Genomic DNA, 114,827 nt, shown 5'->3' on the forward strand with positions numbered 1-114,827 from the left:
CCCGTATGGAGCCCCTCGCGGAGGGCGTGATGGGCCGGGAGAAGGCGCTGGATGTCTGAGCGAAGCGCAGCGTAGCGAGTTCAGCGCCGCCGGCCCAGCGCGTCCGGAGCGAGGTTCCCGGGCGGAATCCGGGGGCCCTTCTTTGGGTACTTTCTTGGGCAAGCAAGAAAGTACCTCGGGGCGCGCTGGCGAATCAGCGCCGGGCAGGCGGCGGACCGGAGGCACGTAAACACCCGATGCCGAACCAGGACCAGCCTTGGAGCGCGAAGATAAACGCAATGCCGGTGCGTTTCGCTGCGCTCAACCGCACCCTACGAAGAGGTTGCGGCGGCTTGGGCCTCCAGTTGCGCCATCTCGGATTCGGTGAAGCCGGCGGCGCGGCGTGCCGCGTGCGCGAATGGTGGGCGCACGCGGCCGGGCATGTATTCGGCCAGCAGGTCGAGGAACAGCGGTTCGGGATCGAGACCGCGTGCCCGGGCCAGTTCGCGGAACCAGTGCGTACCGATCGCCACGTGCGCGACCTCCTCGCGCTGGATGATCTCCAAAAGGGCCACGGTGTCGGTGTCGCCCGCCGCTTCCAGCCGCTGGATCATGCCCGGGGTTACGTCCAGCCCGCGCGCCTCCAGTACCCGCGGCACCAGCGCCATGCGCACCATCACGTCGTGGTCGGTCGCCAGCGCCGCCTCCCACAAGCCGTTGTGGGCCGCCAGATCCCCGTAGTCCGCACCCAGCTCGAGGAGACGCGCCCGCAGCAACCGGAAGTGCCGCGCCTCCTCTGCCGCGACCTGCAGCCAGTCGCTGACAAACGGCGCCGGCATGTCGCGGAAGCGGTACACGGCATCCAGCGCCAGGTTGATCGCATTGAACTCGATGTGCGCCACCGCATGCACCAGCGCGACCCGACCGGCAGTGGTATTCAGTCCACGCCGCGGCAGCTCCTTCGGATGCACCAGCACCGGCCGCTCCGGCCGCCCCGGCACCTCCATGCGTTGCGGCGCGGGGGCATCCGTTCCCTCCAGCTCATCCGCCCACCAGGCGCGCGCCAGCTCCAGCACACGCTCGGACTTGGCCTCCGGGTCGCGCTCGCGCAGGGCGGCCTCGGCCGCGCGGTAGACGGCCGGGTGCGGCCGCGGTCTTTCGCTCATGGCATCTCTCTGTCGCTACGCACGGTCAGGCCCGGACGCGCACGTTCACCATCATGTCGTTGTCCTCGTGCTCCAGATTATGACAGTGGAACACGTAGAGCTGATCGCCATCGTAGTGATGGGTGAAGTCGATCGCGATGCGCACCGTCTCGCCCGGCCACAGCAGGACCGTGTCCTTCCAGCCCAAGTCCGTGACGGTCAGGCCTTCATCGTTCACGGCCTGCTGGCGCACGAAGTCCGGACCGCCCGAACGTGACAGCACCTGGAACGAGAAGCCATGGATATGCATCGGGTGCGGCATGCTGCGGTCCGCATTGCGGATGGTCCAGACCTCCCGGGTGTTGGCATCCACCTCGATCGGCACCCGGTCAGGGTCGTACGTCTCTCCGTTGATGCGCCACTGCATCGGCGCCATGTCCAGACGGATATCCCGTTCGCCGGCATCCGTCACGTCGATGGGCTCGATCCGCGACAAACGCTCGGGCACCTCGGCGGTGACCGCCTCGCCCTCCTGGACCACGAACTCGAGCAATGCGAGCGGATCGCCGTCGTGCATGCCGCCACCCATCATGCGACCCATGCCGCCGCCCATGCCACGCCCCATCATTCCTCCGCCCATGCCGCCACCGGCCATCGGGTCGAATTCCAGGCTGTGCAGCTCGACCCGGTCGCCTCCGGCAAACGCGGCGAAGTCAACCAGGACCTCCAGGCGTTCTCCCGGCGACAGGAAGGCCTCCCGGGCCTCCCGGGGCGACTCCAGCAGCCCCGCGTCCGTGCCGATGACCCGGAACGGAATGGCCTGACCCTCGGCGCGCAGGGCCAGCCGGTAGATCCGGGCGGTGGAGCCGTTCAGCAGGCGCAGACGATGGATACGCCGCTCCACCTCGTGCGTCGCGGCCGGCGTCATGTTCACCAGCACCTCGTCGCCGAGATAGCCCATCATCCGCTGCATCGGATTCGGCTGGTACACCAGATGGCCGAGCCGGTCGAAGCGCTTGTCCTGCAGTACGAGCGGCAGGTCGGTCTTGCCCAGCTCCAGCCCCAGCGCCTCGTTCAGCGCGTCGTTGTCGTCATCGCTCACCAGCAGGAAGCTCGCCAGCCCCTGGTGGGCCTGGCGCGCAGTCCGGTGATGGGCATGGGTGTGATACCAGTAGGTACCGCCACGATTGGTCACTTTAAAGCGGTATTCGTACTGCTCACCGGGGTCGACCGTATGGATCGGATGTCCGTCCACCCGGCCCGGAACGTGCAGGCCATGCCAGTGGATGATCGTGCCCTCGTCGAGCTGGTTGTCCAGGGTCACGTCCAGTTCATCGCCGGTGCGCAACAAGAGGATCGGATTCTGGTAGTCATGGCCGTTCATCTGCGTCCGGTACCAGAGGAACGGGGTCTCCTCGCGCCCCGGCACCGGCAACCACCCCTGCTCCGCGACCAGGGTGAACGGCTTGTTGGGTGCGAGCACCCCAAACGGGCCGTCCGCGCCGGGCAGAAACAGGGCGTTGTCGAAACGGGGGGCGGACACTGCATGGTTGAACAGGCTCCAACCGCCGAATGTGGTGATGACGGGAAGCGCCGCGGCCAGCCCCAGAAACTGACGTCGTTTCATCATTGCTTTTCTCCAGTACGGGATGCCGGCATGCTCCGGCGCAGCAGAATGGAATTGCCGATCACCGAGAGCGAGCTGGCGGTCATCGCGACCACACCGATCATCGGGTGCAGTAGCCCGGCCGCGGCGATCGGGATCGCGGCGCTGTTGTAGCCCCAGGCCCAGAACAGGTTCTGCACGATCTTGCGGAAGGTCAGGCGCGACAGCTGGACGGCTTCGACGACCTTGGTCAGCTCCCCGCGCACCAGCGTCACGTCCGCGGCCTCGATCGCAACGTCGGCACCAGCCCCGATCGCAATCCCGACATTCGCCTGCTGCAGGGCCGGGGCGTCGTTGATGCCGTCGCCGACCATTGCCACGTGCTCGCCGTGCTCCTTTTGCAACTCGCGGATGGCCTCGACCTTGCCCTCCGGCAGCACGCCGGCGCGCACCTCGTCGATCCCTACCTGAGCGGCCACGGCATTCGCGGTGCGCTCGTTGTCGCCGGTGACCATCACGCAGCGGATGCCGAGGGCATGCAGTTGTTCGATCGCGGCCTGCGACTCTTCCTTGAGCGTATCGGCGACCGCGACAACGCCAGCCGGCCGGTCGCCGATAGCCACCAGCATCGCGGTCTTGCCGGCATCCTCCAGTTCCCGCAACGGCCCAAGCAGGGCCGACGGATCCAGGCCCTGCTCCTCCAGCAGGCGCTGGCTTCCCACCAGCACCCGTTCGCCGTCCAGGCGGGCCTCCACTCCACGTGCGGTATGCGACTGGAACTGCTCGACCTCGGCGACCTCCAGCTCCCGGTCCCGCGCGCCCTGCACAATGGCGTCGGCCAGCGGGTGCGCGGAACCGGCCTCGACGGCCGCCGCCGCCCGCAGCACTCGGGACTCGTCGAAGCCCTCGGCCGGGATGACATCGGTCAGCGCCGGCTTCCCCCGCGTGATAGTGCCGGTCTTGTCGAGCACGATCACCGCAATGTCCTTGAGCGTCTGGATCGCGGAGCCCGAGCGGATCAGCACGCCGCGCTCGGCCCCCATGCCGGACCCGACCATCAGCGCGGTGGGCGTGGCCAGCCCCAGCGCACAGGGGCAGGCAATGACCAGCACGGCGATCGCCGCCAGGATCGCCAGCACCAGCGGCGGACGTTCGGAATCGACCCAGGGCAGAAAGCCCTCGCCCCAGATCAGGATCGGCTGCAACGCCCCGGAGAACGCCAGCCAGGCCGCGAAAGCGGCCAGCGCGATGACCAGTACGGCCGGCACGAAGCGTGCGGTGATGCGATCCGCCAGTTCCTGCACCGGCACGCGCGAGCCCTGCGCCTCGTTGACCAGGCGGATCACCTGCGACAGGAAGGTATCGGCCCCCACCCGAGTGGCGCGCACCTTCAGGCGCCCCTGCTGGTTCAGGGTCGCGCCAAGCACGGTGTCGCCCTCGCCTTTGTCCACCGGGACCGACTCGCCGGTGGCAATGGACTCGTCCACGGTGCTCTCGCCGGCCACCACCTCGCCATCGGTCGGCACCTTCTCGCCCGGGCGCACGATCATCACGTCGCCCACCTGGAGCGACTTGACCGACACCTCGACCTCCTCGCCATCACGCTCGACCCGGGCGGTCTTCGCACCCAGGTCCAGCAACTTGCGGATCGCCGAGGAGGCCTCGCCCTTCGCGCGATACTCCAGATAGCGCCCGAGCATATGGAAGGCCATGATGGTCGCCGCCATCTCGATGAACGAAGTCATCGGATAGACGAAACCAACCAGCCCGATCAGGTAGGGCGGCAGCGAGCCCATGGAGATCAGCACGTCCATGTTCAGATTGCCGCTTTTCAGCGAACGCCAGGCGGACCGATGCGTGGCCGCGCCCCCCGCCAGGAACACCACCGGGAAGGCCAGCAACGCGATGATCAACAGATAGCCGGGGATCGGCTGCCAGAACATGTGCGGCATCATCAGGACCATGATCGCGATGGTCGGCACCATCGCGAACCACAGACGGTTCCAGGCCTGCTTTACGTAGGCGGCATCAATCGCCGCGTCATCCGCCTCGCTGGCGGCGTCGTCGGTCTCCACCGCCGCCACGTCGTAGCCGGCCCCCTCCACCGCCGCGCGCAGGGCCTCGCCATCGGGCCCGTCCGCCGCCGCCTCCACCGTCACCCGGTGGTCCGAGATGTTGGTGCGTATGGATTCGATCCCGGCGAGCTTCTCGATCGCCGCGCGCACGATGCCGGCGCAATGATCCGAGCCCATGCCCGGCACCACCAGCCGCACCGAACCGGAACCCCCGGCCCCGCCCTCGACCTGCGCGACGTCGTAGCCGGCGCCCTCCACCGCGGCGCGCAGGCCCTGCGGGTCGACCTGGTCGGGGTCATACCCCACCGTCACCCGGTGCCGGGCGATATTGGTCCCCACCGAGGTCACCCCCGGGGTCTTTTCCAGCGCCGAGCGCACGATGCCCCCGCAGTGGTCCGATCCCATTCCGGGGACGATGACCACCGCCTCGCGGGCGGTCGCCGGCTTCGTTTCTGACGTCGTCATCGCGTGACTCCTTACCGGCCACCGAACAGATACTTGATCAACGCGGCGATCGCGAGGATCAGCAGTACCAGGACCAGAAGGCCGATCAGGCCTCCGCCAAGACCCATACCGCCCAGCCAGCCAAAACCTTGTTCATTCATCATGATGGAGTCCTCCCAAGGACTTAAATTCAATGGGGATACGCGGTTTCGCGTATCGAGGGGGCGATCCGCAATCGCCCGGGGCCGGGCGGACGCCCGGCCAGGGAGGACTCAGAGAGGGGGACGCAGATCCGGGCCCGAACGGGCGCCGGGACCCATGGCCACGGCCCCCGGAACGGGGCGGGACAGTGATGCTGTGACCGGCTTGGTCACGGAGGAAGGCAAGGCGGAGACCCCACAGATACCGCAAACCGCGCACGGCATCTCGCAGCCCGAGAAGTCCGCCTGAACCGCGGGGTCCAAAGGCAGGGGTTCCGAGGGCGATGTGGCGCCTTGATCCGGACAGTGGCCCGGCGTGGCGATTGCCGCCCCGTGATCCCCATGCATCATGCCCGCACCGGCGATCGGCGCCAGCAACAGCGCGGCGGCAATCAGCAGAGTCAGCAGATGGGACAGGGCTCGCGACACGGGCAGGCCTCGAAAGAGCATTCTTTTTACAAGTCTAGCAGCGTCGCGGACCGTTCACATGAGATAGATCAAACAGGGAAGCACAAGAACATTACAGCACCGGCGCCAGCAGGTAGGCGGCACGCGCGGCCACGCGGCGCCAGAGCGGAAGATCGTTCACGTCCTGCGGAGTCATCTCGCGGGAACGGGCAAAGTCGGCCTCGAACATGCGCGCCGTCTCGCGCGCGAAGGCCGGGTCCAGCACCAGTGCCGTGACCTCGAAGTTCAGCCGGAAGGAACGGTTGTCCAGGTTCACGGTACCCACGGCCGCGCCCATGTCGTCCACCACGAACGCCTTGCCGTGCAGGAAGCCTTCCTCGTAACGATAGATGCGCACGCCGGCGTCCAACAGCGGCCCCAGGAAGGCGTAGGCCGCATGCGTGGTCAGCGGGTTGTCGGTGACCTCGGGGATTAGCACGCGCACGTCGACGCCGCTCAAGGCGGCCAGCTTGAGCATGCCCTGCACGCCCTCGTCGGGCACGAAGTACGGGCTGGCGATCCAGATGCGCCGGTCCGCCGCGTGGATCGCCTGCTGCATCATCAGGCTGGCGGTCTCGAATTCATCGGCCGGACCGGAGGGAAGGATCAGTACCGGGACCCCGTCCTCCGCCATGGTCGCCGGCTTCCATTCCAGCTCCGGGACCGCCTCGGTGGCCCAGTGCCAGTCCTCCAGGAACACCGACTGCAACGCGAGGGCGGACGGCCCCGCAATACGCAGGTGGGTGTCGCGCCAGGCACCGATTGCCGGATCGCGGCCCAGGTACTCGTCCCCTACATTAAGCCCGCCGAGCCAGGCCTGTTCGCCATCGGCGATCACGATCTTGCGATGGTTGCGGAAGTTCAGCTGGAAGCGATTGCCGCGTCCGCGGGTGGAATGAAAGTGCTGCACATGGACGCCCGCCTCCCGCAGGGTGTCCAGGTAGCTCCCGGGCAGGCGGTAGCTCCCGATCTCGTCATACAGGAAATAGACCTCGATACCGGCCTCGGCACGCTCCACCAGCCGGCGCTGGAGTTCGCGCCCGATCGCGTCGTCACGCACGATATAGAACTGCACCAGCAGGTAGCGTTCGGCCTGCTCGATCCCCCGGAAGATGCTGTCGAAGGTCGCCTCGCCGTCCACCAGCAGCTCGACCTCGTTGCCGTGGAGAAACGGCCAGCGGGCGAGCTGCTGTACGCCATCCAGGTGCTTGCTCGGTTCCTGGGCGACGTACTGGTGCGACCACAGCTCCTCGGTCTTCGGCTGCAGCGCGCGGGCCAGGCTGGAGTCCTCGTCGCGGCGCGCCACGACATAGCCGCGAAACTCGCTGGCACCGAACACCCAGTAGGCCGGGACAGCCACATACGGCACGGTGTTGAGTGAAACGATCCAGGCCACCGCGCCCTGCGATGTGCGGGTGGACATCAGCGCATCCAGCGAGGACAGGAAGCCCAGCAGGTGGAACGCAATGACCACAGTCAGCAGGACGCGCCAGCGCGGGCGCCGCCGGCGCGGCTGCGAACGGGCCTCCCCGCTGGAAGCCGACATACCCGTCTCAGCCCAGGGCGTCGAGGCCGCGCGCCAGATCGCGCTGGATGTCGGCGACGGCCTCGAGCCCGACCGCGACCCGCACCAGGGCCTCGGTAATACCCTGGGCCTCGCGCTTCTCCGGGTCCACGCGACCGTGGGTGGTGGTGGCCGGATGGGTAATGGTGGTCTTGGCATCCCCCAGGTTCGCGGTGATCGACAGGAACTGCGTGGCGTCGATCACCGACCAGGCTGCGTCGCGTCCGCCGGCGACCTCGAAGCTCAGCACCCCGCCGAAGCCGCTTTGTTGCTGCTTCGCGATCGCGTGCTGCGGGTGATCTTCGAGGCCGGGGTAATGCACGGCCGTGACCGCGGGGTGGGATTGGAGCCACTGCGCCAGATTGAGCGCGTTATCGCTGTGTGCGCGCATGCGCAGGGGCAGCGTCTCCAACCCCTTCAGGAACACCCAGGCGTTGAACGGCGACAACGTCGGACCCGCGGTGCGCAGGAAGCCGTAGACCTCCTTGCCCACCCGCTCGGCGTCGCCCACCACGGCACCGCCGAGGCAGCGGCCCTGGCCGTCAAGGAATTTGGTCGCCGAGTGGATAATGATATCGGCGCCCAGATCCAGCGGGCGCTGCAGGATCGGCGTGCAGAAACAGTTGTCCACCGCGAGCAGCACGTCGCGGCGATGGGCGATGTCGGCCAGCGCACGGATGTCCACCACCTCGCCCAGCGGGTTCGATGGCGTCTCGCAGAAGTACAGCCGCGTGTTCGACTGCGTCGCCTGTTCCCAGGCCTCGAGGTTCGACAGCTCGACGTAGGTCACCTCGACGCCGAAACGCGCCAGGTAGTTGTTGAACAGCACGGTGGTGGTCCCGAACACCGAGCGCGAACAAACCACGTGATCGCCCGCCTTCAGCAGGCCCATCATGGTCGCCAGGATCGCGGACATCCCGGAGGCGGTCGCCACGCAGGACTCGCCGCCCTCCAGCGCGGCCAGGCGGTCCTGGAAGGTGCGCACGGTGGGGTTGGTGAAGCGCGAATAGATATTGCCCGGGACCTCGCCACCGAAGCGCGCGGCGGCCTCCGCGGCCGAGCCGAACACGAAGCTCGAGGTCGGGAAGATCGCCTCGGAGTGCTCGCCCTCGGGCGTGCGCTGGTAGCCATAGCGGATGGCGACGGTCTGCGGGTCGTATTCGCTGGGATCGAAATCGGTCATTGGGGTCTCTCGGGCCACGGATTGCTGACCGGACAGTGTACCCGGCGTTTCCGTCAGTTTCCGGGCTGCAGCCGCTCCGCCACGCGCGTGAGCACGTCGTAGCTGATGGTGCCCGCCGCGCGGGCGACCCGCTCCACCGGCAGGCCCTCGCCCCACAACGTCGCCATGGCACCGACCTGCACCTCCGGCAACCCGGACAGGTCCACCGCCAGCATGTCCATGGAGACACGTCCGATCAACGGGCAGAGCCGGTCCTGCACAAGGATCGGCGTGCCCGACGGGGCATGCCGCGGGTAGCCATCGGCATATCCCATTGCCACGATCCCGGCACGGCCCGGAGCGGCGGCGGTCCAGGTCGCGCCATAGCCCACCGTACTGCCAGGCTCGAGAGGCTGGGTGGCGATGATCGGGGCGCGCACGGTCATTGCCGGGCGCAGATCACCGTCCGGGCCCTCCGGGAGGTCCTCGACGGGGACCGAGGCCGGATGCGCGCCGTAGAGCATGATGCCGGGGCGTGCCCAGTAGTCGCCGGGCGCCGCCGACGGTCCGCCCTTGCCCCAGCCGGCGAACAGGGCCGCCGAATTGGCCACGCTACGGAGCCCCGGAAAAACGGAAACCGTCGCGCCGAATTGTTCCAGCTGGCAAGCATTCTGCGGATGCCCGGGCTCGTCGGCGCACGCCAGGTGCGTCATCCAGTGCAGGCCACCGCACCCGTGTCCGGCGGCCCGCAAACGCGTGGCGACGCGCTTTGCCACCTGCGGCGCGAAACCCAGGCGATTCATGCCGGTATTGAGTTTGACCCAGACCACGGGAAGCACCACGCCAGCGGCGTCGAGATGGTCAAGCTGCGTCGCGTCGTGCAGCACGGGCTGCAGGTCGAACTCGGTACAGGCACGCGCCTCGGAGACGTCGCGCGGGCCCTGCAACACGAGGAGTGGGCCGCCGAAGCCGGCAGCGCGCAAGGCGCGGGCCTCGCCGATCTGAGAGACCGCCAAACCATCGCTCGTCTGCGCAAGGGCCTCGGCCGCCCACAGCAGACCATGGCCGTAGCCCTCGGCCTTGATGACCGACCACATCGGAACGCCCGGCGCCAAGCGGCGCGCCACACCCAGGTTGTGTCGGAGCGCCTCGGGATGAAGGTGGATGCTGGCCGCGCGTCTCACGTCGTGCCTAGTGGCCGATCTCGCCGTAGACGTCGGGGGCGTAGTTCTCGAAACGGGTGAACTGCCCGTGGAAGGTCAGGCGCACGGTCCCGATGGGACCATTACGCTGCTTGGCGATAATGATCTCCGCCGTGCCCTTGTCGGGCGACTCGTCGTTGTAGACCTCGTCGCGATAAACGAAGGCGATGATGTCCGCATCCTGTTCAATGGCCCCGGACTCGCGCAGGTCGGACATCACCGGGCGCTTGTTCGGACGCTGTTCCAGCGAACGGTTGAGCTGCGACAACGCGATCATCGGCACACTCAGCTCCTTCGCCAGGGCCTTCAAGCCACGCGAGATATCCGAGATCTCGTTGGCGCGATTCTCGCTGCTGCCGGGGGATTGCATCAGCTGCAGGTAGTCGACCACGATCAGGCCCAGGCCCTTGTGTTCGCGCATCAACCGCCGGGTCCGTGCTCGCAGCTCGGTGGGCGAGAGCGCCGGCGTATCGTCGATGTACAGCGGGGCCTCGGACAGCATCTGCACCGCGCTGGTCAGGCGCGGCCAGTCGCCATCCTCCAAGCGTCCGGAGCGCAGTTTCTGCTGGTTGATCCGCCCCATCGAGGACAGCAGGCGAATGGCCAGCTGCTCACCCGGCATCTCCATGGAGAAAATCGCGACCGGCTCGGAGTTCTTCATCGCCACATACTCGGCAATGTTCATCGCGAACGAGGTCTTCCCCATCGAAGGCCGCCCGGCCACGATCACCAGATCGCCCGGATTCAGCCCCGAGGTCAGGGCATCCAGATCCTGGTAACCGGTGGCAATCCCGGTGATCGGATTCTGGCTTTCGTAGAGATACTCGATCTGGTCCACCGCCGCCGTCAGCAGTGGCTTCATCCCGCGAAAGCCCTGAGCCCCGCGCGCACCCTGCTCGGCGATGCGGAAGACCTTCTGCTCCGCCACGTCCAGCAGTTCCTTGGAACCGCGGCCGTCCGGGGTATAGGCGGAATCGGCAATCTCGGTACCTACCGAGATCAGCGAACGCAGGATAGAGCGCTCGCGGACGATATCCGCATAGGCCACGATGTTGGCGGCACTCGGCGTTTCGGCGGCCAGCCGTCCGAGATAGGCCATGCCCCCGGCCGATTCCAGCTCGGTCGTGCGATCCAGCTGCTCCGACACGGTGACCATGTCGAACGGGGCATTACGATCCGCCAACGCGGACACCGCCCGGAAGATCAGGCGGTGATCATGGCGGTAGAAGTCGTCTGCAGTGATGCGGTCCGCCACCCGGTCCCAGGCAGCGTTATCCAGCATCAGCCCTCCGAGGACCGCCTGCTCGGCCTCCTCGGAATGCGGGGGGACCCGCGGGTTCGGGATCATGGGCGAGTTCATGCGACGAACCCGCCCATGTGCCGGGTATCAGCGACCCGGTGGGGCCACCCTCCCGACATCCGGCGGATCACTCTTCGCCGATCACGACGACGCGGATGTCGACGTCCACGTCCGAGTGCAGGTGCAGGCCGATTTCGAATTCACCGGTGGTGCGCAGCGGACCTTCCGGCATGCGCACTTCGCGCTTTTCGACTTCGGTACCCTTGGCGGTCAGCGCGTCGGCGATGTCCGCCGGGCCGATGGAGCCGAACAACTTGCCTTCGCCACCGGACTTCGCGGTGATCTCGAGCACGGTTGCGTCCAGCTTTTCCTTGCGGGCCTCGGCCGCAGCCAGGGCCTCGGCCGCCGCCTTTTCCAGTTCGGCGCGACGCGCCTCGAATTCGGCGATGTTCTCGGCGGTGGCAAACTTGGCCTTGCCCTGCGGCAGCAGGAAGTTGCGCGCAAAGCCCGGACGCACGTTGACGCGGTCGCCCAGGGTGCCCAGGTTATCGATCTTTTCCAGCAGAATGACTTCCATCTTTGGTATTCCTGTAACGTTTGATCAGCCCCCGAAGGGGCGCATTCTACACCGGTCTCGGACCGGTCTCACGGATTGTTGTCACTGTCCTGCCCGCCCTGCGCGGAACCGGGGCCCAGTCGCGAGCGGATATCCGCCCAGGCGTCGATCACCCCGATGGTGGCCAGCAGCAGAAACATCTGCGGCATGGCCAGGGCCAGGAGCACGTACATCCCCACCAGCCAGAAACTGCTCATCCCCTGCCGGAAGGTCAGCGCGTGCATCAGCGCGATCCCCTGCAGGAAGAACAGCACCGCCAGGATGAACGCCAACTCGGTGGCCACCGGGACCGGGCCCAGATGCCCGATACCGGCCAGCAGCAGCGTGACGGCACTCAGCATCCGCCCGAACTGCAGGCCCCGGAACTCCTCGCCGAACGCCCCCGGGTTGTACAGCAGTGCCTGCCAGTAGCGACCCAGCAGCACGGCCAGCGTCAAGCTCAGCAGCAGGATCCCGGCCAAGAGCCCGGTCAGGTACGGCGCCGCGCGGCGCAGCCCCGCCTCCAACTCCTGTGGCCCGGTGTCGCTGCCCTCGACCAGAGGCCCCAGCAGGGCCATGCCCACCTCGGCCCAGGTGGACTCGAGATCCGGCACCAGCAGGTGCACAGCCAGCACGCCGACCCCGGCGACCGCGGCGGCGACCTGCAGCGTCATGCGCCACGAGATCGTGCGCCGCAGCAGCTCGGCGAGCAGCGCCACTGGCGCCCACTGCACCACCCCGGCAACCACCCCCGCGAACAGCGGGGCTTCCGGGATCAGGACAAACATCGCCACCCCGAGCACCACTGCGGACAGCACCATCACCAGGAGTGCCTGGCGCAGGCCGATGCGCAGCCCCACGAGGGCGATCAGCGCACTGCTGAGCAGCGCCACCGGAGGCAGGAACAGGCCCGCCACGCCAAAGCCGGAAACCGCGCCTACGGCGCGGCTCCGGCTTTTCATCGCAAATTCGGCCAGCACGCGCATATGGCGACGGCCCCGGCGAACCGGTGCGGGACTTAGTGGTTATCGCTGTACGGCAGCAGGGCCAGGAAGCGCGCACGCTTCACCGCCGTGGCCAGCTGGCGCTGATACTTCGCGCTGGTGCCGGTGACACGGCTGGGCACGATCTTGCCGGTCTCGGTCACAAAACCCTTCAACAGATTCAGGTCCTTGTAATCGATGTACTCGATGCCTTCGGCGGTGAACTTGCAATACTTGCGGCGACGCGGAAAACGGGCCATGTCAGATCTCCTTCAATGATTCGGTCAACGAACGGGCGGGATTTACTCGGCGGAAGCCGAGTCGTCGGAGGCGCCTTCGCCACCCTCGTCGTCACGCTCGCGGCGACGGCCCTTGCCACTCTCCTCTTCCTGGCCCTTGGCCAGCGGGGAGATCTCGGTCACGGCCTCTTCCATGCGCATTGCCAGGTGGCGCAGCACGGCATCGTTGAACCGGAAGGCACTGGCGAGCTCTTCCATCGCCTCTTCCGAGGCCTCGATGTTCATGAGCACGTAGTGGGCCTTCACCAGCTTCTGGATCGGGTAGGCCAGTTGACGGCGGCCCCAGTCTTCCAGGCGGTGGATCTTGCCTTCATGACCTTCGACCAAGCCCTTGTAGCGCTCGATCATCGCCGGGACCTGCTCGCTCTGGTCCGGGTGGACCAGGAATACAACTTCGTAATGACGCATCGGGAACTCCTTGCGGGTATCAGCCTCCCGTCAAATGCGGTGAGGCAAGGGTTCGACCCAGCGGACGCAGCCGCAGGGCAGAAAGGCGCGACACGATAACCGAAGCGGGCGCCAACAACAAGCAGGGAGCCGGCGAAACAGGGGTTTGCACCGCCCCCGGAAGGCTACCGGCTACGCAGAACCAGCCGGCGGACCTTCGCGGCGCTGACGGACCGCCTCGAACAGGGTGACGCCGGTGGCGACGGAGACGTTGAGGCTTTCTACCGCGCCCTGCATCGGCAGGGCCGCGAGGTGGTCACAGGCCTCCCGGGTCAGACGCCGCAGGCCCTCGCCCTCGGCCCCCATGACGATCGCGGTCGGCGGGCGCAGGTCCAGGTCATAGAGGCTCTCACCCCCCTCCCCGGCCAGGCCTACGGTCCACATCCCGCCATCCTTCAGGGCTGCCAGCGTCCGCGCGAGATTGCCGACCGTCACCACCGGCACGGTCTCGGCGGCCCCGGACGCCACCTTGATGGCGGCGGGGGTCAATGCGGCGCTGTGATGGCGCGGCATGACCACCGCCCCGGCCCCGGCCGCATCCGCGGTCCGCAGGCAGGCCCCGAGATTGTGCGGGTCGGTCACCCCGTCGAGCACCAGCAGCAGATCCAGGCCATCGCGCACCCGGGTGATCAGGGCCTTTTCGTCCAGCAGCGGGCGCGGCGTGCAGTGCACGACCACACCCTGGTTCTGGAACCCCGGAAGCTGTTGATCGAGCCGCTCGCGGCCTACCCGCTCGATCGAGATACCCCGCGACTGCGCCAGCGCTCGCAGGCGCTCCAGGGCGGGTTCGATGGGGTCGGGCGCCAGCTGCAGTCGCTTGACCCGCTCCGGGGCCCGCTGCAACACGGCGGCCACTGCGTGGATGCCACCAAAGGTCTCGGCGCGGCTACCCTTGCCCCCCTTGCTCATCGCGGACCTCCGCCACGGCGATCCCGCCACGGGTCAACGCCCCGGCGGACACCGTCTGAGCAGCCCCCGAGCAAGCGAGGGAACAGAAGCGGGTTCACCCGGCGCCTCAGGACGAGGACGGACGTCGACGACGGCTGCGGCCACGTCCGGACCCAGAGGATTCCTTGGCCTTGGCCGGGCGATCCGCACTCGGCTCGACAATGGTATTTCCGTCCTTGTCGGCCTCGGGGCGCGGCGGCGGAACCGCCTCGTTGCCCGGTTCCGGGGCATCGCTGTTGCCTTCATCCGGCGCGTTCCGCGGGCGGCGTGCGTTGCCCCGGCCACGTCCGCTGCCCCGGGTCCGTTCATTCCCCGGGCTTGCTTCATTCCCTGGGCTCGCCTCATTCCCCGGGCTTGCTTCATTCCCCGGGCTCGCCTCATTCCCCGGGCTCGCCTCATTCCCCGGGCTCGCCTCATTCCCTGGGCTCGGCTCTTTCTCCGAGCTCGGTTCTTTCGCCGGGCTCGGCTCGGCAGCAGGGCTCGTGTCGCCACCGGCGGCCCCACGGCGGCGGCCACCACGACGGCGGCGCTTCTTCTTCGGCGCCGGGGCATCATCGTCGGCCGCGGGCGCCTCCAGCCCGGCTGCTGTGGGTTTTGCCTCAGGCTCGGGCGCTGCTGCGGTTGGTTCGGCGGCGGACTCGACCGGCGCCGCATCGGCATCCTTGCGGCGCTTGCTACGACGGCTGCGCTTTTTCGGCGGCGGAGCGGCGGGACTCGGCTGGCCCGCTTCCTGGGCCAGGGCCAGATCGATCTTGCGATCATCCAGGCTCACCCGGGCCACCTGCACCTGGAGCTCGTCGCCGATACGGAACACCCGGCCACCGCGTTCGCCGGTCAGGCTGTGGCGTGCCGGGTCAAAGTGGTAGAAGTCGTTGTCGAGGCTGGTCACGTGCACCAGGCCCTCGATGTAGACGTCCTTGATCTCCACGAACAGACCGAACCCGGTGACTCCGGAGACCACGCCGGGGAAGGTCTCGCCGACCTTGTCCTGCATGTACTCGGCCTTCAGCCAGGCCACCGCGTCGCGGGTCGCGTCGTCGGCGCGTCGCTCGGCCATCGAGCAATGCTCACCCAACTGCTCCATGTCGCCATGCGAGTACGGAAAGGCCTTGCCACTGCCCTTGCGCAGCACATGGCGAATACCGCGATGCACCAGCAGGTCCGGATAGCGGCGGATCGGCGAGGTGAAGTGCGCGTAGTCGTCCAGCGCCAGACCAAAGTGGCCATCGAGCTCCGGGGCATACACGGCCTGGCTCAGCGAACGCAGCAGCACGGTCTGGATCAGCTGCTGGTCGGTGCGCTGGCGCGCTGCCTTCAGGACCTCGGTGTAGTCGGCGGGGCTCGGCTCGTCACCACCGCCCAGGCTCAGACCCGCGCCATTGAGGAAGTCGCGCAGGTCATCGATCTTGTCCGACGGCGGCTGATCATGGATGCGGTACAGGGCCGGCACCTTGTGCTTCTTGAGGAAGCGCGCGGCGGCCACGTTGGCCATGATCATGCATTCCTCGACCAGGCGATGCGCATCATTGCGCACCGTCGGCACGATCTTCTCGATCTTGCGGTCCTCGCCAAAGACGATCTTGGTTTCGGTGGTGTCGAAATCGATCGCGCCCCGGCGATTGCGCGCCGCGTGCAGGGCCTTGAAGGCCTGGTGCAGGGTCTCCAGGTTCGGCATCACATGCGCGTTCTGCTCGCGCTGCGCCGCGTCGCCGTCGAGCATCGCGGCCACGTCCTCGTAGATCAGGCGGGCGTGCGAACGAATCAGTCCCTCGTGGAAGCGATAGCTCTTCAGCGCCCCGCGCGCACCGATCTCCATCTCGCAGATCATGCTCAACCGGTCCACGTTCGGATTCAGCGAGCACAGACCGTTGGACAGGGCCTCCGGCAACATCGGGATCACGTTGTTCGGGAAGTACACCGAGGTGCCGCGCGTGCGCGCCTCGCGATCCAGCGCGGCGTCGCGCTGGACGTAGTGCGACACGTCGGCGATCGCAACCCACAGCCGCCAGCCCTTGCCTTCCGGCTCGCAGTACAGGGCGTCGTCGAAGTCGCGGGCGTCGTCGCCATCGATCGTGACGAACGGCTTCTCGCGCAGGTCCAGGCGATCCTTCTTGTCTGCCTCGGCCACCTCGGCGCCCAGCTCGTCGGCCGCCGCTGTGACCTCGTCCGGCCACTCGTGCGGCAGGGCGTGAGCGCGGATCGCGATGTCGATCTCCATACCCGGCGCCATGTGCTCGCCCAGGACTTCCTGCACGTCCCCACGCAGGCGCGCCGTGCGTGAAGCGGATTCACGGATGCGCACGACCACGATCTGGTCGTCCTCCGCCTCGCCCAGGCCGTCCGGCGGCACCAGGATGTCGTGGGTGATGCGCTTGTTGTCCGGGGTCAGGATGCCGACACCGTCCTCGATCTTCAGGCGCCCGACCACCTGGGTGGTGTTGTGCTCCAGGACCTCGACAATCCCGCCCTCGCGGCGGCCGCGACGATCCACGCCCATGACCCGGGCCAGAACCCGGTCGCCATGAAATACCCCGCGCATCTGCTTCGGCGACAGGAACAGGTCGTCGTCCTGCTCGTCCGGCACCAGGAAACCAAAACCATCCGGGTGACCGATCACGCGCCCGCGGATCAGGTCTTCCTGGTTGACCGGCAGATAGGCACCGCGACGGTTGCAAAGGGCCTGCCCATCGCGCTCCATCGCCTTCAGGCGGCGGCGCAGGGCCTCGAGGCGATCGTCGTCGTCGATCTTCAGACGTTCCGCGATCTCGTCGTAGGACAACGGATTGTCGGCTTCCTGCAGAAGCCCGAGGATGAACTCGCGACTGGGGATGGGGTTGTCGTATTTCTGCGCCTCGCGCTCGAAATTGGGATCGGCGGGGGTCTTGCGACGTTGTCTTGGCATTCAGTGAACTCTGTGGATGTTGCAATGGGCAGCCCCTCGCCGGGAATCCGGCTGGGCGCGCAAAGCGCCCATTATGAGGCATGCGGAATTTTGTTGCGCAGGGGGCGCGTTTGCGCGCCCCCTGCCGACCACACCGGAGGGAAACATTCCCGCTCCGGGGCGTTGACAGCCCCCCAGCCGCGCACTATATTGCGCGCTCCTGAAGCGCAGGACACACGGTTTCCTCATTGTGTGTCGTCCCTCGTGCCGAGGTGGCGGAATTGGTAGACGCGCTAGCTTCAGGTGCTAGTGGGGGTAACCCCGTGGAGGTTCAAGTCCTCTCCTCGGCACCATTTTTCAGCTGTATTCGAATCCCTGTTATACGCGAAGCGACACCCGTGAGGGTGGCGGATTTTCTGCGTGGCGAATCCCGCCTGCTCCACCACTCGGCTCGCCGGAGCCCGCACGGTGGTGCGCGCCCCGACGTGCCCAGGGAGACACGCAATCAGCTGTCGAACGGGTCGCGCAACACCAGGGTCTCGTCACGATCGGGCCCCGTGGAGACCATGTCGACCGGCACCCCGACCACCTCGCTCAGACGCTCCAGATAGGCGCGGGCATTAGCCGGCAACTGGTCATACTCGCGGATCCCAACCGTGGATTCCGTCCACCCCGGCATCTCCTCGTAGATCGGCGTGCAGGCCGCATAGGCCTCGGCGCCGGACGGCGGCGCCTCGCGGGTCTCGCCATCGCAGTTGTAGCCCACGCAGATCTGCACGTTCTCCAGGCCATCCAGCACATCCAGCTTGGTCATGCACAATCCGCTGATGCTGTTCACCTTGACTGCTCGCTTCAGCGCGACGGCATCGAACCAGCCGCAGCGCCGTGCGCGCCCCGTGGTGGAACCGAACTCATTGCCCTGCCGCGCCAGGTGTTCACCCATGTTGTCGAACAGCTCGGTCGGGAACGGTCCGGCGCCCACCCGGGTCGTGTAGGCCTTGGTGATCCCCAGCACGTAGTCGAGGTCGCGCGGCCCCACACCCGACCCGGTGGACGCACCACCCGCGGTGGTATTCGACGAGGTCACGAACGGATAGGTGCCGTGGTCGATGTCCAGCAGCGTGCCCTGGGCCCCCTCGAACATCACGTCCTTGCCCTGCTCGCGCAGCTTGTGCAGGCGGCCCGCCACGTCGGTGACCATCGGCTGCAGGCGCTCGGCGTGCGCCAGGCACTGCTCCAAGACCTCTTGTTGGTCGATGGTCGGGGCCTTGAAGTAATGCTTCAGCGCGAAGTTGTGATAGTCCATCACCTCGCCCAGCTTGGCCGCCAGGCGTTCCCGGTGGAACAGGTCGTCCAGGCGCAGGCCCCGGCGCGCAACCTTGTCCTCGTAGGCGGGACCAATGCCGCGCCCGGTGGTCCCGATCGCGGCCTTGCCACGGGCCTTTTCGCGCGCCAGGTCGAGGGCTACATGGTAGGGGAGGATCAGCTGGCAGGCATCCGACAGGCGCAGACGGTCCGCCACCGGCACGCCCTTGGCCTCAAGCTCTTCCATCTCGGTAATCAGAGCCTCGGGCGAGAGCACCACGCCATTGCCGATCATGCATTCCACGCCCTCCCGCAGGATGCCCGACGGGATCAGGTGGAGCACGGTCTTCTCGCCATCGATCACCAGGGTATGCCCGGCATTGTGTCCGCCCTGGAAGCGCACGACGGCCGCGGCATCCTCGGTCAGACGATCGACAATCTTGCCCTTGCCCTCGTCACCCCACTGGCTGCCCAGTACGACTACAAAACGTCCCATCGCCATCAATGCTCCACTACTGTCCATTCCCCGGCGCGCTGCTCGAGCCGCGCGCCCCCGGGTACTTCGTTGTCCTGGCCTTCCAGCTCGCGCACTACGCGCACGCCGCGGGCACGGAGATCCGCAATGGCCGCCTCCAGCGCCACATCGCCGGTGGCCGGTGCCAGCACCGTCTGACGAGGCGCCATCGGCGCCCCGGCCTCGCGGCGTACGAAGGCGCGCAAATCGGTGCTGAAACCGGTGGCCGCCCGTGCGCGGCCGAAGACGCGACCGATCTCGTTATAACGGCCACCGCGCGCGATCGCCTGACCGGAGCCGGGCACGAAGGCCGCGAACACCAGACCGGTGTGATAGGCATAGCCGCGCAACTCGGCCAGGTCCAGGTGCAGGTCCAGGCCCGGCTCGCTCGCCTCAAGCCGTGCGACCACTGCCTGCAGGTGATCCAGCGCCACCGCCACCTCGGCGGGTGCACCGGCCAGGGCGCGACGGGCAGCGTCGAGTACCGTGGCATCGCCATTCAGATCCACCAGCGCGCGCAGCCGCGCACAGGCCGCCGGATCCATGCCGCCGGCCTCCCAGGCCGCGAGGGTCTGTTCGATCTCGGGCACGCTCTTGCGCTGGAGTTGATCGAAAAATTCCTGCTCCTGGCTCGCATCCAGACCCGCATCCTGCGCCAGGGCGCGATAGATCCCGACGTGGCCGAGATCCATGCTAGGACGCTCCACTCCGCAGGCAGCCAGGGTCGCCAGCATCAAGCGGATAATCTCGAGATCACTATCGATCCCGTCATGACCAAACAGCTCGGCCCCGGCCTGGAGCGGACTGCGTGAACCCGACCATTCATCTGCCCGGGTACGCAGCGCACTGCCCACGTAACAAAGCCGATTCGGGCCCTGGACACGCAGACGGTGAGCATCGATCCGCGCCACTTGCGGGGTCAGGTCGGCGCGCACGCCCATCATGCGGCCCGTGAGCTGATCCGTCAGCTTGAAGGTCTGCAAATCCAGTGCGTGCCCGGCACCCGTCAACAGGGACTCCAGATACTCCGCCAGCGGCGGCATCACCAGGTCATAGCCCCAGGTGTCGAACTGGTCCAGCACGCGCCGGCGGAGGTCCTCCAGACGGCGCGCAGCATCCGGAAGGGCCTCCTCCAGCCCGTCCGGCAGCAACCAGCGGTTGATATCGGTCATCTCGTCCCTGCTCTTGTGCTGTGATCCGCCACGCCCGAGTGGCGGCCCGGCAAAAATCGGGCCCGGAATCTTCCGGGCCCGTTGCAAACGGCCACCTTCGAGGCGGCCACGGCGGACCGCCTCCGCCCCTCCTTTACCGGGTCGGCAACGGCGCCGGGCGTTCGCCACCGGGGGCGTTGAAGAACTGGAAGAACTCGGAGTTCGGTTCCAGGATGAAGGTGCTGTTCTCGCCACTCATGCTATTGCGGTAGGCGATCAGGCTTCGATAGAAGCGGAAGAACTCCTGATCCTCGCCAAACGACCGGCCGAGGGTCTCGGTGGCGATCGCATCACCGGCACCGCGGATCTCTTCCGAGTCCCGATAGGCGTTCGCCAGGATGACCGTGCGTTCACGGTCGGCGCGCGAGCGGATGCGCTCGGCCTCTTCCTGACCACGGGCGCGGAAGTCCTGGGCGACCCGCTGACGTTCGGCGCGCATGCGCTCGTACACCGACTCGGACACCTCTTCCGGCAGGTCCATGCGGCGGATGCGGACATCAACCAGGTCGATCCCCAGCTCCTGCGCGGTCTCCAACGCAGTCTGGCGCACCGCACCCATGATCGTCAGGCGTTCGCCAGCGACCACGTCCTGCAACTCGAAGCGCGCAAACTCGTTACGCATCCCGTCGCGCAGGATCTGGGCCAGGCGCTCCTCGGCCAGACGCTCGTCACCACGGGTGGCACGGTAGAACTGGCCGACATCGTCGATCCGCCACTTGGCGTAGAAGTCGACAATGATGTTCTTCGCCTCGGAGGTCAGGAACCGGTCCGGCGGGATATTCAGCGTCATGATCCGGGCGTCGAACTTCTCGACGTTCTGGATCAGCGGGAACTTGAAGTGCAGCCCAGGGGCCGGGTCGACCTCCCGGATCTCCCCGAGGGCGAACTTGATCACGCGGTCACGCTCGTCGACGGTGTAGGTCGACAGCGCGACCACGATCCCGAGCACGACTACGGCAATACCGACGATGCGTAACATTAGCGAACCTCCCGCGAACGCTGGGCGGCCGGGCTGCGATCGCCCAGTCGGTTCGTGCCCGTGCCACTGTTGCCGAACGTGCTGCGGCTGGTATCCAGCGGCCGCGGTGTTGGCGTGTCACCGGAATTAGTGGTGGAGCGCTGCCCCTGGAACAGTTGATCCAGCGGCAGCATCATCAGGTTGTTACTGCTGCCCACATCCAGCATGACCTTGCGGGAATCCTGCAGCACGGCCTCGACGGCCTCGAGATACAGACGGTCGCGAGTCACATCCGGCGCCTGCTGGTATTCGGCCAGCAACTGATCGAAGCGCGAGGCGTCACCCTCGGCGCGCGCGATCACCTGGTCCCGGTAACCCTCGGCCTCCTCGATGATACGGGCGGCCTGACCGCGTGCCCGCGGAATCACACCGTTGGCGTAGGCCTCGGCCTCGTTGCGGAAACGCACCTCGTCCTCGCGGGCACGAATCGCGTCGGCAAAGGCCTCCTGCACCGGCTCCGGCGGCTGCGCCTGCTGCATGGACACGGCCGTCACGATAATGCCCGCGCCATAGGAATCGAGGTTTTCCTGCATCACCACTCGCGAGGAGGATGCGATCTCGCCACGCCCCTCGCCGAGAATGAAGTCCAGGTTGTTCTTGCCGATACGCTCGCGGATCGCCGACTCCATCACCTGGTTCACGGTGGTGTCGGGGTCGCGCACGTTGAACAGGTAGTCGACCAGATCGAGGACGCGGTACTGCACCGCGATGTCGACATCGATGATGTTCTCGTCCCCGGTCACGATCAGCGCACGGTGGGAGAGCGTACGCACGTTGTCGACATTCTCGATCTCGACGCGCTCGATCGGGTACGGCAGGTGCCAGCCCGGCCCCGGATTCTTCACTTGCTGGAATTCGCCGAAACGCAGCACGACGCCGCGCTCGCCTTCCGAGATGATATGGAATCCGGAGGCCAGCCAGACAACCACGGCAATGATCAGGCCGAGGCTGACCAGGGCCTGCGTGCCGCGGCCCATGCCGCCGCTTCCGGAACCGCCGGAGCCGCCACTGCCGCCCCCGCCGAAGATGCCGTTCAGCTGACGCGACAGCTTGCGCATCATTTCTTCGAGATCGGGCGGCTGGTTACCGCCTCCGCCGCCACCGCTACCGCGCTGGCCGCCACCACCCCCACTCCAGGGGTCGCGGTTGTTGTTTCCCGGTTCGTTCCAGGGCATGGAGTGGACTCCGTCGCTCGCTCAGGGCTGCGCCCGACGCGGAATCCATGGAGACCGGCGGGCATAAGGGGTCACATTCTAGGGAGGTGCCTCCGGGCGGGCAACCACGTCCGGAGGGAAATGGGGGTTACTCGGGGCGCATACCGGCCGGCTCGGCCTCAATCACGACAAACGCCTGGGCGTAATCGCGCTCGTCGCTGATGCTGAGATGGATGGTCCCGGCGCCCAGACGCTCGGCCGTGGCGCGGGCACGCCCCTCCAGCACGAACTCCGGCCGACCACGGGCATCATGGGTCACGCCGGCCTCGGCCAGTGCCATATCCGCCCCGATGCCGCAGCCGAGCGCCTTGGACAGGGCCTCCTTGGCGGCGAAGCGCCGGGCGAGAAAACCGGCCGGGTGTTCGGGCGGCAGGTCCGCGCGCTCCAGCGGGTGCAGGATACGTTCCGCCAGGCGCGCACCGTGGCGCTCCCACATGCCCTGCATGCGCGCGACCTGCACCAGATCGGTTCCGATGCCCAGGATCATCCGGCGCTCAAACCGGGTACTGACCGGGCGGCAGACCCTGGCGCGCGGCATCCATCAGGCCGCGCATATGGCTGACTGCCTCGGGCAGGCCGGTGAACAGGGCCCGGGCCACGATCGAATGCCCAATGTTCAGCTCGTGAAACACCGGGTTGGCAGCAATCGGCCGCACGTTGTCATAGTCCAGCCCGTGCCCCGCGTTGATGACCAGCCCCATGGCCCGGCCGGCCGCAGCGGCCTCGTTGATCCCGCCCAGGAGCCGCTCGCGCTCGGCGACATCGCGGGCATTCGCATAGGCGCCGGTGTGCAGCTCTACCACCGGGGCGCCGATGGCCACGGCGGCCTCCAGCTGGCGCGCATCCGGCTCCACGAACAGCGAGACCTCGATCCCGGCGGCGGTCAGCGGCGCGACAAACTCGCGCAGCCGCTCCAGCTGGCCCACGGCATCCAGGCCGCCCTCGGTGGTCAACTCCTCGCGCTTTTCCGGCACGATGCAGCACGCCTCCGGGAGCAGCTTCAGGGCGATCGCCTGCATCCCCTCGGTGGCGGCCATCTCCAGGTTCATCGGGACCTTCAGCCGCGGCTTGATCCCGAACACGTCGTCATCCTGAATGTGGCGCCGGTCCTCGCGCAGATGCAGGGTGATCGAATCCGCCCCGCTGGCCTCGGCCAGGCGCACGGCCTGCATCAGGTCCGGGTACGGCGTATGCCGCGCCTGGCGGATGGTGGCGATATGGTCGAGATTGACCCCGAGCTTCAGCGGAGCAGGATGCGACATGATGCGATGCCCTTGTATGGCTGCGGTCCGGGCCACTACAGCAGACCCCGGGTCCGCAGCGGCCGCCCGGCCAGATGGGTGTCGATCAGCCGACGCATGAAGTCGCGGCTGACGCGGGCCTGATTATCCGGCACGTCGCAGGCGCTGGCCAGCGCCTGCAGCGCGACACCGGGGATCGCCTCGCTGCGACCGGCGGCCACACGCTCGACCCCCGCCTCCGGGTCGTAGCGGTACCAGGCATCGGGGTCCAGCTCGGCCGGGTCCACGTGTTCGAGCCCGGAATCGAGTGGTGCGAGCAGGGCCCATTCCGCGCGGCGCAGGACCGTATCGGCGCGCTCGCGGGCGGCCAGCCGGGCATAAGCGGATAACAGCGCCGGGAGGGCCTCCGGGATCGGTGCGTCGCGTGGGTACAGGCGCAGGATCAGTTCGTTCAGGTACAGCCCGCAGACCAGGGCCCGCCCGGTCAGCGGGAAGACCCGCTGCTGCTCGGCCACATTCAGCGTCGGCAGCTCGCCGCGCCCACGCCAGGCGAGATCCAGCAGCACGAAGGGCTGCACCGATCCGGCCTTGCCGCGCACCACTGCCGACAGGCGCCCGGCCTCGGCGGTGAGCAGGTCGAGCACCCGGCTGTTCTCGCGTAGCGGGCGGGCGTGCAGGACCACCCCCTGGGTGAGCCCGGCGGTCGCGCTCACCGCGATTCTTCGATCCCGAGGTCACGCAGGGCGCGCGGGTTGCGGGTCCAGTCGGCCTCGACACGCACGGTCAGGCGCAGCATCACCTTGCGCTCCAGCAGCGCCTCCAACTGGACGCGTGCGGCCTGGCCGATGCGCTTGAGTCGCTGCCCGCCCTTGCCGATCACGATGCCCTTCTGGCTGTCGCGCTCGACTAGGATCACGGCATCAATGTGAGTGGTGCGCGGCTCGTCCGCCCATTCCTCCACGCGCACCGCCACCGAGTACGGGACTTCCTGCCCCAGATGCTCCAGCATGGACTCGCGGATCATCTCTTCGGCACGAAAGCGCTGCGGGCGATCCGAGAGCTGATCCGGGTCGTACAGGAACGGTCCCTCCGGGATATGCGCCCGAATCTCCGCAATCAGACCGTCCAGGTTGGATCCGGTCTTCGCCGAAAGCGGTACCACGCCGACATAGCCGAAGGCCGCGGCGCGGGCCTCGATGAACGGCAGCAGTTCTTCCTTCTCCCGACACTGGTCCACCTTGTTGATCACCAGGAGTGCCGGACGCCCGGAATGACGGATGGTCTCCTCGATGCGCTCGTCGCCGGGGCCGAACTCTCCAGCCTCGACGATGAAGCAGACCAGATCGGCATCCGCCAGCGCCTGACTGGCCGTGCGATTGAGGACCCGGTTCACCAGCTGGGTACGCTCGGTATCGATCCCCGGGGTATCCATCAGTACGACCTGGTCCTGCCCCTCGGTCACGATGCCGAGGATGCGATTGCGCGTGGTATGCGGCCGGCGGGTCGTCGCCGCCAGCTTCTCCCCAACCAGGCGGTTCATCAGCGTGGTCTTGCCCACGTTGGGCCGGCCAATCAGTGCGACCAGCCCGCAGTGCGTGGTGGCGGGTTCGGGGACTACGGTTTCACTCATTGTTCCTGTACCTGTTGCAGGCGTTTCAGGGCCGCCTCGGCCGCGGCCTGTTCGGCGCGACGGCGCGAGGAGCCTTGGCCACGTTGGCCCCAGCCCTGGGTGGGCAGGTGGACCGCCACGGTGAACTGGCGCTTGTGATCGGGGCCGACCACCTCCAGCACCTCGTAGACCGGCAGATCCGCATTGCGGCCCTGCAGTTGTTCCTGCAGCCGGGTCTTGGGGTCCTTCAGCGATTCGGCCGACGGGAGATCGTTCAGGCGCTCGACATACAGCGCCAGGGTAAAGTCGCGCGCGGCCTCCATCCCGGCCTCGCGGTAGGTCACCCCGATCAGGGCCTCCACCGCATCGGCCAGGATGGAGTCGCGGCGCTGGCCGCCACTCTTGCGCTCGCCCTGCCCCAGGTTCAGCGTGCCCTCGAGGCCGGTCTCCCGAGCCAGATCCGCCAGCGACTCGCGATTGACCAGGGCCGCACGCAGGCGGGTGAGATCCCCTTCCGGGGCGTCCGGGAGCTTCTCGTACAGGGCGTCGGCGATCACCAGCCCAAGGACGGCGTCACCCAGGAACTCCAGGCGCTCATTATTGCGCCCGCCGGCGCTGCGGTGGGTCAACGCCTGGTCAATCCCGTCGCCGTCGCGCACGGCCGCGGGCAGCAGACTGCGAAAATCCCGGCTCACGAACCCACCCGACAAAGCATGCAAGGAACCGACGCTGACCCCATCAGGGGGCCAGCGTCTCGCTGTTCGAGAAGCGCGCCACCACGTCCACATTGCCGAGGAATTCCCGGCGCACCTCGTACTGCAGATGCAGCTGGCGGCTGGCGCCATTCTCGGTCACGCTGAAGTCCTCCTCGCCGATCCCGTCGTATACGGAATTGATCTGGAAGCGGCGGTTGATCTCGCGCCACAGTTCGCGTTCGCTCTTCTCTGCCGCGCCGGCCTGAGTGGCGACGTCCTGCATGATCGAGCGCACGGTGAGGAACTGGGTGTACTGCGTGCCCATCTTGATCACGAAGGTACCGACCAGCAGCGCCAGGAAGATCAGCGCGAGAATGGTGATCGCGCCCGCGCCCTGCATCGAGTGTCTGGAATGTTGCATGAAAACCCCGTCCCTGTTTGCCCGCCCCCGCGGGGCTACTAGCGAATCGCCTGGCCGATCCGGGAAAAGTCCCGATGGCCTTCATTGTAATCCCAATGCAGCCAGATGAAGAGCGCACGCCCAACCAGATGCTCCTCGGCGACAAAACCCCAGGACCGGCTGTCGTTGGAATTATCGCGGTTGTCACCGACCATGAAGTAGTGCCCGTCGGGCACGGTGACCGATCCATCCAGGCTGGCCTGCTGCTCGCGCATCAGGGTGTTATAGGTGCGCCCGTCCAGGGTCTCCTCGAAGATCGAGGCACCCGACATCACCTGCCCCGAGCCCTCGCCTTCGAAGGTCCCGACGCGCTCGGCCGACTGCGGCTCCCCATTCACGTACAGGACGCGGTCGCGGAACGCGATGGTGTCGCCCGGCAGGCCGATCACACGCTTGATGTAGTCCTCGGCCGGGTTGCGCGGGTACTTGAACACCACCACCTCGCCCCGCTCCGGTTCCCCGGTGTCGAGAATCTTGGTACGCGTCACCGGCAGACGAATGCCGTAGGAAAACTTGCTGACCATGATGAAGTCGCCCACCAGCAGGGTGGGCATCATCGAACCCGAGGGGATGCGAAAGGGCTCGGCCACGAACGAGCGCAGGATCAGCACGATCAGCAGGACCGGGAAGAACGAGCGCGAGTAATCGACGAACCAGGGCATTTCGCGCTGGCGCTCGGGGCTCCGACGCCGCCGCAGGATCACCCAGCCCAGCCAGATCAGGCCGGTCACGGCGGTTGCCAGCACCAGGATCAGTTCGAGATTTGCCATGCCGTGTCCTCTGTTCCCGGTCCGCCGGGGATCGCCCTGCGACCCGTCCGGGCCGCAGGCCTGGTTGTTACTTCTTGTCGTCGTCTACCGACAGCACCGCGAGGAAGGCTTCCTGCGGGACATCCACCCGGCCGATCGACTTCATGCGTTTCTTTCCGGCCTTCTGCTTTTCCAGCAGCTTGCGCTTGCGCGAGACATCCCCGCCGTAGCACTTGGCCAGCACGTTCTTGCGCATCGCCTTGACCGTGGAGCGCGCGATGATCTTCGACCCGATCGCTGCCTGGATCGCCACCTCATACATCTGACGCGGGATGATCTTTGCCATGCGTTCGATGATCTGGCGCCCGCGCGACTCGGCGTGGTCGCGATGCACGATGGCCGACAGCGCATCCACCCGGTCGCCGTTGATCAGGATATCCACACGTACCAGCGGCGCCGCTTCGAACCGCAGCGGCTGATAGTCGAACGACGCATAGCCACGGGTCGCGGACTTCAACCGATCGAAGAAGTCCAGCATCACCTCGGACATCGGCAACTCGTAGGCCAGCTGCACCTGGCGCCCCAGGTACTGCATCTTGGTCTGCGACCCACGCTTTTCCACGCACAGCGTGATCACCGCGCCGACATACTCCTGCGGGACCAGGATATTGGCCTCGATGATCGGCTCGCGGATCTCGCCGATCTCGTTGTTCGGGGGCAGCTCCGAGGGGTTGTGCACCATGACCACCTCGCCGTCGCTTCTTTCCACCTCGTAGACCACGGTGGGCGCGGTGGTGATCAGGTCGAGGTCGTATTCACGCTCCAGGCGCTCCTGCACAATCTCCATGTGCAGCATGCCGAGGAAGCCGCAGCGAAAGCCGAAGCCCAGCGCCTGGGAGGTCTCCGGCTCGAAGGACAGCGCGGCATCGTTCAGGCGCAACTTGTCCAGGGCATCGCGCAGGTCGTTGAAGTCCTCTGCACTGACCGGGAACAGCCCGGCAAACACCCGCGGCTGAACCTCCTGGAAGCCCGGAACGGGTTCGGAGGCCGGGTTGTTGAAGTCCGTGAAGGTATCCCCGACCTTGGCCCCGGAGATGTCCTTGATGGTCGCGATCAGATAGCCGACATCGCCGACCTCCAGGGTCGCGCGATCCACCGGCTTGGGCGTGAACACCCCCACCCGGCTGACCTCGTGGGCACGCCCGACCGACATCGCCTTGATCTTCTGCCCGGCGCGGAAGCGTCCGGCCTTCACCCGCACCAGCGCGACCACGCCCAGGTAGTTGTCGTACCAGGAATCGATCACCAGCGCCTTGGGTGCAGCCTCGGAATCGCCCTCCGGCGGCGGGATACGACGCACGATCTCTTCCAGCAGTTCGGCCATCCCCTCGCCGGTCTTCGCGGAGACTCGCAGGGCGTCGGTGGCCTCGATACCGATCACATCCTCGATCTCGGCCGCCACCCGATCCGGCTCGGCGGCCGGCAGGTCGATCTTGTTCAGGACCGGCACGACCTCCAGGCCCTGGTCGAGCGCGGTGTAGCAGTTCGCGACGCTTTGCGCCTCCACCCCCTGCGACGCATCGACCACCAGCAGGGCGCCTTCGCAGGCGAACAGCGAGCGCGACACCTCGTAGGAGAAATCCACGTGTCCCGGGGTGTCGATGAGGTTCAGCTGGTAGCGCTGACCATCCTGGGCGTCATAGAACAGCGACACGCTCTGCGCCTTGATGGTGATTCCGCGCTCGCGCTCCAGATCCATCGAGTCCAGCACCTGCTCCGACATCTCGCGCTCGGTCAGGCCGTTGCAACCCTGGATCAGGCGGTCCGCCAGCGTGGACTTGCCATGGTCGATGTGCGCGATGATGGAGAAATTGCGGGTAAGGCGGGTTTCGGTCATGCAGGGGCCAGTAGGTCCAGCAGTGCCTTTCGGTCGAGGAAATGGCAGCAGAGAATGTCGTCGTCGACCGCGAGCACCGGGACCTTGACGTTGAAACGCGCCTGCAGGTCCGGGTGCTCGTCGATGTCGACGACCGTAAGCGCGAAAGTATAACGGCTTTTGAGGGCCATGATCTCGGCCAGCATGTCATGGCAGAGACCGCAGCTCTCGCGATGATAAAGGGTCAGTTCGGTCATCCAGAAACGATTGGGAGGGCTGCCGAACCCGCCGGCAGCCCTCCCGTTCTCCATTGCTGCCCCGCAGCACCCGCGCCGTTGGACCCGCGCGAGCGCAGCACGAGACGGTTTCAGTCCCGCGGAACGCGCAGGGCGATATAGGTCGGATTGCCGCCACGGTACACCAGCACCGGCACCGTGCGCCGCTCACCCACCTCTTCGATCTGCTTCTCCAGGGTCTCCACCGAGTCGACCGCATGGCCGCCAAACTGGACGATCACGTCGCCGGAGCGCACCCCGGCCGAGCGCGCCGGATTGTCGGTGACGTCCCGGACCACCAGGCCGCCATCGACGTCCAGCTCTGCGGCACGCTCGGCATCCAGCGGCTCCAGGACCATCCCCAACAGGCTTTGCGGCTCGGTTCGCTCCGGGGCCTCACGCTGCGGCCCGCCGCGCTGGGCGGAGATATCCTCCGGCAGACGCTCGATCTCGACGATGATGGTACGAGTCTCGTCACCACGGCGCACCTCGACCTCGGCCTCGACGCCCACCGGCGTGCGCCCGACAATCGGCGGCAGTGCGGACGAGTTCGGCACCTCGATGCCGTTGAACGACAGGATTACGTCCCCGGTTTCAAAGCCGGCCTTCTGCGCCGGACTGTCCGGCTGCACGCGCGAGACCAGCGCCCCGGCCGGCTTGTCCATGCCGAAGGAGTCGGCCAGCTCGCGGGTCACTTCCTGGATCAGCACACCCAGCCAGCCACGCGTCACCTCGCCGTGCTCGCGCAACTGCTGTACCACGTCGCCCACCATCTCGATGGGCACGGCAAAGGACAGCCCCATGAAACCGCCGGTCCGGCTGTAGATCTGCGCGTTGACGCCAATCACCTCGCCATCCAGGTTCAGCAACGGCCCCCCGGAATTGCCCGGGTTAATGGCCACATCGGTCTGAATGAACGGCACGTAATTCTCGCTCGGCAGGCTGCGCCCCTTGGCACTGACGATGCCGGCGGTCACCGAGTGGTCGAAGCCGAACGGCGAACCGATCGCCAGCACCCATTCGCCAACCTTCAGATCGGACGAGGAGCCGAGTTTCAGAGTGGGCAGGTTCTCGGCGTCAATCTTGAGCAGGGCCACATCACTCTGCGGGTCCTTGCCAACGATCTCGGCGTCAAACACGCGCCGGTCGGACAGGTGCACGACAACCTCCGAGGCGCCCTCCACCACATGGTTGGCGGTGATGATGTAGCCATCTTCGGTATAGATGAACCCGGAACCCAGCGAGTTGCGCTCGAAGCGCTCCGGCCCGCGCGGGCCTTCGCCCCCGGGGCCCCCAAAGAAACGTTCGAACAGATCCTCGAAGGGCGAGCCCTCGAAGTCCGGCATCTGACTGCGATGCGGGTTCTCGCGCTCGCGGGTGGTCGCGATATTCACCACCGCCGGGCTGTGTTCCTCCGCCAGCGGCACGAAGTCCGGCAGCATGCGCGCCGAGGCCGGCAGCGACAGGGCGAGAAAGGTCAGGGCCACCAGTGCCCATTGCATCGGTTTCATCATCATCCAGCCCGCATTGGGAAGTCGTAGGTTCATGGCTCTAGAAAGCCGGCCCGGCCGCAAGTTCCCGACGACCGGCGCGAAGATTCAGGGCCGGGGCGCAGCCATGGGTGCCGCAGCGCGGTGGGTTCCCGTGGCCGGATGGCGCTCCAGCAGCACCGGCGCCAGATCCGGGGCGCGCCGGCGCAGCCAGGCGCGCACGCCGAGCAGCCCGCCCGCGAACCCCAGGGCCCCGGCCAGCAAATGAAAGCCCTCCCCGAGTCCGGGCACGACCAGCATCAGCAGTGCCGGCGCCGCCACCAGGCCGGCGAGCGGCAACAGGTACATCGCCAGGGCCCCCGAAACCAGCGCCTGATCGCGAATACCCAGGGTCACGGTATCTCCCGGCTGCAGCGAGCCGGGATGGCCGATGGACACCTCCACTGCCTTGCGGCCCAGCACCTCGGACAGGACGCCGCTGCCGCAGCCCGTCCGGGCCGAACAACTGCCGCAGGTCGAACGACGCTCGATACGCACACGCGCCGCGTAGCCCTCCACCGAGAGCACGGTTCCCTGTTCGCGGATCCATTCACTCATGCTTGCGGGCCCATGTGGCGATTCAATTGCCGGGGTGATGCACCACGGCGTCCAGCACGCCCCGCACCGTCGCCTGCGGGACATCGCCCACCGCAGTGACCTGGTGCCCCGCGATCGAACGCGCGGCCCCGTGCGTGGCCCCGGCACGTGTCGTGCCCTCGAACATCTGCTCGCCGCTGGCCTTCTCGATATAGACCGAGACCGAGGCCAGACCGTCGCTCAACACGAAATGACGCAGGCTGGCCTGGTCGTCTCCGACACGGCGTTCGGACGCGGCAATCGCGGAAAAGCCATCCGGCAGGTTGGCAAAGCTCCAGCCGTCCATGCCGGTCTGCTCGTCCCAGTCGGGCTTCTTGTGCCCATGGTCGGCTCGCACCTCGACATGCTCGGCGTCCTCGCGGGTCGCCTCGAGGGCGGTTTCCGCGACCTCGTCAAGATGCTCGAGATCGGTAAAGGCCAGGCGCTCGAGCAGCGCCCCGTGACCGTCGTACAGTTCGCTGAGCAAGGGGAGCGCGGTCGCGGTGTGCAGGCAGTAGCGATGGCTGTAACGCAGCATATCGCGGGCACGCGCTAGGATCATGCGGCACTCGAGTCCGGCGACACGGTCCACGCCCATGTCTTCCAGGGCGTAGTGATCGTGGTGTTCGAGCAGGAAGACCGGCGCGCCGGCCGGCCAGTGCGGGGCCCCTCCACCCTCGCCGGCCGCGGCCCTGGCTCCCTTCAGCGCGCTCAGACGGTCGACCGACCGCAGGATCTCGCGGTGGCTTCCGGTCAGGGTTTCCAGGCGCTCGCGGTAGCCACCGTTCTCGGCGGCGTGCACCACACGAATGGCATCCAGTCGGTCATCCCGCTGGAGCACGAAAGTTCCCTGGTAACTCTCCGAATGCAGGCTACTGGTCATCCGCTGCAGCCAGTCTGCCGGGGATTGATCCCCGGCCAGAACCGGCAACGGAACACAGCAAAGTGCAGTGGCGGCAACCAGGACGAACGGCAGGCCGCGGCGCATCACGCGTTACTCGTCACTCACCGAGTAACGAACCCGGCCCAGGGCGGTAGAACCCGGCCCGGTCAGTTCCGCGTGATTTTCGAGGTAGCGGGCAAAACGTGGGTCCAGCGACTCGCGTCCGGCGGCCGGGGCCTCGACGTCGGAGGTACTGGCCCGCTGCACGCCATCGGCGACCTGTGCCGGGGTACGGGTCTCGCTGGCGACCGGAGCGGCCTCCTGCGTGCCCGTGTCGGGCCCCAGCATCTGCATCCCGACCAGGGTCACCATCGCGACCGCGGCGGCCACGCCAGTGCCCGCAACCGGCTTCAGCCAGCGCGGCTGCGCCGGCTTGTGGGCAGCCGACAGCGGCGCCTCGTCAGCCAGGGCCGCATGGACACCGTCCATGAAGTTCGCGGGGGCCGTGCGGCGCATCCCGCCGCGCAGACTATCGCCGATCAGGTGATAGCGTTCCCACTGGCCGCGGTCCTCTTCGGACTTGACCAGTTCATCCATCAGGCGACGCGTCTCGAAGTCATCCGTTTCTCCGTCCACCAGGGCCGAAAGACGTTCATTCTTTGAGACTTGCTCTGTCATGGCGCTACTCGTTCAGTTGTTGTCTAACAAAGGACGCAAGGTCCGGTCGATGGCCTCGCGGGCCCGGAAGATGCGCGACCGGACCGTGCCGATCGGGCATCCCATCGTCTGCGCGATTTCCTCGTAACTCAGTCCCTCGATCTCGCGCAGTGTGATGGCCATCCGAAGGTCGTCGGGCAGTTCCTCGATGGTGCGACGCACCGTCCCTTCAATCTCTTCGGACAACAGCTCCCCCTCCGGGGTTGCACTGTCCTTCAGGGCGGAGTCACCGCCCATCTGTTCCGCGTCCTGCGCATCGATTTCGGCCTCGGGCCGCCGCCGTCCCTGGGAGACAAGGTGATTCTTGGCCGTGTTGATGGCGATGCGGTAGAGCCACGTATAGAACGCACTCTCGCCGCGAAAATTCGCCAGCCCCTTGTAGGCCTTGATGAAGGCCTCCTGAGACACGTCCAGGGCCGCTGCATGGTCATGGACATAACGCCCGACCAGGTTGACGATCTTGTGCTGGTACTTCAGCACCAGGACGTCGAAGGCCGCCTTGTCGCCCTTCTGAACTCGCTTGACCAGGGCCTCGTCGGAAGCCTTCTCGCTCATGCGGGGACTCCCGCCAACACGCCAGTCTCCGGTATTCTATGTTGCATGGACCGCCTGACTCGCATTAAGTTCGCTTTGCGCACAACACTGTTGCGCAAGGGCCACAATTCGCTCTGGCAACAAGCGCAGCACGTTACCTGACCCATGGGGACAGTACAACAACCGCGCCTGGCGGACGTCCTCGTGATTGGAAGCGGCGCAGCGGGGCTCTCCGCAGCCCTGCATCTGGCCCCGCACCGTCGCGTCACCGTGATCAGCAAGGGCCCGGTGGACGAGGGTTCTACCCGCTATGCCCAGGGCGGGATCTCGGCAGTCCTCGACCGCACTGACTCCTTCGACGCCCACATTCAGGACACCCTGGACGCGGGCGCGGGCCTGTGTGACCCGGACGCCGTGCGCCGCACCGTGGCGGCGGGCCCCGAGGCGATCCACTGGCTACTCAACCTCGGCGTGCCGTTCACCCGCGAGCCGCTCGAGGGCCGCAGCCGGCTGCACCTGACCCGCGAGGGCGGGCACAGCGCCCGGCGCGTCGCGCACGCCGCCGATGCCACCGGGCGAGCCATCGAAGAAGCCCTGGTGCGCAGCGCCTCGGGCCAGGGCAGCATCGAGGTGTTCGAACGCCACGTGGCCGTGGACCTGATCACCCAGCCGGTGGACGGCACCCGCCGCGTGGTTGGCGCCTACGTGCAGGACGCCAAGACCCGCGAGGTGGAGACCATCCTCGCCCCGACCGTGATCCTCGCCACCGGCGGCGCCAGCAAGGTCTACCTCTATAGCTCCAATCCGGACGGCTCCACCGGCGACGGCATCGCGATGGCCTGGCGCGCCGGCTGCCGCATCGCCAACATGGAATTCATGCAATTCCACCCGACCTGCCTGTTCCATCCGCGGGCCAAGTCGTTCCTGATCTCCGAGGCGGTCCGCGGCGAGGGTGGTGTCCTGCTCCTGCCGAACGGCGAACGCTTCATGCCGCGCTTCGACGAGCGCGCCGAACTGGCCCCGCGCGACATCGTCGCCCGTGCCGTCGACCACGAGATGAAGCGCCTCGGCATCGACCACGTGAACCTCGACATCAGCCACAAGCCGGCCGAGTTCATCCGCGAACACTTCCCCACCATTCACGAGCGCTGTCTGGAATACGGTTTCGACATGACCCGCGAGCCGCTGCCGGTGGTGCCGGCCGCGCACTACACCTGCGGCGGCGTGATGGTGAATCACTTCGGCCAGACCGACCTGCCGGGGCTGTACGCCGCCGGCGAGGCCTCCTACACAGGCCTTCACGGCGCGAACCGCATGGCCAGCAACTCGCTCCTGGAGTGCCTGGTGTATGCCCGTGCCGCGGCCGACCACATCCTGTCGCAGACCGATCTGCCCGCCCCCGAGAAGCTCCCCGTGCCGCCGGCCTGGGACGAGTCCCGAGTGACCGAGTCGCAGGAAGAGGTGGTGGTCGCCCACGACTGGGACGAGCTGCGCCGGCTGATGTGGGATTACGTCGGGATCGTGCGCGCACGCGAACGCCTGCACCGCGCCGAGCGGCGCATCCGCATCCTGCAGGAAGAGATCCACGAGTATTACAGCCACTTCCGCATCTCCCCGGACCTGCTGGAGCTGCGCAACCTCGCCATGGTCGCCGAGATCATCGTGAAGAGTGCCCTGTCGCGCAAGGAAAGCCGCGGGCTGCACTTTATCCGCGACTACCCGGACACCGACCCGGCCCTGGACGGCCAGCCGACCATCCTCGCCCCCGAAAACGCCCTGCGCCCGGGCGACACCCGCCGGCCGTAATCCTTCTCGGTTCGAGCACCGCGCCTGCCTTCCCTCCCGTCATTGCGAGGAGCGCAGCGACGAAGCACAAAAGCAGCGAAGCTGCGTTGAATGGCCGCAGGCCGGCCCGAAGGGCGAGCGGAGCGAGTAATCCCCCCCACGCTGGCAAAGCGCTGGGATCAGGTGGCCGAGCACATCGATTGCCACGTCGCCTGCGGCGACTCGCAATGACGGGTTCAGCTAGACACGCGGCGCGTTACCACCACTTCTCGTATTTCAGCTGCGCCTCGGGGATGCCCCATTCCGCCAGCAGGGTGGCCATGTCCTCGATGAACTCGCGCGAGCCACAGAAGTAGAACAGCGCATCGCGCGGCAGATCGAGCGACTCCAGCAGCCGATGGCTGATACGTCCGGTGTGGCCCAGCCAGTCCTCGGCCTCGCGGGTCACGGTCAGGCTGACGTCGATATTCGGCGCCTTGGCCATCGCCTCCAGCTCCTGCGGGAACAGCACCTCGTCCTGGTGCGCCACGCTGTACACCAGATGCGCATAGACCTCGGGCATGTCGGCGTGGATCGCGCGCAGGATGCCGAACAGCGGCGTCACGCCGATGCCGGCCCCCAGCAGCACGACATTCCTTGCCATGCCGGGCTCGAAGAAGAAACTGCCCTGTCCCGGCGTGATGTACACGGTGTCGCCTTCCTGCGCGACCGCGTGCAGGTGATGCGTCGCGTGGTGGTGGTCAGCGTACTTGATGGCCAGTTGCAAACGGCCATCCGCGCGCGGCGCGGACACGACCGAATAACCACCGACGAAGGGCTTGCCCTCGGGTTGCGGGATCACCAGATCCAGCCACTGGCCGGCCTTGCTGGTAAAACGCTGCGGGTCCGCGGCCAGGGTGAACACCTTGATCAACGGGGTGACCTGCTCGATCGTCTCGATCCGGGCCGGCAGAAAGTGGTCGGGCAGTTCGACGGCGTCGCTCATCTCGGGTCCTTGGTCTCGGATTCGTCGTAAGGCTGGTGCTCGCGGCGCCGCGCCTCCTGATAAAGGGTCTCCTGGACCGCGAAGTCCAGCGCCCCCAGGGTCTCGCCGCGCGCAGCGGCCAGGGCCTCCATATGCCGGAAGCGGGCCTCGAACTTGCGCGTACTTCCGCGCAGCGCCCCCTCCGGATCCACACCCAGGTGGCGCGCCCAGTTACTGACGGCAAACAGCACGTCGCCGACCTCCTCGGCGATGCGCGCCTCGGCCTCGCCCTGATCCACGGCCTCCTGCACCTCGGCCAGCTCCTCGTGAATCTTGGCGACCACCGGCGCCGGATCGTCCCAGTCAAAACCGAGCCGGGCGGCGCGGCGCTGGCTCTTCACCGCTCGCGACAGGGCCGGCAGAGCCAGCGGGATGTCGTCCATGGCGCTGGTCTGGGCGCGATCGGCACGCTCCCGGGCCTTGTCCGCCTCCCAGGCCGCCTCGCGCTCCGCATCCGAGGCATGCTCGACATCGGCAAACACGTGCGGATGCCGGCGCACCAGCTTGTCGCCGATCGCGCGCGCTACATCATCCAGATCGAAACGCCCGGCCTCCTCGGCGATGCGCGCCTGGAATACCACCTGGAACAGCAGGTCCCCCAGCTCGTCGCGCAGCTCGCGGGTGTCCGCCGCCGCGCCCTGGTCGCGCGCGATCACGTCGGCCAGTTCATAGGCCTCCTCCAGGGTGAACGGGACAATAGTCCCGGCCGTCTGCGCCCGGTCCCAGGCACAGCCGGATTCGGGATCGCGCAGCCGCGCCATGATCGCCCGCAGGCGGTCCAGCGGACCCAGCACGTCAACGGGTGTGTGTTCGGTCATCGCGGGAGTGTACGGGGTCCGGCAGGCGGTAAAAACCGCCCACCGGATGAACATTCGGAACCGGTGGCTCCTGGCGGGGCCACCGGAAGGGGTCGGACTAACCCTGCTGATCGGTCTCGCAGAGGCGCCTCTTCTCGTCCGGCAGGTTGTCGGGGCAGATCCCGCAACCCTCGTTGCCCGGCAGGGCCCAGTCGATCTTCTTCGGGTACGGCAGGTCCATCTCGTCCATGATCTTCACGAACTCCGCCTCCGGCTTGCCTTTGCCCAGGCGCGGGTTGCGCATCTTCTCCTGGCCGATGGTGGTGATCTGGCGCTCTTCGTAATCATGCGCGGGATACACCAGGGTCTCGTCCGGCAGGGTGAAGAACTTGTCGTGAATCGAGTGATAGAGCGTCTTGGCATCCCCCGACTGGAAATCGGTGCGGCCACAGGCCTCGATCAGCAGGGCGTCGCCGGAGAACAGCATTTTCAGGCCCACGTGATCCATCAGGTAGGCGTGGTGCGCATCCGTGTGTCCCGGGGTATAGAGCGGGTTGACCACCAGGTTGCCCACCTGGAAGGGCTCGCCCTCGCGCAGGCCGAAATCGCGACACGGCAGTTCGTCCATCGCCGGCCCGCCCAGCTTGCAGCCGGTTTTTTCGCGCAGCATCCGGGCGCCGGTAATGTGGTCGGCGTGGATATGGGTCTCGATGACGTAATCGAGGCTCAGGCCCATCTCCTGCAACACGCGCATGTCGCGGTCGACGGTTTCGATGACCGGGTCGATCAATGCGGTCTTACCGGTATCCGGGCAGCTCAGAAGATAGGTATAGGTGGACGACTCGTCCTCGAACAGTTGCTTGAAGATCATTGCGATTGCCTCCATGGCCCGGCGGGCCGAACGTTAGTGACCTGATGCTAGCGCAGCCAACCCGGAACAACCCAAACCAGCCCGACAATCCATGCAGGTGTTTTCCTACGAACCCGTGCCGCGGGAACGAGTTCCCCGCGTGGGGGAACTTCTGTCAGGCCCATCGCCCGGCTATCATCCGCGGCTGACCAATACGCACCAATCAGGGGACTCATCATGGATGCCAATCAAGTGGCCGAACTCATTCGCGCCGGCCTGCCGTCGGCCGAGAAGGTCGAGGTTACCGGAGGCGAGGGCAAGTTCGAGGCCCTGGTCGTCAGCCCACAGTTTGCTGGCATGAACGCGGTCAAGAAACATCAGACCGTCTACGCCACCGTACGCGAGCAGATCGACTCCGGCGAACTCCACGCCCTGTCCATCCGCGCCTTCACCCCCGAGGATGCCCCGAACGCCTGAGGCGTTCAGCGCGCGTGCCGATGCTGTCGCCCAAGGGTCGCGAGGAGATCGAACGCCTGCTGGAGGGTGGCCTGGTACACGACTGGGGCGAGGCCGAGACCACCCTGCGCAACGTCACGCGCATGCTGCTGACCACCCGCCCCGACCTCCTGCGCCTGTATTTCACGCCCGAGGCCTGGGAGCAGATCACCGCCTGGCCGCAGAAGAAGGCCGCCAACGCGATCATCGCGGCGCTGCGCACCGGCGTGGTGGACACCCTGGGGCGGCCCGCCATCGCCAACCGCGAGCAGGCGCGGTTCTATTTGCTGTGCTTTCAGAACGACCTCACCGAGCGGGTCGACGCCTGGTGCCGCGAGCACCCCGAGGAATGCCCGCGGCGCAGCCGCAAGCGCACCACGGCCCTGCCCGACGACTCCGACACATGAACAATCCCGCGATCCAGACCTGTGGCGACCCGGCCCTGCAGGACGCGCTCGTGACCCTGTTCGCCCGCTACGGCCTGCGCCTGGTCGTGCACCCGGCCCAGGCGCCGCTGCCCGGCAGCTGGTGGGGCGAACCCGAGGCCGGGATCGTCGGCCATGACGTGCATGTGCGTCCCGACACCCCCATCCACTCGGCCCTGCATGAGGCCGGACACGTCATCTGCATGGACGCAGGACGGCGCGCCACCCTGCATACCAATGCGGGCGGCGATGACCTGGAGGAGTGCGGCGTATGTTATCTGCAGATCCTGCTGGCCGACGAGATCCCCGGCGTCGGCCGCGAGCGGCTGATGCGGGACATGGACGCCTGGGGCTACAGCTTCCGCCTGGGAAATACCGCCGCCTGGTTCCGCGAGGACGCCGCCGATGCGCGGGGCTTTCTGCAAGCCCATGACCTGATCGACGCCGCAGACCGACCGCGCTTCGCCTGCCGTGGGGCGGCGTCAGCGCTTCCCGCCACCGGATCGGATGCTACACTGGCACCAGTCGAGTAACCCGCGCAGCGGGTACGCCCCGCGGCCCGCCACGCGGCGCTGCAGCGCGGGAACGGATTGGCACAGCACGGATCGGGAACCGCCCCATGGATAGCACCAGCATTGATGCCCTGCTTCAGGACCTGGACCTGACCTCAAGCCTGTCGGAGCAAGCCCGCAGCGAACTGGCCTCGGCCTGCCTGGCCCGGGAACTGGACGCCGGGCGGCGCCTGCGCCCGCAGGAGGTCGAGGATCGCTACCTGTTCCTGGTACGCGGCCAGCTGGTCCGCGTCAGCGGCGGTAATCCGGCCCGCATCACCCTGGAGTCGACCGATCCGGACAGCCCCCTGCAGATGTTCGACCAGAACATCGGGCAGCAGGACTTCCTCATTACCGAGAAGACCTGTCAGTTGCTGGAGATCCCCACAGCGGCGCTGAAGAAGGCCCACAGTGCCTCGCTCGTAGTGCACGACACCGACCTGGACGACACCGAGGGTGCCTTCTTCGGCGAGCTCTACGACCTGATCACCAGCAATCGGCTGGAATTGCCGACCATGCCGGAGATCGCGCTGCGCATTCAGGAACTGACTAACGATCCGGATGCCGACCTGGACAAGCTCACCGAGGTCATCCAGCGCGACGGGACGATCGCCGGTGCGCTGCTGCACGCCACCAACAGCCCGCTGTTTCGCGCCGCCAAGCAGATCCAGTCCGTGCGCGACGCGGTCAACCGCCTGGGCTTTCGCAACACCCGCATGCTGGCGATGAACATGGCCCTGCGTCAGGCCTTCAAGGCCAAGCACGCCTCGACCCGCGACGCGATGGAGTCCAGCTGGAAACACGGCGCCCTGCAGTCGGCCTACAGCTACCTGATCGCGGACTCGCTGAAGCAGCTGGACCGCGAGCGGGCACTGCTGGCCGGGCTGGTCGCCGGGATCGGCGCGGTCCCGATCATCCAGTTCGTGGAGCTGCGCGAGGACCATCCCGACCGCGAGCGCGTGCAATCGCTGGTGCGGCGCCTGAGCAATCTCGCCGGCGTCCTGGTAATCAACTACTGGGATCTGGGCGGCGACCTGGTAACGGTCGCTGAACACGCCGGAGACTGGGGCTATCGCGCCAGCGAACCGGACTACGCCAGCATCGCCCTGGTTGCGGAATGGGCCACCCGCCGCGCCGAAGGCGAGGCCGTCCCCGAGGCCACCGCTGTCGCGGCCTTCGAGGTCCTCGGGATCACCCCGCCCCCACCCGGCGAGCCGATCACGTTCCTGGAAGAGCGCGCCGAGGATCTGGCAGAACTCCGCGCCATGTTCAACGTCTGAACCGCGGTGATCGAGCAACGCCTCCCCCAACTGCACCCGTTTGCCGAGCTGAGCGACCGGGCCCGCGACAAGCTACTGCAGCACGCCCGGACCATGACGGTGGATCCGGGCTTCAAGCTGCATGCACGCGACGAATTCCGCAGCATGATCTTCCTGCTGGAAGGCCGCATGATCCTGGCCAGCGGGCGCAATTCGGTCATGTTGAAAGGCGACAGCAGCGAAGCGCTGAACCCCCTGTTCGATGCGCACGACTACCACAGCCATGCCATCGCCGCGACTCGCTCGACCCTCGCCATGCTTGATCGCAAGGTCTATGAAACCCTGATCGACGGCGGCGGCCGGGACAGCGTCGAGGTCAGCGAGATCGAGCTATCCGATCTCGAGGGCGAACTGTTCAGCAGCATCTACACCCATGCCTACTCCGGGGAACTGGCCCTGCCCCAGCTCCCCGAGGTTGCCCTGCACCTGCAGCGGGCCCTCAGGGACCCCGATGTCTCCATCGCCGAGGCCACCCGCATCATCGAGGAAGATCCGAGCGTGGCCGGCCGCCTGCTGAGTGTGGCGAACAGCCCGGCCATGGGCAGCCGCCGTGTCGTCTCGCGCCTTCAGGATGCCGTCGCCCGGCTTGGACTGGAACGCACCCGCCAGTTGGTGATGGCCCTGGCGATGCACCAGGTCTTCATCCATCGCGACAACCCCTACCATGAACTGCTGGAACGCCTGTGGCGGCGCTCCGCACGCATTGCCGCGGTCAGTTGCGTGCTGGCCGACCAGTGCGAGGCCGCCGATCCGCAGAGTGCGTTGCTCGCCGGCCTCCTGCACCGAGTCGGGGCCTTGCCGGTCATCGCCGAGGTCGCCCGCACCCATCCGGACCGAACACCCGGGGAAGTGGAACGCGTACTGTTCCGACTGGAAGGCCTGATCGGCGAACTGGTTGCCCAGCAATGGGACCTGGCATCCGATATCATAGAGGCCATTCGCGATTCCGGCGGCCCGGAGAATCCGGAGGCTCACGCCCTGACCGACATCGTGCGAATCGCCCGCGCCGCATGCCCGCGGGATGCCGAAGACGACCTGCTCTCCGACCGCATCCCGCTCACCGACCTGCGGGCAGTGGAACGCCTCGGCTTTATCCTGGACGAGGACGGCAACCTGCCCGCCATCGAGACGGCTAGGCAGGAAGTCGAGGCGCTGATCCGCGAGGTTGCCTGAGCACGCCCGATCGCCCCACACCGGCCGCACAACCCGGCCGCCACGAAATTCAGGGAAGGTCCATGGACACTCGAATCCGCCCCCAGCCCGGTGAAAAACAGCGCGCCGCCGACAAGGTCGCGCGCATCCCGGTCAAGATCCATCCCACCGAGAAGCCCCAGCGCAAGCCCAAGTGGATCCGCGCGCAAAGCCAGGCACGGCCCGAGGTACAGCGCATCAAGGGCATCCTGCGCGAGCAGAAACTGCACACGGTCTGCGAAGAGGCGAGCTGCCCGAACCTCGGCGAATGCTTCGCCCACGGCACCGCCACCTTCATGATCATGGGCGACATCTGCACCCGCCGCTGCCCATTCTGCGACGTCGCCCACGGCCGCCCCGAGGCCCTGGACGCGGACGAGCCCCGTCACCTGGCCGAGACCATCCAGGCGCTTGGCCTCAAGTATGTCGTGATCACCTCGGTGGACCGCGACGACCTGCGCGACGGGGGTGCCGGGCACTTTGTCGACTGCATCCGCGAGGTGCGTGCCCTGAATCCGGGCATGAAAATCGAAATCCTCGTACCGGATTTTCGCGGTCGCATGGATCGCGCGCTCGAAATCATGCACCAGGCCCCGCCAGACGTCTTCAACCACAACCTGGAGACGGTCCCGCGCCTGTACCGCGAGGCCCGCCCGGGCGCCGACTACGCCTGGTCGCTGGAGCTGCTCCGGCAGTTCCGGGAACAGCACCCTGGCGTGCCGACAAAGTCGGGCCTGATGCTGGGGCTCGGCGAGACCCGTGAAGAACTGCTGGAGGTCCTGCAGGACCTGCGCGACCACGGCTGCGACATGCTGACCCTGGGCCAGTACCTGCAGCCGTCGCGCCATCACCTTCCGGTGACGCGCTTCCTCTCCCCCGAGGAGTTCGACGAGCTCGGCGACCGTGCCCGCGAGATGGGCTTCAAGCAGGTGGCCAGCGGCCCGATGGTCCGCTCGTCCTACCACGCCGACCTCCAGGCCCAGGGCCTCGAAACCGCCTGACCCGTCCCGAGTGCCTTGCCGCGGCAACGCGTCCGGTGCGGCCTGGCTGCTCCGAACGTTCACGTGTCGTACCAGCGCAGCCCGTAGCTAGAGCGGCTTGAAAACCGATTGTTTACAGGGCCTCGCGCCACCGCCTGCCTGGTCGTGGCTGGCCCCGGTTCATCCTCTGGTGTTTACGGTGGCTCCGGTCCGCATACTGCCCGGCGCTGACCCGCCAGCGCGCCCCGAGGCACTTTCTTGCTTGCCCAAAGCAGGGCACCCGGATTCCGCCCAGGAACCTTGCTCCAGGGCCCTCGGGCCGGCGGCGCTGAACTCGCTTCGCTCAGACATCCAGCGCCTTCTTCCGGCCCGAGCACCCTTCCGCAAGGGGCTCCATACGGGAGGGGAAGGTCAAGACAGAAGGTGTTCCGTCCCCCGGACATAACAATAGGCAATGCCGTCCGAAGGCCCCGGCGCCCGCCGCGCGGGCGCGGCACGCAACGGCCAAAGGCCGAGCGTGCCGAAGATGTCCGAAAGCCTAGCCATCATCCACTGGCAAGAACGTTGGGATAGCCGTTGTTTTGACCTGCCTCCCCGTTGTCGTCGCGCCGAGTGGAGAGGCTTTTCGCGGGAGAAGAGGCGCTGGATGTCTGAGCGAAGCCGCAGGCGCAGCGAGTTCAGCGCCGCCCGCGAAAAGCCTCGGAGCGAGGGAAACCCCGGCCCGCGTAGCGGGCCGGGGTCGCGGCAGTCGGGCGTGTTTCTTGGGTACTTCTTTGCACGAGCAAAGAAGTACCTCGCGGCGCGCTCGCGAGAGAGCGCGTGGCAGGCGGCGGACCGGAGCCACCGTAAACACCGAAGGACGAACCAGGACCAGCCACAACCCAGCCTTGGGAAGGCCAGGCGACGTGTTACGGCGCCGGGCAACGCCCCAGCGCCTGCACGCGCACCAGTTCGGCGGGCAACGCCGCCTCATGCCGAAGCGCGACATCCGCCCCCTCGTACAGCTGGATGGCGAGATTCGCCAGGAGCGCGTCGCGAACACGGTCGATTGCGACCGGACCACCAAGCTGGACCTGCATGGAGGTCGTCGGCAGGCCCGCATAGCCACAGGGGTTGATGCGCGCAAACGGCGCCAGCACCGGCGCCACGTTCAGGGCGAGGCCATGGATGCTGCGGGCGTGGCGCACGCGCAAGCCGAGGGCCGCAATCTTCGCCTGCCCGACATAAACCCCGGGCGCGTTGGCCCGACGTTCGGCCTCGATACCCCATTGGGCAAGCGTATCGATGATGGCCTGTTCCAGGCACTCGACCAGACGGCGCACGCCGATCCCGAGGCGCCTGAGATCCAGCAGGGTGTAAACGACGAGTTGGCCGGGCCCGTGATAGGTGATCTGCCCGCCGCGGTCGATCGCCACCACCGGCACGGCCCCGGGATCCAGCAGGTGTTCCGGACGGCCATTGCGCCCCTGGGTGAAGACCGGGGGGTGCTGCACGCACCACAGGGCATCGGGGGCTTCGGCCGCGCGTTCGCGCCCATGCAACTGCATCGCCTGCCAGACCGGGACGTAAGGGTGCAGCCCCAGCTCGCGCACCTCGACCGGGGCCGGTGTCACAGGATCATGCGCACCCGGTCGCAGCGGCCAAGGGAGCGGTAGAAGGCGTCCAGTTGTGCCTGGCTCGTCGCGGTAAAGGTGATGGTGATGCCGACGTAACGGCTGGCGCGCGAGGCCCGTTGCTCGATCACCGCGTCATCGGCATCCAGGTGTTCGGCCACGCAGCCTTCTACGGCCTCCATCAACTCTGGATGGGCATCCCCCATCACCTTCACCGGGAACCGGCAGGGAAATTCGATCAGGGTCTCGCGGTCACTCATGCGGCACCTCCGGACTGCATTGGCTCACTCACGAGCGCACCCGGCTTGGCAGCCTGATAGGCCGCATGGAGGGCCTTCCAGACCGGACCAGGATGTCCCGTGCCCACGACCCGGTCATTAAGGCGGGTGACCGGGAGGATCTCGCGGGTCGAACTGGTCAGCCAGATCTCCTCCGCCCGTGCCAGCTCCGACTCGCTTACCGCGCACTCCTCCACCGGGTAGCCCAACTCGCGCGCCAGATCGAGAACCCGCGACCGCGTCACCCCGGGTAGCACCGAAGGCGCAAGTGGCGGCGTCACCAGACGGCCGTCGAGGACCACGAGGACGTTGCTGGCCGCACCCTCGGTGAGCTGTCCATCACGCAGCAGGATCGCCTCGACCGCACCCTGCTCGACCGCGGCCTGGCGGTTCAGGACATTGGCCAGCAACGTGGTCGCCTTGATGTCGCAGTGGCCCCAGCGGCGATCTTCGGCGGTCACGGCGGCCACACCCTCCGTGCGCACGGCCTCCGGCAGAGGACGGATCGGGCTCACCATCGCGAGGACCGTCGGCCGGGCATCCGGCGGGAAGGCATGATCGCGCGGGGCCACGCCGCGGGTCACTTGCAGGTACACCCCCAAATCCGGGGTAGCGGGATCGGCATTGCGCGCCAGCAGATCTTCCAGAAGCGCAGTCCACTGCCCCGCATCAAAGGGGCTGAGAATGCGGATGGCCGCGAGGGACCGATCCAGGCGCTCGAGATGCGCGGGGAGCATGAAGAATTCGCCCGCGTAGCTGGGAATCACTTCGTAGACCGAATCCCCGAACAGGAAACCGCGGTCCAGCGGCGAGATCCGCACCTGGTCCAGCGGCAGGTAGTCCCCGTTGAAGTAGGCAATACTCACGCGCAACCTGCGTGTCAGAACGGCCAGGCCGCCTGGATACCCAGCGCTGCCCCATCCCAAAGGCGGCGCACGAGGCCACCTTGCTCCACCGTGTGCAACGCAACCAGTGGCTGGGTACGGATCACTTCGCCATCCAGGCGCACGACCACCTCACCGACCGGGTCACCCGCCGCCAGCGGTGCCTCCAACGGCTGGTGCACCTCCATCGAGGCGTCCAGGTCGTCCTCACGCCCCGGCGGAACCATCACCCAGAAGTCCTCGGCCAGCCCCACGGCGACCTCGGTATCCGCCCCGCGGTAGACCCGTGGCGTTCCCAGTTCGTGCGCCCCTTCGAACAGTTTGCGGGTCGCGGTGAAACGCATACCCCAGTTCACCAGCGCCTGGGATTCGTTCGCGCGGCGGGTCCCGCCCTGCTGATGGTCGGCCGCTTCGATGCCCATCACCGCGGCCACCAGGCGACGATCATTGCGCTTGGCCGACGACACCAGGTTGTACCCGGCGCTCGAGGTCCAGCCGGTCTTCAGCCCATCAAAGCCGGAATCGCGCCACAGGAGCATATTGCGGTTGCTCTGGGAGATGTCGTTGTACTCGAAGGACCGCTCGCTGTAGTAGCCATAGAGATCCGGGAAATCGCGAATGAGCGCCCGCGCCAGCAGCACCATGTCCTGCGCAGTGGTGTACTGCGACTCCTCGGAAGGCAGGCCATGCGGGTTGGCAAAATAGGACTGGCGCATCCCCAGTTCACGAGCCTGGGAGTTCATCATGTCGACAAAGGCCCCTTCGGAGCCGGCCACATGCTCGGCCAGAGCGGTAGAGGCGTCGTTCCCGGACTGGACGATCATGCCCCGCAACAAGTCCTCGACCGCGACCTCCTCGCCGACCTCGATGAACATCCGCGATGCCCCGGTCATCCCGGTGCGCCAGGCACGCTCGCTCACCGTGACCGTATCGTCCAGCGCCATGCGGCCCTCGGTGATCTCGCCGAACACCACGTAGGCAGTCATCACCTTGGTCAGGCTGGCCGGCTCGCGCTCCACTTGCGGCTCGCGACTGGCCAGCATCAGACCGGAGTCGAAGTCCATCAGCGCATAACTCGCCGCCGTCACATCCGATGGCGGGCGCGGGATCCCGCTGGGGGTTTTCGCCCCATCCCCGGCCACGGGCAGTTGCTGTTCCTGCGCGTGCACCGGAGCAAGCACCAGCATCGCGAGCAGGCAGGCCACCAGAAACGGCAAAAAGGGAATGCGGACGGACAGAGTCATGGCAGGGAAGGCCCTCCTTAAGGACCGGTCTACGATAGCAGAGTGGGGCCCGGGACGGGCCGGAAAAACAACAGCGGCAGAGCCTTTACTGGGCGTTCTCGACTACGCGGTAATCAACGTGCGCCGCACCCTGCAGGCGATCCGTGATCGCGCGGACCGCATCGCCATCCGCCAACGGGCCAATCCGCACGCGATGGAGGTCCGCACCGTCGTCCCGCCCCAGGGTGGAGATACGAACCGGGTCGAAACCCAGGGCGCGCAGATCTTCGCGCACCTGTTCCGCCGAATGGCGCTCGGAAAACGCCCCGACCTGGACAAAACGCCCGCCCCCGGCGCCCTCGCCGCTGGACCCGGCGGCGGGCATCCCGGAGTCTGCTGTCTCCGGTAGCGGTTCGGGGGCTCGCTCGCCCACCCGTTCCGGCGAGGTCACGGCGGCCACGTCGACGACGGGCCCCGCGGCCGGCGCGGCCGCAACTCGGTCGTCGGACTCGGTATCACCCGGCCCCACCGAGCGCACACGCACCCGAGCCACACCGGCATCGGTCATGTCGATGCGATGGGCCGCAGCGTAGGAAAGGTCGATGATGCGCCCATCCACAAATGGCCCGCGATCATTCACCCGCACCACCACCTGCTTGTTGTTCTCCAGGTTGGTGACCTCGACATAGCTTGGCAGCGGCAGAGACTTGTGTGCCGCCGTCATCGCATACATGTCATAGGGCTCGCCGCTGGACGTACGCCGGCCGTGGAATTTCGTGCCGTACCAGGAGGCAATGCCCTCTTCCTCGAAGCCGTCACTGGTCCGCAGGGTGCGATAACGCTGCCCGAACACCTCGTATTCCGACGGGTTGCCATAGCGGCTGGGCGGCTCGTTGCGCGGCTCCGGTTCCGGGATCAGGGCGAGATCTTGCGGCACGTCGGCCGCATCGGGGTAACTGTCATAGGCGGCGTCACCCAGCGGGCGCGGGTCGCGCTCCGGGGTACCGGAACAGCCAGCCAGCGCCAGCAACACCAACCCCAGCAGGAGCGCCCCGGGCGCAGGCCCGGAGGCCGGACTAGTCGGCCAGTGCCTCGGCAAGTTGGTGCACGGCCATCGCATACAGCGGGCTCCGGTTATAGCGGGTAATCACGTAGAAGTTCGGGTATCCCAGGTAGTACTCGTAACCGTCATCGCCCTCGAGACGAATGAAGGAATACTCGCCATCCTCGTCCACGGCCTCGTCGGGATAAATGCCGTGCTCGGCCAGTTCGTCGAGACCGAAGCGGGCCTGATAGTTGCGACTGATCAGGGCCTCGTGGGCATCCCCCTCGACCCGCGCCTTCGCCACCACCGGCTCGCCATGGTTCCAGTGGTGCTCGCGAAAGTAGTTGGCCACCGAGCCGATCGCGTCCGGCCAGGAGTTCAACAGGTCACGCTGACCGGAGCCGTCGAAGTCCACTGCGTAGTGGCGGTAGCTGGACGAGATGAACTGACCGCGCCCCATGGCCCCGGCGTAGGATCCGCGCGTCTCGCGCGGATCCAGGCCTTCCTCGTCCACCAGGGTCAGGAATTCACCCAGCTCGCGGCGGAAGAAATCCGATCGCGGCGGGTAGTCGAAGCCCAGGGTCACCAGGGCATCGAACACGCGGAAGCCGCCAGTGTTGCGGCCATAGTAGGTCTCGACCCCGATAATGGAGGCGATGATCTTCGGCTCCACACCAAAGCGATCCTCGGCGCGCTTGAGCCAGCGGCCGTGTTCTTCCATGAAGTCGTGACCGCGCTCGATGCGCTGGTCGGTGATGAAGATCGGACGATAGTCCTTCCACGGCCGCGCCTCGGCCGGGCTGGAGATCAGGTCGAGGATGCGCTGCTGGGGGTCGGCGGCGGCAAACATCGCCTCCAGCGCCTCGCGGTCGCGGCCGGCCTCCACCTGTTCGTCGATGAACGCCTGCACCTCGTCGCGCTCGAGATACGGCGGATCGCCGGCACGGAATTCGCTTTCGGCCGCGACCGGGAGGGACACGGCAGCCAGGGACAGGACCAGCCCCGTCCGTAACAGGGTCGGGCGGACAATGCGGGCCCACACGGGGCGCAAGTTCAGGCTCATCGATTCACCAGGCGTTTCTGGGAGGCTATGCTCATGAGAATACCGAAGGCGACCATAAGGGTCACCAGCGAAGTACCCCCGTAACTGACGAGGGGCAGCGGCACGCCGACCACCGGCAACAGGCCGGTCACCATGCCGATATTGACCACCATGTAGACCGCAAAGGTCAGGCTGATACTCCCGCCCAGCAACCGGGCGTAGCGATCCTGTGCCAGCGCGGCGATCCAGAGCCCGCGCGCAACAATCGCAAAATACAGCAGCAGCAACAGCGCGACACCTATAAAGCCGAATTCCTCGGCGTAGACCGCAAAAATGAAGTCGGTGGAACGCTCGGGCAGAAACTCCAGTTGCGACTGGGTCCCGTTCAGCCAGCCCTTGCCATACAGCCCGCCGGACCCGATGGCGATCTTCGACTGGATGATGTGATAGCCGGCGCCCAGCGGATCGGACTCCGGGTTGAACAGCGTCAGCACCCGCTGGCGCTGATAATCCAGCATCTGCGACCACAGGATCGGGATGGCGGCGGCCGCCGTGAACCCTAGCCCAACGAACCAGCGCCAGCCCAGCCCCGCAAGAAAGATCACCAGGAACCCGGCGGCCCCGACCAGCATCGAGGTGCCCAGATCCGGTTGCTGCATGATCAGATAGACCGGCGCCAGGATCAGCGCCGCAGTCACCACCAGGTCTCGGAAGCGCGGACGACCATCCCGCTGGGACAGGTACCAGGCCACCATCATCGGCACCGCGAGCTTCATGATCTCCGAAGGCTGGAAGCGCATGAAGCCGAGATCCAGCCAGCGCTGCGCGCCCTTGCCAACATCCCCGACCCACATCACCGCCAGCAACAGCAGGACCCCGGCTACAAAGAGCCATGGCGAGATCGCGCGCAGGGCATGCATGGACACCTGGGCGACCAGCAGCATGGCGGCCACCCCCAGGCCGATCCGCATGACCTGTCGCTCCAGGGCGACCACGCTCTCGCCGGTGGCGCTGAACAGTACCGCCAGCCCCAGCAACAGCAGGATGGACAGCAGCACCAGCAGCACGCTGTCCAGGCGCAGGCTGCGCAGCGCCCACTGACTAACGGACATCTCGCGGCCGGTCACGCTGATCATTCGTCCTCCGGGACATCGATCGTCATGCCCGCCCCCTCCAGCAGGTAGGCGTCCAGGACCTCGCGGGCCACCGGCGCCGCCACCCGGCCACCGGAACCGCCGTGTTCCACCAGCACCGCCACCGCGATGCGCGGGTCCTCGGCCGGGGCATATCCGACGAACAGGGCATGGTCCCACAGGCGGCGCGCCAGTTCCTCCTCGTCGTATTCCTCGTCCTCGCCCAGACTGAACACCTGCGAGGTACCGGTCTTGCCGGCGATGGTGTACTCCGGCCGGGTACTTCCGATGCTACCCCAGGCGGTGCCATGACGCGCGTTCACGGCCTCCACCAGCGAGCCATGGATGGCGTCCCAGTGTTTCTCGTCGACCGTTACCGGATCCCGCAGCATGGGCAAGCGATATTCGGGTTCGCCCACTCCGTTGTCCATGGCGCGCAGCAGGTGCGGCTGATAACGCTCGCCACGGGCCGCAAGGGCCGCAGTGAAGTCGGCCATCTGCAGGGGGGTCGACAGCATGTAGCCCTGGCCGATTGCGGTGATCAGGGTCTCGCCGGGAAACCACACCTGGTCATGCGTGGCCCGTTTCCAGTTGCGGCTGGGCAGGATGCCCGGGCGCTCCCCGGTGGAATCGATCCCGGTCCGCTGCCCGATCCCGAAGGCCCCCAGAATCGGGACCATGCGGTCGATCCCCATGGTGTGGGCCAGGTCGTAGAAATAGACGTCCGACGACACCGCGATGGCGCGCGACATGTCCACGCGACCATGCCCCTCGCGACGCCAGTCGCGATAGCGCCGCTCATGCCCCGGGAGCTGGAAATACCCGCGGGCGAACATCTCGCGCTCGGCGGTGGTCACCTCTTCGTCCAGGGCCGCCAGACCCACCAGCGGCTTGATCGTCGAACCCGGCGGGTACTGGCCACTCAGGGCGCGGTTGAACAGGGGCCGGCGATAGTCGTCACGCACCGCGGCAAAGTCGGCCTGCGAGATCCCGTGGACGAACGACTCGGGATCAAAACCGGGGGCGCTGACCAGCGCAAGCACCTCGCCATTATTCGGATCCACGGCCACGATGGCCCCGTCCCGCCCGGCCAACGCCCGATAGGCCGCCTGCTGCAGGTTGACGTCGAGGGTCAGGGTCAGGTCCGTGCCCGGTTGCGGCGGGGTCACCGAGAGTTCGCGGATCACGCGCCCCTGGGCGTTCACCTCCACCTGGCGATAGCCCGGCCGCCCGTGCAGCAGATCCTCGTAGTAGCGCTCGACGCCGCTCTTGCCGATATGCGAAGTGCCGGCATAGGCACGCCCGTCGACCCGCTGCAGGTCCTGCTGATTGATGCGCCCGACATAGCCGACCGCATGCGAGAACTTGGACCCCAGCGGATAGAACCGCAGCGGCCGCGCCTCGATCTCCACCCCGGGCAGCTCGTGGCGCGAAACCGCAATCCGCGCCACCGTCTCGTCGTCCAGGCCGGCCTTCAGCAACACCGGCTGGAACGGCCGCCGCTGACGCACCCCGCGCTGGAACCGCTCGACGTCCGCCTCGCTTAGCTCCACGTAACCGCGCAGGCGAGCGAGCAGGGAATCGAGATCGCCGGCCTGCTCGACCGTGACCTCCAGTTGATAGGAGGCGCGATTGCCCGCCAGAAGCACGCCATTACGGTCGCGGATCACCCCTCGAGTGGGGGCAATCGGTTCCACCCGTAGGCGGTTGTTCTCCGAGAGCGTGGTGAAGTGCGTGTGCGCACCGACCTGCAGGCCCGAAAGCCGCCAGCCCAGTGCCAGCAGAATGACCGCCAGGATCACCAGCGCCAGCAGGATGCGCACGGCAAAGCGTTCGCGGTCCTGCTGTTCCTCGCCGTAGGCGTCGCGTTCGGCCATTTCAGGGGGTCACGGGGCCGTGACCCCCACTGACCACCGCCCACGCAAAGACCGGACCGCCCCAAGGGGGTGGCCCGGCGCTGGCCTCGCGCTGCATGCAGCGGGTGGCGACGTCAGATCTTGCTCTTCTGGAAACGCTTGTAGCTGGCAACAATCTCCGCCTTGGCCGCCTCGGCGTCCGCCCAGCCCTCGACCTTGACCCACTTGCCCTTCTCCAGCTCCTTGTAGTGCTCGAAGAAATGCTTGATCGAGTCCAGCAGTTCCTGACCCACGTCCTCCGGCCCCTGATACTTTTCGTACTGCGGATGCAGTTTGGTCACCGGCACGGCCAGGATCTTGGCGTCCACACCCGCCTCGTCGGTCATCTGCAACACGCCGATCGGACGCGAACGCACCACCGAACCCGGCATCAGCGGCACCGGGGTGACCACCAGCACATCCACCGGATCGCCGTCTTCCGACAGGGTGTGCGGAACAAACCCGTAGTTGCACGGATAGAACATCGCGACCGTCATGAAGCGATCAACCATCAGGGCCCCGCTGTCCTTGTCGATCTCGTATTTGACGGGCTGCCCGTGGGCGGGGATCTCGATCACGACGTTGACGTCATTGGGGAGATCCTTGCCGGCTTCGATCTGGTTCATGTCCATGCTTGCTTCCCAAAAGTTGGTTTGGCTAGCCGGGCATTATACAGGGGACACGCACCTCAAGGGCACCCGGCCAGCGGCCCCAACGGTTGCGGGCAAGCACCTTCAGGCGGTATAAGACCGCGCTCGGGAAACGGTTTGCGTCTTCAGTGACCAGCCCCGTTTCGCCACCGCCATTCACCGTGCCGCCCCCGTTCCCGGCTAGTCCTGCGGTTCGGCGCGGCACCCGGCAGGAGTCAGCTATGCGTATCGTCCTGATGGGCGCCCCCGGTTCCGGCAAGGGCACCCAGGCCAAGAAGATGGTCGCCACCTTCGGCATCCCCCAGATCTCCACCGGCGACCTGCTGCGTGCCGCCGTCGCCGCCGAGACAGAACTCGGCAAGCAGGCCAAGAGCGCGATGGATGCCGGCCAACTGGTCCCCGACGACCTGGTGCTGGGGCTGATCCGCGATCGCCTGCAGGAACCCGATGCGCAGAAGGGTTTCATCCTCGACGGCTTCCCGCGCAACGTCGCCCAGGCCGAGGCCCTGGATACCATGCTGGCCGACATCGAGTCGCCGCTCGACCGCGCGATCCAGATCGACGTCCCGTTCGAGGAACTCAAGCAGCGCCTGACCGGGCGTGTCTCCTGCGGCGACTGTGGCGCAGTGTTCAACACCCATACCTTCCCGCCACAAAAGGAAGGCGTGTGCGACCTGTGCGGCGGTGACCTGGTCCACCGCGCGGACGACAACGAAGAGACCGTGGTCAACCGCCTCAAGGTCTACGAGGAGCAGACCCAGCCGCTGATCGAGTACTACGACGGTCATGGCCTGCTCAAGCACATCAACGGCACCCGCGACATCGAGCTGATCTTCGACGAGATCCGCCAGCTGCTGTCCTGAATTCGGGATGAGCCGCCGGCCCGCCAGCTCCGCGCCTCGCCGTCACCCGATCGCGCGGCAGGTCGCGGTGAGCCTGGGCTTGGCGGCCGCCGGCCTGATCCCCGTAACCGTTCCCGCCGACGACCGCCCGTCGGGATGCGCGTTTGCCCCGGGGATCGAATGGCCCGAGCTGCGTACCCTCGAGGGCGGCCTGACCGAGATTGACGCCGATCACGTCCGCCGCGATGGCGAACGCATCTCGGCCACGGGCAACGTGCACCTGTTCGAGGCCGGGCGACGCCTGGATACCGACTTCCTCGAATACGATCGCGCCTCCGGCACTGCGCGCACCGAGGGCGACACCCGGCTGTTCGACGGCGACCTGCTGCTGCACACCGAGGGCGGCGAATATCGCCTGGACGCGGCGACCGGCGAGTTCCGCCGAATCGATTTCCTGGTGCAGTCCATCCCGGCACGCGGTAGCGCCGAACGCGGCGTTCAGCATGCCCCGCACCTCCACGACTTCGAGGACGCCGAATACACCACCTGCCCAGTGGGCAACGACTCCTGGTGGCTGCGCACCGGCGACCTGGAGCTGGACCGCGAAAGCGGCGTCGGCGTGGCCCGCAACGCGACGATCCGTTTCAAGGGTGTGCCCATCGCCTACACCCCGTACATCAACTTCCCACTGGATGATCGCCGCAAGAGTGGCTTCCTGCTGCCCAGTGCGGGTACCGGCGGGCGCACCGGGTTCGATCTCGCGACGCCCTGGTACTGGAACATCGCGCCCAATTACGACGCGACATTTACCCCGCGCATCATGGCCGACCGCGGGGTAATGCTGGGCACCGAGTTCCGCTATCTGCAGCCCCGGCACAATGGTGTGCTTGACGTCCGCTACCTGCCGGATGACCGCGAGACCGGCGAAGACCGCCACTTCGCCCAGTGGCGCCACCAGACCCGGATCACCTCCAACCTGAACCTGCGCCTCGACGTCGCGGATGTCTCCGATCGGGAATACTTCTTCGATTTCGGCAACTCCGACCGCTACGCCGGTTCCACGCCCTACCTGCGACGCTCCGCCGACCTGACCTGGAACCAGCCGGCCTATCGCCTGCGCACGCGCATCGAGGACTACCAGATCGTCGACCCCGAGCTGAGTGCCGCCGGCGAGCCCTACCAGCGCCTGCCGCAGATCACCCTGGAGGCCGGGGAATACCTGGGCCACGGCCTGTCCTGGGACCTCGACACCGAACTGGTGCGTTTCGAGCGCAGTGAAGATCAGTCCGGGCGCCCGCTGGGCACCCGGCTCGACCTGAACCCCGAGGTGCGCTGGCGCCATGACACCGGCGGCTTCTTCTTCGAACCCGCCTTCGGGGTCCGTCACACCCGCTACGAGCTGGACCGCCGCGGCCGGACCGGTCCGGAATCGATCAGCCGCACCGTGCCGCGCGCCTCCATCGACACCGGACTGATCTTCGAACGTCCGATCGCGGACGGCCAGCGCCTGCAGACCCTCGAACCGCGCATCTTCTACGGCTACGTGCCCTACCGCGACCAGAATGACATCCCGATCTTCGATACCGGCGAGGCCGACTTCAGCTTCGACAACCTGTTCAGCCTGGACCGCTTCGTCGGCGCCGACCGGGTGGGCGACACCCATCAGGTCACCACGGCCCTGACCACGCGCATCTTCGACCAGCAGACCGGGCGCGAACGCCTGAGCCTGTCTGCCGGGCAGATCCACTATCTGGAAGACCGCGAGGTCCGCCGGCGCCCGGGAGATGACCCACTATCCGAGTCACGCTCCGATCTCGCGCTGGAAGGCCGGGTCCGCATCGGCGATGCATGGGACGGCCGCGGATCCATCCTCTACAACCAGGATTCCGGCGAGACCACCCTGGCGGCGGTCTCGGTCGGCTACAGCCCGCGCGAACGCGCCCGGATCAACGTGGGCTACCGCCAGCGCGAGGCCGGCGCCCGCTCCATCGACCAGACCGATGTCTCCGTGATGTGGCCGGTCACCGAGCGCATCGACGCCATCGGGCGCTGGAACTACAGCCTGCAGGAGGAACGCGATCTCGAACTTCTGGCCGGGCTTCAGTATCGTAGTTGCTGCTATGGTATCCGCGTGGTCGCACGCCGCGCGTACTCCTTCGACGAGACCTACGACAACTCGATCTACTTCCAACTCACGCTGGACGGCCTGGCACGGTTCGATTCCGGCGTGGATTCGCTATTGCGCGAGGGTATTGCCGGATATGACGCACGTCCCTGAACAACGCCGCCGCGGCAAGGCCCGCGCCCTGCTGCCGCTGCTGGCCGCCCTGGTCTACGGCCTCGGCCTGCCGGCGATGGGCCAGACGACCGCGCCCGCGGCCGGCGACCTCTCGCAGGGCGCGGTCGAGGCCCCGGTCACCCCCGGGGCCGCCCGCGACAGCGGGGCCCCGGCCGCCCCCATCACCCCGGAGGGCGACCGCTTCACCGACCGCATCCTGGCCGTGGTGGGCGACGACGTGATCACCCAGCGCGAGCTGGTGGAACGCATGAACCTGATCGCCCAGCAGATGGTCGAGCGCGGCACCCGCCCGCCGGATCAGGACACCCTGGCGCGGCAGGTCATGGAGCGCCTGATCGTCGAGCGCGTGCAGCTGCAGGAAGCCGAGCGCGTCGGCATCAATATCGACGAGATGACCCTGAACCGCGCGATGGAAAACATCGCCCGCGAGAACCGCATGACCCTGCCGCAACTGCGCCAGGCCCTGATGCAGGACGGGGTGGACTTCAACGCCTTTCGCGAACAGATCCGCCACGAACTGACCGTGAACCAGCTGCAGCGCCGCCAGGTCGATCAGCGCATCCGCGTCTCCGACCCGGAGATCGCCGACCTGATCGCCTCCGAGAGCGGCGCGATCGACCGCGGCGTGCGCTACCGCATCGCACAGATCATGGTCCCCCTGCCCCAGGGCGCGGATGCCAGCCAGATCGCCGAGGCACGCGAGAAGGCCGAAGCGCTGCGCCAGCGCGTGCGCGAGGGCGAGGACTTCGCCACCGTCGCGATCAGCGAGTCCCAAGGCCCTCAGGCCCTGGAAGGCGGCGACCTCGGCTGGCGCTCGGCCGGCGAAATCCCCGGCATGTTCGCCCGCGAAGCGGTGCTGATGCGCACAGGCGAGATCAGCGAGGTCCTGCGCTCGCCCGGCGGCTTCCACATCATGAAACTGCTGGACCGCGAGGGCGGCGACCAGACGCGCGTGCAGCAGACCCGCGTGCGCCATATCCTGATCAGCCCGGACCAGGTGCGCAGCGACGAGGACGCCCGCCGCCAGGCGCAGTCGCTATACAACCGCATCCGCGAGGGCGCGAGCTTCGAGGACCTGGCACGCGCCAACTCGGACGACCCCGGCTCGGCCGCCCAGGGCGGCGCCCTCGGCTGGGTCAGCCCGGGCGAACTGGTGCCCGGCTTCGAGGAGGCCATGGACGCCCTGGAACCGGGCGTGGCCAGCGAACCGGTGGAGAGCCAGTTCGGCTGGCACATCATCGAGGTCCTGGAACGCCGCGAGGTCGACACCTCGCGCGAACAGATCCGGGCCCGTGCCCGCGAGATCCTGCAAAACCGCAAGCGCGAGGAAGAACTCGAGTTGTGGCTGCGCCGCCTGCGGGACGAGGCCTATGTCGAATACCGGGTCGACGGCTTCGGCTCCTGATCCGCGCGGGGCCCACGCGGTCCCGCGCCTGGCCCTGACCGCCGGCGACCCCGCCGGCATCGGGCCCGATCTCCTGATCGCAATGGCCCGGCAGCGCGGCCACGCGCAGCGCGTCGCCATCGCCGACCCGGACGTCCTCGAGGCCCGTGCCCGCCAGCTCGGCGAGTCCCTGCGCCTGATCCACTTCGACCCGGAACGCCCGCGCGCGGTCACCCCGGCCCACACCCTGGAGATCCTGCCCGTACCGGTGGCAACCCCGGTGGTCGCCGGCACCCTGGACCCGGCCAACGCCGAGCACGTGCTGGCCTTGCTGGCCACGGCCGCCGCCGGCTGCCTCGACGGCACCTTCGAGGCGATGGTCACCGGTCCGGTGCACAAGGGCATAATCAACCGCGCCGGGATCGCCTTCAGTGGTCACACCGAGTGGCTTGCCGAGCGCGCCGGCGCGCCGATGCCGGTGATGCTGCTGGCCACCGAGGGCCTGCGGGTCGCGCTGGTCACCACCCACCTGCCACTGCGCGCGGTCCCCGACGCCATCAGCGCAGACCGCCTGGAGGCCGTGACCCGCGTCCTGCATCACGACCTGCAGCGCGACTTCGGTATCGCCGACCCGGTGATCGCCGTCTGCGGGCTGAACCCGCATGCCGGCGAGGATGGTGTCCTCGGACGCGAGGAGATCGAGATCATCACCCCCACCCTGGACCGCCTGCGGGAAGCCGGCATGCGTCTGCGCGGGCCACTCCCGGCCGACACCGCATTCACCCCGCGCGCCCTGCACGGCGTCGACGCCGTGCTCGCCATGTACCACGATCAAGGACTGCCGGTGCTCAAGCATGCCGGCTTCGGCAGCGCCATCAATGTCACCCTGGGCCTGCCCTTCATCCGCACCTCGGTGGACCACGGCACGGCACTGGATCTGGCCGGCACCGGGCGCGCCGAGGTCGGCAGCTTCCAGGCCGCCGAACGCCTGGCCGAAACCCTCGCGGCGCGAGCCGCCGCACGCCGGAGCACCCCCAGGGCATGACCCGAATCAAGACCTCGTCGCCGATCCGCAAGCGTTTCGGCCAGAACTTCCTCCACGATGCCGGCATCCTCGCGCGCATCGTCGCGGCGATCGCCCCGCAACCCGGCGATGCCGTGCTGGAGATCGGTCCTGGCCGTGGCGCCCTGACGGCCGCCCTGCTGGAGCGCCTGGAGCATCTGGTCGCGGTGGAGATCGACCGCGACCTGGCGGCCGGCCTGCGCGCCGGCTTCCCCCCAGAACGCCTGGACCTGCACGTGGGCGACGCCCTGCATATGCAGCTATCCGACCTCGGCGCGTTGCCCGAGCGGGGCTGGCGTGTGGTCGGCAATCTGCCCTATAACATCTCCACCCCGTTGATGTTCCACCTGCTGGATCAGGTCGGCGCCATCCGCGACATGCACTTCCTGCTGCAACGCGAGGTCGTGGAGCGCATGACTGCCGCCCCCGGCAGCAAGCGCTACGGGCGCCTGACGGTGATGCTGGCCGCCCGCGCCGAGGCGACCGCCCTGTTCACCGTGCCCCCCGGGGCCTTCCACCCCCCACCCAAGGTCTACTCCAGCGTCGTGCGCATCACGCCCCTGGCCGAACCGCGCGTCGCGCCGACGCTGTACCCAACCTTCGCGCGGGTGGTCAACCAGGCATTCTCCAGCCGCCGCAAGACCCTGCGCCGCGGTCTCTCCGGCCTGGCCGAGATCGCCGACCTCGAGGCCGCCGGCCTGGATCCGGGCGAGCGCCCGGAGAACATCGACATCACCGGCTTCGAAGCCCTGGCTCGACGCCTCCACCCCGCCACCCCCTGAACAGCCGGCGGCCGCGATCCGCTACCATGGGCCCATGGACCTGATCGTTGCCGATGTTGGCGGGACCAATACCCGCGTTGCCCGCGCCCACCGCGATGCGGACGGATGGTCTTTGCACGAGGGCGAGCGCTACCGCAGCCGCGAACACCCCGACCTGGCCAGCATCCTCGGACGCTGGCGCACCGAGGTTGCGACAGTGGATACCTTTGCTGCGGCGGGTCTGGCGGTGGCCGGCCCCGTGCATCACGGCCGGGCGCGCGTCACGAACCTGCCCTGGCCAGCGCTGGACACCACCACGCTCGCGGATCACCTGGGGCTGCCCGTCACTCTGTTGAATGACTTTGCCGCCATCGGCGCGAGCCTCGACGCCCTGCAGCCACAGGACTACGAAACCCTGCAGGAAGGAACGCACGATCCCGCCGGCCTGCGCCTGGTCGCGGGCGCCGGTACCGGGCTCGGCACCTGTCTGGTGGGCCCGCCCGGCGCCGCCACCATCTTTCCCGGCGAGGGCGGCCACGCGCGCTTCTCGCCCAGCGGGGCGGAGGAGGCCGCACTGGGCGATTTCGTAGCCCGCGAACTGGGATACTGCACACGCGAGCATCTGCTCAGCGGTCGTGGAATCGCCCGCATCGGGCATTTCGAGCTCGACCGCCAGCCTGACCCCGAATTGGCACAGGCCCTGGAGACCGCCGAACCCGCCGCGGCGATTGGCGAACTGGCGCTCGCCGGGCACCCCGCGGCTCAAGCCGTCATCGATCGCTTCGTCGGCATCTACGCCGGGCAACTGGCGGACATGGCCCTGACCGCACTCCCCACCGGGGGGGTCTTCCTGGCCGGTGGCATCGCCCCGCGCTGGCTCGAGGCATTCCGCGGACCACGCTTTCGTAGCACCTTCCGTAATCGCCCACCGATGACCCACTTGCTTGAGCAATTGCCCGTGGCCCTTATCATGAACCCCGAACCGGGCCTGCTCGGCGCTGCCGTTTACGCCAGCCGGTCCGTGAAACCCTGATGCCGGGCCTGCCCCGCGCACGGGCGTTTCCCGCTCACGAATCTGGAGCCGCAACCGCATGAACCAGCCCCAAGAGCACGACACCGAAGCCCACACCATCGAGATCGAGGTCTCCACTGCCTATGTGGAAGACCAGTCGGAACCCGATGACGACCGCTATGTCTTCGCCTATCACGTGGTGATCCGCAACGCGGGGGCGCTGACCGTGCAACTGCTCAACCGCCACTGGATCATCCGCGATGGCCGCGACCAGACGCAGGAGGTACGCGGCGAGGGCGTGATCGGGGAACAGCCCAGCATCGAGCCCGGTGACAGTTTCGAGTACACCAGTGGCACGGTGATCGAGACCCCGGTGGGCACCATGGAAGGCAGCTACGGCATGCGCGACGAACGCGGCAACACCTTCGACGCGCCAATCCCGCCGTTCACCCTATCCGTCCCGCGCACGCTGCACTAGGCCGGCCCGATGGCCCTCTACGCAGTCGGCGACCTCCAGGGCTGCCTGGCCCCGCTGGAACGCCTGCTGGAGCAGGTGCGCTTCGACCCGGCGGCCGACCATCTATGGCTGGTCGGCGACCTGGTCAACCGTGGCCCGGACTCGCTCGGCTGCCTGCGCCGGGTCCGAGCGCTGGGGGATGCCGCGACCACAGTACTGGGCAACCACGACCTGCACCTGCTGGCCACCGCGGAAGGCGTGCGCCCCCCCGGCGGCAAGGACACCCTGCGCCCGGTGCTGGACGCCCCGGATGCCGCCGACCTGCTGGACTGGCTGGCGCGGCGCCCGCTACTGCATTCCGACGCGTCCAGCGGCTGGACCCTGGTGCATGCGGGCCTCCCGCCGGCCTGGGACCCGGACACAGCGCAGACCGAGGCACGGCGCGTGGAGGCCGATCTACGCGACCCCGCCCGCCGTCAGGCGCTGTTCGAGGTCATGTACGGCGATGAACCGACGCTGTGGGGCCCCGATCTCGACGGCTACGACCGCTCCCGCTACACCATCAACGCCTTCACCCGCATGCGCTACATCACCGCCGACGGTGCGCTGGAATTCGCCGGCAACGGCCCGCCGGAAGAGGCCCCATCCGGCCTCACCCCCTGGTTCCAGGTACCCGGCCGCGCGGCCGCCGGCCACCCGATCGTGTTCGGCCACTGGGCCGCCCTCGGACATCGCGTCGGGCCGGACTGGCTGGCCCTGGACAGCGGCTGCGTCTGGGGCAACCGCATGACCCTCGCCCGCCTTGACAACACCGACGGCGATCCCGCCCGCGTGACGACCTGGCAAACGCCCTGCCCCGCCTGACCCGGCCGCTACCGCGCAGCACCTTCCAGGCACCCGCCTTCCATCCGGCCGCATATGCCATGTTGTGGCTGGCCATGGTTCATCGCTCGGTGTTTACGGTGGCTTCGGTCCGCATACTGCCATGCGCTCTCTCGCGAGCGCACCGCGAGGTACTTTCTTGCTTGCCCAAGAAAGTACCCTTCGAGGCGCACCCGGATTCCGCCCGGGAACCTTGCTCCAGGGTCCTCGGGCCGGCGGCGCTGAACTCGCTGCGCTGGGCTCCGCTCAGACATCCAGCGCCCCATGTCTATTCTTAACTGGCCGGCCCGAGGACCCTTCCGCAAGGGGCTCCATACGGGAGGCGAAGGTCAAAACCGACGGTATCCGGTAGGGTGCGGTTGAGCGCAGCGAAACGCACCGTTCCCCACGTCGTGCGAAACCCTGATGCGATTCGCTGCGCTCATCACATCCTACGCCCCCCGGCGCCCGCTGCGCGGGCGCGACACGCAACGGCCACAGGCCGAGCGTGCCGAAGATGTCCGAAGACCTAGCCATCATCCACTGGCAAGAACGCTGGGATAGCCGTTGTTTGGACCTGCCTCCCCGTTGTCGTCGCGCCGAGTGGAGAGGCTTTTCGCGGGACGATTCTAAATAGACACGGGGCGCTGGATGTCTGAGCGCAGCGCAGCGTAGCGAGTTCAGCGCCGCCCGCGAAAAGCCTCGGAGCGAGGGAAACCCCGGCCCGCGCAGCGGGCCGGGGTCGCGGCAGTCGGGCGTGTTTCTTGGGTACTTCTTTGCACGAGCAAAGAAGCCAGTTTTTGAGCGACAACGGGCGCGGCGCGCTGGCGAGTCAGCGCATGGCAGGCGGCGAACCGAAGCCACCGTAAAACACCGGAGGACGAACCAGGGCCAGCCACACGAAGGCAGGCGACCCCACACGCATCTGCGGCCCTAGAGATCGGACGAAGAGCCTGGTCTGCCTGGCCAGGGATCGCCAGGCGAGACGCAATCAGCGCAGAAAGAGGGAGTAGGCCGGATTCCCGGTCTCCTCGTGCCATGGATACCCGACCTCCTTCAGAAACTCGCGGAACCGCGCCCGATCCTCGGCGGGGATCTGCATGCCGACCAGCACGCGGCCATAGGCGGCACCATGGTTGCGATAGTGGAACAGGCTGATGTTCCAGGTCTGGCCCATGTGCGTCAGGAAATTCAGCAGCGCGCCGGGGCGCTCCGGGAACTCGAAGCGGTAGATCCGTTCGTTGCGGACCTCGCCACCGTGGCCGCCGACCATGTGCCGGAGGTGGAGCTTGGCCACCTCGTTCTCGGTCATGTCCAGAACGTCGTAACCCGCCTCCTCCAGGGCCGCCAGGATTTCCTGGCGCTCGGCGTCGCCCCCCTCCAGTTTGATACCGGCAAAGACCTGGGCCTTCTCGTCATCCGCGTAGCGGTAGTTGAATTCGGTGACCCCGCGCTTGCCGATGGCCTGACAGAACTGACGAAAGCTACCCGGACGCTCGGGGATGGTGACCGCAAACAGGGCCTCGCGATGCTCGCCGATCTCGGCGCGCTCGGCCACGTGGCGCAAGCGATCGAAGTTGATATTGGCCCCGCTGAGTACCGCCGCCAGGTTCGCGCCCTGCAGGCCCTCGCGCTGGATGTACTGCTTCATCCCGGCCACCGCGAGGGCCCCGGCCGGCTCGGCCACCACGCGGGTGTCATCGAAGATGTCCTTGATGGCCGCGCAAATGGAGTCGGTGTCCACGAGGAGGACCTCGTCAATCAGGTCGCGGCACAGACGGAAGGTCTCCTTGCCGACCTGACGCACAGCCGCACCGTCGGCAAAGATCCCGACCTGCTTGAGGGTGACCCGGCGGTTCTGTTGCAGCGCCTTGTACATCGAGGGCGCATCGTCCGGCTCCACGCCGATGACCTTGATCTCCGGACGCAGGCGCTTGATGTAGGCGGCCATGCCGGCCGCCAGTCCGCCCCCCCCGATGCACACGAACACCGCGTCCAGATGACCCGGGTGCTGGCGCAATAGCTCCATCGCCACCGTGCCCTGCCCGGCGATCACGTCGGGATCGTCGAACGGATGGATGAAGGTGTAGCCGTGTTTCTGTTCCAGTTCGCGGGCGTGGGCGGCCGCCTCGTCGAAGGAGTCGCCGTGCAGCACAGCCTTGCCACCGAACCGGCGCACCGCGTCGATCTTGATCGACGGCGTGGTCACTGGCATCACGATCACGGCCTTGATGCCGAGGTGACTGGCCCCCAGCGCAACCCCCTGCGCATGGTTGCCGGCGGAGGCGGCGACCACGCCCTTTGCGCGCTGCTCCGGGGTTAGCTGGGCGATCTTGTTGTAGGCGCCACGCAGCTTGAACGAGAACACCGGCTGCAGATCTTCGCGCTTCAGCCACAACGTGGAGCCAAGGCGCTCCGACAGATTCGGCATCGGGTCCAGTGGCGTCTCGCGCGCGACATCGTAGACGCGCGCCGTCAGGATCTTCTCGAGATAGGGGAATTTCATGCCCCAAACGATAGCATGCGAGGCCTTAACGCTTCCGCTTGTCCCGGGGACGGAGCAGTCGGTATCCTCAATGGGTTACGGACAGAATATTCGGGAGACGGTGATGAATCAGGACGAAATGAAAAAGGCGGTCGCCGAGGCGGCGCTGGAACGGATCGAGAGCGGCTGGATCGTGGGTGTGGGCACCGGTTCCACCGCGAACTACTTTATTGACGCCCTGGCCGGCATCAAGGGCAAGATCGATGGCGCCGTGGCCTCCAGCGAGGCCAGCGCCGAGCGCCTGCGCGGCCACGGTATCGAGGTACTGGACCTGAACTCCGCCGGTCCGCTGCCGATCTACGTCGACGGGGCCGACGAGGCGACCCGGCATCTGCACCTGACCAAGGGCGGCGGCGGCGCGCTGACCCGCGAAAAGATCGTCGCGGCGGCGTCGAAGACCTTCGTCTGCGTGGTCGACGAGACCAAGGTCGTCGATTATCTCGGCGCCTTCCCGCTACCGATCGAGGTCATCCCGATGGCGCGCAGCCACGTGGCCCGCGCCCTGTCGAAGCTGGGCGGCAACCCGGAACTGCGCGAGGGCTTCAAGACCGACAACGGCAACGTGATTCTCGACGTGCACAACCTGCGCATCATGAACCCGGTTGAGCTCGAATCCGAGCTGGACCATATCGCCGGCGTCGTGACCAACGGACTGTTCGCCCGCCGTTCGGCGGATGTCATGCTGGTGGGCTCCGCCTCGGGCGTCGAGGAGATGACCGCCGGTTAAGCGGGTCGAGTCCGCCACGGTGACCGCGACGGGCAAATGGCTGATCATCATCGGCGGGCTGATCGTCCTGATCGGTCTGCTGTGGCCGTGGCTCGGAAAAATCCCCTGGGGCCGGCTCCCGGGTGACATCGTGATCGAACGCGAGAACGCCCGCTTCTACTTCCCGCTCACCACGATGATCATCGTCAGCGTGGGGATCACGATCCTCCTGGCGCTGTTTCGTCGCTGATACCGCTCCAAAAAAAGGCCGGGATCATACGATCCCGGCCTTTTTAACGTGGGCAAGCGGTGAGACGGACAATCAGCGCGTCATCACCTCGTCGTAGAACTGCTGCAGGCCGCCTTCCAGGAAGTGGTAGTTCTCGATGCCGCGTTCCTCCAGGTGATACTGCAACCAGCGCACCTGCTGACCGTTCTGGTCGAAGATCAACAGCGCATCACCATCCCTGTTGGCCTGGCCGAGGATGCGGTTAAGCGTATCGATGTTCTCCAACGGGGCCGACATCTCGCGCCCGGCAAACAGCGAGATCTCGTCACGCTCCTCGTTGCCGCGCACGTCCAGCACCACCGCATTGTCGTCGTTGCGAACACGACGGGCGAAGGTGTCGGCATCCAGCAACCGCGCCTCGAAGGCCTCGTCCGTGTTGAGTTGGGTCTCGGGGTCCTCGATCGGCTCGCCGCGGAGCATGGCCAGCCCCGGGTAGCGGTCTGCCCAGTCCGCGACACCGGCGTCATAGGCCTGGGTCGGGCCGAGCCCGGCCGCGTTGGCCCGCGCGGCAGCGCGATAGGACATGTAGCTCTCGCGCCCGTTGCAGTAGAACACCAGGGGCCCGCCATGCTGCTCTTCCAGGGCCCGTACCTGATCCTCGAAATCCGGGGCGCCCAGCGGTACATGATGGGCCCCCTCGATGTGCAGGATGTCGTATTCCAGACGCGGGCGGACATCGATCACCGTGGAGCGCGACAACTGGCCCCGCAGATCGAACAGGTCCACGGCATCCACGCCGAATCGCTCGTAAAGACTGCGGCCGGGGAATTCGACAAAGGCCTGGGCACTGGCCACGACGGGGGCCGCCGCCAGCCCGAAACAAAGGGCCATGACGGCGAGACGGGGACTCAAAGAGCGAAAGGTCATGCGAACTCCCTTGCATGGACGGGTGGACATGCCGCATACACTGCCGCGGCCTTGACGGGCATTGCGTACGCCCGATGGGGCGACGCGACGTGACGATCCTTTATTCCGTCGCGACCGCCCGGTGCCCCCGATTGTAGCCAACCCGGGCGGGCCATGTGCAGCACCCGCTTGTGCCGGCTCCAAGCCCTACAGCAGGACCTTCTCGATCCCACCCTCGCGGGCCCGTTCGATGAAGGCCTTCTGCCAGCCATCGCCCATCAGACGGTTGGCCATCTCCACCACGATGTAGTCGGTATCCATCCCGGTATCCTCGCGATAGCGCTCCAGGCCCTGCTGGCAAGCCGGGCAGGAGGTCAGCATCTTCACGTTGCCGTCCTTCGCCTTCTCCTCTCCGGTCAGCTCCTTGATGCCCTTGTGCAGCTCTTCCTGCTTGCGGAAGCGCACCTGGGTGGCGATATCCGGACGGCTGATCGCAAAGGTCCCGGCCTCGCCACAGCAACGGTCGGACTGCAGGACCTCCTGACCCAGCAGCTTGGCCGCGACGTCGGTCGGCTTGTGCGACTTCATCGGCGAATGGCAGGGATCGTGGTACATGTACTGCACGCCCTCGAGCCCCTCGAGATGGACACCCTTCTCCATCAGGTACTCGTGGATGTCCAGCAACCGGCAACCCGGGAAGATCCGCTCGAACTCGTATTTCAGGAGCTGATCCATGCAGGTGCCACAGGACACCACGACGGTCTTGATGTCGAGGTAGTTGAGCGTGGTCGCGAGGCGATGGAACAGTACCCGGTTCTCGGTACTGATCTGCTGGCCCTTCTCGAAATCGCCACCGGCATTCTGCGGATACCCGCAGCACAGGTAGCCCGGCGGCAGCACGGTCTGCGCGCCGACGTCGTAGAGCATGGCGAGCGTAGCCAGGCCCACCTGGCTGAACAGGCGCTCGGAACCGCACCCGGGAAAGTAGAACACCGCATCCGAATCCAGATCGGTCTTCACCGGGTCGCGCAGGATCGGCACGTAGCGCGAATCCTCCAGCCCCAGCATCTGGCGGGTGGTCTGGCTCGGCAACCCGGCGGGCATCGGCTTTTTCACGAAGTGCACGACCTGCTCGTGCATCGGTGCCTTGCCGGTGGTCGAGCGCGGGGTCTTGCCCTCCCCGGTCAGGTTCAGCTTCTTGAATGCGAAATGCCCCAGGCGCTGGGCGGCATAGCCCATCTGGATCGCACCCTTGCGGATACCCTTGATGGTGGCCGGGTCCTTCGCGTTGAGGAAGGCCATGGACATCATCGTCGCCGGCGTCGCCTTGCGCTTGCCCTTCTTGTTCAGGATCGAACGCATGTGCATGGTCACGTCGCCAAAGTCGATGTCGACCGGGCACGGATTCAGGCACTTGTGGCAGATCGTGCAGTGATCCGCGACGTCGTTCATCTCCTCGAAGTGATTCAGCGACAGGCCGCGACGGGTCTGCTCCTCGTAGAGGAAGGCCTCGACGATCAGACCGGTCGCCAGGATCTTGTTGCGCGGCGAGTACAGCAGATTGGCGCGCGGGACGTGCGTGTTGCACACCGGCTTGCACTTGCCGCAACGCAGGCAGTCCTTGATCTCGTCGTTGAGATCGCCCAGCTCGCTTTGTTCAAGGATCAACGCCTCCTGCTTGACCAGGCGCAGCGACGGCGTATAGGCATTGGACAACCCGGAGCCCACCAGCAGCTTGCCGGCGTTGAACACGCCATTCGGGTCGACGTCCTTCTTGTACTTCGCGAACGACTCGATGCGTTCGGGCTCCAGATACTGCATCTTGGTCAGCCCGATCCCGTGCTCGCCGGAGATCACCCCATTGAGCTCGCGTGCCAGGCGCATCACTTCATCCACCAGGCGCTCGGCCTGGTGCATCATCTGGTAGTCATTGGAATTGACCGGGATGTTGGTGTGCACGTTGCCATCGCCCGCGTGCATGTGCAGGGCGATAAACAGGCGGCTGGTCAGTACCCGGTCGTGGATCGCGGTCAGCCGCTTGCGCACCGGCTCCAGCTGGTGCCCGCCAAAGATCTCGAACAGCGGGCGCTCGACCTCGGCGCGGTAGGAGATGCGCAGGCTGCGCCGCAGCAGCACATTGATGAGCTTGTCATGGTCGCGCAAATCCGCACGAGCGGGCTCGTCCAGCAGCTCGTCACATTCCGAGGCCTGGGTGAAGAAGTTGTCCGAGATTGCCTCCCAGCGCTTCTTCACCGTCTCCAGGACCTCCACCGCACGCTCGCGCTTGGCCTCGAACCACTGCTGGCCCTCGCCACCGGTGTCGTCCAGCAACTCGCGCAGCTCCGGATGGTCACCGCGCATGCACTCCTGCATCTCGTCGACCATCCGGAGCTTGTTCGTCAGCGACTCGCGCACGTTCAGGGTCTCGATCCCCTCGGTGTACTCCGCCAGGCGCTCCAGCGGGATCACCACGTCCTCGTTGATCTTGAACGCGTTGGTGTGGTGAGCAATCGCCGCGGTGCGGGCGCGATCCGCCCAGAAGCGCTTGCGCGCCTCGGGGCTGACCGCAACGAAACCCTCGCCATTGCGGGCGTTCGCCGCGCGCACCATCCTGGCCGCCAGCTTGCCCAGGGCATCCTCGTTGTCGGAGACAATGTCGGCGACCAGGACCATCTTCGGCAGGTCACCACGGGCGCCCTTCGGGGTGTACTTCACCGCGCGCACGTAGCGCTCGTCGAGATGCTCCAGACCCGCCAGCAGGACTTCGTCCTCGGCGTCCACCGCATCCTTGATCTCGACGATCGCCGGCACGGCCTGGTGCAGATCGGTCCCGTAGAACTCCAGACACACGGTGCGGATGTTGTCCGGCATCCGGTGCAGGATGAACTCGGCCGACGTAATCAGACCGTCGCAGCCTTCCTTCTGGATACCCGGCACGCCCATCAGGGTCTTGTCGGTCACGTCCTTGCCCAGCCCCAGCTTGCGGAAGCTCTGTCCCGGCATCTCCAGGATCTCGGGCTCGCCCTTCGGGGTCTTGCCGTCCGGCTGATAGCGGCTCACACGGAAGCGCACGATCTCGGCGTCGTGGATCTTGCCGAGGTTGTGGTCGAGGCGCTCGACATACATCCACTCCGCCTCGGGGGTCACCATGGTCCAGGCGGCCAGGTTGTCCAGCGCGGTACCCCACAGCACGGCCTTCTTGCCGCCAGCGTTCATCGCGACGTTGCCGCCGATGGTGGAGGCGTCCTGCGAGGTCGGATCCACCGCGAACACCAGACCGTTGCGATCGGCCAGCTCGGAGACGCGCTTGGTGACCACACCGGCCTCCACGCGCACCACCGGGACGTCACGCTCCACGCCCGGCAGGGGTCGGCGCTCGACCTCGCCCAGGCCTTCCAGCTTCTCGGTGTTGATGACCGCCGAGCGCTTGGACAGCGGGACGGCACTACCGGTGTAGCCGGTGCCACCGCCACGCGGGATCACCGTCAGGCCGAGCTCGATGCAGGCCGCGACCAGCGGGCCCATCTCTTCCTCGGAATCCGGGGTGAGCACCACGAACGGGAGCTCCACACGCCAGTCGGTCGCATCGGTCACGTGGGAGACCCGCGCCAGGCCGCCGAACTGGATGTTGTCCTTGTGCGTCAGGGCCTTCATGCGCTTGCGCACCTGATCGCGCAGCGCGGCGGTATCGGTGAACTCCTGCGCAAAGGCAGACACAGCCGCCTGCGCGCGCTGGCCCAGCTTGAGCGCCTTCTCGTTGCCGTCGGCCCGGGCCGTGATCTGGCCCAGACGATGCTGCATGGCATCAATCAGCGCCTTGCGGCGCTTCTTGTCCTCCAGCAGATCATCCTGGATGTACGGGTTTCGGGTGACCACCCACATGTCGCCCAGAACCTCGAACAGCATGCGCGCAGACACACCCGTCCGACGCTCCCCACGCAACTCATTGAGGAGGTCCCAGGTATCGGAACCCAGGAAACGGATAACGATTTCGCGGTCGGAGAATGAGGTGTAGTTATAGGGTATTTCTCGGACGCGTTCGGCGGTCATTGAGGCGTAGCCCCCCGATCAGAATGTGGCCAAAGAGTAACGGGTCCGCACGCCCTGCGCACGAAGTCGCACTGTTGGTCCATGCTTTTGGGCACCAAACTATCGGTGACGGAGACCTTTACGTCGCCAGGGCGGCGCTGATCGATTCACGCATCCGCGCTGGGGCCCCTTGAGCATCTCCCTAGAAATACGCCAGCAGGCCCAGCACCCCGATAACAATCAGATAGATCGCGACGATGTAGTTCAGCAGGCGGGGCCGGATCAGGATCAGGATGCCCGCCACCAGGGACAGGATGGCCATGAGCAGGCCCGGTTCAATATTCAGCGTCATTGGCGATCATTCCTTTCGCTTGTGGGATTCAGGGATACATCAAGGACCCGCAACGCACGCACCGACCGGGCTTCCCCTGGGGCCGAGCTCAAAAGAGCTTCTCTTCCATCTCCAGATAGACCGCGTTGGCGTTGCTGCGGTTGGTCTGTTCGAAGGCCGGCAGGTCTTCGTAGTCACTCCAGTCCATCGCGGAGTAGGCCTCGTCGAAGGAATCCATGTTCTCGACCGCCACGGCCATGTGCTCGCGCAGCTTCACCAGGTAGTCGCGGGTGAACCTGACCGCCCGGGCCGCCTGATCGGTCGCCTCGCCATGCCCCGGAATCAGGAACTTCAGGTCCATCTCCATCAACTCTTCCAGGCGCTTGACCCAGTTCTCCGAATCCAGCGCATCGTCGCCCAGAAACGGGATCCGGCCATCGAACACGATGTCGCCGGCGAACACCACGCCGGTCTCCTCCACCACCATGATGATGTCGTCCGGCGAGTGTGCGGGCCCCGCGTGCACGCACCGGAAGGTCTTCCCGCCGAGACGGATGGTGTACTCGTCCTCGAAGAATTCGTCCGGCGGAATGATCTGGGTGTCCTCGTCCACCCATGGGGCCAGCACGCCCCGGCGCTGCTCGAGCCGCGCCACCGCACCGGCGCCTCCCAGATAGTCCCGCGCGCGCGCCTGCCCGATGATCTTGGCATCGGTGTGGTCCGCGAACGCCTGCAGGCCATAGATGTGATCCGCGTGATAATGACCAGCAATCACGTACTTGATCGGCTGGTCGGTCACCTCGCGGATCCGGCGAATCATCTCGAAGCCAAGTGGCGGCGTCCCCAGGGCGTCATATACCACCACGCCCTCGTCGGTCACGACGAACCCCGCATTCGAGGTATGCCCCTCGTTGTCGGGATCCGGAATACCGGAGATCCCGATCATGTACCAGGTGTCCAGCCCTTCGACCTCGTGGGCTGTCACATCCACGCTGACCTGCTCGTAGGGATTCTCGGGTACCGACATGGTCAATCCTCTCTTCTCTGGCATTTTGATCGATCCGACCCAGTGCGGCCGGGTTCTGCGGAATTGGACGGAAAAAGGGCGGGAGAATTCCCTGCATTTCCCGATCACTGTCGAGGGATTGTAGCGGAGTCGGGAGCGGGGTTGACGGGATGCCGGGGTCCGGGCGTTTGTGGCTACCGGGGACCGGTCGCCAAGGTCGGCGGTGGCTGGCCATTTAAAGGCAGGGAGACCGGAAGCAGGGTCGGCGTCCACAAATCAGCGGGGCGGTGCCGAAACGTTCTGGCCCGAATCGTTGCCATGGCTGGAGGACCAGGATGATTCGGCGGTTGCGCCGCCTCACCCCTTCGGGGCTGCACACGCTGCGCGCGCGCAGTGCTTCGCCGCGCTTCGCCGAACCTTCCAGGTTCGAACCCTGGACACGCTCAAACAAACATAGAAAAGGGCCCCACGAGGGGGCCCTTCTCTATGTTTGGCTGGGGGACCAGGATTACTCGGCGCTATGCGCCTCGCCCTTCGGGCCAGCGCCGCATACGGCGCTGTTCGGCTCGGCTACGCCTCACCGTCGAACCTTGCAGGTTCTCATCCTGAAATCTTCCAGCCATTCATGAAAAAAGGCCCCACAAGGGGGCCTTCTTCCATGAATGGCTGGGGGACCAGGATTCGAACCTGGGTTGGCGGAGTCAGAGTCCGCAGTCCTACCGCTAGACGATCCCCCAGTAAACCGGGTCGGGTGCAGCCCGAAACTCGACGCGAATTTTAGCGCTTCGAGTACTGGGTTGCACGACGGGCCTTGCGCAGGCCGATCTTCTTGCGCTCCACCTCGCGGGCATCGCGGGTCAGGTGACCACCACGACGCAGCGACGGGCGCATGTCTTCGTTGTACTGCACCAGGGCGCGGGCAATGCCCAGACGGATCGCGCCGGCCTGGCCGTTGCCGCCACCGCCTTCAACGGTCGCGATCACGTCGAAGTTGCCGGTCGACTCGGTCGCCTCCAGCGGCTGGCGTACCACCATGCGCGAGGTCTTGCGGCCGAAGAAGTCGTCCAGCGGCTTCTCGTTAACCGTGATGTTGCCCGTGCCGGGACGCAGGAAGACGCGCGCCGAGGCGGTCTTGCGGCGGCCGGTGCCGTAATACTGATTGATAGCCATTCGGATCGATTCCCTTGCTGATTCTGGCGGCTCAGACTTCGAGCGGCTGCGGCTGCTGGGCCGTGTGCCGGTGTTCGGTACCGGCGTAGACCTTGAGCTTCTTGAACATGGCCCGGCCAAGCGGGTTGCGCGGCAGCATGCCTTTGACGGCAAGCTCCAGCACCTTCTCCGGATGACGCTCGATCATCTGGGTGAAGTTGGCTTCCTTGATGCCACCCGGGTAACCGGAATGGTGGAAGTACTTCTTGTCCATGGCCTTGTTGCCGGAGACGCGGATCTTCTCCGCGTTGATCACGACGATGTAGTCGCCGGTATCGACATGCGGCGTGTACACGGGCTTGTGCTTCCCGCGCAGGCGATGTGCGATTTCCGTGGCGAGTCGACCGAGGGTCTTGCCGTCGGCGTCGACGAGAAACCAGTCGCGTTCGACTTCGGCCGGCTTGGCGCTAATGGTACTCATGATGTTCGATGCTCCGAGGTCGGGGCGATTCAGAAAGCGCGCAAGAATAACGCTTCCCTCTGCCCAATTCAAGCTACAGGGACAATTCCCGAGACGCGAAGGCGTCCGCCCTCGGGGGAATCACGGATCAATGTGCAGAACATTCGCGTGCATGCCCCGGACACAAACAAGGGGCCGACCCGAAGGCCGGCCCCTGCAACCCCCCGGGCGCAATGCCCGGGGCGGTTTTGCGCTGCCCGTTACAGCTGGGCTTCAGCGCGCTCCTGGACTTCCTGCATCAACTCGGGGTCGTTCTGCAGGGCCATGGCCACTTCGTTGTATTCCTCGACGCTCATGCCCGAGTCTTCAACCGCGTTGACCATTTCGTCCTGTGCTTCCTGCTGCATGGACTGGGCCTCGGTTTCGTCCTCGGCACTCTGCAGGCGGTCGGCGAAGTCTTCGCGCACTTCCTGCACCGCAACGAAGGCGGTTACGAAAGTGTCGATGTCTTCTTCGCTCAGATCCACCTCGGGGGCTTCCTGCATCGGGGCACCGCCCTGGGCCGCGCCACCCTGGGCACCACCCTGAGGCGGCTGGCCGCCCTGAGCACCGCCACCGGCACCGCCTTCCTGGGCCGGCGGCTGGCCGCCCTGGGCACCGCCCATGTCGCCCCCACCGGCACCACCTTCGGCACCGCCGTACTGGGCAGAGGCGGCTCCACCCACGGCAAACAGGGAGGTCAGGGCCATCGCGAGCATCGTCTTGCGCATATTCATCATGTTGCTCCTTTTCCTTTGGATCGTTCGGATCTCGGGGCGAAGCCGGCGACGACTCAAGGTCGATCGTCCGCCCGCCCGATTTCGTTGCAACCGTGTGAGGAGGAATGGTCCATCACTGCGGTTCCGATTCCTCGATTGCTGTCCCAGGAGGAGCAGGCATCGTGCCAAGATTGGAAAAAGACAAACAAAACACTTTGAAACAGCGACTTATGCTCTCATCATCCCGAAAGGGCCGGGGAACGCCCCAACGGTAAACCGGGTCAGAATGACACATGGGTCAGGTCGACCCGGGTCAGGATGTCACGATGGGTCGGATTCCCCGAGTTTGCGGTACAGCGTCTTGCGGCCGATGCCGAGGATCCGCGCAGCGCGTTGCTTGTTGCCGTCCACATGCTCCAGCACCCGACGAATGTAGTCGCGCTCGCGCTCCTCCAGGGTCGGCCACTGGCCGTCGTCGCCCATCCCCGGTACCGGCGTCGCCCCCTCCGCCCGGTCGCCCGTCGTTCCGCCGGGATCCTCGGCGGGCGCCTCGAATACGCGCTCCGGCAGATCACGGGTCTCGATGACCTCGCCGGCCGCCAGGGTGGCGGCACGCTCCATCAGACTCGCGAGTTCGCGGACGTTCCCCGGGAACGGATACCGCACCAGCGCGCGCAGGGCCTCCGGGCTCAGGCGACGCTCGGGCAGGTCGCGGGCCAGGGCCTGCTGACGCAGGAACTGCAGGGCCAGGCGTTCGATGTCATCGCCACGCTCGCGCAGCGGCGGGATCTCGATACGAAAGGTCTCCAGGCGATAGTAGAGATCCTCACGGAAACGACCGTCGGCAATATGTGCCTGCAGATCCTGATGCGTGGCCGCCACGATACGCACATCGGTCGCGATCTCCTCGTTGGCGCCCACCGGACGCACGCGACCATCCTGCAGAAGACGCAACAGCTTGCTCTGCATGGCCACCGGCATCTCGGCAATCTCGTCCAGGAACAGGGTGCCGCCGTCGGCCTCGGTAAACAGGCCGCGCCGAGCCCCCTTGGCCCCGCTGAACGCACCGGCCACGTGCCCCAGCAACTCCGACTCCAGCAGGGCCTCGGGGATGCCCGCGCAGTTAATCGCCACGAACGGACCACCGGCCCGCTCGCTTTCCGCATGGAGCGCGCGCGCCACCAGTTCCTTGCCGGTCCCGGACTCGCCGGTGATCAGGACACTGCCGTCGGCGGCCGCGATCCGCCGAATCAGGTCGAACAACTGCAGCATGGCCGGACTGCGGCCCTGCATGCCGTGAAAGCCATCGGCCTGCGCAAGGACCTCACGATAGCGACGCACCTCGTCCTTCAAACGCCGCGCCTCGGTCACCCGGTCGGCGGCCAGGCGCAGGTGATCCAGATCCACCGGCTTGGTCAGGAAGTCATCCGCCCCCGCCTTCAGCGCGGCCACTGCCTGGTCGATGGTCCCGAAGCCCGTGAGCATGATGAACCCGGGTGCCGGCACCCGGGCGCGGGCCTCCTGGAGCACCTGGAAGCCATCCGCGCCGGGCAGGCGCAGGTCGCTCACCACCAGACTGAAGGCCTGCTGCGCAAGCACCCGCGCGGCATCCTCGGCACTGGCAACCGCCGTAACCGCGTAGCCGGCCTCGGTCAGCTCCTCGGTCAGCAGCTCGCGATGCCCGCGATCGTCCTCCACGACCAGGACCGACTCCGGGGGCGTTGCGGGGACTTGTGCCTTGCTGCTCATCGAAGCGAATCCTCCTGGGCGCCAGCGGCCACCGGCAGATGCACGACAAAACGGGTCTCCCCCGCGACACTGCGATCCAGCATCACCGTACCCCCGTGGTCCTCCAGCGCCACCTGCGCCACCGCCAGCCCGAGCCCGGTCCCCTCGCCGGTGGGCTTGGTGGTAAAGAAGGGCTCGAACAGGCGTTCGGCCTGCTCATCGTCTATCCCTCGCCCGGCCGTGGGGCCGTCGTCCGCCACCACCAGCTCGACCCGGTCGGACGAGGCATGCCAGCGGACCCGGACCTCGCGGGCGGCGACCTGCGCGGCATTCTCCAGCAGATTCTCCAGGGCCTGGCCCAAACGCAGGCGGTCCGCGGCGATGGTCAACTCGGGGCCTTCGAGCCGGAATTCCACCCCGCCGGAGGCATGCCGCTCGCGCACACGCTCGACCAGATCTCCAACCAGCTGCGCGAGATCCAGCGAGCGTTCCTGCAACGGATTGCGCCGGGCAAAGTCCAGCAGCTGGCGCACGATGGTCTCCACCCGCTCCAGCTCGGCCTTCAGCGCCTCCATCTCGGTGCGCGCCGGATCCGCCTCCGGCAGGTGCCGGATGGCGCGCTGCACGCGACCGGCGATAATCCCGAGCGGCGTCCCCAGTTCGTGTGCCACGCCGGCCGCCAGCTGGCCGATCGCCGCCAGCTTCTCCGAGTGCCGCAGCTTCTCCTCCAGCCGTCCCTGCTCAAGGCGTTGCGCCTCCAGTTCGGCCTCCGAGGCCTCGCGACGCTCCATCATGCGGTTCATCGAGACTGCCAGGCCGCGCAGCTCCGCCGGCCCCTGTTCCGGCGCCCGCAATCCACGCTGACCTTCGCCAATCGCGCGCATCGCGGCCATCAACCGAGACACATGCCGCCCCACCGCCCGGTGGTACCCGAACAGCACCACCAGCAGAAACAGCCCGCTAATCCCCAGCATCAGCAACCCACCCTGCCACTGGAGCTGCGCGACGAAGGCCCGGAACGGTGTGACGTCGCGCGTCACCTGCAACAGCCCCACGATGCGACCGGCCGGATCGGACAACGGAAGAAAGAACGAAAAGGTCTCGCGCCCCTGATGTTCGCCGAAAGCCCCGAGGCTCCCGGTTTCGCTGATGACCTGCGCCTCGCCACGACGCTGCAGGGTCGGACTGGGCGGGCCACTGGCTGCCACCATCCGGCCGTCGGCATCGTAGACATAGACCCCGAACACCTCCTCGATCTGGAACAGGGAGTCCAGCGACTGCTGCACACCGGCCGCGTCGTCCTGCAGCATCGCACCGGCCACAGGCAGGCGGATCGAGCGCGCCACCAGCTCGATATCCTCCTGCATCCGGTTTTCCATCTGGGTCTGAAATTCATGCAGGCCCAGCGCCACCACCGCGGCCATCAACAGCAACAGGGGCAGCAGCACGAACGACAACACCGCGGTGCGCAGACTGTTCAGGCGTCGAGTCATGAAGGGCGATTCACAGCGTCTTCGGGGGCCATCATGGTAGACACGACGGCCGGCATGACGCGAATCGCAGGCAAAAAAAAGCGCGGGTCGAAGCCCGCGCCAAGAAAACCACCAAAGGAGGATGGAGGAGTCCACTAACCACTGACAGGGGGGACAGTGATTAGCGTATGCGAATCTTCTAATATGACGATATTCTTGTCAACCGGTGGATGCGCAGGGGGTCGCAAATTCACCGCATCGCCATATCACGTACCCTTGAAGACCTGCATACCCCGTAAGACGCACGCTCGCGGGATCTATTCCCGGGGGCGCGCAATCCAGCCCCAGCCAGCCTTCAAAATTCGAATTCGTTCACGGATCCAGCGCCATGCTTCGCCATCTGAGCCACCCCGTCACCCCGCTTGCCCAGAACGCCACCCTGATCTGGTGCGACGTCACCGGGGCCGCGGCCTGGGTCGATCCCGGCGCGGATGCCGCGGCCCTGGAACGGATCGCGCGGGATCAGGGCGTCCACCTGGAAAAAATCCTGCTGACTCATGGCCACCTGGACCACGCGGGCGCAGCCTCCGAACTGGCCAAACGTACCGGCGCGCCGATCATCGGCCCGCACCGCGACGATGCCTTCTGGCTGGATCAGCTCCCGGCGCAGGCGCAAATCTTCGGCTTCTCCGAGGTCCAGCCACTGGTGCCCGATCAGTGGCTGGACGATGGCGACACCATCGAGCTCGGGCAAGCCACGCTCCACGTCCTGCACTGTCCCGGCCACACCCCGGGCCACGTGGTCTTCCACGATCCGGAGGGCCGGCTCGCCCTGGTCGGTGACGTCCTTTTCCATGGCGCGATCGGCCGCAGTGATTTTCCGCGCGGCAACGGGCGTGAGCTGCTGGACTCCATCACCGGCAAGCTCTGGCCACTGGGCGACGACACCCGCTTTGTCCCCGGCCATGGCCCCGAGTCCACCTTCGGCGAAGAGCGCCGTAGCAACCCCTTCGTCGGCGACGACGTCATCGCCGCCCCCGGCAGCGAACCCGGACGCGGTCGCTACTACTGATCCGACCGGCCGCCGCCCCGGCACTGCAAACGGAAAAGGCCGCCCCGAAGGGCGGCCCTCTCCTGGTACACATAAAGGGTTGCGGTCAGCCGTTGGCACGCAGCGCCGCGATGCGCTGCTCGATCGGCGGGTGGCTCATGAACAGCTTCTTCAGCCCCTGGGCCATGCCGCCGCGAATACCAAAGGCGGCCATCTGGTCCGGCATGTCCACCGGGCGACCGGAGGCGCGCGCCAGCGACTCCAGCGCCCCGATCATCTTCTCGCGGCTGGCAAAGCGAGCCCCCGCCTCGTCGGCGCGGAACTCGCGCTGACGCGAGAACCAGAACACGATGATGGAGGCCAGGATCGCGAGGACGATCTCGGCCACGATGGCGGTGATCCAGAATGCCGGCCCGTGACCGGACTCGTTCTTGAAGATCACGCGATCGACAAAGTGACCGATCACGCGCGACAGGAAGATCACGAAGGTATTGACCACCCCCTGGATCAGCGCCAGGGTCACCATGTCGCCATTGGCCACGTGGCCCACCTCGTGCCCCAGCACGGCCTCGACCTCGCCCTGCCCCATGTTCTGCATCAACCCGGTGCTGACCGCGACCAGGGCATTGTTCTTGCTCATGCCGGTGGCGAAGGCGTTCGGGTCCGGCGAGTCGTAGATACCGACCTCCGGCATCCCGATTCCGGCCTCGCGGGCCTGGCGGGTGACCGTCTCCAGCAGCCACTGCTCGGTGGCGTTGCGTGGCTTGTCGATCACGTGGACCTTCATCGTCTTCTTCGCCATCCACTTGGAGATGGCCAGCGAGATGAACGAACCACCAAAGCCAAACACGGCGGCGAAGATCAGCAACGCGGTCAGGTCGAGATTGACCCCCTGGTCGTCCAGGATGCTCTCCACCCCGAGGATGCGCAGAGTGATACTAAGGACGATCAGGATGGCGAAGTTGGTCGCCAGAAACAGCACGATACGTTTCATGAAGCTTTCCTGTACTCCAATTAATAAACTCGACGGGATGAACCGATAGTCGGGGCGCAGCGGCCAAATTCAAGCACCGCCGCGTTCACAGACCACACAGGTACGCGCGGGTTCAGGCCGGGCGCACCTCCAGGCTGTCCGCGTTCTGATAGCCGCGCGGGAGCTGACGCCCGCGACGCGCGCGCTCGCCAACGTACTCGGCCCATTCCGCCGGGGCCAGCGCCTTGAAGCGCTTGCCCGCATGCACGACCAGGGTGTCCTGCGGCGCCAGCACAGCCACCCCGAGCACCCGCTCGGAGCCATCCTTGAGCGCCGCGGACGGGATGCCGATCAGCTTGTTGCCTTTGCCGCGCGCCAGTTCCGGCAGCCCCGCGGCCGGAAACACCAGCAGATAGCCGCGGGTCGTAACCACCGCGATGTGATCCTCGTGCGGGTTGCGCACCGGCGCCGGCTGCAGCACGGCCGCGCCAGCCGGTACGCTCAGCACGTTCTTGCCTGCCTTCTGCCGGCCGAGCAGGTCACCCAGCTTGGCAATGAAGCCGTAGCCGTGATCCGAGCCCAGCAGCCAGCGGTCCTCCTCCGCCCCGGTGGCCAGGCCCACAAAACGCGCCCCCTCCGGCGGGTTCACCCGGCCGGAAAGCGGCTCGCCCTGGCCACGCGCCGACGGCAGCGTGTGGGCCGCAATGGTGTAAGTGCGACCGGTAGAGTCGATGAACGCCACCGGCTGGTTGCTGCGCCCGATGACTGCCGCCTGGAAGGCATCCCCGGCCTTGTAGTTGAGCCCGCGGGGATCGACATCGTGGCCCTTGGCCGCGCGCGCCCAGCCCTTCTCCGAGAGCACGATGGTCAGCGGCTCGGTCGGCACCAGCGCCGATTCGTCGAGCGCCTGCGCGGCCGCGCGTTCGACCAGCGGCGAGCGCCGCTCGTCGCCATACTCCTTCGCGTCCTGCTCGATCTCGCGGCGGACCAGGGTGCGCAGGCGGCGCTCGGAGCCCAGCGTCTTCTCCAGCTGGTCGCGCTCCTGGCTGAGCTCGTCCTGCTCGCCGCGGATCTTCATCTCCTCGAGCTTCGCCAGATGGCGCAGTTTCAGCTCCAGGATCGCCTCGGCCTGGATATCGCTCAGGCCAAACCGGCTCATCAATTCCGGCTTTGGCCGGTCGTGTTCGCGGATGATCGCGATCACCTCGTCGATATTGAGATAGGCGATCAGCAGGCCTTCCAGCACGTGCAGCCGCGCCTGCACCTTCTCCAGCCGCCATTGCAGGCGCCGGCGCACCGTCTCGATCCGGAACTGCAGCCACTCGCCGAGCAGCCCTGCCAGGTCGCGCACCCGCGGCCGGCCATCGAGGCCGATCACGTTCATGTTCACGCGGTAGGTCTTCTCGAGATCCGTGGTCGCGAACAGATGCGCCATCAGGCCCTCGACGTCCACCCGGTTCGAGCGCGGGGTAATCACCAGGCGCGTCGGATGCTCGTGGTCGGACTCGTCGCGCAGGTCCTCGACCATCGGCAGCTTCTTCGCGCGGATCTGGGCGGCGATCTGCTCCAGCAGCTTGGCACCGGAGACCTGATGCGGCAGCGCGGTCACCACGATGTCGTCGCCCTCGCGCTCGTAGCGCGCCCGGGCCCGGATCGAGCCCTGGCCGGTCTCGTAGACCTTTCGCAGCTCGGCCGGCGGGGAGATGATCTCGGCCTCGGTGGGGAAATCCGGCGCCGGGAGGATCGCGCACAACTCCTCGACCGTTGCCTTCGGGTGCTCCAGCAGGTGCACGCAGGCGGCGGCCACCTCGCGCAGGTTGTGCGGCGGGATGTCCGTCGCCATACCCACCGCGATCCCGGAACCGCCATTGAGCAGCACATTCGGCAGCCGCGCCGGGAGCATCTTCGGCTCGTCCAGCGCACCGTCGAAGTTGGGCACCCAGTCCACCGTGCCCTGACCCAGTTCGGAAAGCAGCAGCTGCGCATAACGCGACAGGCGCGACTCGGTGTAGCGCATCGCCGCAAAGGACTTGGGATCATCCGGCGACCCCCAGTTGCCCTGCCCGTCGACGAACGGATAGCGATAGGAAAACGGCTGCGCCATCAACACCATCGCCTCGTAGCACGCCGAGTCCCCGTGCGGGTGGAACTTGCCGAGCACGTCGCCCACGGTGCGCGCGGACTTCTTGTACTTGGCGGTGGCGGAGAGCCCCAGCTCACTCATCGCGTAGATGATCCGCCGCTGTACGGGCTTCAGGCCGTCGCCGATATGCGGCAGCGCACGGTCCAGGATCACGTACATGGAGTAGTCCAGGTACGCCTTCTCGGTGAAGTCCTTCAGCGGCAGCTGCTCGCCGCTGTTGGCGAACAGGCTGGGGGTCTCGATATCGGTCATCGACGGTCTCGCGGACGTGGATGGGCCGGGGTTTTACGCCGGGTCGGGCCCGCGTACTGTAGCGGGCACGCGCCCGGCGTTCCACGGGTGCAGTCGGAAAACGCATCATCGACAAGGAGTCCGTCCGTGCCGGATACAGGCTGGACCGCCAGTATCGTCGCCATCGCCGTCTTCGCCCTGGCGGTGATGAGCGTCGTGCACGCGCTGCTGCAACGCCGCGATACCGGGACCGTCATCGCCTGGGTCGGGCTGATCGTGCTGCTGCCCCTGGCCGGCTCGCTGCTCTACTGGCTGTTCGGCGTCAATCGTATTCGCCGGCGGGCCCACGCCCTGCGCGACGGCTATCTGATCGCCGACCCCAGCACCGACGGGACCAGCCTGGCCGAGCCACCGGAACGCTGGCAGCGCCTGCTGCATTCCGGGGACCGCCTGAGCCCGTTCCGCCTGGTCGGTGGCAACGCGATCGAACCGCTGTTCGACGGCGATCGCGCCTACGCGCAGATGCTGGCCGCGATCGACGCGTCCCGTCACAGCATCAGCCTGGCCACGTACATCTTCGACTATGACCAGGTAGGCGAGCGCTTCGTCGCCCACCTGCAGCAGGCACAGGACCGGGGCGTGCAGGTGCGCATCCTGATCGATGCCATCGGCGCCCGCTACAGCCGTCGCAACACCCTGCGCCAGCTGCGCCGGGTGGGCCTGCCTGCCGCCGCCTTCATGCCGGTACACCTGCCGAGCAGCCTGGCCGCCTTCAACCTGCGCAATCACCGCAAGATGCTGGTGATCGACGGCGCCCGCGCCTTCACCGGCGGCATGAACATCCGCCGCGGCCACAGCCACACCAACCCCGGTCCGCACCCCATACACGACCTCCACTTCGAGCTGCGGGGTCCGGCCTGCACCCAGTTGCAGCGGGTCTTCGCGGAAGACTGGCAATTCGCCACCGGCGAACGCCTGGAGGGTCCGCTCTGGCTTCCGCTGTCCGTAGACCCCGCCGGCGCGCGCGCCTGCCGCGGCCTGCCGGACGGCCCGGACGAGGACTTCGAGGTCCTGAACTTCACCCTGCAATCAGCGCTGGCCGAAGCACGCGAACAGGTCACCATCGTGACCCCGTACTTCCTGCCCGACGTGGCGCTCACCGGGGCGCTGAAGGCCGCGGCCCTGCGCGGGGTGCAAGTCGACATCCTGATCCCCGCCCGGAGCAACCTGCGCCTGGTGGAATGGGCCAGCCGTCCGCAGCAGGCCGAACTGCTGGAGCGCGGCTGCCGGCTGTGGCTCACACCACCACCGTTCAACCACGCCAAGCTGATGCTGGTAGACCGCGAGTGGGCCCTGGTTGGCTCCGCCAACTGGGACCCGCGCAGCCTGCGCCTGAACTTCGAGTTCAACCTGGAATGCCTGGACGCCGGACTGGGCCAGGAACTGGCCAGCTGGACCGACGCGCTGCGCGCGCAATCGCACCCCCTGACGCTCGAGGAGGTCCGTGCCCGGCCGCTCGCGACCCAACTGCGTGACGGGGCCGCGCGCCTGCTCACGCCGTATCTGTGACCGACCGTTAGCCACCCCCGCGGTGACCCTCACGCGAACCGGGACGCGCGCGCGTGGTCTTTTGTACTGTAGCGGCAGGGACCGAGCGCGGGAACCGACCCGCATCGCTTTACCGCAGGGGGGCAAGGGATGGCACGGCACTGGGATGCAAGCGCAGGGAACCGATGAACGGGATTCTTGCGCCATCGCTCTACCTTGCAGCGGGGCTGGCGATCTACGCCACGCTCAGCCACCTGCTGCACAGCCGGCAAAGCGCCCGGAGCACCGAGCACCGGTTGTTCGCCGCGATGTGCGCCCTGATGGCGGTGCTTGCCGTCGGATCAGCCCAGACCTACCAGGCCGGCACCGTCGAGGCCTATACCCGCGCACTCACCCTGAACGTCTATCTGCTGGGACCGTTCTACGTGCTGTTCGCCGCCTTCGTCGCGGCCCATACGCGCACCCCCGCCCGCTGGCTGATCTCCGGTCTTCTGGTACTGCTGGTCATCACCTGGGTGGTCAACACCCTGCAGCCCTACAGCATGCAGTACCAGGTGATCGACGAACTCCGCCCCCTGGAACTCCCCTGGGGCGAAACCGTGGCTCTCGCAGTGGGCACCATCAGCCCCTGGTTCGGCTTTGGCGTGCTCGCGGTCTTTCTGGTCCTGGGCTTCGCCCTCACCACACTAATCCGGCACTACCGGCGCTATCGCCAGACCACCACCCTGCTCCTGCTGGGCGGGATCGGGGTCTTCGTCCTGTTCACCTTGCAGGGCGTCCTGGCCCGGGGCGGCGCACTGGAGATGCCCCAGCTCGCGCCGTTCGGCTACGTGGTGATGGTCGTCATGATGAGCCTGGTACTGAACCGCGAGACCAGCGAACGCCTGCGTGACTCGGAAAGCCGTTTTCGGGCGCTGGTGGAGCAATCCCCGGTCGGCATCCAGGTACTCACACCGCAGGGCGAGATCCGCCAGTGCAACGCCGCCTGGGAAACCATGCACGGCGCACAAGCCTCCCTGCCGGGCGGCAACGTTCTGGACCGCCCGGATGCCATCGACCGGCACATCCACGAACCGCTCAAGGATGCCCTGCGCGGACACTACCGCGAGATCGGCCCGCTGCCCTACACCCCACCAGCCCGCCCCGACCAGTCGGCCGAACCCGCCGACCCCGGCCCGGCAACCCAGACCACCCCGCTCATCACCCCCGAGCGCTGGCTGCGGGGCTGCATCTACCCACTGCAGGATGCCCGCGGCGAGGTACAGGATGTGATCGTGATGCAGGAGGACATCACCGCCGCGCACCGCAGCGAGGACGCCCTGCGCCTGATCGCCGAGGGGCTGCAGGCGCGCTCGCGCGAGGAGTTCTTCCAGCAGCTGGTTCTCAAGCTGAACAACCTGTTCGCTGCCGACCATGCCCTGATCGGCATCGAGGATCCGGAAAAACCCGGCGTGGTAGAGACCGTCGCCCTGTGCACCGCGGGGCAGATCGTGGAGAACTTGCGCTACGACCTCGCCGAGACCCCCTGCGAACGTGTGCTGGAGATCGGTACCTGTATCTACCCCTGCGACGTACAACAGCGCTTTCCGGCCGACGAGATGCTGGTGGAGATGGACGCCGAGAGTTATCTGGGGGCCCCGTTGCTGGACAGCCAGGGCACGCTGCTGGGGCACATCGCCATGGTCAACCGATATCCGGTGGAGGATGTCGACAAGGCGATGGAGATCCTCGGGATCATGGCCGACCGCGCAGGGGCCGAACTGGAACGCCTGCACACCGAGGAACACATCCATGCCCTGGCCTACCACGACTCCCTGACCGGGCTGGCCAACCGCACCCGCCTGCACGACGACCTGACCCGCCATATCGAGGAGGCCACCGCCGGCCACCTGCATGGCGGGCTGATCCTGATCGACCTGGACCACTTCAAGACCATCAACGACGCCCTGGGGCATGCGGTAGGCGACACCGTGCTGGGCGCGGTGGCGGACCGCCTGCGCAGCCATGCCCCCGAGGATGCGCTGATCGTGCGCCTGGGTGGCGACGAGTTCGCCGTTGTCCTGCCCCCGTGCGCCCGGGTACGCGAGACCCTGGAGCCGGAACTGCAGGCAATCGCCGAGCGCATCCTGGAGGCCCTGCAGCGCCCGATTATCATCGGCGAACGCACCTTCGGGGTCGGCGCCAGTCTCGGCTGCGTATGCTATCCCGACGCCGGCGAGAGCTCGGCAGAAGCCCTGCGCCACGCCGATATCGCCCTGTACCAGGCCAAGCGTGCCGGCCGCGGCGGCGTGCAGTTCTACCGCCATGCACTGCAGGACGAGGCGCATGCCCGCCTGCAGATCGAGGACGGGCTACGACAAGCGGCCGAACGTGACGAGCTGGACCTGCACTACCAACCGCAGTTCGATGCCGCCGAGCGCCTGATCGGAGCCGAGGCCCTGCTGCGCTGGCAGCACCCGGAGATGGGCCAGGTCCCGCCAGATCTCTTCATCCCGGTCGCCGAGGAGACCGGCCTGATCCACGGGGTCGGCAACTGGGTCCTGGAACACGCCCTGATGCAGCTGTCGCAGTGGCAGGCCGGGAACCTGCAGCCACCTCGCCTGGCCTTGAATCTCTCGCCCTGGCAACTGGCGCGCCCGGACTTCGTCGACCAGTTCCAGGCGCGGCTGCGCCGACACGGGGTGGACGGCCACGCCCTGACCCTGGAGGTCACCGAGTCCGGCCTGCTGCGCGACCTGCCGGACGCCATCACCAAGCTGGGCGCGCTGCGCCGGCTCGGTATGCGCATCGCCCTGGACGACTTCGGGACCGGCTATTCCTCGCTCGCCTACCTGCGCGACCTGCCGGTGGACGAGCTGAAGATCGACAAATCCTTCGTCAAGGAACTGCTGGCCGGCGGTGACCGGACCCTGATCGAAAACATCGTGGACATTGCCCGCAACATGGAGCTCGACGTCATCGCCGAGGGCGTGGAGCACCCGGAGCAGCGGGAGCAGCTCCTGGCCCTGGGCTGCACCCGGTTCCAGGGCTTCCTGTTCAGCGCGCCGCTGACCCACGAACAATTCGTCGCGCGACTGCATCGGCCGTAGCCGAGGCCGGCCGATTCAGTCGCGAGCGGCCGGGTCTTCCAGCCCGCAACCCAGCGCGCCGCGCCGGCGCAGGGACAGATCCGTTGGCCGGCGCTCCTCTCCGGAGCATTCCCGGAACAGCACGATCCGGCTGCCGCCTTCCTCCTTCGCCACGTACATCGCGCGGTCGGCGCGCTGCAGCAACGCCTCCACATCGTCCCCGTCCTCGGGGTAGAGCACCGCCCCCATGCTGAGCCCGACGCGAACCGACTCGCGATTCACCTCCACCGGCTCCTCGAAGCGTTCGATCAGCTTGAGTCCGACCCCCGTCACCGCATCCGGATCACGCACATTCTCCAGCAGCAGCACGAATTCGTCGCCGCCCACGCGGGCCACCACGTCGCTCTCGCGCACGCCCTCGCGCAGACGCCGCGCCACGGTCACGAGCATCACGTCGCCGGCATCGTGTCCCAGGCGATCATTGATGGGTTTGAAGCCGTCGAGATCGCAGACCACCAGGGCCAGGCCGGTGCCGGCGCGCTGGGCCCGGCGCCGGGCCTGCTGAATATGCTCCTGCAGCAGACTGCGATTGGGCAGGCCGGTCAGGGAGTCATGATGGGCCTGGTGCCACAGGCGCTCCTCGGAGGCCTTGTCGCGGGTGATGTCACGGACCATCCCGAGGACCTGCACGGCGCGGCCTTGGGCGTCCCGATCGATTTCGCCCTCGACCCGCACATGGCGCAGCCCGCCGTCCGCGCGCACCACCCGGTGATCCACCCGGTAATAGGCCTCGTGATCCAGCGCCTCGTTGGTGGCGCGGCGCACCCGCGTACGGTCGTCCGGATGGATGGCTCGCATGTAGGCCTCGAATCCCGCGGTATCGGTTTGCGGGTCGAGCCCGAACAGATCGAATACATGCGTGGACCAGTTCATCCGCAGACCACGAATATCCCAGTCCCAGTAACCGGCCCCGGCAATCCGCTGGGCCTCTTCCAGGCGCTCGGTGGTCTCCTGCAGGGCCGCGGTTCGCCGGGCCACCGCCGCCTCCAGCCCGGCCTGCGTCTCACGCAGGCGCGCCTCGATCTGCTGGCGTCCCTCCAGTTCCTTGTGCAAGGCGGCGTGATCACGCCAGATCCTCCGGCGCACCCGCACCCACATCAGCGCAATCATCAGCATGGTCAGGACGGTGGCTACCAGCATCACCTGCTGCGCCTGTTCATGGCGCTGCGCCATGGCCGCCACCGCCTCCTCGTTATCACGTTCGAAGGCCGCGAGGATGGCCTCCATCTGCTCCAGCACATCCTCCTGCACCGGCATCGCGTCCGCATACAGGATCGCTAGCGCCTCGTTGTGCCCACCCGCCAGGGCAACGTCGAGGAGCTCGGACAGGATCGGGGCACCGGTCGCGGTCAGCGCACGCAGTTCGGCCAGCAGCGCGGCGTCGCGTGGGGTCCGAGCCAGTAATTCCGCACCCTCGCGGGCGTCCAGGAAGCGCTCGGCCAGCTCGCGAAACTCCCGCTGGTAGCGATCCTGCAGTGCCGGGTCCTCGGCACTGATCACCAGCGAGGCGCGCAGCATGCGCTCGCGCACGAGGCTGCGCATGCGATGCACGCGGTCCACCTTCTGCACGTACTCCTCGGTAAGGGCCTGGACGTCGTACTGCAGCTGCTGCACCCGAAGCCAGCTGGCGACGGCGACCACCGCGACCAGCAGCAGCACCACAACAAAGGCGCCGGTCAGCCCGGGAACGAAGGGACGCGGGGCCATCGCGTCTCAATCCCAGCCGGGGACGGGCCGGTCCATGGACGCACCCGCACCCGACGAGGCACCACAAACCGCTGTCGCATCCTTGACGCGCATCCCGCTCCCCCTGTTTGATCGACCACATCCGCACGATCCAGGCGGGGAGGGTGCCGCGAGATGTCCACCAATACAAGCAAATACCGCGACCGAATGTCCGCCGCGCACGCGGAGTCGCCCGCTCCCGTAGCGCAGCTGGCGACACTGGAGAAGGCCTACCTAAGCGCCGCCTACTGCCTGGAGATCGAGGGCAGCAGCCGAGTTCTGTACATCGACCAGCCCGCGGAGGATGTCACGACCTGGATGGCCGAGCGGGACATGCAGCGCCTGGTCCTGTTCACCGCCTGCAATCCGGGCAGCCGCCCGAGCACCGAGGGTGAAAACATCCAACGCCAGCGCCGGCTGGAGCAGACCGTGGCCGAGCACGGCCTGCGCGCATGGCCTGCCCGCAATCGCGACCCGCGCGGCCAGTGGCCGGACGAACCGGGCCTGGCCATCGCGGACCTGCCCGACGACCTGCTGGCGCGCTGGCTGGAGGCCTTCGGCCAGAACGCAGCCGTGCTGCTGGAACCGCCGGCTCGGCCCCGGCTGGTATGGCACCCGGGGCTAGGCAAGTAGCGTGCCGCCTACAGCGGCAGGCGACCGCCGGAAGCGACCACGATCGTCACCAGACCGATGACGGTGTTGATCCCGACCAGGATGCGGATCTGCCCCAGCCGGCGGAGGCCTTCCTCGGTATCGTTTGCCGCAATCGCCTTGCGCATGCGCCGATAAGGGGCGAAGAACACATGGGCGAAGATCGCCATCATGATCAGACCCAGCAGCAGCATGGTGTGCACGCTGGGATGCACATCACCCATGCCGCCGAACACCCCGAAGATCAGGTAGAAGCCGGTCACCAGGATCACCAGGACCGAGGCCCAGACCCAGGGGAAGAAGCGCGCGAACACACCCTCCCAGAGCTTCAGCCGCGCCGGCCCCTCGAGCTGCTGCCCGGCCACCGGGCGCAGGAACATGTAAGCGAAGAACATACCGCCCACCCAGATCACCACGGCCAGTACATGCAGCACGTTTGCCAGTGCGTATCCCGTCATTGCCTGCTTCCTTTTGTCGTTACGGATGTGGCCCGCAGTGTAGCCGCCCGCGTGCACGGCTGCCGAGCCCCCCGACCGCACACGCGTGCGGATTGATCAGTAGAATGGCGGGTCCGCATGCAGCAATCGCGGCCCTATCAAGATTCAACCCGGCAGTACAAGGAGTCCACATGTCGCGCGAGATCATCCAGACCGAAAACGCCCCGGCCGCCATCGGCCCCTACTCGCAGGCCGTGCGTACCGGCGACACCCTGTACCTGTCCGGCCAGATCCCGCTGGACCCGGCCACCATGGAACTGGTCGACGGCGGCATCGAGGACCAGATCCGCCAGGTGTTCGCCAACCTCCAGGCTGTCCTGGAGGCGGCGGGAGCCAGCACCGCCGATATCGCCAAACTGAACATCTTCCTGATCGACCTGGCTCACTTCCCGCTTGTGAACAAGATCATGAGCGAAGTCTTCAACGAGCCCTACCCGGCACGTGCCGCGATCGGCGTGGCCGCCCTGCCCAAGGGCGCCCAGGTGGAAATGGACGCCATCGCCTGGTGCCCGCGCGACTGATCGCGCTGCGCGAACCCAACCGGTGGAGCTGCAGGTCCCGCTGACCGCGCTGAAGGGTGTCGGCCCGGCGGTGGCGGAACGACTGGAGCGTCTGGGTCTGGAGCAGGCCGGGGACCTGCTGTTCCATCTGCCCCTGCGCTTCGAGGATCGCACGCGCCTGACGCCGATTGCCGCGCTGCGTCCGGGGCTGGCTGCACTGTTCGAGGGGCGCGTCACCCACTCCGAGGTGGTCCACCGCCGCCGGCGCATGCTGGTGGTCACCCTGGCCGACGGCCAGGCCCAGGTCCTGCTGCGGTTCTTTCACTTCGGGGCCAACCAGCAGCGCCGCCTGAGCCCCGGCACGTGCATCCGCGCCTTCGGCGAGCCCCGCGGCATGCCCGGCGCACTGGAGTGCGTGCACCCGGAGATCCAGACCGTGGGCGATAGCCCGCCGGCGATGGAGTCGCACCTGACCCCGATCTACCCGACCACCGAGGGCGTGTCGCAAAAGCTGCTGCGCCAGCTGGTCGCGCACGCCCTGCCGGGGATGCAGGCCCTGCCCGACCTGCTTCCGGAACTGCCCCGGCAGGGCCTGCCTGGCCTGCATAGCGCCCTCGAGCAGCTCCATCACCCACCGGCGCAGGCCGACGCACTGGCCGCCCTGGACACCCCGGAGAACCGCAGCCCGGCGCGCACACGGCTGGCCCTGGAAGAGCTCTGCGCCCACCAACTCGCGCGCATGCAGCAGAGCCGGATGCCCGCGGACACACGCAGCGCCCCGGTCATCCAGCCCCCGGGGGCGCTGTGGCAACAACTGCGCGGGCAGCTCCCCTTCGAACCCACCGGCGCACAGGAGCGTGTTACCGAAGAGATCCTAGCCGACCTCGCGCGCCCGCAGCCGATGAACCGTCTGGTCCAGGGCGATGTCGGCTCCGGCAAGACCCTGGTCGCGGTCGCAGCCGCGCTGGCGGCGGTAGAGGCCGGCTATCAGGTGGCGTTCATGGCCCCGACCGAACTACTCGCCCGCCAGCACGGGCGCAATCTTGCCCGGTGGATGGAACCACTGGGCGTCGCGATCGCCTGGCTGGGCGGGCGCCAGACGGCCAGCGAGCGCGGCCAACTGCTCGCGGAACTGGCCAGCGGGCAGCGCCAGGTCGCGATCGGGACCCACGCCCTGTTCCAGGAGGAGGTGCGGTTTCATCAGCTGGGGCTCGCAATCATCGACGAACAGCACCGCTTCGGCGTGCACCAGCGCATGGCCCTGCGCGACAAGGGCAACGGCCGGATGCCGCATCAGCTGATCATGACCGCCACCCCGATCCCGCGCACCCTGGCCATGGCCCTGTACGCGGAACTGGCCAGTTCGGTCATCGACGAACGCCCGCCCGGGCGCACCCCGGTACGCACCGCGCTGATCAGCCACGAGCGCCGTGACGAGGTCATCGAACGCATCCGCGCCGCCTGCGGCTCCGGCACCCAGGCCTACTGGGTCTGCCCGCTGGTGGAGGAATCGGAACAACTGGAGGCGGAATCGGCCGAGGCCACCGCCGAACGCCTGCGCGAGGCGTTGCCGGAGCTGACCATCGGACTGGCCCACGGACGCATGAAGGGACCCGAGCGCGATGCGGTGATGGAGCGCTTCCGCGCGGGCGCGATCGACCTGCTGGTGGCGACCACCGTGATCGAGGTCGGCGTCGACGTCCCCAACGCCAGCCTGATGATCATCGAGAATGCCGAACGCATGGGGCTGTCGCAGCTGCACCAGCTGCGCGGCCGGGTCGGGCGCGGCAGTGCGGCCTCGGCCTGCGTGCTGCTTTACCGTCCGCCACTGGGCGATACCGCACGCGAGCGCCTCGAGGCGATGCGCCGCACCGACGACGGCTTCGAGATTGCGGAGGTGGATCTCAAGCTGCGCGGTCCGGGCGAACTGCTGGGCACGCGCCAGACTGGCGATCGCAGCTTCCGCGTCGCCGACTGGTCACGCGACCAGGACCTGCTCGACGAGGCCACCACCCTTGCCGCACGCATCGAGAAGGACCCGGCGCGCGCCGCCGCCCTGATCGAACGCTGGCTGGGCACCGCCACCCGCTACGCGACCGTGGGATAGCTCAAGAACGAAGGGCGAATCCACCACGAAGCGCACGAGGAAGGTCAAAAGCTTCCACCACAGAGTTGGCGCCCCGTCCGGGGACGACGCGCTATCGCGCACGAAACAGCGGGTGTTGACGACCTCCATCGGGCCTTTTGAGGCGTATCAGAAAGGCCACGATCGTTTTGCAGCGGGCAGGGTGAGGATGAGCGCAGCGAATCGCATCGGCCTCACGGAATGATCCGGGCCCCGATGCGTTTCGCTGCGCTCAACACATCCTACCCTCTTCGTGTCTTCCTTCGGGTCTTCGTACGCTTCGTGGCTAAGACCATCAGGGCCTTAGCAGCGGGCCCTCGACGGCGTCGCGGGCCTCGCGGCCGGCGAGCTGTTCGATCAGGGTCAGGGCGAAGTCCATCGCGGCACCCGGGCCACGGCCGGTGATCAGGCGCCCGTCGATCTCCACCGGGGCGCCAGTGGACGGGATCCCCGCCTCGTCCAGCGCGCCGGTGAAGGCCGTCACGGTGCGCCCCTCCAGCAGCCCGGCCTCGGCCAGCGCCTTGGGCCCGGCACAGATCGCGGCCAAGTGGCCATCGCGTTCGGCCTGCGCCCGCAGCAAACCCTGCACCCGGGCGTCGTCGCGCAGGTGATTGGCGCCGGGCAGGCCACCCGGCAGGACGATCAGGTCAAAGGACCGATCCAGCACCTGATCAACCGTGGTATCCGGCTGGATCACCGTGCCCCGCGAGCAGGTCACCGGCCCCGGCTCCAGCCCGGCCACGGTGACCTCGAATTGCGCCCGGCGCAGCAGGTCGATGATCGTGACCGCCTCCAGTTCCTCGGCCCCGGCGGCCAGGGGCACCAGTACGTTCGGCATCAATCCTCCCTGTCCACCGCGCTCAGCGGCGGTTGTAGAAGTTCAGGCCCTTCAGGAGATTCAGCGCCTCGTTCATACCGTAATCGCGCTCGGCCAACGTCTCGCCATTGTCTTCGTCCGCATCCACAGATTCCGGCAGGCCGTCACGGCCCATGCGGGCACCGCCATTTTCGCTGTCGGAGCGCTGCACCACGAGCTGCTGCAGGCGGATGTCCGGGTCAATCCCGTCCTCGTTGATGGCACGGCCATCAGGCGTGAAGTAACGCGCGGTGGTCAGCTTGATCCCGGTGTTCTGGGTCAGCGGCAGGATGGTTTGCACCGAACCCTTGCCGAAGGTGTTCTGACCCATAACCACGGCCCGCCGGTGGTCCTGCAACGCACCCGCCACGATCTCGGAGGCGGAGGCCGATCCGCGATTGACGAGGACGACCATCGGCGCGCCCTTGAGAACATCCCCCGGCGAGGCCTGGTAGCGGAACTGCGAATCCTCCAGCCGACCTTCGGTGTAGACGATCAGGCCTTCTTCGAGGAAGGCGTCCGAGACGCCCACAGCGCCCGTCAGGATGCCACCGGGGTTGTTGCGCAGATCCAGCACGAGCCCCTGCAGCTCGCCCTGTTCCTGCAGGTCTTCGATCGCCCGCACCAAGTCGCGTGCCGTGCGCTGCTGGAAATTGCTGATGCGTACGTAGCCGAAGCCGTCCTCCAGGATCTCGGAGCGCACGCTCTGCACCTGGATCACGTCGCGGGTGATGGTGATTTCTTTCGGGCGGTCCTCGCCATCGCGCAGGATGGTCAGGGTGATGTCCGAGCCTTTCTCGCCGCGCATCTTGGCGACCGCGTCGGACAGGGACATACCCTTCACCGACTCGCCATCCAGGCGAATGATCAGGTCACCGGCCTCGACCCCGGCACGGCTGGCCGGGGTGTCATCGATCGGCGCGATGACCTTGACGAAGCCGTCTTCCATGCCAACCTCGATGCCCAGACCGCCAAACTCGCCGGAGGTCCCGACCTGCATGTCCTCGAAGTCCTGTTCGTCCAGATAGGCCGAATGCTGGTCAAGACCGGACAGCATCCCCTGGATCGCATTGTCCAGGAGATCCTTGTCTTCGACCTCGGTGACGTAATTGCGCTTGATGCGCATGTATACGTCAGTGAAGCGCTGCAGATCTTCTACTGGCAAAGCGGATTGCGCGCCATTGTCGCGGTCGGCGTAGACCGCCACCGAGACACTCAACATGACCCCGACAACCAGTCCGACGATCAGGGAGTATCCGGTGCGACAAGACTTGCTCATTACCTTTCCTCGTTCACTTGAGGTGATTTGTGTGAAGATGGTAGCACCCGCAATGTGACGGCTGCCTGAATGCACGCCACCGATCGGCCTTTTGCCGGGGCATGGGCGCATTCCATCTTTTTCCCTCTACTGAGAGGGCCACCAGCTCTCGGGGTTCAATGGTCCGCCGTTGTGACGGATCTCGAAGTAAAGCCCGGGCGCAATCGCCTCGCTGCCCTCGCCCGCCACGGCCAGTTGCTCGCCAGCACCCACGGTCTCGCCTTCCGCCACCAGGATCTCCTCTACGTTGGAGTAGAGCGTCAGGTAGCGCTCCCCATGATCGACGATCACCAGGAAGCCGTAGCCCTGCATCCAGTCGGCGTAGACCACCTGGCCGTAGTGCACCGCGCGTACCGCCGTGCCGTTATCGACCGCCAGCACCGCGCCACGCCAGCGCGAGCGCAGGCGGCTGCCACGGGACTCGTTGAAACTGCGGATCACGCGGCCTTCGGCCGGACGCGGAAGCTCGCCCTCCAATTCCACGAAGGCCACGTCCGGCCGTTCGGGGGTGGACTCGCGGGGTGCCGCGGCACGCGCCGCGCTGCGAGCCTCGACCTCCTCGATCACCGTCTCCAGGGTCTCGGCATTGCGCGCCAGGCGCTCCAGTTCCAGCGACTCGTCCTCGATCACCGCCTCCAGCTCCGCCATCGCCTGGCGCTGGTGCGCCTCCTCGCGTTCCAGATCCGCGACCGCCGCGCGGGCCTGCTCTTCCCGTTCTGCCAGCACCGCCCGCTCCCGCGCGAGGTTCCCGCGCGCCGTCTCCAGCGCCTCGATGCGGTCGCGCAACACGACCAGGGCCTGCTCGCGCGCCTCGCGGATGCGCGCGGCAAACGCGGCCTGATGGCGGTGCTCCGCAGACTGACCGTCGCTCCGTCCGGGATGGCGTTCGCCCTGCCACTGATCGCGCACCAGGCGGGCCGCGGCGCGGCGTTCTGCCTCCAGCCGCTCCCGGGCCTCGTCCACACGGTCCTCCTGGTCGGCGACCACCGCCTCCTGACGCGAACGCGCCCGCGCCAGCTCGCGCAGCTCCTGGCGCGAGGCCTCGGTCCCGCGAGCAGCCTCCGCGAGCAGCCCTTCCAGATGCTGCAGGGCCGCGTAACGCTCTTCCTGGCTACGCTCCAGGTCCTGGATGGCCTCGCGCGTCTCGCGCAGCTCCGCCTCCGGTTCCAGCGCCACGGCGCTGACCGGCCACAGAAAACAGAGCAACGCACCGCACCACAAAAGGGCGCGTGAACCGCTTGGATGACTCAAGATTGCGCAAATTCGCATATCGGGGTACGTTTAGGTTCTTATATTCTGACCCAGTTGCGAGGGCCTTCCCTCGCGAGCAAGAGAGGCATGCCGTGAGCAACGAAACGGTTGAAGACGAAATGTACGTCGAAGACGGTTTGATGTCCCAGGACGAAGACATCGAGCGGGCCTCGCGCTCGCTCAAGGCCATGTCCCACCCGCTGCGTCTGAAGATCCTCTGCATTCTCGGCGATCGCGAAATCAGCGTACAGGAAATCGTCGATCAGGTCGGGACGTCGCAGAGCAACATCTCGCAGCATCTCGGCATCCTGCGCGACAAGGGCATCCTCGCCACGCGCAAGGACGCCAACCGGGTCTACTACCGGGTGGGGGACTCCCGGACCCTGCGCCTGATCGGTATGATGCAGGACGTTTTCTGCAGTTCCTGACACCCACCCCTCCGATCCGGTCTCCCGAATGCTTGAACGCCTGCCCGAATTTCTCGCCAACCACCCCATCCTGACCGGCGCCCTGCTGGCGGTGATCGGGATGATCCTGTTCGTCGAACTGCGACGCCTGAACCGCAAGTATCGCTCGCTCTCGCCGGTCGAGGCGGTGCGCGTGATCAACCAGGACGACGCCCTGGTGCTGGATGTGCGCGAGGACAACGAAGTCGCCTCCGGGCGCATCGGCGGCGCCAAGCATATCCCGCTCGGCAGCCTGAAAAAGCGCATGGGCGACATCGAGAAATACAAGGACAAACCGGTAGTGGTGTACTGCCGCAGCGGCAACCGCTCCGCCAGCGCCGCGCAGCAACTGACCGCGGCCGGGTTCGAGGACGTAGTCAACCTGCAGGGCGGCATCCAGGCCTGGCAATCGGCCAACATGCCCATCAAGAAGAAGTAATGCAGTTCGAGGTCTACTCCAGCGGGCGCTGTCCATTCTGCCTGCTCGCGCGGCGCCTGCTCAATCAGCGTGGCTACCCGTTCGCGGAGTACGCCGTCGACCGCGAACCCGGTCTGCGCGCAGAGATGGAACAGCGCGCCGCCGGCCGTAGCTCGGTCCCGCAGATCTTTCTCGGCGACACACACATCGGCGGCTTCGACGAACTGCAGGCGATGGACAGTAACGGCCAACTGGCGCGCCTGGCCAGCGAGGCCGGCCTCGAAGGCCCGACCGACAACGCCTCCGGATAACACGCGCCGCCGCCGGCAACGGGCGGCAAACGGGATCGCCCCGGCGACCCCGAAAAACACCGCTCATCCCCCTTACAATGCCCCGATTCCAGACGACTGCGAGACAACATCATGGCTGAAGAGAAGAATTCCCCGAAGAGCGGCAACGGCGCGGCCCAGGCCGAACAGAGTGACCGGCCCGACTTCTCTATCCAGAAGGTCTTCATCAAGGACCTGTCCTTCGAGGCGCCGGAATCCCCCGAGGTATTCATGCGCGAGTGGAAGGGCGAGACCAACATCCAGCTGAACACCAACGCACGTCCGATCGACGAGGCCGCCGGCGCCTTCGAGGTGGAACTGGGCCTGACCGTGACCACCGAATCCGACGGCAAGACCGCCTATCTGGTCGAAATCAAGCAGGCCGGCGTGTTCATCCTGCGCAATTTTGCCGAGGATCAGCGCAACCACCTGCTGGGTGCCTACTGCCCCAACGTGCTGTTCCCGTTCGCCCGCGAAACGGTGGCCGACCTGGTGCTCAAGGGCGGCTTCCCGCAGCTCCTGCTACAGCCGGTCAACTTCGAGTCGCTGTATGCCCAGCACCTGCAGGAACAGAAGCAACAGGCCGGCGGGGAACAGGCCGAGCCCACGCAACAGGCCTGACGCGAGGCGCAACCGATGCGTATCGCGGTCCTCGGAGGCGGCTGCTGGGGCACGGCGCTGGCGGTGCATGCGGCCCGCCTGCATGCCGACGTCGCCCTGTGGGTGCGCAATGACGCCACGGCCGGGCAACTGGAACGCGAGCGCGAGAACGCCCGCTACCTTCCCGGTCTGCGCCTCCCGGACAACCTGCGCGTCAGCGCCGACCCGGCGACCATCGAGGGCCGCGACCTGGTCCTGATCGCAGTCCCCTCCGGCGCCTTCCGCGAAACCCTGCGCTGGATCGCCCCGCGCCTCGCACGCGACCAGGTGGTCGCCTGGGCCACCAAGGGCCTGGAGACGGCAACCGGGGCCTGGCTGCACGAGATTGCCGAACAGGAACTGGGGCCCGAGCGCCCGCCCGCTCTGATCTCCGGGCCCTCCTTCGCCGCCGAGGTGGCGCAGGAGCAGCCGACCGCGCTGTCCGTGGCCTCCAGCGACGAGGGCCACATGGACTGCCTGGTTACGGCCCTGCACGGGCGCTCGCTGCGCCTGTACCGCAATACGGACGTGATCGGCGTGGAACTGGGCGGCGCGCTGAAGAACGTGCTCGCGGTGGCCACCGGTATTGCCGACGGCGCCGGGTTCGGGGCCAATGCGCGCGCCGCACTGATGACCCGCGGGCTGGCCGAGATCCAGCGCTTCGGCGCGGCGGTCGGCGCACGCCCGACCACCCTCACCGGCCTCTCCGGACTGGGGGACATGATCCTCACCTGCACCGACAACCAGTCGCGCAACCGGCGCCTGGGCCGGATGCTGGGCGAAGGCCTAGATCTCGACACCGCCCGCGCGCGGGTGGGACAGTCGGTGGAGGGCGTAGAGACCGCCCGGGTCGCTGTGGCGCGGGCGAAGGCACTGGAAGTGGACATGCCGATCTGCGCCGAGGTGCACGCGGTGCTCTACCAGGGCCGCCCGGTGCACGACACTGTGCGCCGGCTGCTGGAACGCGACGCCACCCGCGAAGAGGACTGACCCGCGTCCGCAAAAGCCCCGCGCGACACCCGCACAATCGCCCGTACGCTCCGGTCGGACTACCGTGGCCCTCACACGCGAACGCAACGGAGAACCGCATGAGCAAGGCCTGGAAGGAACTGGACCTGGAAGGTGGCGGCCTGCAGGCGGTCAACGCCCGCCTCGCTCGCGAGATGCGCACCCGCCCTGCGGCCTACGCTGCGTGGATCCTGTTCCCGCTCGGGCTGCATCGCTTCTACCTGCACGAGCCGCTGGGCGGCGCCGGCTTCCTGGCACTCAGTGCGGCCACCCTGGCCCTCGCCGGATTTGGCCCCGCCGCCTGGTGGTTGCTACCGCTGATTATTGGCGTGTCATGGGCGCTGGTGGACCTGTGGTGGATCGACCGTCGGGTGACCGACTACAACAAGGAGCTACGCAAGCAGCTCTTCCTGCGCAAGGGCCACAAGCCACCGCAGGACTACCGTGGCCGCTACACCAGCGACGAAGACGCCCGCCGCGAACTGGACGAATACCAGCAGATCAAGGAAGCCGAAAAGCCCGGGCAATCAGGCCTGGCCGGTCGCAACGACCCGGCCCGCGACGCCGGCGGCAAGCGCCGCATGCCCAGCTTCAACGAACAGGAAGCCATGCTGCGCCAGATGCGCAAGGACAAAAACAAAGGCGACGGGAACAACTGACCGCCGCCTTCACAAGTTCACCGAGGTTGCGCCGCCCCCGGTTGCGGCCACGCCCGACAGCATGGCCCGTGGCGCTCAGTTCTCGCCGGGGCGCCACACGCCACTGGCATCCTGCGGCGGCGGGGCGGTCTGCTTGCGGCTCTCGACGTCCACGAACACCGACTCGGTAAATTCGGAGAGCTGCTTGAGGTACTCCTTGCGCTCGTTCACCGACTCCGGCATCTGCGCGACCATGAACCCGGTGATCGCGCTCAGGTACTGCACGGCCACGATGGGTTGCTGCGCCTTCGGGTCCACCTCGGTCAGCAGATCCTGGACCTTCTGAATCAACTCGCCGGACAACTGCAGGGTATCGCTCATGGGGTTCCTCTCGCGGTTCGTGAAATCGTTGCGCACAGGCTACGGCAAGCCCCGCCACCCCGAAAGTGAACGCAAGATGCGCGGGCCTTTCCCTCCCTGGTGTGTTCAACACGAAGCGCGCGAAGGCTCGAAGAAGGTAAGTTCAAGAGCGATTTGAACCACAGAGGGCACGGAGAGAATCAGGGTTGAAGGGCAAGGCGGATCGAACGGCGCCTTCGCCACCCAGGCGTTACCGCGTTCCTTTCTTTCCTCCGTGCCTTCTGTGGTGCAAAGGCTTTTGACCTTCTTCGTGTGCTTCGTGGTGGAAAACTGGGACCGTCAGGAGCGACGAGGGTCGTCGTCTTCGTCACGGGCCTCGGGGGCATCGTCGTCCATATCAAAGTCCTCGTGGACGCGATCCGGCGGAATGGTCCACGGCTCGCTGGGGGCGACCGTATGCTCGCCCGGGCGTGGGGCATAGCGCTCGTCTTCCAGGGCGCGCATCAGGCCCACCACCATCATCAGCATCACCAGCGAGAACGGCAGCGCGGCCAGGATGACTGCATTCTGCAAGACCTCCAGCCCGCCGGCCAGCAGTAGCACGCCGGTCACCAGACCGATCATCGCACCCCACAGGATCAGGTGGATCGCCCGATGTTCAGTGGAGCCATGGGCCAGAAGGGTGTTGATGACCACGATGCCGGCATTGGCCGAGGTCAGCAGGTAGGTCGCGATCAGCACCGTAATCAGGACGGCCCCGCTCTTCGCGATCAACCAGGGTTCCAGGGTCTCCATGGTGGCGAAGGTTGCCATGGTCAGGTCCTCCGCCACCTGATCGGCAATGTTCGCGATGCCCTCAACCTCGGCGTGCAGGGCCGTACCGCCCAGCAGCGCGAGCCAGAAGAAGGTGATCAGGGTCGGCACCAGCAGCACACCCATCACGAACTCGCGCAGGGTGCGCCCGCGCGAGATGCGCGCGATGAACAGCCCGACGAACGGCGCCCAGGCCAGCCACCAGCCCCAGTAGAAGACCGTCCAGTCGGAGTGCCACTCGTCCAGGTGGTGCGCATGGGTGTACAGCGACAGCCCCAGCAGGTTCTGCATGTAACTGCCACTGGACTGCACCACCAAGGCCAGCAAGTACTGGGTTGGACCCCATACCAGCAGGAGTCCAAGCAGAGCGACACTAAGCCACAGGTTGGCCTGGCTGACCCGCTGCACCCCGGCCTGCATCCCGGCCACCACCGACACGATCGCGGTCACCGTCAGCAGCGCCGTCAGCAGCAGGAGACCGCGATCCCCTTCCAGCGAGAGGCCCACGGTATGCGCCAACCCGGCCTCCAGCTGCTGGATACCCAGCCCCAGAGTCGTTGCGATCCCGAAGACCGTGGCCACGATGGCGAGCAGATCCACCAGATCGCCCGGCCAGGTATGACTGTACTTGCCGATCAGCGGGTGCAGGGCCGAGCGCAGCGCCAGCGGCTGGCCCTTGCGGAAGCTGAAATAGGCCAGGATCAGTGCCAGCAGCGCGAACACACCCCAGGCATTCAGCCCCCAGTGGAAATACGTCAGCACCATCGACATGTCGGCGGCGGCCGCCTGGTTGCCGTTCTCGGCCAGAAACGGGTTGCCGCCGTAATGCGACAGCGGCTCGGCCACCGCCCAGAACAGCAGGCCGACGCCCATGCCGGCGGCGAACAACATCGACAGCCAGGACAGCGTGGTGAACTCCGGGACCTCGTCGTCGCGCCCCAGGCGCACGTCCTTGTAGCGCCCGACCCCGAGCCAGATCACCATGACCAGGAAGAAGGCCATGATCACCACGTAGTACCACTCCAGCAGCGGCGTCACGAAGGCGCGCGCATCCCCCACCACTGCGCCCAGCTGCTCGGTTCGATAAACCCCCAGCAGGGCGATGATCACCACAAGCATCAGCGCCAGCGGCGCAACACGCGGGTTCAGCCCCTTGAACGGGCCGCGGGTGGCAACGTTGTACATCTCGCGTCCTTTCGCTTGCGCGATGGATGTATTTCAGGACCGGACCTTTGCCGATCCAGGCCGGCAGATCAAGGGCCGGTGGCGCCCGCCGGTTGTACGCGGATGCCCATGCGGAAATCCTGAATGACCTGATGCACGAACGCCAGCTTGGCGATCGCGGTAGCGGTCAGCACGAAGGGGTAGACATGCGAGTGACCCATGCTGCGATTCAGGCTGTTCAGGGCGCTGACCAGCGGCAGCCAATGCTCCAGAAGCAAATCGAAGTCCACCGTGGCATAGGCATCAAAAGCCGGCAGATTCCCCTGCGCGCCCAGCCGCGCCGACGGCCCGGCGACGGGTTCGATGTCCATGTTGTAGGCGGAGGCCGTGTCCAGCGTATCCACGATGTGCATATAGTGGGCCCAGGTCTCGGCCCAGTCTTCCCAGGGGTGGGAGCTGGCATAGGCGGACACGAACGAGGCCTGCCAATCCGCCGGCGGACCACCGGTGTAATGGCGCCGCAGGGCCTCGTCGTAGTCCGCACGCTCGTCGCCGAAGCGCTCGCGAAAATCGGTATGCCAGTGGCTACCGCGAATCAATCGATCCCAGTAGTAGTGCGCGGACTCATGGCGAAAGTGGCCGAGAATGGTGCGATAGGGTTCGGCCATCGCCTCGCGCATGCGCTCGCGCACCGCGGGATCGGCCTCGGCGATATTGATGGTAATGAGCCCATGCGAATGGCCGGTGACCACGCCCCCGCCCTCGCGGAACTCCGGGGCCGGATCGGCCAGGAAATCAAACGCAATCCCCCCAGGATCGCTTTTCCGCGGCACCACCGGCAGGCCCAGGCGCAACAGGCCATATACCAGGCGTCGCTTCTCGGCCTCCAGACGCTCCCACAGCCGCGCATTGCCCGGCACACTGAGGTCCGGGATGGTGCGATTCAGGCGGCAGGCGCGACAGAACGGCTCGGCTTCTTCATGTGGCACCATCCAGTTGCACACCGCGTCTACCGCATAGTGCCGGCACTGGCGATAAAACAGCCCGTCCGGCTCGTCCGCCACCCGCCACAGGCCACCGGGGATCGGGCGCCCACGGGCGCCCACGGCCTCCCCCGCCGGCACCAGGGCGGAGACCTCCAGGCGGTCCGGCAGGAATCCCAGCCGGTGGCCGCAGCGGGTACAGAAGGTGTTGTCGAAATACACCCCCTGCCCACAGACCTCGCACTCGAATAACTGCATCGCGCTCCCCGTTGGCTGGCCTGCCGAGGATGTCCAGGCGGCAGGCATGCCTTCAGACTACGCCGATCCCGTGGCGCCGTCGCGGCGGCACGCACCACCGCAGACGGCAGTCAGTCCCCCTGTACGCCGGACAAAAGCCCGTCCACTCGCTCCAGCACCAGTGGATGGGACAGGATGCCGGCGTGCGTGGTCGCCACCCCGAAGACCGAGGCCGCCTCGCGCTGCGCAGGCGGGTGCAGCATGCTGGCGAGAGTGACCACCCCGTCCGCAGTGGCGCGCGCGCCTCCCTCCCCGCGCTGGTAGCCAAACAGCAGGTGCAGCTCGGTCACCTCCGTGTTGGCATCCGCGAACAGGCCTTCCAGGTAATCGCTGCCCGGGGCCATGTCGCGCCATACCGGAATGACCACCGGCGAACGATCGACACCCTGCTGGGCGCGTTCGTGTCCGGCCCAGGGGGTGGACAGGGTGATCATCGCCGGCACGGTCGCCGCCGCCTCGCGCCGGGCGCGCTCGTTCAGGAAGCCGCGCGCGATCAGCCCGCCCATGCTGTGTGCCACCACCGGCAGTGACTCGACGCCGTGGCGCACCTCCAGCTCCTCGACCACCTGTGCCAGGTGCGCCGCGGCCGACTGCAGTGGCAGCCCGGAGGCGTAATAGTAGAACCACGGCTGGTAACGCTCTCGGTCAAGCCCCTCCAGCAGCCCGGCGAAGTCCCGCGGCGAGCCGTTCATCCCGTGCACGAACAGCACGGGCGTCCGAGCGGGATCGTATGGCTCAAGAAAGTACACCCCGGCATACCCCGCCAGCACGAAATCCAGGGGGCGCCACTGGCTGCCCCGCGCCACCTCGTTCGCGAAACGCGGATCCTCCAGATGGGCGATCTCGCCGTAGGCCGTCACCCGGCCCAGGCTCAGCGGCGCCGCGCCGTCCCCAGGACCCCGTGTATCCGGCAGGCGAATGGCGTGCGCCAGGCGATCATTCCCGTTCACGCGGATATCGATCCCGGTCAGCCGACCGCCAGGACCACAATCCAGCGAATCGCCGCCCGCGACGTGCTGGACCGGTGCGCCGGCCGGATGCGTGCGATCACCATCCTCGTCGCGGAAGGCCAGCACGCTGTAACGACCAGGCTCCAGGGCAAAGAACCAGCTCCCGCCGCGCGCGCTCACCACGTGGTCCGCCGGTTCGGGCACAACGGCGCCGGCGACCGGCTCGCGGAACACCGCCACCACATAGGGCCCGGTCCGTTCCGACCCATCCGCCCCTTCGTTCGATCCTACCGTACCGCTGATCACACAGGCCCCGCCCATCCGCGCCAGCTGCTCGCGCGCATCCAGCAGCGAACACCCCACCAGTCCCATCACCACCGCCAGGACCGCATACACCCGCAACACACCCATTCCGAACATCCCTATCCGACAGCTCCCAGACCCCGAGTGTAGCGAGCCGGCAATCGTGGCGCTGCCTGGTGCCCACCTACCGCAACATCCGCCCCCCTGCCGCAAGATCTTGGAAGCCACCCCCACGTGAACCAGCCAGACTTACAGGCAAAAGCCGCTCCGGACGGACACCCGCCCGGTCAGCCACACCACGACACGCCCACCCGGAGCGCGCCGGGTGAAGCCATGACCCACAGGAGGTGCACCATGTTCAAACGCGATATCCCACCCACCGCGGCCATACCCCGCCTTGCCTCTGCCGCCGCCCTCGCGCTGGTCGCCGCCTGGACGGTCGCGACGGCGGACCAGGGCCCGGCCTTCATCCACGAACCTGATTCCCCCGAGCTCGAATGGGGCCCGTGCCCGGACTTCATGCCGGATGGCTGCCGGCTCGCCGTGCTGCAAGGTGACCCGGCGCAGCCCAATGCCGACGTCTTCTTCCTCCTCCCCGGCAACAGCACCGCGCCCCACCACTGGCACACCAGCGCCGAACGCATGGTGCTCGTCAGCGGCGAGATGCAGGTCGACTACGACGACCAGGACCCGGTCGTGCTCCGACCCGGCACCTATGCCTACGGACCGGCCCGGCTGGCACATACCACCCATTGCACATCGGACGAGGACTGCATCCTGTTCATCGCCTTCGAGGAACCGGTGGACGCCCACGCCAGCCACGACGACTGACCCCGTCACGGTCCAATCACCACCGCCGGATGCGGCCGCGCGCGGCTGCTCCCGGACCCAAAAAAGGCCCGCACGGGGCGGGCCTTGTTGGATCGGAACAGCGACAACCCGGTCAGGCAGCAGCGGCAGCCCGGGTAAAGGCAAGCTGGTCGCCAGCCAGTTCCACCTCGATGGTATCGCCGGGGCCGAATTCGCCGGACAGCAACGACTGGGCCAGCGGGTTTTCCATCTGCGTCTGGATGGCCCGCTTGAGTGGACGCGCGCCGTACACCGGGTCGAAACCGGCGGCGCCCAGGTGATCGAGCGCGGCGTCGGTGATGGTGAGCCCCAGATCGCGCTCCTCCAGACGCTTGCGCAGGAACTGCAGCTGGATGCCGGCAATCGCCCGGATCTGCTCGCGCTCCAGCGGGTGGAACACCACCACATCATCCACGCGGTTGATGAACTCGGGGCGGAAGTGCTGCCCGACGATCTCCATCACCGCGGCCTTCATTGCGTCGTAGTTCGCCTCGCCGGCCATCTCCTGGATCTGCTGCGAGCCGAGGTTGGAAGTCATCACGATCACCGTGTTGCGGAAGTCCACGGTGCGCCCATGACCGTCCGTCAGACGACCATCATCCAGCACCTGCAACAGCACGTTGAAGACATCCGGATGCGCCTTCTCGACCTCGTCCAGCAGGATCACGGAGTACGGCTTGCGGCGCACGGCCTCGGTCAGGTAGCCGCCCTCCTCGTAGCCGACATAGCCCGGGGGCGCCCCGATCAACCGCGCCACCGAGTGCTTCTCCATGAACTCGGACATGTCGATGCGCACCATGGACTCTTCGGTGTCGAACAGGAATGACGCCAGCGCCTTGGTCAGCTCCGTCTTGCCGACCCCGGTCGGGCCGAGGAACAGGAACGAGCCATTCGGCCGGTTCGGATCGGACAGGCCCGCCCGCGAACGGCGGATGGCGTTGGCCACCGCGCGCACGGCTTCCGTCTGGCCGACCACGCGATCACCCACGGCCTCTTCCATGCGCAGCAGCTTGTCCTTCTCGCCCTCCAGCATCTTGGAGACCGGGATGCCGGTCCAGCGCGCAACCACCTCGGCGACCTCCTCGTCGGTCACCTTGGTGCGCAGCAACTGGGTCTCCTGGCTCTCCATCTCGTGGGCCATGGCCAGGGACTTCTCCAGATCCGGGATGCGCCCGTACTGCAACTCGGACATGCGCGACAGGTCGCCGGCACGGCGGGCGGTCTCCAGCTCGGTACGTGCGCGCTCGAGCTCTTCCTTCAATTGTGCGGCGCCGGAGACCGAGGCCTTCTCGGACTTCCACACCTCTTCCAGATCGGAGAGCTCGCGCCCCAGGCGATCGATCTCGCCCTCCAGGGTATCCAGCCGCTTCTTCGAGGCGTCGTCGGATTCCTTCTTCAGGGCCTCGCGTTCGATCTTCAGCTGAATCAGGCGCCGTTCCAGGCGATCCATGACCTCGGGCTTGGAGTCGATCTCCATGCGGATCCGCGAGCTGGCCTCGTCGATCAGGTCGATCGCCTTGTCCGGCAGCTGGCGGTCGGTGATGTAACGCTGCGACAGCTGCGCAGCGGCGACGATCGCCGGGTCGGTGATCTCGATCCCGTGGTGGACCTCGTAGCGCTCCTTCAGACCGCGCAGGATAGCGATGGTGTCTTCCAGCGTGGGCTCGTCGACCACCACCTTCTGGAAACGGCGTTCCAGCGCGGCGTCCTTCTCGATGTTCTGGCGGTATTCGTCCAGCGTGGTCGCGCCGATGCAGTGCAGCTCGCCACGTGCCAGCGCCGGCTTGAGCATATTGCCGGCGTCCATTGCGCCCTCGGCCTTGCCGGCGCCCACCAGCGTATGGATCTCGTCGATGAACAGGATCACGCGACCCTCTTCCTGCGACAGCTCCTTGAGCACGGATTTCAGCCGCTCTTCGAAATCGCCGCGGTACTTGGCCCCGGCCAGCAAGGCGCCCAGATCCAGCGCAAGCACGCGCTTGTCCTTCAGGCCCTCGGGCACCTCGCCGTTGATGATGCGCTGGGCCAGGCCCTCGACAATCGCGGTCTTGCCGACCCCGGGCTCGCCGATCAGCACCGGGTTGTTCTTGGTGCGCCGCTGCAGGACCTGGATCGAACGGCGAATCTCCTCGTCACGCCCAATCACCGGATCGAGCTTGCCCTGCTCGGCGCGCTCGGTGAGGTCGATGGTGTACTTGTCCAGCGCCTGGCGGTTCTCCTCGGCGTTCGGGTCGTCCACCTGGGCACCGCCGCGCATGTCGTCCACGGCCTTCTCCAGGGAGTCCTTGTTGGCGCCGGCGTTGCGCAGCATCTCGCCCACACCGGCCTTCTCGGCGATCGCCGCGAGCAGGAACAGCTCGCTGGGGATGTACTGGTCCTTGCGCTCCTGGGCAAGCTTGTCGCAGACATTCAGCATGCGCCCCAGGTCATTGGATACATGCACCTCGCCTGCGGCACCCTCCACCCTGGGCAGGCGGTCCAGCGCCTCGCCCAGCGCGGAGCGCAGCTGGCGCACGTTGGCGCCGGCGCGGTCGAGCACGTGGCGGATGGTGCCGCCCTCCTGGTCCAGCAAGGCCAGCAGGAGGTGGGCCGGTTCGATGAACTGGTGATCGCGGCCTACCGCGAGCGATTGTGCGTCCGCGATGGCGGACTGGAACTTGGTCGTCAGGCGATCCATTCGCATTGGGAAACCCCTCGGTCAAATCTGGGTGAACTGACACCAATGATGGGGACAATCCCCCGACCTTCAAGGATAGACGGACGCAACCGCCCGCATCAGACAAACGCCAACACCGTCACGAACGAACGTCGGGGCGGCGCGCGGAGGTCGCCACGGCCCCTGCGGGGCCTCGCAATGACGGGGGCAGGAAAAAGCACCGTCATCGCGAGGCGCGCAGCGACGCGGCGATCTCCATGGGTAACCCTCGCGCCGGACCGAGCGCCGGGGTTATCGCAGGTGGCCGGGATCGACCCAGACGAGGGTGCCCATGCGGCCGGTCTCGCCATCGCGGCGGTAGGAAAAGAAGGTATCCGCCTCGCTGAAGGTGCAGCGTCCGCCACCGGCGACCTGCGCCACCCCGGCCCGCTGCAGGCGCTGCCGGGCCAGCAGGTAGAGATCCGCCAGCAGGCGGCCCTCGGCGCCGGGGCAGAACGCGGCAACCGCCTCCGGGTCGTGCGCGACAAAGGCCTCGCGGACCTCGGGGCCCACCTCGAAGGCCGCGGGGCCAATGGCCGCCCCCATCCAGGCCTGGATCGGCATCCCCGGGCGCAGCGTCTTCAGGGCCTCCACGCTGGCCTCCAGCACCCCGTCGGCCAGCCCGCGCCAGCCGGCATGCGCCACCCCCACTGCCGCGCCATCGGCGGTCGCCAGCACCACCGGAAGGCAGTCGGCGGTCTGCACCGCACAGACGACCCCGGGCCGGTCGCTGACCACCGCATCGGCCTCGGCCGCGTCGCCGGCCTCCAGCGCCGCGTGCAGGGTGTCGGCGTTGGTCACGCCGGTGCCGTGGACCTGGCGCGGCCAGGTGATCGGCGCGCCCAGCCCCAAAGACTGTTCCAGCCGACGCCGATTCTCCGCCACATGCTCCGGGTCATCGCCGGTATGCAGCGCCAGGTTCAGCGCGGCCCAGGGCCCGGTACTGACGCCGCCCACCCGCGTGGTCTGGACCGCGCGCACGCCGGCCGGCAGTTCGCCGGGGGACGGCGCCAGCAGGGGCAGGGTCTCAGGCATCACCGGTCTCCCGGGCATCGGCGCGCAGGGCTGCAAGCAGGCCCTCGAAGTCCTCCGGTAGCGGGGCCTCGAACGCGCAGGGTTCGCCGCTGGTCGGGTGCTCGAACTCCAGGCGCGCCGCATGCAGGGCCTGACGCTTGAAGGCCGCCACCGTGGCCTTGGCCGCCTCACCCATACCCTTGACCGGCCGCGGGCGTCCGCCGTAGGTCAGGTCGCCCACGATCGGGTGGCGGATATGCGCCATGTGTACGCGGATCTGGTGGGTACGGCCGGTCTCCAGACGCACGTTCAGCAGGGTATGGGCGGGGAAGCGTTCGGCCACGCGGTAATGCGTGACTGCAGGTTTGCCACCGCCGGTCACCGCCTGGCGCTTGCGATCCACCGGGTGGCGCCCGATCGGCTCCTCGATGGTGGCACCGCTGATCACCCGACCCTGGACCAGCGCGCGGTACTCACGGTGCACGCTGCGCGCCTGCAACTGGCGCACCAGGGCGGTCTGCGCCTCCGGGGTACGCGCGACCACCATCAGTCCGGTGGTGTCCTTGTCCAGGCGGTGGACCACGCCCGCGCGCGGCAACTGCGCCAGTTCCGGGGCATGGTGCAGCAGGGCATTGACCAGTGTGCCGTCGCGATGCCCGGCTGCCGGGTGGGCCACCAGCCCGGCCGGCTTGTTGATCACCAGCACCGCCGCATCCTCGTACAGGACATCCAGCGCTATGGCCTCGGGCTGCGCCGCCAGCACCGGGGCGTCCGGCGCGATCAGTTCCACCCGCTCACCCCCTCGAACCGGCGTGCGCGGGCGCGGCGAGGCGCCGTCCACCCGCAGCGCGCCCTCCTTCAGCCACTGGGTCAACTGGCTGCGCGAATACTCGGGGAACAGCTGCGCCAGCGCGGCATCCAGGCGCTGCCCGGCCGACTCCTCCGGCAGATGGGCCTCACGCGGTTCACTCATTGCGCAGCCTCCCGCTCGTCGCCATCGGGGCTTGATGTTGTAGAATCCTTGGACTTTGGTTCATCTGTGAGGCCTCGCCGTGATTTCTGTCCCGCACCTATCGCGCCTGCTCGTCGTTCTGTTCGTGGCGCTCGTGGTCGCCGGCTGCGCCGGGCGCGAAGACCCCACGCTCGGCTGGTCCGCCAGTCAGCTCTACGGCGAGGCCAAGAACGCCCTGAACGAGGGCAATTACGATCAGGCCGTCGAATACTACGAAAAACTCGAGGCGCGCTACCCGTTCGGGCGCTACGCCCAGCAGGCGCAGATCGAGATTCCCTATGCCTACTACAAGGCCGGCGAGCCGGAACCCGCCCTGGCGGCCGTGGACCGCTTCGTGCAGCTGAACCCGCGGCATCCGAACCTCGATTATGCGTACTACCTGCGCGGGCTGATCAACTTCAACCGCCAGCAGGGCTTTCTCGCCAACCTGTTCCCGCGCGACCCGGCCGAGATGGACCCGGAACCCTTCGACCAGGCCTTCCAGGACTTCGACCGCCTGATCCGCGAATTCCCGGACAGCCGCTACGCCCCGGACTCCTACCAGCGCATGCTCTACATCCGCAATGCACTGGCCGCCTACGAGCTGCGCGTGGCAGAGTTTTACATGGAACGTACCGCCTGGGTCGCCGCGGCCCAGCGCGCGCGCAACGTGGTGGCCACCTATCCCGGGGCCGAGGTGATGCCGAAGGCCCTGGCCGTGCTGCACCGCGCCTACACCGAACTCGGCCTGGAAGACCATGCCGAGAACACCATGACGGTGCTGGAACTGAACTACCCGGATGCCGCCGTCGCCGTGCGCGCCGGCGAACCGGTGGAACTGGAAGGCGAGGAACGCCGCGGCCTGTGGCGCGTGATGGACCGCATCCCCTTCCTGACGAATTAAGCGGGGAAAGCGGCGCAACCGTAAAGCCATCCCCGGCCGGCGCCCCGCACCACCTTGGGGGTGGCACCATCATTGCGAGGAGGCGAAGCCGACGTGGCAACCTCTTGATGTTCGCAGAGCGCCGGGATCCAGTGGTTCCGGACGGAGGTTACTCGCTACGCTCGCCCTTCGGGCCGGCCTGCGGCCGTTCAACGCAGCTTCGCTGCTTTTGTGCCACGGCCCCTGCGGGGCCTCGCAATGACGATGCCCGTAACTCCGCCCTGCTAGAGGGCCTCGCTGCCCTCTTCGCCGGTGCGGATGCGGACCACGCGCGACATGTCGGACACGAAGATCTTGCCGTCCCCGATCTTGCCGGTGCGCGAGGCCTTCACGATCGCGTCGATGCAGGGATCGACACGGTCGTCGTCCACCACCAGTTCCAGCTTCACCTTGGGCAGGAAGTCGACCACATATTCCGCGCCCCGGTAGAGTTCCGTGTGGCCCTTCTGGCGCCCGAAACCCTGAACCTCGGTCGCGGTCATGCCGGCAATGCCCATCTCGGTCAGGGCCTCGCGGACATCTTCCAGCTTGAACGGCTTGATGATCGCCTCGATCTTCTTCATGCGAATCCCTTTGGTTGAGCCCGCTGCGCGGGCGCTTGTCTCACATCTGGAAGTGTATCAAACCCCCGGCGCTGCGCTGGCCGATCCGCCCCGGCGCGGTCCGAGGCCCCCGTCATTGCGAGGCGCGCAGCGCCGTGGCGATCTCCGTGGGTGCCCCGATGCCGGCCAAGGCGGACATCGGTGGTTCCGGACGGAGGTTACTCGCTACGCTCGCCCTTCGGGCCGGCCTGCGGCCGTTCAACGCAGCTTCGCTGCTTTTGTGCCGCGTCGGCTTCGCCTCCTCGCAATGACGGTGCCCGCGTCCGCCGTCGCGTATCGCTCAATCCGGACGATACCCCGAGGTAATCGGGTAGCGCCGGTCGCGGCCGAAGGCGCGCGGGCTGACCCGCACCCCCGGCGCGGCCTGGCGGCGCTTGTACTCGGCGATGAACACCATGCGCGCGATGCGCTCCACCGTGGGGCGGTCGAAGCCCTGGGCGACGATCTCGGCGACCGACCGCTCCTGCTCGACGAAGGCCTCGAGGATCGCGTCCAGCACATCGTATGGCGGCAGCGAGTCGGCATCCTGCTGGTCCGGCGCCAGCTCGGCGCTGGGCGGGCGCTCGATCACCCGCGGCGGGATCGCCGCGCCGCACGTGTTGCGCCAGCGTGCCAGGCGGTACACCCACTGCTTGGAGACGTCCTTCAGTGGCGCGAAACCGCCATTCATGTCGCCGTACAGCGTGGAATAGCCCACCGCCATCTCGGACTTGTTGCCGGTGGCCAGCAGCAGCTTGCCGCTGCGGTTGGACAGCGCCATCAGAAGCACGCCGCGAGCGCGCGCCTGCAGGTTCTGTTCGGTCACGTCTCCCGCCCCGGCCGGATACGCCGCCAGGGCATCCCCGAGCCCGGCCATGAAGCTCTCCACCATCGGCTCGATGGCGATCTCGTGGTATTCGAGGCCCAGAAGCCGCGCCTGCGCCTCCGCATCCTCGATGCTCATCGAGGCGGTGTAACGATAGGGCATCATCACCGCGGTCACCGCCGCCGGGCCCAGCGCATCCGCCGCCAAGGCCGCGGTCAGGCCGGAGTCGATGCCGCCAGACAGGCCCAGCAATACCCCCGGGAAGCCGTTCTTGCTCACGTAGTCACGGATGCCGATCATCAGCGCCTGATAGAGGTCACGGGCGTCCGCCTCGTCCGGTTCCGGGCCGGGGTCGGTCAGGGTCGGAAGAATGTCGCAGGCGGACAGATGCATGTGCTCGTCGCGGGATCGCAGGACCGGCCCCTGCGCACTGCGACTTGCCTCTACCTGGCCCTGGCCGGTGGCCCAGGCGGGCAGCACGGCGCGGGCCCCGTTGACCGGGTCGTGCACGAACGAGCGGCCGTCGAACACCAGTTCGTCCTGCCCGCCCACCTGGTTCACGTAGACCACCGGGCAGCCGGTCTCGGCCACCCGCGCCCCGACCACCTGCAGGCGTTCCTCGGCCTTGCCGCGGTGGTAGGGCGAGGCGTTGAGATTCAGCAGGAGCTCGGCCCCGGCAACCTGCGCCCCGGCGGCCGGACCCGGCTGCCAGATGTCCTCGCAGACGGTCAGCCCGATCTGCCAGCCATCCAGCTCGACCACGCAGGGGGCATCGCCAGCAACGAAATAGCGCTGCTCGTCGAATACCGAATAGTTAGGCAGAACCTGCTTGGCGTAGCGCGCGATACAGGCCCCGTCGCGCAGCCACAGGGCCGCATTGATCAGGCCGCCATCTCCCTGCACCGGGGCACCCAGGATCACGTCGATATCCCGCGCCGCCCTGGTGATCGCCACCACCGCGCGCTCCACGCCCAGCAGGAAGGCCGGGCGCAGCAGCAGATCCTCGGGGGGATAGCCGGTGACCGCGAGTTCGGGGAAAACCACCGCGCGGGCGCCACCGGCACGGGCCTGCTCGATGGCCTCGAGGATTTGGTGGCGATTGTCGTCCAGCCCGCCCACGACCGGATTGATCTGGGCCAGGGCCAGACGCAGAGGCTGGTCCGAGGTCATCGGCGACTCAGGCGCGGGCGAGCGCGGACTGCATCGCGGCGCCCAGCTCGGCCGGGCTCTCCGCCACGGTCGCCCCGGCCTCGCGCAGGGCCGTCATCTTCTGCTCCGCGGTACCCTGGCCACCGGCGATGATCGCGCCGGCATGACCCATGCGCCGCCCCGGGGGCGCCGTGGCGCCGGCAATATAGGCGGCTACCGGCTTGTCGAATTCGTCCGCGATGTAACGTGCGGCGCGTTCCTCGGCATCACCGCCGATCTCGCCCACCATCAGCACGCCGTCGGTCTCCGGGTCATCGCGGAACAGGCGCAGGCAGTCGACAAAGTCGAGGCCCTGGATCGGGTCACCGCCGATGCCCACGCAGGTGCTCTGACCAAGCCCGAGGTCCGAGGTCTGCTTGACCGCCTCGTAGGTCAGGGTGCCCGAGCGCGAGATGATGCCGATGCGCCCGCGGCTGTGGATATAGCCGGGCATGATCCCGACCTTGCAGGCCTCCGGGGTGATGATGCCCGGGCAATTCGGGCCGATCAGGCGCGTGGGGCTGCCGGCCAGTACCTGTTTGACCCGCACCATGTCCTGGACCGGGATGCCCTCGGTGATGCAAACGGCCAGTTCGATCCCGGCATCCGCCGCCTCGCAGATCGCGTCGGCCGCAAACGGCGCCGGGACGTAGATCATGCTGACCGTGGCGCCGGTCTGCGCCACCGCATCGGCGACGGTATCGAACACCGGCCGATCCAGGTGGGCCTGGCCGCCCTTGCCCGGGGTCACGCCCCCGACCAGGCGCGTGCCGTAGGCGATGGCCTGCTCCGAGTGAAAACTGCCCTGCTTGCCGGTGAAGCCCTGGCAGATCACCCGGGTGTCGCGGTCGACGAGGATGCTCATGCCACGGCCTCCACCACGGCGCGCGCCGCCGCGTCCAGATCGGCGGCCGGGATCACGTCCAGGCCGGAGTTGGCCAGCGCGGCGCGGCCCTGCTCGGCGTTGGTGCCCTCCAGGCGCACCACCACCGGCACCTGAACCTGGATCTCGCGGATCGCGGCGATAATGCCCTCAGCGATCAGGTCGCAGCGCACGATGCCGCCAAAGATATTCACCAGCACCGCCTTCACCGATGGGTCCGACAGGATCAGCTTGAACGCTGCGGTGACCCGCTCCACCGTCGTACCGCCGCCGACATCGAGGAAGTTGGCCGGCGAGCCGCCGTGGTGCTGGATCAGGTCCATGGTCGCCATTGCCAGCCCAGCGCCGTTGACCATGCAGCCAATCGAGCCGTCCAGGCGGATGTAGTTGAGGTCGTGCTCGTGCGCCTGTTCCTCGGCAGGGTCGCGCTGGCGCACGTCACGCTCCGCGAACAGCGCCTTCTGGCGGTAGGCAGCGGAGTCGTCGATGGTCAGTTTGGCGTCGATCGCCAGCAGCTGATCCTCATGGGTCAGCACCAGCGGGTTGATCTCGAGGAGCTGCGCGTCGAGCTGCTGGAACAGGGCATGGGCATTGGTCACCAGTTGCGCCATCGCCTTCGCCGCGTCGCCGGACAGGCCCAGAGTGGCGGCGACCCGGCGGCCGTGGAAGGGCATCACGCCGGTGGCCGGATGGATCGGCAAGGTCACCACGGCCTCGGGGCGCTCCGCCGCCAGGGTCTCGATGTCCATGCCGCCCTCGGCGGAGACCACCAGCGCCAGGCGCTCGCGCGAACGATCCACCAGCATCGCGAAATAGAACTCGCGGGCGATGTCCGCCGCCGGCTCCAGCAGCAGCTGGTCCACTGGCAGTCCGTCGGGGCCGCTCTGGCCGGTCACCAGGCGCGACCCCAACAGCTTTTCCGCCGCCTCGCGCGCAGCATCGGCGGAATCCGCCATGACCACGCCACCGGCCTTGCCGCGACCACCCGAGTGCACCTGGGCCTTGACCAGCGCGCGCTCGGCACCCAGCGCCTGCCAGGCCCCGGAGACCTGCTCGACGGCGTCGATCACCTGACCTTCGGGGACGGGGATACCGGCGTCGCGAAAGCGCGCCTTGGCCTGGAATTCGTGGAGATTCATGGGCGTCGAGGATAGCGGCGCAGCCCCGGCCCGACAACTGCGGGAGGCGCGCGCGAAGGAGAGTGTTCTTAAGCGGCCTGGACCGGGATGCCGTTACCGGTGCGCACGATGCGGTTGCCGGCGTCGAGATAGACCAGGTCGGGCGTGAATTCGCGGGCCTCGGCGGCCTCCATCTGGCCATAGGCACAGATGATCACGCGATGGCCCACGGCGGCCTTGTGTGCGGCCGCGCCGTTGACCGAAATGATCCCGGAGCCGGCCTCGCCCTCGATCGCGTAGGTGGTAAAGCGCTCGCCGTTGTCGACGTTGTAGATCTGGATCTGCTCGAACGGCAGGATGCCGGCGGCGTCCAGCAGGCGCGTGTCGATGGCACAGGAGCCCTCGTATTCCAGCTCGCAATGCGTGACCCGGCCCTGATGCAGCTTGCCTTTCAGCATGGTGACAAACATACGGCGAATTCCCGGCTTGAACCTCGGAAGGGCGGAAAATTATCCGCGATCCCGGCGGATACG

105 protein-coding genes, 2 tRNA genes, 1 other RNA gene and 2 pseudogenes are annotated in these 114,827 nt (G+C 67.1%); 32 read left to right on the forward strand and 78 right to left on the reverse strand.

What is annotated here, in order from left to right; all coding sequences use genetic code 11:
* Positions 1-311: 311 nt before the first annotated feature.
* The 15 genes from F618_RS0103205 to rnr all read right to left on the reverse strand — a co-directional run bounded on the left by F618_RS0103205 (position 312) and on the right by rnr (position 17,298).
* Positions 312-1,145 carry a ferritin-like domain-containing protein gene (locus F618_RS0103205; protein WP_019567737.1) on the reverse strand — a complete coding sequence of 278 codons (834 nt, stop codon included), beginning with the start codon at positions 1,143-1,145 and terminating at the stop codon, positions 312-314.
* A 25-nt stretch (positions 1,146-1,170) separates the two neighbouring features.
* Positions 1,171-2,754: a multicopper oxidase family protein gene (locus tag F618_RS0103210; RefSeq protein ID WP_019567738.1), complete on the reverse strand. Its 1,584-nt coding sequence runs from the start codon at positions 2,752-2,754 to the stop codon at positions 1,171-1,173.
* Entirely contained in the window at positions 2,751-5,270 is a 2,520-nt protein-coding gene (locus F618_RS0103215) for a heavy metal translocating P-type ATPase (protein WP_019567739.1), read from the reverse strand. The genes F618_RS0103210 and F618_RS0103215 overlap by 4 nt, the downstream gene beginning before the upstream one ends.
* An 11-nt stretch (positions 5,271-5,281) precedes the next feature.
* Positions 5,282-5,413 (reverse strand): hypothetical protein, encoded by a 132-nt coding sequence (locus F618_RS16530; RefSeq protein ID WP_017925682.1) that lies wholly within the window; start codon positions 5,411-5,413, stop codon positions 5,282-5,284.
* Between the two features lie 108 nt (positions 5,414-5,521).
* Entirely contained in the window at positions 5,522-5,878 is a 357-nt protein-coding gene (locus F618_RS16305; protein WP_231362660.1) for a hypothetical protein, read from the reverse strand.
* Positions 5,879-5,969: 91 nt separating this feature from the next.
* A complete protein-coding gene (gene cls, locus F618_RS0103230) occupies positions 5,970-7,442 on the reverse strand; it encodes a cardiolipin synthase (RefSeq protein ID WP_019567740.1) in 1,473 nt (490 codons plus the stop codon).
* A 7-nt stretch (positions 7,443-7,449) separates the two neighbouring features.
* Positions 7,450-8,643 carry an O-succinylhomoserine sulfhydrylase gene (locus F618_RS0103235; RefSeq protein ID WP_019567741.1) on the reverse strand — a complete coding sequence of 398 codons (1,194 nt, stop codon included), beginning with the start codon at positions 8,641-8,643 and terminating at the stop codon, positions 7,450-7,452.
* Positions 8,644-8,696: 53 nt separating this feature from the next.
* On the reverse strand, positions 8,697-9,806 hold the full coding sequence (alr, locus tag F618_RS0103240; protein ID WP_026331129.1) for an alanine racemase: 1,110 nt from the start codon (positions 9,804-9,806) through the stop codon (positions 8,697-8,699).
* A 7-nt stretch (positions 9,807-9,813) separates the two neighbouring features.
* Positions 9,814-11,172: a replicative DNA helicase gene (gene dnaB / locus F618_RS0103245; RefSeq protein WP_018144046.1), complete on the reverse strand. Its 1,359-nt coding sequence runs from the start codon at positions 11,170-11,172 to the stop codon at positions 9,814-9,816.
* Positions 11,173-11,251: 79 nt separating this feature from the next.
* The gene (gene rplI, locus F618_RS0103250; RefSeq protein WP_018144047.1) at positions 11,252-11,701 is read right to left on the reverse strand and encodes a 50S ribosomal protein L9; all 450 of its coding nucleotides are present in this window, start codon (positions 11,699-11,701) and stop codon (positions 11,252-11,254) included.
* Positions 11,702-11,769: 68 nt separating this feature from the next.
* Entirely contained in the window at positions 11,770-12,705 is a 936-nt protein-coding gene (locus tag F618_RS0103255; protein WP_018176110.1) for a hypothetical protein, read from the reverse strand.
* A 32-nt stretch (positions 12,706-12,737) separates the two neighbouring features.
* Positions 12,738-12,962 carry a 30S ribosomal protein S18 gene (rpsR, locus tag F618_RS0103260; RefSeq protein ID WP_018144049.1) on the reverse strand — a complete coding sequence of 75 codons (225 nt, stop codon included), beginning with the start codon at positions 12,960-12,962 and terminating at the stop codon, positions 12,738-12,740.
* Between the two features lie 42 nt (positions 12,963-13,004).
* Entirely contained in the window at positions 13,005-13,409 is a 405-nt protein-coding gene (rpsF, locus tag F618_RS0103265) for a 30S ribosomal protein S6 (protein WP_018168152.1), read from the reverse strand.
* A 171-nt stretch (positions 13,410-13,580) separates the two neighbouring features.
* Positions 13,581-14,357 carry a 23S rRNA (guanosine(2251)-2'-O)-methyltransferase RlmB gene (gene rlmB / locus F618_RS0103270; protein ID WP_018938416.1) on the reverse strand — a complete coding sequence of 259 codons (777 nt, stop codon included), beginning with the start codon at positions 14,355-14,357 and terminating at the stop codon, positions 13,581-13,583.
* 106 nt (positions 14,358-14,463) lie between these two features.
* The gene (rnr, locus tag F618_RS0103275; protein ID WP_019567743.1) at positions 14,464-17,298 is read right to left on the reverse strand and encodes a ribonuclease R; all 2,835 of its coding nucleotides are present in this window, start codon (positions 17,296-17,298) and stop codon (positions 14,464-14,466) included.
* A 245-nt stretch (positions 17,299-17,543) separates the two neighbouring features.
* On the opposite strand from rnr, the gene F618_RS0103280 reads away from it, so the two are divergent.
* A tRNA-Leu gene (locus F618_RS0103280) sits at positions 17,544-17,630 on the forward strand.
* Positions 17,631-17,782: 152 nt separating this feature from the next.
* On the opposite strand, the gene F618_RS0103285 is transcribed toward F618_RS0103280, so the two are convergent.
* The 18 genes from F618_RS0103285 to rpoE form a co-directional block, all read right to left on the reverse strand.
* Positions 17,783-19,084, reverse strand: coding sequence for an adenylosuccinate synthase (locus F618_RS0103285; RefSeq protein WP_018144053.1), 1,302 nt, complete (start codon positions 19,082-19,084; stop codon positions 17,783-17,785).
* On the reverse strand, positions 19,084-20,268 hold the full coding sequence (locus F618_RS0103290) for an ATP phosphoribosyltransferase regulatory subunit (protein WP_018938414.1): 1,185 nt from the start codon (positions 20,266-20,268) through the stop codon (positions 19,084-19,086). The genes F618_RS0103285 and F618_RS0103290 overlap by 1 nt, the downstream gene beginning before the upstream one ends.
* Before the next feature lie 133 nt (positions 20,269-20,401).
* Positions 20,402-21,286: a protease modulator HflC gene (hflC, locus tag F618_RS0103295; protein ID WP_018938413.1), complete on the reverse strand. Its 885-nt coding sequence runs from the start codon at positions 21,284-21,286 to the stop codon at positions 20,402-20,404.
* On the reverse strand, positions 21,286-22,500 hold the full coding sequence (gene hflK, locus F618_RS0103300) for an FtsH protease activity modulator HflK (protein WP_018144056.1): 1,215 nt from the start codon (positions 22,498-22,500) through the stop codon (positions 21,286-21,288). The genes hflC and hflK overlap by 1 nt, the downstream gene beginning before the upstream one ends.
* Positions 22,501-22,627: 127 nt before the next feature.
* Positions 22,628-23,026 carry a holo-ACP synthase gene (gene acpS, locus F618_RS0103305; protein WP_019563360.1) on the reverse strand — a complete coding sequence of 133 codons (399 nt, stop codon included), beginning with the start codon at positions 23,024-23,026 and terminating at the stop codon, positions 22,628-22,630.
* Between the two features lie 7 nt (positions 23,027-23,033).
* Positions 23,034-23,801: a pyridoxine 5'-phosphate synthase gene (locus tag F618_RS0103310; RefSeq protein WP_019563361.1), complete on the reverse strand. Its 768-nt coding sequence runs from the start codon at positions 23,799-23,801 to the stop codon at positions 23,034-23,036.
* Between the two features lie 35 nt (positions 23,802-23,836).
* The gene (locus tag F618_RS0103315; protein ID WP_018168144.1) at positions 23,837-24,493 is read right to left on the reverse strand and encodes a recombination protein O N-terminal domain-containing protein; all 657 of its coding nucleotides are present in this window, start codon (positions 24,491-24,493) and stop codon (positions 23,837-23,839) included.
* Positions 24,490-25,410 (reverse strand): GTPase Era, encoded by a 921-nt coding sequence (gene era / locus F618_RS0103320; RefSeq protein ID WP_018168143.1) that lies wholly within the window; start codon positions 25,408-25,410, stop codon positions 24,490-24,492. The genes F618_RS0103315 and era overlap by 4 nt, the downstream gene beginning before the upstream one ends.
* On the reverse strand, positions 25,407-26,084 hold the full coding sequence (rnc, locus tag F618_RS0103325; RefSeq protein ID WP_026289529.1) for a ribonuclease III: 678 nt from the start codon (positions 26,082-26,084) through the stop codon (positions 25,407-25,409). The genes era and rnc overlap by 4 nt, the downstream gene beginning before the upstream one ends.
* 43 nt (positions 26,085-26,127) lie before the next feature.
* Positions 26,128-26,484 (reverse strand): DUF4845 domain-containing protein, encoded by a 357-nt coding sequence (locus F618_RS0103330; protein ID WP_018144062.1) that lies wholly within the window; start codon positions 26,482-26,484, stop codon positions 26,128-26,130.
* A 59-nt stretch (positions 26,485-26,543) separates the two neighbouring features.
* Positions 26,544-27,314 (reverse strand): signal peptidase I, encoded by a 771-nt coding sequence (lepB, locus tag F618_RS0103335; protein ID WP_018144063.1) that lies wholly within the window; start codon positions 27,312-27,314, stop codon positions 26,544-26,546.
* 67 nt (positions 27,315-27,381) lie between these two features.
* On the reverse strand, positions 27,382-29,190 hold the full coding sequence (lepA, locus tag F618_RS0103340; protein WP_018144064.1) for a translation elongation factor 4: 1,809 nt from the start codon (positions 29,188-29,190) through the stop codon (positions 27,382-27,384).
* Positions 29,187-29,426: a glutaredoxin family protein gene (locus F618_RS0103345; RefSeq protein WP_018168141.1), complete on the reverse strand. Its 240-nt coding sequence runs from the start codon at positions 29,424-29,426 to the stop codon at positions 29,187-29,189. Before F618_RS0103345 ends, lepA begins: the two co-directional genes overlap by 4 nt.
* Positions 29,427-29,536: 110 nt before the next feature.
* Positions 29,537-30,961, reverse strand: coding sequence for a DegQ family serine endoprotease (locus F618_RS0103350; RefSeq protein ID WP_019567744.1), 1,425 nt, complete (start codon positions 30,959-30,961; stop codon positions 29,537-29,539).
* An 81-nt stretch (positions 30,962-31,042) separates the two neighbouring features.
* Positions 31,043-31,531 carry a SoxR reducing system RseC family protein gene (locus F618_RS0103355; protein WP_018144067.1) on the reverse strand — a complete coding sequence of 163 codons (489 nt, stop codon included), beginning with the start codon at positions 31,529-31,531 and terminating at the stop codon, positions 31,043-31,045.
* A gap of 22 nt (positions 31,532-31,553) precedes the next feature.
* A complete protein-coding gene (locus tag F618_RS0103360; RefSeq protein ID WP_019563364.1) occupies positions 31,554-32,537 on the reverse strand; it encodes a MucB/RseB C-terminal domain-containing protein in 984 nt (327 codons plus the stop codon).
* A 6-nt stretch (positions 32,538-32,543) separates the two neighbouring features.
* Complete coding sequence (locus F618_RS0103365) at positions 32,544-33,110, reverse strand: sigma-E factor negative regulatory protein (protein WP_018144069.1); 567 nt, start codon at positions 33,108-33,110, stop codon at positions 32,544-32,546.
* Between the two features lie 12 nt (positions 33,111-33,122).
* Positions 33,123-33,704: an RNA polymerase sigma factor RpoE gene (gene rpoE, locus F618_RS0103370; RefSeq protein ID WP_019567745.1), complete on the reverse strand. Its 582-nt coding sequence runs from the start codon at positions 33,702-33,704 to the stop codon at positions 33,123-33,125.
* A gap of 144 nt (positions 33,705-33,848) precedes the next feature.
* Between rpoE and nadB the strand changes: the two genes are divergently transcribed.
* A complete protein-coding gene (nadB, locus tag F618_RS0103375) occupies positions 33,849-35,489 on the forward strand; it encodes an L-aspartate oxidase (RefSeq protein WP_019567746.1) in 1,641 nt (546 codons plus the stop codon).
* A 235-nt stretch (positions 35,490-35,724) separates the two neighbouring features.
* On the opposite strand, the gene F618_RS0103380 is transcribed toward nadB, so the two are convergent.
* The 3 genes from F618_RS0103380 to F618_RS0103390 are packed head-to-tail and all read right to left on the reverse strand — an operon-like array spanning position 35,725 to position 38,160.
* On the reverse strand, positions 35,725-36,453 hold the full coding sequence (locus tag F618_RS0103380) for a ferredoxin--NADP reductase (RefSeq protein WP_019567747.1): 729 nt from the start codon (positions 36,451-36,453) through the stop codon (positions 35,725-35,727).
* Entirely contained in the window at positions 36,450-37,364 is a 915-nt protein-coding gene (gene mazG, locus F618_RS0103385; RefSeq protein ID WP_019567748.1) for a nucleoside triphosphate pyrophosphohydrolase, read from the reverse strand. The genes F618_RS0103380 and mazG overlap by 4 nt, the downstream gene beginning before the upstream one ends.
* A gap of 43 nt (positions 37,365-37,407) precedes the next feature.
* The gene (locus F618_RS0103390) at positions 37,408-38,160 is read right to left on the reverse strand and encodes an MBL fold metallo-hydrolase (RefSeq protein ID WP_018168135.1); all 753 of its coding nucleotides are present in this window, start codon (positions 38,158-38,160) and stop codon (positions 37,408-37,410) included.
* A 216-nt stretch (positions 38,161-38,376) separates the two neighbouring features.
* Between F618_RS0103390 and F618_RS0103395 the strand changes: the two genes are divergently transcribed.
* From F618_RS0103395 to lipA, 6 genes are all read left to right on the forward strand, one after another.
* Positions 38,377-38,616: a BolA family protein gene (locus tag F618_RS0103395; RefSeq protein WP_018144075.1), complete on the forward strand. Its 240-nt coding sequence runs from the start codon at positions 38,377-38,379 to the stop codon at positions 38,614-38,616.
* A gap of 20 nt (positions 38,617-38,636) precedes the next feature.
* Positions 38,637-39,041 carry a hypothetical protein gene (locus F618_RS0103400; RefSeq protein ID WP_019563369.1) on the forward strand — a complete coding sequence of 135 codons (405 nt, stop codon included), beginning with the start codon at positions 38,637-38,639 and terminating at the stop codon, positions 39,039-39,041.
* Positions 39,038-39,592 (forward strand): hypothetical protein, encoded by a 555-nt coding sequence (locus F618_RS0103405; protein ID WP_019567749.1) that lies wholly within the window; start codon positions 39,038-39,040, stop codon positions 39,590-39,592. Before F618_RS0103400 ends, F618_RS0103405 begins: the two co-directional genes overlap by 4 nt.
* 86 nt (positions 39,593-39,678) lie before the next feature.
* On the forward strand, positions 39,679-40,890 hold the full coding sequence (locus F618_RS0103410) for an HDOD domain-containing protein (RefSeq protein WP_019567750.1): 1,212 nt from the start codon (positions 39,679-39,681) through the stop codon (positions 40,888-40,890).
* Between the two features lie 6 nt (positions 40,891-40,896).
* Positions 40,897-42,102 carry an HDOD domain-containing protein gene (locus F618_RS0103415; protein ID WP_019567751.1) on the forward strand — a complete coding sequence of 402 codons (1,206 nt, stop codon included), beginning with the start codon at positions 40,897-40,899 and terminating at the stop codon, positions 42,100-42,102.
* A 62-nt stretch (positions 42,103-42,164) separates the two neighbouring features.
* The gene (lipA, locus tag F618_RS0103420; RefSeq protein WP_019567752.1) at positions 42,165-43,121 is read left to right on the forward strand and encodes a lipoyl synthase; all 957 of its coding nucleotides are present in this window, start codon (positions 42,165-42,167) and stop codon (positions 43,119-43,121) included.
* Between the two features lie 322 nt (positions 43,122-43,443).
* Here lipA and F618_RS16310 read toward each other — a convergent pair.
* From F618_RS16310 to ppa, 10 genes and pseudogenes are all read right to left on the reverse strand, one after another.
* Positions 43,444-43,649: pseudogene (locus tag F618_RS16310) on the reverse strand (hypothetical protein).
* Between the two features lie 359 nt (positions 43,650-44,008).
* Entirely contained in the window at positions 44,009-44,713 is a 705-nt protein-coding gene (gene lipB, locus F618_RS0103425; RefSeq protein WP_018951492.1) for a lipoyl(octanoyl) transferase LipB, read from the reverse strand.
* Positions 44,710-44,973: a YbeD family protein gene (locus F618_RS0103430; protein WP_019567753.1), complete on the reverse strand. Its 264-nt coding sequence runs from the start codon at positions 44,971-44,973 to the stop codon at positions 44,710-44,712. The genes lipB and F618_RS0103430 overlap by 4 nt, the downstream gene beginning before the upstream one ends.
* A complete protein-coding gene (locus tag F618_RS0103435) occupies positions 44,970-45,857 on the reverse strand; it encodes a D-amino acid aminotransferase (RefSeq protein WP_019628512.1) in 888 nt (295 codons plus the stop codon). The genes F618_RS0103430 and F618_RS0103435 overlap by 4 nt, the downstream gene beginning before the upstream one ends.
* A gap of 14 nt (positions 45,858-45,871) precedes the next feature.
* Positions 45,872-47,119 carry a D-alanyl-D-alanine carboxypeptidase family protein gene (locus tag F618_RS0103440; RefSeq protein WP_018938399.1) on the reverse strand — a complete coding sequence of 416 codons (1,248 nt, stop codon included), beginning with the start codon at positions 47,117-47,119 and terminating at the stop codon, positions 45,872-45,874.
* Positions 47,120-47,204: 85 nt separating this feature from the next.
* Positions 47,205-48,218, reverse strand: a complete 1,014-nt coding sequence (locus F618_RS0103445; RefSeq protein ID WP_081620851.1) for a septal ring lytic transglycosylase RlpA family protein — start codon at positions 48,216-48,218, stop codon at positions 47,205-47,207.
* Positions 48,175-49,206, reverse strand: coding sequence for a lytic murein transglycosylase B (gene mltB, locus F618_RS0103450; protein WP_019567756.1), 1,032 nt, complete (start codon positions 49,204-49,206; stop codon positions 48,175-48,177). Before mltB ends, F618_RS0103445 begins: the two co-directional genes overlap by 44 nt.
* A complete protein-coding gene (rodA, locus tag F618_RS0103455; RefSeq protein ID WP_018938396.1) occupies positions 49,203-50,321 on the reverse strand; it encodes a rod shape-determining protein RodA in 1,119 nt (372 codons plus the stop codon). The genes mltB and rodA overlap by 4 nt, the downstream gene beginning before the upstream one ends.
* Positions 50,318-52,195: a penicillin-binding protein 2 gene (gene mrdA / locus F618_RS0103460; RefSeq protein ID WP_018938395.1), complete on the reverse strand. Its 1,878-nt coding sequence runs from the start codon at positions 52,193-52,195 to the stop codon at positions 50,318-50,320. The genes rodA and mrdA overlap by 4 nt, the downstream gene beginning before the upstream one ends.
* A gap of 113 nt (positions 52,196-52,308) precedes the next feature.
* On the reverse strand, positions 52,309-52,845 hold the full coding sequence (gene ppa, locus F618_RS0103465) for an inorganic diphosphatase (RefSeq protein WP_018144089.1): 537 nt from the start codon (positions 52,843-52,845) through the stop codon (positions 52,309-52,311).
* A 239-nt stretch (positions 52,846-53,084) separates the two neighbouring features.
* Between ppa and F618_RS0103470 the strand changes: the two genes are divergently transcribed.
* From F618_RS0103470 to F618_RS0103505, 8 genes are read left to right on the forward strand one after another with little or no spacing between them, the layout of a single operon-like run.
* On the forward strand, positions 53,085-53,726 hold the full coding sequence (locus tag F618_RS0103470) for an adenylate kinase (protein WP_018144090.1): 642 nt from the start codon (positions 53,085-53,087) through the stop codon (positions 53,724-53,726).
* A gap of 7 nt (positions 53,727-53,733) precedes the next feature.
* On the forward strand, positions 53,734-55,983 hold the full coding sequence (locus F618_RS0103475) for an LPS-assembly protein LptD (RefSeq protein ID WP_019567757.1): 2,250 nt from the start codon (positions 53,734-53,736) through the stop codon (positions 55,981-55,983).
* Positions 55,967-57,409 carry a peptidylprolyl isomerase gene (locus tag F618_RS0103480; protein ID WP_019567758.1) on the forward strand — a complete coding sequence of 481 codons (1,443 nt, stop codon included), beginning with the start codon at positions 55,967-55,969 and terminating at the stop codon, positions 57,407-57,409. The genes F618_RS0103475 and F618_RS0103480 overlap by 17 nt, the downstream gene beginning before the upstream one ends.
* Positions 57,375-58,433 (forward strand): 4-hydroxythreonine-4-phosphate dehydrogenase PdxA, encoded by a 1,059-nt coding sequence (gene pdxA / locus F618_RS0103485; RefSeq protein ID WP_019567759.1) that lies wholly within the window; start codon positions 57,375-57,377, stop codon positions 58,431-58,433. The genes F618_RS0103480 and pdxA overlap by 35 nt, the downstream gene beginning before the upstream one ends.
* Positions 58,430-59,233, forward strand: coding sequence for a 16S rRNA (adenine(1518)-N(6)/adenine(1519)-N(6))-dimethyltransferase RsmA (gene rsmA, locus F618_RS0103490; RefSeq protein WP_018938391.1), 804 nt, complete (start codon positions 58,430-58,432; stop codon positions 59,231-59,233). Before pdxA ends, rsmA begins: the two co-directional genes overlap by 4 nt.
* A 34-nt stretch (positions 59,234-59,267) precedes the next feature.
* The gene (locus F618_RS0103495) at positions 59,268-60,245 is read left to right on the forward strand and encodes a glucokinase (RefSeq protein ID WP_019567760.1); all 978 of its coding nucleotides are present in this window, start codon (positions 59,268-59,270) and stop codon (positions 60,243-60,245) included.
* Positions 60,246-60,303: 58 nt separating this feature from the next.
* Entirely contained in the window at positions 60,304-60,702 is a 399-nt protein-coding gene (gene apaG, locus F618_RS0103500) for a Co2+/Mg2+ efflux protein ApaG (protein ID WP_018144096.1), read from the forward strand.
* A gap of 9 nt (positions 60,703-60,711) precedes the next feature.
* Complete coding sequence (locus F618_RS0103505) at positions 60,712-61,545, forward strand: symmetrical bis(5'-nucleosyl)-tetraphosphatase (protein WP_019567761.1); 834 nt, start codon at positions 60,712-60,714, stop codon at positions 61,543-61,545.
* Between the two features lie 264 nt (positions 61,546-61,809).
* Here the strand turns inward: F618_RS0103505 and F618_RS16315 are convergent, their stop codons facing one another.
* Together F618_RS16315 and ilvA are read right to left on the reverse strand one after the other, a co-directional pair.
* A complete protein-coding gene (locus F618_RS16315) occupies positions 61,810-62,082 on the reverse strand; it encodes a hypothetical protein (protein ID WP_155997982.1) in 273 nt (90 codons plus the stop codon).
* Between the two features lie 451 nt (positions 62,083-62,533).
* A complete protein-coding gene (gene ilvA, locus F618_RS0103510) occupies positions 62,534-64,048 on the reverse strand; it encodes a threonine ammonia-lyase, biosynthetic (RefSeq protein WP_018938388.1) in 1,515 nt (504 codons plus the stop codon).
* A 103-nt stretch (positions 64,049-64,151) separates the two neighbouring features.
* On the opposite strand from ilvA, the gene rpiA reads away from it, so the two are divergent.
* Complete coding sequence (gene rpiA, locus F618_RS0103515; protein WP_026313012.1) at positions 64,152-64,814, forward strand: ribose-5-phosphate isomerase RpiA; 663 nt, start codon at positions 64,152-64,154, stop codon at positions 64,812-64,814.
* A 19-nt stretch (positions 64,815-64,833) separates the two neighbouring features.
* On the forward strand, positions 64,834-65,043 hold the full coding sequence (locus F618_RS0103520) for a DUF2905 domain-containing protein (RefSeq protein ID WP_018952089.1): 210 nt from the start codon (positions 64,834-64,836) through the stop codon (positions 65,041-65,043).
* Positions 65,044-65,115: 72 nt separating this feature from the next.
* Here the strand turns inward: F618_RS0103520 and F618_RS0103525 are convergent, their stop codons facing one another.
* From F618_RS0103525 to F618_RS0103570, 11 genes are all read right to left on the reverse strand, one after another.
* The gene (locus tag F618_RS0103525) at positions 65,116-65,949 is read right to left on the reverse strand and encodes a rhodanese-like domain-containing protein (protein WP_026331130.1); all 834 of its coding nucleotides are present in this window, start codon (positions 65,947-65,949) and stop codon (positions 65,116-65,118) included.
* A gap of 186 nt (positions 65,950-66,135) precedes the next feature.
* Positions 66,136-69,978, reverse strand: a complete 3,843-nt coding sequence (locus F618_RS0103530) for a DUF3683 domain-containing protein (RefSeq protein ID WP_019567763.1) — start codon at positions 69,976-69,978, stop codon at positions 66,136-66,138.
* Between the two features lie 181 nt (positions 69,979-70,159).
* Positions 70,160-70,309, reverse strand: a complete 150-nt coding sequence (locus tag F618_RS15335) for a DUF3096 domain-containing protein (RefSeq protein ID WP_018144103.1) — start codon at positions 70,307-70,309, stop codon at positions 70,160-70,162.
* An 88-nt stretch (positions 70,310-70,397) separates the two neighbouring features.
* Positions 70,398-71,315, reverse strand: a complete 918-nt coding sequence (locus F618_RS0103540; RefSeq protein WP_019567764.1) for an MBL fold metallo-hydrolase — start codon at positions 71,313-71,315, stop codon at positions 70,398-70,400.
* A gap of 470 nt (positions 71,316-71,785) precedes the next feature.
* A non-coding RNA gene (locus F618_RS15340) (RtT sRNA) lies at positions 71,786-71,921 on the reverse strand.
* Positions 71,922-71,957: 36 nt separating this feature from the next.
* A tRNA-Gln gene (locus F618_RS0103545) sits at positions 71,958-72,031 on the reverse strand.
* A gap of 40 nt (positions 72,032-72,071) precedes the next feature.
* Positions 72,072-72,464: a 30S ribosomal protein S9 gene (gene rpsI, locus F618_RS0103550; protein WP_018144105.1), complete on the reverse strand. Its 393-nt coding sequence runs from the start codon at positions 72,462-72,464 to the stop codon at positions 72,072-72,074.
* 31 nt (positions 72,465-72,495) lie between these two features.
* Positions 72,496-72,924 carry a 50S ribosomal protein L13 gene (rplM, locus tag F618_RS0103555; RefSeq protein WP_018144106.1) on the reverse strand — a complete coding sequence of 143 codons (429 nt, stop codon included), beginning with the start codon at positions 72,922-72,924 and terminating at the stop codon, positions 72,496-72,498.
* Between the two features lie 239 nt (positions 72,925-73,163).
* Positions 73,164-73,679, reverse strand: coding sequence for a DUF4168 domain-containing protein (locus F618_RS0103560; protein ID WP_018168109.1), 516 nt, complete (start codon positions 73,677-73,679; stop codon positions 73,164-73,166).
* Positions 73,680-73,982: 303 nt separating this feature from the next.
* Positions 73,983-75,410 (reverse strand): sigma-54 dependent transcriptional regulator, encoded by a 1,428-nt coding sequence (locus tag F618_RS0103565; RefSeq protein ID WP_019563805.1) that lies wholly within the window; start codon positions 75,408-75,410, stop codon positions 73,983-73,985.
* Positions 75,407-76,882: an ATP-binding protein gene (locus F618_RS0103570; protein ID WP_019567766.1), complete on the reverse strand. Its 1,476-nt coding sequence runs from the start codon at positions 76,880-76,882 to the stop codon at positions 75,407-75,409. The genes F618_RS0103565 and F618_RS0103570 overlap by 4 nt, the downstream gene beginning before the upstream one ends.
* A 367-nt stretch (positions 76,883-77,249) precedes the next feature.
* On the opposite strand from F618_RS0103570, the gene F618_RS0103575 reads away from it, so the two are divergent.
* Complete coding sequence (locus F618_RS0103575; protein WP_019567767.1) at positions 77,250-77,933, forward strand: MBL fold metallo-hydrolase; 684 nt, start codon at positions 77,250-77,252, stop codon at positions 77,931-77,933.
* Positions 77,934-78,018: 85 nt separating this feature from the next.
* Here the strand turns inward: F618_RS0103575 and htpX are convergent, their stop codons facing one another.
* Both htpX and parC read right to left on the reverse strand, forming a co-directional pair.
* Positions 78,019-78,906 carry a protease HtpX gene (gene htpX / locus F618_RS0103580; protein WP_018168105.1) on the reverse strand — a complete coding sequence of 296 codons (888 nt, stop codon included), beginning with the start codon at positions 78,904-78,906 and terminating at the stop codon, positions 78,019-78,021.
* Positions 78,907-79,018: 112 nt separating this feature from the next.
* Positions 79,019-81,280, reverse strand: a complete 2,262-nt coding sequence (parC, locus tag F618_RS0103585) for a DNA topoisomerase IV subunit A (protein ID WP_018952095.1) — start codon at positions 81,278-81,280, stop codon at positions 79,019-79,021.
* A 126-nt stretch (positions 81,281-81,406) separates the two neighbouring features.
* On the opposite strand from parC, the gene cls (F618_RS0103590) reads away from it, so the two are divergent.
* Both cls (F618_RS0103590) and F618_RS0103595 read left to right on the forward strand, forming a co-directional pair.
* Complete coding sequence (cls, locus tag F618_RS0103590; RefSeq protein WP_019567768.1) at positions 81,407-82,828, forward strand: cardiolipin synthase; 1,422 nt, start codon at positions 81,407-81,409, stop codon at positions 82,826-82,828.
* Positions 82,829-82,992: 164 nt separating this feature from the next.
* A complete protein-coding gene (locus F618_RS0103595) occupies positions 82,993-85,896 on the forward strand; it encodes an EAL domain-containing protein (RefSeq protein WP_019567769.1) in 2,904 nt (967 codons plus the stop codon).
* 15 nt (positions 85,897-85,911) lie between these two features.
* Here the strand turns inward: F618_RS0103595 and F618_RS0103600 are convergent, their stop codons facing one another.
* A complete protein-coding gene (locus tag F618_RS0103600) occupies positions 85,912-87,642 on the reverse strand; it encodes a diguanylate cyclase domain-containing protein (protein ID WP_019567770.1) in 1,731 nt (576 codons plus the stop codon).
* Positions 87,643-87,795: 153 nt separating this feature from the next.
* Between F618_RS0103600 and F618_RS0103605 the strand changes: the two genes are divergently transcribed.
* The gene (locus tag F618_RS0103605; RefSeq protein ID WP_026331131.1) at positions 87,796-88,293 is read left to right on the forward strand and encodes a DUF3293 domain-containing protein; all 498 of its coding nucleotides are present in this window, start codon (positions 87,796-87,798) and stop codon (positions 88,291-88,293) included.
* Positions 88,294-88,301: 8 nt separating this feature from the next.
* Here the strand turns inward: F618_RS0103605 and F618_RS0103610 are convergent, their stop codons facing one another.
* A complete protein-coding gene (locus F618_RS0103610; protein ID WP_018144117.1) occupies positions 88,302-88,769 on the reverse strand; it encodes a CopD family protein in 468 nt (155 codons plus the stop codon).
* 170 nt (positions 88,770-88,939) lie between these two features.
* Between F618_RS0103610 and F618_RS0103615 the strand changes: the two genes are divergently transcribed.
* Positions 88,940-89,329, forward strand: a complete 390-nt coding sequence (locus tag F618_RS0103615; protein ID WP_018168099.1) for a RidA family protein — start codon at positions 88,940-88,942, stop codon at positions 89,327-89,329.
* A pseudogene (gene recG, locus F618_RS0103620) lies at positions 89,322-91,415 on the forward strand (ATP-dependent DNA helicase RecG); the annotation flags it as partial. The gene F618_RS0103615 and the pseudogene recG, both read left to right, overlap by 8 nt.
* A gap of 313 nt (positions 91,416-91,728) precedes the next feature.
* Here the strand turns inward: recG and F618_RS0103625 are convergent.
* The 3 genes from F618_RS0103625 to F618_RS0103635 form a co-directional block, all read right to left on the reverse strand.
* Positions 91,729-92,271, reverse strand: a complete 543-nt coding sequence (locus F618_RS0103625) for a DJ-1 family glyoxalase III (protein ID WP_018168097.1) — start codon at positions 92,269-92,271, stop codon at positions 91,729-91,731.
* Between the two features lie 22 nt (positions 92,272-92,293).
* Positions 92,294-93,568, reverse strand: a complete 1,275-nt coding sequence (locus F618_RS0103630) for a S41 family peptidase (protein ID WP_018168096.1) — start codon at positions 93,566-93,568, stop codon at positions 92,294-92,296.
* Between the two features lie 126 nt (positions 93,569-93,694).
* Positions 93,695-94,876 carry a murein hydrolase activator EnvC gene (locus F618_RS0103635; protein ID WP_038071118.1) on the reverse strand — a complete coding sequence of 394 codons (1,182 nt, stop codon included), beginning with the start codon at positions 94,874-94,876 and terminating at the stop codon, positions 93,695-93,697.
* Between the two features lie 74 nt (positions 94,877-94,950).
* On the opposite strand from F618_RS0103635, the gene F618_RS0103640 reads away from it, so the two are divergent.
* From F618_RS0103640 to F618_RS0103665, 6 genes are all read left to right on the forward strand, one after another.
* Entirely contained in the window at positions 94,951-95,286 is a 336-nt protein-coding gene (locus tag F618_RS0103640) for a helix-turn-helix transcriptional regulator (RefSeq protein ID WP_026182005.1), read from the forward strand.
* Between the two features lie 28 nt (positions 95,287-95,314).
* Positions 95,315-95,743 carry a rhodanese-like domain-containing protein gene (locus tag F618_RS0103645; RefSeq protein ID WP_018144124.1) on the forward strand — a complete coding sequence of 143 codons (429 nt, stop codon included), beginning with the start codon at positions 95,315-95,317 and terminating at the stop codon, positions 95,741-95,743.
* On the forward strand, positions 95,743-96,033 hold the full coding sequence (grxC, locus tag F618_RS0103650) for a glutaredoxin 3 (protein ID WP_019563815.1): 291 nt from the start codon (positions 95,743-95,745) through the stop codon (positions 96,031-96,033). The genes F618_RS0103645 and grxC overlap by 1 nt, the downstream gene beginning before the upstream one ends.
* Positions 96,034-96,144: 111 nt before the next feature.
* Positions 96,145-96,672 (forward strand): protein-export chaperone SecB, encoded by a 528-nt coding sequence (gene secB / locus F618_RS0103655; protein ID WP_018938372.1) that lies wholly within the window; start codon positions 96,145-96,147, stop codon positions 96,670-96,672.
* Between the two features lie 15 nt (positions 96,673-96,687).
* Positions 96,688-97,680, forward strand: a complete 993-nt coding sequence (locus tag F618_RS0103660; protein ID WP_019563816.1) for an NAD(P)H-dependent glycerol-3-phosphate dehydrogenase — start codon at positions 96,688-96,690, stop codon at positions 97,678-97,680.
* A 98-nt stretch (positions 97,681-97,778) separates the two neighbouring features.
* Complete coding sequence (locus tag F618_RS0103665) at positions 97,779-98,357, forward strand: hypothetical protein (RefSeq protein ID WP_018168091.1); 579 nt, start codon at positions 97,779-97,781, stop codon at positions 98,355-98,357.
* 75 nt (positions 98,358-98,432) lie between these two features.
* On the opposite strand, the gene F618_RS0103670 is transcribed toward F618_RS0103665, so the two are convergent.
* The 4 genes from F618_RS0103670 to F618_RS0103685 all read right to left on the reverse strand — a co-directional run bounded on the left by F618_RS0103670 (position 98,433) and on the right by F618_RS0103685 (position 103,314).
* Positions 98,433-98,717, reverse strand: coding sequence for a hypothetical protein (locus F618_RS0103670; RefSeq protein ID WP_018168090.1), 285 nt, complete (start codon positions 98,715-98,717; stop codon positions 98,433-98,435).
* Between the two features lie 318 nt (positions 98,718-99,035).
* Positions 99,036-100,694: a BCCT family transporter gene (locus F618_RS0103675; RefSeq protein WP_018938370.1), complete on the reverse strand. Its 1,659-nt coding sequence runs from the start codon at positions 100,692-100,694 to the stop codon at positions 99,036-99,038.
* Positions 100,695-100,762: 68 nt separating this feature from the next.
* A complete protein-coding gene (locus F618_RS0103680) occupies positions 100,763-101,914 on the reverse strand; it encodes a putative zinc-binding metallopeptidase (protein WP_018938369.1) in 1,152 nt (383 codons plus the stop codon).
* Positions 101,915-102,024: 110 nt separating this feature from the next.
* On the reverse strand, positions 102,025-103,314 hold the full coding sequence (locus F618_RS0103685) for an alpha/beta hydrolase (protein WP_019567774.1): 1,290 nt from the start codon (positions 103,312-103,314) through the stop codon (positions 102,025-102,027).
* A 246-nt stretch (positions 103,315-103,560) separates the two neighbouring features.
* On the opposite strand from F618_RS0103685, the gene F618_RS0103690 reads away from it, so the two are divergent.
* A complete protein-coding gene (locus tag F618_RS0103690) occupies positions 103,561-104,037 on the forward strand; it encodes a cupin domain-containing protein (RefSeq protein ID WP_019567775.1) in 477 nt (158 codons plus the stop codon).
* Between the two features lie 112 nt (positions 104,038-104,149).
* Here the strand turns inward: F618_RS0103690 and clpB are convergent, their stop codons facing one another.
* The 3 genes from clpB to rluD form a co-directional block, all read right to left on the reverse strand.
* Positions 104,150-106,732: an ATP-dependent chaperone ClpB gene (clpB, locus tag F618_RS0103695; protein ID WP_019567776.1), complete on the reverse strand. Its 2,583-nt coding sequence runs from the start codon at positions 106,730-106,732 to the stop codon at positions 104,150-104,152.
* A 270-nt stretch (positions 106,733-107,002) separates the two neighbouring features.
* Positions 107,003-107,785 (reverse strand): peptidoglycan editing factor PgeF, encoded by a 783-nt coding sequence (gene pgeF, locus F618_RS0103700; protein ID WP_019567777.1) that lies wholly within the window; start codon positions 107,783-107,785, stop codon positions 107,003-107,005.
* Positions 107,778-108,737, reverse strand: coding sequence for a 23S rRNA pseudouridine(1911/1915/1917) synthase RluD (gene rluD, locus F618_RS0103705; protein WP_019567778.1), 960 nt, complete (start codon positions 108,735-108,737; stop codon positions 107,778-107,780). Before rluD ends, pgeF begins: the two co-directional genes overlap by 8 nt.
* Before the next feature lie 79 nt (positions 108,738-108,816).
* Between rluD and F618_RS0103710 the strand changes: the two genes are divergently transcribed.
* The gene (locus tag F618_RS0103710) at positions 108,817-109,659 is read left to right on the forward strand and encodes an outer membrane protein assembly factor BamD (protein ID WP_018144137.1); all 843 of its coding nucleotides are present in this window, start codon (positions 108,817-108,819) and stop codon (positions 109,657-109,659) included.
* A 263-nt stretch (positions 109,660-109,922) separates the two neighbouring features.
* On the opposite strand, the gene F618_RS0103715 is transcribed toward F618_RS0103710, so the two are convergent.
* The 5 genes from F618_RS0103715 to panD form a co-directional block, all read right to left on the reverse strand.
* On the reverse strand, positions 109,923-110,261 hold the full coding sequence (locus F618_RS0103715; RefSeq protein WP_017940393.1) for a P-II family nitrogen regulator: 339 nt from the start codon (positions 110,259-110,261) through the stop codon (positions 109,923-109,925).
* A 319-nt stretch (positions 110,262-110,580) separates the two neighbouring features.
* Complete coding sequence (locus F618_RS0103720; RefSeq protein ID WP_019567779.1) at positions 110,581-112,275, reverse strand: NAD+ synthase; 1,695 nt, start codon at positions 112,273-112,275, stop codon at positions 110,581-110,583.
* A gap of 7 nt (positions 112,276-112,282) precedes the next feature.
* Entirely contained in the window at positions 112,283-113,158 is an 876-nt protein-coding gene (gene sucD, locus F618_RS0103725) for a succinate--CoA ligase subunit alpha (protein WP_018175814.1), read from the reverse strand.
* Entirely contained in the window at positions 113,155-114,315 is a 1,161-nt protein-coding gene (sucC, locus tag F618_RS0103730; RefSeq protein WP_019567780.1) for an ADP-forming succinate--CoA ligase subunit beta, read from the reverse strand. The genes sucD and sucC overlap by 4 nt, the downstream gene beginning before the upstream one ends.
* 68 nt (positions 114,316-114,383) lie before the next feature.
* Positions 114,384-114,764, reverse strand: coding sequence for an aspartate 1-decarboxylase (gene panD / locus F618_RS0103735; RefSeq protein ID WP_018144141.1), 381 nt, complete (start codon positions 114,762-114,764; stop codon positions 114,384-114,386).
* Between the last annotated feature and the right edge of the window lie 63 nt (positions 114,765-114,827).

Source organism: Thioalkalivibrio sp. ALMg13-2 (assembly GCF_000381185.1).
Classification (GTDB): Bacteria; Pseudomonadota; Gammaproteobacteria; order Ectothiorhodospirales; family Ectothiorhodospiraceae; genus Thioalkalivibrio; species Thioalkalivibrio versutus.

Coding starts and splice junctions, on each gene's coding strand:
- F618_RS0103205 (WP_019567737.1), bottom strand. CDS start 1,145: ATGAGCGAAAGACCGCGGCCGCACCCGGCCGTCTACCGCGCGGCCGAG.
- F618_RS0103210 (WP_019567738.1), bottom strand. CDS start 2,754: ATGATGAAACGACGTCAGTTTCTGGGGCTGGCCGCGGCGCTTCCCGTC.
- F618_RS0103215 (WP_019567739.1), bottom strand. CDS start 5,270: ATGACGACGTCAGAAACGAAGCCGGCGACCGCCCGCGAGGCGGTGGTC.
- F618_RS16530 (WP_017925682.1), bottom strand. CDS start 5,413: ATGATGAATGAACAAGGTTTTGGCTGGCTGGGCGGTATGGGTCTTGGC.
- cls (WP_019567740.1), bottom strand. CDS start 7,442: ATGTCGGCTTCCAGCGGGGAGGCCCGTTCGCAGCCGCGCCGGCGGCGC.
- F618_RS0103235 (WP_019567741.1), bottom strand. CDS start 8,643: ATGACCGATTTCGATCCCAGCGAATACGACCCGCAGACCGTCGCCATC.
- dnaB (WP_018144046.1), bottom strand. CDS start 11,172: ATGATCCCGAACCCGCGGGTCCCCCCGCATTCCGAGGAGGCCGAGCAG.
- rplI (WP_018144047.1), bottom strand. CDS start 11,701: ATGGAAGTCATTCTGCTGGAAAAGATCGATAACCTGGGCACCCTGGGC.
- F618_RS0103255 (WP_018176110.1), bottom strand. CDS start 12,705: ATGCGCGTGCTGGCCGAATTTGCGATGAAAAGCCGGAGCCGCGCCGTA.
- rpsR (WP_018144049.1), bottom strand. CDS start 12,962: ATGGCCCGTTTTCCGCGTCGCCGCAAGTATTGCAAGTTCACCGCCGAA.
- rpsF (WP_018168152.1), bottom strand. CDS start 13,409: ATGCGTCATTACGAAGTTGTATTCCTGGTCCACCCGGACCAGAGCGAG.
- rlmB (WP_018938416.1), bottom strand. CDS start 14,357: ATGAGCAAGGGGGGCAAGGGTAGCCGCGCCGAGACCTTTGGTGGCATC.
- rnr (WP_019567743.1), bottom strand. CDS start 17,298: ATGCCAAGACAACGTCGCAAGACCCCCGCCGATCCCAATTTCGAGCGC.
- F618_RS0103285 (WP_018144053.1), bottom strand. CDS start 19,084: ATGGCGATGGGACGTTTTGTAGTCGTACTGGGCAGCCAGTGGGGTGAC.
- F618_RS0103290 (WP_018938414.1), bottom strand. CDS start 20,268: ATGACCGATATCAACCGCTGGTTGCTGCCGGACGGGCTGGAGGAGGCC.
- hflC (WP_018938413.1), bottom strand. CDS start 21,286: ATGTTACGCATCGTCGGTATTGCCGTAGTCGTGCTCGGGATCGTGGTC.
- hflK (WP_018144056.1), bottom strand. CDS start 22,500: ATGCCCTGGAACGAACCGGGAAACAACAACCGCGACCCCTGGAGTGGG.
- acpS (WP_019563360.1), bottom strand. CDS start 23,026: ATGATCCTGGGCATCGGAACCGATCTGGTGCAGGTCGCGCGCATGCAG.
- F618_RS0103310 (WP_019563361.1), bottom strand. CDS start 23,801: ATGTCGCATCCTGCTCCGCTGAAGCTCGGGGTCAATCTCGACCATATC.
- era (WP_018168143.1), bottom strand. CDS start 25,410: ATGAGTGAAACCGTAGTCCCCGAACCCGCCACCACGCACTGCGGGCTG.
- F618_RS0103330 (WP_018144062.1), bottom strand. CDS start 26,484: ATGCAGGGCGCGGGCGCGATCACCATTCTCGCGCTGATCTTCCTGGCG.
- lepB (WP_018144063.1), bottom strand. CDS start 27,314: ATGGCAAATCTCGAACTGATCCTGGTGCTGGCAACCGCCGTGACCGGC.
- lepA (WP_018144064.1), bottom strand. CDS start 29,190: ATGACCGAAACCCGCCTTACCCGCAATTTCTCCATCATCGCGCACATC.
- F618_RS0103345 (WP_018168141.1), bottom strand. CDS start 29,426: ATGACCGAACTGACCCTTTATCATCGCGAGAGCTGCGGTCTCTGCCAT.
- F618_RS0103350 (WP_019567744.1), bottom strand. CDS start 30,961: ATGATGATGAAACCGATGCAATGGGCACTGGTGGCCCTGACCTTTCTC.
- F618_RS0103355 (WP_018144067.1), bottom strand. CDS start 31,531: ATGAGTGAATGGATCCGCGAACAGGGAACCGTGCTCTCGGTGGAGGGC.
- F618_RS0103360 (WP_019563364.1), bottom strand. CDS start 32,537: ATGCGCCGCGGCCTGCCGTTCGTCCTGGTTGCCGCCACTGCACTTTGC.
- F618_RS0103365 (WP_018144069.1), bottom strand. CDS start 33,110: ATGACAGAGCAAGTCTCAAAGAATGAACGTCTTTCGGCCCTGGTGGAC.
- rpoE (WP_019567745.1), bottom strand. CDS start 33,704: ATGAGCGAGAAGGCTTCCGACGAGGCCCTGGTCAAGCGAGTTCAGAAG.
- nadB (WP_019567746.1), top strand. CDS start 33,849: ATGGGGACAGTACAACAACCGCGCCTGGCGGACGTCCTCGTGATTGGA.
- F618_RS0103380 (WP_019567747.1), bottom strand. CDS start 36,453: ATGAGCGACGCCGTCGAACTGCCCGACCACTTTCTGCCGGCCCGGATC.
- mazG (WP_019567748.1), bottom strand. CDS start 37,364: ATGTTCATCCGGTGGGCGGTTTTTACCGCCTGCCGGACCCCGTACACT.
- F618_RS0103390 (WP_018168135.1), bottom strand. CDS start 38,160: ATGATCTTCAAGCAACTGTTCGAGGACGAGTCGTCCACCTATACCTAT.
- F618_RS0103395 (WP_018144075.1), top strand. CDS start 38,377: ATGGATGCCAATCAAGTGGCCGAACTCATTCGCGCCGGCCTGCCGTCG.
- F618_RS0103400 (WP_019563369.1), top strand. CDS start 38,637: ATGCTGTCGCCCAAGGGTCGCGAGGAGATCGAACGCCTGCTGGAGGGT.
- F618_RS0103405 (WP_019567749.1), top strand. CDS start 39,038: ATGAACAATCCCGCGATCCAGACCTGTGGCGACCCGGCCCTGCAGGAC.
- F618_RS0103410 (WP_019567750.1), top strand. CDS start 39,679: ATGGATAGCACCAGCATTGATGCCCTGCTTCAGGACCTGGACCTGACC.
- lipA (WP_019567752.1), top strand. CDS start 42,165: ATGGACACTCGAATCCGCCCCCAGCCCGGTGAAAAACAGCGCGCCGCC.
- F618_RS0103430 (WP_019567753.1), bottom strand. CDS start 44,973: ATGAGTGACCGCGAGACCCTGATCGAATTTCCCTGCCGGTTCCCGGTG.
- F618_RS0103440 (WP_018938399.1), bottom strand. CDS start 47,119: ATGACTCTGTCCGTCCGCATTCCCTTTTTGCCGTTTCTGGTGGCCTGC.
- F618_RS0103445 (WP_081620851.1), bottom strand. CDS start 48,218: ATGCGATGGCCGTGCACCAACTTGCCGAGGCACTGGCCGACTAGTCCG.
- mltB (WP_019567756.1), bottom strand. CDS start 49,206: ATGAGCCTGAACTTGCGCCCCGTGTGGGCCCGCATTGTCCGCCCGACC.
- rodA (WP_018938396.1), bottom strand. CDS start 50,321: ATGATCAGCGTGACCGGCCGCGAGATGTCCGTTAGTCAGTGGGCGCTG.
- mrdA (WP_018938395.1), bottom strand. CDS start 52,195: ATGGCCGAACGCGACGCCTACGGCGAGGAACAGCAGGACCGCGAACGC.
- ppa (WP_018144089.1), bottom strand. CDS start 52,845: ATGGACATGAACCAGATCGAAGCCGGCAAGGATCTCCCCAATGACGTC.
- F618_RS0103470 (WP_018144090.1), top strand. CDS start 53,085: ATGCGTATCGTCCTGATGGGCGCCCCCGGTTCCGGCAAGGGCACCCAG.
- F618_RS0103475 (WP_019567757.1), top strand. CDS start 53,734: ATGAGCCGCCGGCCCGCCAGCTCCGCGCCTCGCCGTCACCCGATCGCG.
- F618_RS0103480 (WP_019567758.1), top strand. CDS start 55,967: ATGACGCACGTCCCTGAACAACGCCGCCGCGGCAAGGCCCGCGCCCTG.
- pdxA (WP_019567759.1), top strand. CDS start 57,375: ATGTCGAATACCGGGTCGACGGCTTCGGCTCCTGATCCGCGCGGGGCC.
- rsmA (WP_018938391.1), top strand. CDS start 58,430: ATGACCCGAATCAAGACCTCGTCGCCGATCCGCAAGCGTTTCGGCCAG.
- F618_RS0103495 (WP_019567760.1), top strand. CDS start 59,268: ATGGACCTGATCGTTGCCGATGTTGGCGGGACCAATACCCGCGTTGCC.
- apaG (WP_018144096.1), top strand. CDS start 60,304: ATGAACCAGCCCCAAGAGCACGACACCGAAGCCCACACCATCGAGATC.
- F618_RS0103505 (WP_019567761.1), top strand. CDS start 60,712: ATGGCCCTCTACGCAGTCGGCGACCTCCAGGGCTGCCTGGCCCCGCTG.
- F618_RS16315 (WP_155997982.1), bottom strand. CDS start 62,082: ATGATGGCTAGGTCTTCGGACATCTTCGGCACGCTCGGCCTGTGGCCG.
- ilvA (WP_018938388.1), bottom strand. CDS start 64,048: ATGAAATTCCCCTATCTCGAGAAGATCCTGACGGCGCGCGTCTACGAT.
- rpiA (WP_026313012.1), top strand. CDS start 64,152: ATGAATCAGGACGAAATGAAAAAGGCGGTCGCCGAGGCGGCGCTGGAA.
- F618_RS0103525 (WP_026331130.1), bottom strand. CDS start 65,949: ATGACCTTTCGCTCTTTGAGTCCCCGTCTCGCCGTCATGGCCCTTTGT.
- F618_RS0103530 (WP_019567763.1), bottom strand. CDS start 69,978: ATGACCGCCGAACGCGTCCGAGAAATACCCTATAACTACACCTCATTC.
- F618_RS15335 (WP_018144103.1), bottom strand. CDS start 70,309: ATGACGCTGAATATTGAACCGGGCCTGCTCATGGCCATCCTGTCCCTG.
- F618_RS0103540 (WP_019567764.1), bottom strand. CDS start 71,315: ATGTCGGTACCCGAGAATCCCTACGAGCAGGTCAGCGTGGATGTGACA.
- rpsI (WP_018144105.1), bottom strand. CDS start 72,464: ATGGCTATCAATCAGTATTACGGCACCGGCCGCCGCAAGACCGCCTCG.
- rplM (WP_018144106.1), bottom strand. CDS start 72,924: ATGAGTACCATTAGCGCCAAGCCGGCCGAAGTCGAACGCGACTGGTTT.
- F618_RS0103560 (WP_018168109.1), bottom strand. CDS start 73,679: ATGAATATGCGCAAGACGATGCTCGCGATGGCCCTGACCTCCCTGTTT.
- F618_RS0103565 (WP_019563805.1), bottom strand. CDS start 75,410: ATGAGCAGCAAGGCACAAGTCCCCGCAACGCCCCCGGAGTCGGTCCTG.
- F618_RS0103570 (WP_019567766.1), bottom strand. CDS start 76,882: ATGACTCGACGCCTGAACAGTCTGCGCACCGCGGTGTTGTCGTTCGTG.
- F618_RS0103575 (WP_019567767.1), top strand. CDS start 77,250: ATGCTTCGCCATCTGAGCCACCCCGTCACCCCGCTTGCCCAGAACGCC.
- htpX (WP_018168105.1), bottom strand. CDS start 78,906: ATGAAACGTATCGTGCTGTTTCTGGCGACCAACTTCGCCATCCTGATC.
- parC (WP_018952095.1), bottom strand. CDS start 81,280: ATGACCGATATCGAGACCCCCAGCCTGTTCGCCAACAGCGGCGAGCAG.
- F618_RS0103595 (WP_019567769.1), top strand. CDS start 82,993: ATGAACGGGATTCTTGCGCCATCGCTCTACCTTGCAGCGGGGCTGGCG.
- F618_RS0103600 (WP_019567770.1), bottom strand. CDS start 87,642: ATGGCCCCGCGTCCCTTCGTTCCCGGGCTGACCGGCGCCTTTGTTGTG.
- F618_RS0103605 (WP_026331131.1), top strand. CDS start 87,796: ATGTCCACCAATACAAGCAAATACCGCGACCGAATGTCCGCCGCGCAC.
- F618_RS0103610 (WP_018144117.1), bottom strand. CDS start 88,769: ATGACGGGATACGCACTGGCAAACGTGCTGCATGTACTGGCCGTGGTG.
- F618_RS0103615 (WP_018168099.1), top strand. CDS start 88,940: ATGTCGCGCGAGATCATCCAGACCGAAAACGCCCCGGCCGCCATCGGC.
- F618_RS0103625 (WP_018168097.1), bottom strand. CDS start 92,271: ATGCCGAACGTACTGGTGCCCCTGGCCGCCGGGGCCGAGGAACTGGAG.
- F618_RS0103630 (WP_018168096.1), bottom strand. CDS start 93,568: ATGAGCAAGTCTTGTCGCACCGGATACTCCCTGATCGTCGGACTGGTT.
- F618_RS0103635 (WP_038071118.1), bottom strand. CDS start 94,876: ATGCGAATTTGCGCAATCTTGAGTCATCCAAGCGGTTCACGCGCCCTT.
- F618_RS0103645 (WP_018144124.1), top strand. CDS start 95,315: ATGCTTGAACGCCTGCCCGAATTTCTCGCCAACCACCCCATCCTGACC.
- grxC (WP_019563815.1), top strand. CDS start 95,743: ATGCAGTTCGAGGTCTACTCCAGCGGGCGCTGTCCATTCTGCCTGCTC.
- secB (WP_018938372.1), top strand. CDS start 96,145: ATGGCTGAAGAGAAGAATTCCCCGAAGAGCGGCAACGGCGCGGCCCAG.
- F618_RS0103660 (WP_019563816.1), top strand. CDS start 96,688: ATGCGTATCGCGGTCCTCGGAGGCGGCTGCTGGGGCACGGCGCTGGCG.
- F618_RS0103665 (WP_018168091.1), top strand. CDS start 97,779: ATGAGCAAGGCCTGGAAGGAACTGGACCTGGAAGGTGGCGGCCTGCAG.
- F618_RS0103670 (WP_018168090.1), bottom strand. CDS start 98,717: ATGAGCGATACCCTGCAGTTGTCCGGCGAGTTGATTCAGAAGGTCCAG.
- F618_RS0103675 (WP_018938370.1), bottom strand. CDS start 100,694: ATGTACAACGTTGCCACCCGCGGCCCGTTCAAGGGGCTGAACCCGCGT.
- F618_RS0103680 (WP_018938369.1), bottom strand. CDS start 101,914: ATGCAGTTATTCGAGTGCGAGGTCTGTGGGCAGGGGGTGTATTTCGAC.
- F618_RS0103685 (WP_019567774.1), bottom strand. CDS start 103,314: ATGGGTGTGTTGCGGGTGTATGCGGTCCTGGCGGTGGTGATGGGACTG.
- F618_RS0103690 (WP_019567775.1), top strand. CDS start 103,561: ATGTTCAAACGCGATATCCCACCCACCGCGGCCATACCCCGCCTTGCC.
- clpB (WP_019567776.1), bottom strand. CDS start 106,732: ATGGATCGCCTGACGACCAAGTTCCAGTCCGCCATCGCGGACGCACAA.
- pgeF (WP_019567777.1), bottom strand. CDS start 107,785: ATGCCTGAGACCCTGCCCCTGCTGGCGCCGTCCCCCGGCGAACTGCCG.
- rluD (WP_019567778.1), bottom strand. CDS start 108,737: ATGAGTGAACCGCGTGAGGCCCATCTGCCGGAGGAGTCGGCCGGGCAG.
- F618_RS0103715 (WP_017940393.1), bottom strand. CDS start 110,261: ATGAAGAAGATCGAGGCGATCATCAAGCCGTTCAAGCTGGAAGATGTC.
- F618_RS0103720 (WP_019567779.1), bottom strand. CDS start 112,275: ATGACCTCGGACCAGCCTCTGCGTCTGGCCCTGGCCCAGATCAATCCG.
- sucD (WP_018175814.1), bottom strand. CDS start 113,158: ATGAGCATCCTCGTCGACCGCGACACCCGGGTGATCTGCCAGGGCTTC.
- sucC (WP_019567780.1), bottom strand. CDS start 114,315: ATGAATCTCCACGAATTCCAGGCCAAGGCGCGCTTTCGCGACGCCGGT.
- panD (WP_018144141.1), bottom strand. CDS start 114,764: ATGTTTGTCACCATGCTGAAAGGCAAGCTGCATCAGGGCCGGGTCACG.